General features: G+C 61.3%; 113 protein-coding genes (1 of these 113 only partly in view). 71 read left to right on the forward strand and 42 right to left on the reverse strand.

The annotated features are described in order from the left end of the window. Positions 1 to 158 precede the first annotated feature (158 nt). The 6 genes from EP237_RS12310 (at position 159) to infB (ending at position 6,589) form a co-directional block, all read left to right on the forward strand. Positions 159 to 626: an I78 family peptidase inhibitor gene (locus tag EP237_RS12310; protein WP_164744695.1), complete on the forward strand. Its 468-nt coding sequence runs from the start codon at positions 159 to 161 to the stop codon at positions 624 to 626. 18 nt (positions 627 to 644) lie between these two features. Next, on the forward strand, positions 645 to 1,100 hold the full coding sequence (locus EP237_RS12315; RefSeq protein WP_127561204.1) for a hypothetical protein: 456 nt from the start codon (positions 645 to 647) through the stop codon (positions 1,098 to 1,100). A gap of 120 nt (positions 1,101 to 1,220) precedes the next feature. Beyond that, positions 1,221 to 1,811, forward strand: a complete 591-nt coding sequence (rimP, locus tag EP237_RS12320) for a ribosome maturation factor RimP (RefSeq protein WP_127561205.1) — start codon at positions 1,221 to 1,223, stop codon at positions 1,809 to 1,811. Positions 1,812 to 1,814: 3 nt separating this feature from the next. Then, positions 1,815 to 3,440, forward strand: a complete 1,626-nt coding sequence (gene nusA, locus EP237_RS12325; RefSeq protein ID WP_127561206.1) for a transcription termination factor NusA — start codon at positions 1,815 to 1,817, stop codon at positions 3,438 to 3,440. Positions 3,441 to 3,464: 24 nt separating this feature from the next. Continuing rightward, complete coding sequence (locus EP237_RS12330) at positions 3,465 to 4,094, forward strand: RNA-binding protein (RefSeq protein ID WP_127561207.1); 630 nt, start codon at positions 3,465 to 3,467, stop codon at positions 4,092 to 4,094. Continuing rightward, a complete protein-coding gene (gene infB, locus EP237_RS12335; RefSeq protein WP_127561208.1) occupies positions 4,091 to 6,589 on the forward strand; it encodes a translation initiation factor IF-2 in 2,499 nt (832 codons plus the stop codon). Before EP237_RS12330 ends, infB begins: the two co-directional genes overlap by 4 nt. 70 nt (positions 6,590 to 6,659) lie before the next feature. Here infB and EP237_RS12340 read toward each other — a convergent pair whose 3' ends face one another. Beyond that, the gene (locus EP237_RS12340) at positions 6,660 to 7,124 is read right to left on the reverse strand and encodes a c-type cytochrome (RefSeq protein ID WP_127561209.1); all 465 of its coding nucleotides are present in this window, start codon (positions 7,122 to 7,124) and stop codon (positions 6,660 to 6,662) included. Positions 7,125 to 7,297: 173 nt separating this feature from the next. Between EP237_RS12340 and hslV the strand changes: the two genes are divergently transcribed. The 5 genes from hslV to EP237_RS12365 are packed head-to-tail and all read left to right on the forward strand — an operon-like array spanning position 7,298 to position 12,598. Further along, positions 7,298 to 7,855 (forward strand): ATP-dependent protease subunit HslV, encoded by a 558-nt coding sequence (gene hslV / locus EP237_RS12345; RefSeq protein ID WP_127561210.1) that lies wholly within the window; start codon positions 7,298 to 7,300, stop codon positions 7,853 to 7,855. After that, positions 7,852 to 8,937: a hypothetical protein gene (locus EP237_RS12350; protein ID WP_127561211.1), complete on the forward strand. Its 1,086-nt coding sequence runs from the start codon at positions 7,852 to 7,854 to the stop codon at positions 8,935 to 8,937. The genes hslV and EP237_RS12350 overlap by 4 nt, the downstream gene beginning before the upstream one ends. Continuing rightward, positions 8,934 to 10,250, forward strand: a complete 1,317-nt coding sequence (gene hslU / locus EP237_RS12355; protein ID WP_127561212.1) for an ATP-dependent protease ATPase subunit HslU — start codon at positions 8,934 to 8,936, stop codon at positions 10,248 to 10,250. Before EP237_RS12350 ends, hslU begins: the two co-directional genes overlap by 4 nt. Positions 10,251 to 10,283: 33 nt before the next feature. After that, complete coding sequence (locus tag EP237_RS12360; RefSeq protein ID WP_127561213.1) at positions 10,284 to 11,375, forward strand: alpha/beta hydrolase; 1,092 nt, start codon at positions 10,284 to 10,286, stop codon at positions 11,373 to 11,375. Continuing rightward, positions 11,372 to 12,598 (forward strand): MFS transporter, encoded by a 1,227-nt coding sequence (locus tag EP237_RS12365; RefSeq protein ID WP_127561214.1) that lies wholly within the window; start codon positions 11,372 to 11,374, stop codon positions 12,596 to 12,598. The genes EP237_RS12360 and EP237_RS12365 overlap by 4 nt, the downstream gene beginning before the upstream one ends. On the opposite strand, the gene EP237_RS12370 is transcribed toward EP237_RS12365, so the two are convergent. The 3 genes from EP237_RS12370 to EP237_RS12380 all read right to left on the reverse strand — a co-directional run bounded on the left by EP237_RS12370 (position 12,581) and on the right by EP237_RS12380 (position 14,876). Continuing rightward, positions 12,581 to 13,021, reverse strand: coding sequence for a Smr/MutS family protein (locus EP237_RS12370; RefSeq protein WP_338068176.1), 441 nt, complete (start codon positions 13,019 to 13,021; stop codon positions 12,581 to 12,583). The genes EP237_RS12365 and EP237_RS12370 overlap by 18 nt on opposite strands. A gap of 166 nt (positions 13,022 to 13,187) precedes the next feature. Further along, complete coding sequence (gene mltA / locus EP237_RS12375; protein ID WP_240661618.1) at positions 13,188 to 14,153, reverse strand: murein transglycosylase A; 966 nt, start codon at positions 14,151 to 14,153, stop codon at positions 13,188 to 13,190. A 66-nt stretch (positions 14,154 to 14,219) separates the two neighbouring features. Then, positions 14,220 to 14,876 carry a Tim44/TimA family putative adaptor protein gene (locus tag EP237_RS12380; RefSeq protein ID WP_127561217.1) on the reverse strand — a complete coding sequence of 219 codons (657 nt, stop codon included), beginning with the start codon at positions 14,874 to 14,876 and terminating at the stop codon, positions 14,220 to 14,222. Positions 14,877 to 14,995: 119 nt separating this feature from the next. Here EP237_RS12380 and EP237_RS12385 point away from each other — a divergent pair, with 119 nt between their 5' ends. Together EP237_RS12385 and secB are read left to right on the forward strand one after the other, a co-directional pair. Continuing rightward, positions 14,996 to 15,472: an FxsA family protein gene (locus EP237_RS12385; RefSeq protein ID WP_127561218.1), complete on the forward strand. Its 477-nt coding sequence runs from the start codon at positions 14,996 to 14,998 to the stop codon at positions 15,470 to 15,472. A 54-nt stretch (positions 15,473 to 15,526) separates the two neighbouring features. Beyond that, positions 15,527 to 16,030 carry a protein-export chaperone SecB gene (secB, locus tag EP237_RS12390; protein ID WP_127561219.1) on the forward strand — a complete coding sequence of 168 codons (504 nt, stop codon included), beginning with the start codon at positions 15,527 to 15,529 and terminating at the stop codon, positions 16,028 to 16,030. On the opposite strand, the gene dnaQ is transcribed toward secB, so the two are convergent. From dnaQ to EP237_RS12410, 4 genes are read right to left on the reverse strand one after another with little or no spacing between them, the layout of a single operon-like run. Then, a complete protein-coding gene (gene dnaQ / locus EP237_RS12395; protein ID WP_127561220.1) occupies positions 16,031 to 16,768 on the reverse strand; it encodes a DNA polymerase III subunit epsilon in 738 nt (245 codons plus the stop codon). It abuts the gene before it with no gap. Beyond that, positions 16,761 to 17,354: a dephospho-CoA kinase gene (coaE, locus tag EP237_RS12400; RefSeq protein ID WP_127561221.1), complete on the reverse strand. Its 594-nt coding sequence runs from the start codon at positions 17,352 to 17,354 to the stop codon at positions 16,761 to 16,763. Before coaE ends, dnaQ begins: the two co-directional genes overlap by 8 nt. Continuing rightward, positions 17,351 to 18,184: a shikimate dehydrogenase gene (locus tag EP237_RS12405; protein ID WP_127561222.1), complete on the reverse strand. Its 834-nt coding sequence runs from the start codon at positions 18,182 to 18,184 to the stop codon at positions 17,351 to 17,353. The genes coaE and EP237_RS12405 overlap by 4 nt, the downstream gene beginning before the upstream one ends. Continuing rightward, the gene (locus tag EP237_RS12410) at positions 18,181 to 18,777 is read right to left on the reverse strand and encodes a Maf family protein (RefSeq protein ID WP_127561223.1); all 597 of its coding nucleotides are present in this window, start codon (positions 18,775 to 18,777) and stop codon (positions 18,181 to 18,183) included. Before EP237_RS12410 ends, EP237_RS12405 begins: the two co-directional genes overlap by 4 nt. 412 nt (positions 18,778 to 19,189) lie before the next feature. Here EP237_RS12410 and hemJ point away from each other — a divergent pair, with 412 nt between their 5' ends. From hemJ to EP237_RS12445, 7 genes are all read left to right on the forward strand, one after another. Continuing rightward, complete coding sequence (hemJ, locus tag EP237_RS12415; RefSeq protein WP_164744696.1) at positions 19,190 to 19,648, forward strand: protoporphyrinogen oxidase HemJ; 459 nt, start codon at positions 19,190 to 19,192, stop codon at positions 19,646 to 19,648. A gap of 132 nt (positions 19,649 to 19,780) precedes the next feature. Beyond that, the gene (gene rho / locus EP237_RS12420) at positions 19,781 to 21,052 is read left to right on the forward strand and encodes a transcription termination factor Rho (protein ID WP_127561224.1); all 1,272 of its coding nucleotides are present in this window, start codon (positions 19,781 to 19,783) and stop codon (positions 21,050 to 21,052) included. Positions 21,053 to 21,068: 16 nt separating this feature from the next. Beyond that, positions 21,069 to 22,352, forward strand: a complete 1,284-nt coding sequence (gene mnmE / locus EP237_RS12425; protein WP_127561225.1) for a tRNA uridine-5-carboxymethylaminomethyl(34) synthesis GTPase MnmE — start codon at positions 21,069 to 21,071, stop codon at positions 22,350 to 22,352. Positions 22,353 to 22,363: 11 nt separating this feature from the next. Beyond that, positions 22,364 to 24,229 carry a tRNA uridine-5-carboxymethylaminomethyl(34) synthesis enzyme MnmG gene (mnmG, locus tag EP237_RS12430; RefSeq protein ID WP_127561226.1) on the forward strand — a complete coding sequence of 622 codons (1,866 nt, stop codon included), beginning with the start codon at positions 22,364 to 22,366 and terminating at the stop codon, positions 24,227 to 24,229. Then, positions 24,226 to 24,852 (forward strand): 16S rRNA (guanine(527)-N(7))-methyltransferase RsmG, encoded by a 627-nt coding sequence (gene rsmG / locus EP237_RS12435; RefSeq protein ID WP_127561227.1) that lies wholly within the window; start codon positions 24,226 to 24,228, stop codon positions 24,850 to 24,852. Before mnmG ends, rsmG begins: the two co-directional genes overlap by 4 nt. Then, positions 24,836 to 25,636, forward strand: coding sequence for a ParA family protein (locus EP237_RS12440; protein ID WP_416930709.1), 801 nt, complete (start codon positions 24,836 to 24,838; stop codon positions 25,634 to 25,636). Before rsmG ends, EP237_RS12440 begins: the two co-directional genes overlap by 17 nt. Positions 25,637 to 25,649: 13 nt before the next feature. After that, on the forward strand, positions 25,650 to 26,549 hold the full coding sequence (locus EP237_RS12445) for a ParB/RepB/Spo0J family partition protein (RefSeq protein WP_127561342.1): 900 nt from the start codon (positions 25,650 to 25,652) through the stop codon (positions 26,547 to 26,549). On the opposite strand, the gene hemW is transcribed toward EP237_RS12445, so the two are convergent. The 3 genes from hemW to rph are packed head-to-tail and all read right to left on the reverse strand — an operon-like array spanning position 26,546 to position 29,017. After that, complete coding sequence (hemW, locus tag EP237_RS12450; RefSeq protein ID WP_127561229.1) at positions 26,546 to 27,733, reverse strand: radical SAM family heme chaperone HemW; 1,188 nt, start codon at positions 27,731 to 27,733, stop codon at positions 26,546 to 26,548. The genes EP237_RS12445 and hemW overlap by 4 nt on opposite strands. After that, positions 27,696 to 28,304 (reverse strand): RdgB/HAM1 family non-canonical purine NTP pyrophosphatase, encoded by a 609-nt coding sequence (rdgB, locus tag EP237_RS12455; protein ID WP_127561230.1) that lies wholly within the window; start codon positions 28,302 to 28,304, stop codon positions 27,696 to 27,698. The genes hemW and rdgB overlap by 38 nt, the downstream gene beginning before the upstream one ends. Further along, a complete protein-coding gene (gene rph / locus EP237_RS12460) occupies positions 28,304 to 29,017 on the reverse strand; it encodes a ribonuclease PH (RefSeq protein ID WP_127561231.1) in 714 nt (237 codons plus the stop codon). Before rph ends, rdgB begins: the two co-directional genes overlap by 1 nt. Positions 29,018 to 29,138: 121 nt before the next feature. Here rph and hrcA point away from each other — a divergent pair, with 121 nt between their 5' ends. Both hrcA and EP237_RS12470 read left to right on the forward strand, forming a co-directional pair. Further along, positions 29,139 to 30,203, forward strand: a complete 1,065-nt coding sequence (gene hrcA, locus EP237_RS12465; protein WP_127561232.1) for a heat-inducible transcriptional repressor HrcA — start codon at positions 29,139 to 29,141, stop codon at positions 30,201 to 30,203. A 10-nt stretch (positions 30,204 to 30,213) separates the two neighbouring features. Next, entirely contained in the window at positions 30,214 to 30,789 is a 576-nt protein-coding gene (locus EP237_RS12470; RefSeq protein WP_127561233.1) for a nucleotide exchange factor GrpE, read from the forward strand. A gap of 102 nt (positions 30,790 to 30,891) precedes the next feature. Here EP237_RS12470 and mutS read toward each other — a convergent pair whose 3' ends face one another. Beyond that, a complete protein-coding gene (gene mutS / locus EP237_RS12475; protein ID WP_127561234.1) occupies positions 30,892 to 33,531 on the reverse strand; it encodes a DNA mismatch repair protein MutS in 2,640 nt (879 codons plus the stop codon). 131 nt (positions 33,532 to 33,662) lie between these two features. On the opposite strand from mutS, the gene EP237_RS12480 reads away from it, so the two are divergent. Further along, on the forward strand, positions 33,663 to 35,924 hold the full coding sequence (locus EP237_RS12480; protein WP_127561235.1) for an NADP-dependent malic enzyme: 2,262 nt from the start codon (positions 33,663 to 33,665) through the stop codon (positions 35,922 to 35,924). A 60-nt stretch (positions 35,925 to 35,984) separates the two neighbouring features. Here EP237_RS12480 and dnaJ read toward each other — a convergent pair whose 3' ends face one another. After that, on the reverse strand, positions 35,985 to 37,133 hold the full coding sequence (gene dnaJ / locus EP237_RS12485) for a molecular chaperone DnaJ (RefSeq protein ID WP_127561236.1): 1,149 nt from the start codon (positions 37,131 to 37,133) through the stop codon (positions 35,985 to 35,987). A gap of 79 nt (positions 37,134 to 37,212) precedes the next feature. Then, positions 37,213 to 39,126, reverse strand: a complete 1,914-nt coding sequence (gene dnaK / locus EP237_RS12490; RefSeq protein WP_127561237.1) for a molecular chaperone DnaK — start codon at positions 39,124 to 39,126, stop codon at positions 37,213 to 37,215. Between the two features lie 213 nt (positions 39,127 to 39,339). On the opposite strand from dnaK, the gene EP237_RS12495 reads away from it, so the two are divergent. Further along, positions 39,340 to 39,942 carry an alpha-ketoglutarate-dependent dioxygenase AlkB family protein gene (locus EP237_RS12495; protein WP_127561238.1) on the forward strand — a complete coding sequence of 201 codons (603 nt, stop codon included), beginning with the start codon at positions 39,340 to 39,342 and terminating at the stop codon, positions 39,940 to 39,942. Here the strand turns inward: EP237_RS12495 and EP237_RS12500 are convergent. Both EP237_RS12500 and EP237_RS12505 read right to left on the reverse strand, forming a co-directional pair. Beyond that, positions 39,939 to 40,559: an SH3 domain-containing protein gene (locus EP237_RS12500; RefSeq protein ID WP_127561239.1), complete on the reverse strand. Its 621-nt coding sequence runs from the start codon at positions 40,557 to 40,559 to the stop codon at positions 39,939 to 39,941. The genes EP237_RS12495 and EP237_RS12500 overlap by 4 nt on opposite strands. Next, positions 40,556 to 41,380 carry an ABC transporter permease gene (locus tag EP237_RS12505; protein WP_127561240.1) on the reverse strand — a complete coding sequence of 275 codons (825 nt, stop codon included), beginning with the start codon at positions 41,378 to 41,380 and terminating at the stop codon, positions 40,556 to 40,558. The genes EP237_RS12500 and EP237_RS12505 overlap by 4 nt, the downstream gene beginning before the upstream one ends. A gap of 133 nt (positions 41,381 to 41,513) precedes the next feature. Between EP237_RS12505 and cysQ the strand changes: the two genes are divergently transcribed. From cysQ to EP237_RS12545, 8 genes are all read left to right on the forward strand, one after another. Continuing rightward, on the forward strand, positions 41,514 to 42,311 hold the full coding sequence (gene cysQ / locus EP237_RS12510; protein WP_127561241.1) for a 3'(2'),5'-bisphosphate nucleotidase CysQ: 798 nt from the start codon (positions 41,514 to 41,516) through the stop codon (positions 42,309 to 42,311). Then, positions 42,312 to 43,112, forward strand: coding sequence for a 3-deoxy-manno-octulosonate cytidylyltransferase (locus tag EP237_RS12515; RefSeq protein WP_127561242.1), 801 nt, complete (start codon positions 42,312 to 42,314; stop codon positions 43,110 to 43,112). Next, positions 43,109 to 44,353, forward strand: coding sequence for a glycosyltransferase family 2 protein (locus EP237_RS12520; RefSeq protein ID WP_164744697.1), 1,245 nt, complete (start codon positions 43,109 to 43,111; stop codon positions 44,351 to 44,353). Before EP237_RS12515 ends, EP237_RS12520 begins: the two co-directional genes overlap by 4 nt. A 103-nt stretch (positions 44,354 to 44,456) precedes the next feature. Beyond that, positions 44,457 to 45,347: a UTP--glucose-1-phosphate uridylyltransferase GalU gene (gene galU / locus EP237_RS12525; protein WP_127561343.1), complete on the forward strand. Its 891-nt coding sequence runs from the start codon at positions 44,457 to 44,459 to the stop codon at positions 45,345 to 45,347. A gap of 3 nt (positions 45,348 to 45,350) precedes the next feature. Beyond that, positions 45,351 to 46,577, forward strand: coding sequence for a glycosyltransferase family 4 protein (locus EP237_RS12530; RefSeq protein WP_127561244.1), 1,227 nt, complete (start codon positions 45,351 to 45,353; stop codon positions 46,575 to 46,577). Next, the gene (locus EP237_RS12535) at positions 46,574 to 47,584 is read left to right on the forward strand and encodes a glycosyltransferase family 2 protein (protein ID WP_127561245.1); all 1,011 of its coding nucleotides are present in this window, start codon (positions 46,574 to 46,576) and stop codon (positions 47,582 to 47,584) included. Before EP237_RS12530 ends, EP237_RS12535 begins: the two co-directional genes overlap by 4 nt. Continuing rightward, on the forward strand, positions 47,581 to 49,281 hold the full coding sequence (locus EP237_RS12540; protein ID WP_127561246.1) for a DUF5927 domain-containing protein: 1,701 nt from the start codon (positions 47,581 to 47,583) through the stop codon (positions 49,279 to 49,281). The genes EP237_RS12535 and EP237_RS12540 overlap by 4 nt, the downstream gene beginning before the upstream one ends. Before the next feature lie 3 nt (positions 49,282 to 49,284). Then, a complete protein-coding gene (locus EP237_RS12545; protein ID WP_127561247.1) occupies positions 49,285 to 50,715 on the forward strand; it encodes a sulfotransferase family protein in 1,431 nt (476 codons plus the stop codon). Here EP237_RS12545 and EP237_RS12550 read toward each other — a convergent pair. The 10 genes from EP237_RS12550 to EP237_RS12595 form a co-directional block, all read right to left on the reverse strand. Next, complete coding sequence (locus EP237_RS12550) at positions 50,712 to 51,176, reverse strand: PTS sugar transporter subunit IIA (protein WP_127561248.1); 465 nt, start codon at positions 51,174 to 51,176, stop codon at positions 50,712 to 50,714. The genes EP237_RS12545 and EP237_RS12550 overlap by 4 nt on opposite strands. A gap of 51 nt (positions 51,177 to 51,227) precedes the next feature. Continuing rightward, complete coding sequence (hpf, locus tag EP237_RS12555) at positions 51,228 to 51,794, reverse strand: ribosome hibernation-promoting factor, HPF/YfiA family (protein ID WP_127561249.1); 567 nt, start codon at positions 51,792 to 51,794, stop codon at positions 51,228 to 51,230. A gap of 233 nt (positions 51,795 to 52,027) precedes the next feature. Further along, positions 52,028 to 52,789: an LPS export ABC transporter ATP-binding protein gene (gene lptB / locus EP237_RS12560; protein ID WP_071691725.1), complete on the reverse strand. Its 762-nt coding sequence runs from the start codon at positions 52,787 to 52,789 to the stop codon at positions 52,028 to 52,030. 3 nt (positions 52,790 to 52,792) lie between these two features. Beyond that, positions 52,793 to 53,278 (reverse strand): lipopolysaccharide transport periplasmic protein LptA, encoded by a 486-nt coding sequence (gene lptA / locus EP237_RS12565; RefSeq protein WP_127561250.1) that lies wholly within the window; start codon positions 53,276 to 53,278, stop codon positions 52,793 to 52,795. 10 nt (positions 53,279 to 53,288) lie between these two features. Continuing rightward, positions 53,289 to 53,885 carry a hypothetical protein gene (locus EP237_RS12570; RefSeq protein WP_127561251.1) on the reverse strand — a complete coding sequence of 199 codons (597 nt, stop codon included), beginning with the start codon at positions 53,883 to 53,885 and terminating at the stop codon, positions 53,289 to 53,291. Positions 53,886 to 53,895: 10 nt separating this feature from the next. After that, positions 53,896 to 54,507 (reverse strand): ribonuclease D, encoded by a 612-nt coding sequence (locus EP237_RS12575; protein ID WP_127561252.1) that lies wholly within the window; start codon positions 54,505 to 54,507, stop codon positions 53,896 to 53,898. A gap of 135 nt (positions 54,508 to 54,642) precedes the next feature. Further along, positions 54,643 to 55,809: an N-acetylglucosamine-6-phosphate deacetylase gene (gene nagA, locus EP237_RS12580; RefSeq protein WP_127561253.1), complete on the reverse strand. Its 1,167-nt coding sequence runs from the start codon at positions 55,807 to 55,809 to the stop codon at positions 54,643 to 54,645. Continuing rightward, positions 55,806 to 56,837, reverse strand: coding sequence for an SIS domain-containing protein (locus EP237_RS12585; protein ID WP_127561254.1), 1,032 nt, complete (start codon positions 56,835 to 56,837; stop codon positions 55,806 to 55,808). The genes nagA and EP237_RS12585 overlap by 4 nt, the downstream gene beginning before the upstream one ends. 16 nt (positions 56,838 to 56,853) lie before the next feature. Then, entirely contained in the window at positions 56,854 to 57,609 is a 756-nt protein-coding gene (locus EP237_RS12590) for a GntR family transcriptional regulator (RefSeq protein WP_127561255.1), read from the reverse strand. Further along, a complete protein-coding gene (locus EP237_RS12595; RefSeq protein WP_127561256.1) occupies positions 57,606 to 58,487 on the reverse strand; it encodes a glucosamine kinase nucleotide-binding domain-containing protein in 882 nt (293 codons plus the stop codon). Before EP237_RS12595 ends, EP237_RS12590 begins: the two co-directional genes overlap by 4 nt. 147 nt (positions 58,488 to 58,634) lie before the next feature. Between EP237_RS12595 and EP237_RS12600 the strand changes: the two genes are divergently transcribed. From EP237_RS12600 to EP237_RS12655, 12 genes are all read left to right on the forward strand, one after another. After that, a complete protein-coding gene (locus tag EP237_RS12600; RefSeq protein WP_127561257.1) occupies positions 58,635 to 59,531 on the forward strand; it encodes an N-acetylmuramic acid 6-phosphate etherase in 897 nt (298 codons plus the stop codon). Positions 59,532 to 59,569: 38 nt separating this feature from the next. Then, a complete protein-coding gene (locus tag EP237_RS12605; RefSeq protein ID WP_127561258.1) occupies positions 59,570 to 60,826 on the forward strand; it encodes an ABC transporter substrate-binding protein in 1,257 nt (418 codons plus the stop codon). 66 nt (positions 60,827 to 60,892) lie between these two features. Beyond that, complete coding sequence (locus EP237_RS12610) at positions 60,893 to 61,807, forward strand: carbohydrate ABC transporter permease (RefSeq protein ID WP_127561259.1); 915 nt, start codon at positions 60,893 to 60,895, stop codon at positions 61,805 to 61,807. A gap of 13 nt (positions 61,808 to 61,820) precedes the next feature. Then, a complete protein-coding gene (locus tag EP237_RS12615) occupies positions 61,821 to 62,660 on the forward strand; it encodes a carbohydrate ABC transporter permease (RefSeq protein ID WP_127561260.1) in 840 nt (279 codons plus the stop codon). A 142-nt stretch (positions 62,661 to 62,802) separates the two neighbouring features. Continuing rightward, positions 62,803 to 63,837, forward strand: a complete 1,035-nt coding sequence (locus tag EP237_RS12620) for a Gfo/Idh/MocA family protein (protein WP_127561261.1) — start codon at positions 62,803 to 62,805, stop codon at positions 63,835 to 63,837. Beyond that, positions 63,834 to 64,838 (forward strand): ABC transporter ATP-binding protein, encoded by a 1,005-nt coding sequence (locus EP237_RS12625; protein ID WP_127561262.1) that lies wholly within the window; start codon positions 63,834 to 63,836, stop codon positions 64,836 to 64,838. The genes EP237_RS12620 and EP237_RS12625 overlap by 4 nt, the downstream gene beginning before the upstream one ends. A 333-nt stretch (positions 64,839 to 65,171) precedes the next feature. Next, positions 65,172 to 68,030, forward strand: coding sequence for a monovalent cation/H+ antiporter subunit A (locus EP237_RS12630; RefSeq protein WP_127561263.1), 2,859 nt, complete (start codon positions 65,172 to 65,174; stop codon positions 68,028 to 68,030). 1 nt (position 68,031) lies between these two features. Next, positions 68,032 to 68,397, forward strand: coding sequence for a Na+/H+ antiporter subunit C (locus EP237_RS12635; RefSeq protein WP_127561264.1), 366 nt, complete (start codon positions 68,032 to 68,034; stop codon positions 68,395 to 68,397). Then, positions 68,394 to 69,944, forward strand: coding sequence for a monovalent cation/H+ antiporter subunit D (locus tag EP237_RS12640; protein WP_127561265.1), 1,551 nt, complete (start codon positions 68,394 to 68,396; stop codon positions 69,942 to 69,944). The genes EP237_RS12635 and EP237_RS12640 overlap by 4 nt, the downstream gene beginning before the upstream one ends. Positions 69,945 to 69,947: 3 nt before the next feature. Beyond that, the gene (locus EP237_RS12645) at positions 69,948 to 70,439 is read left to right on the forward strand and encodes a Na+/H+ antiporter subunit E (protein WP_127561266.1); all 492 of its coding nucleotides are present in this window, start codon (positions 69,948 to 69,950) and stop codon (positions 70,437 to 70,439) included. Continuing rightward, positions 70,436 to 70,705 (forward strand): K+/H+ antiporter subunit F, encoded by a 270-nt coding sequence (locus EP237_RS12650; RefSeq protein WP_127561267.1) that lies wholly within the window; start codon positions 70,436 to 70,438, stop codon positions 70,703 to 70,705. Before EP237_RS12645 ends, EP237_RS12650 begins: the two co-directional genes overlap by 4 nt. A 10-nt stretch (positions 70,706 to 70,715) precedes the next feature. Further along, the gene (locus tag EP237_RS12655; RefSeq protein ID WP_127561268.1) at positions 70,716 to 71,090 is read left to right on the forward strand and encodes a Na+/H+ antiporter subunit G; all 375 of its coding nucleotides are present in this window, start codon (positions 70,716 to 70,718) and stop codon (positions 71,088 to 71,090) included. A 58-nt stretch (positions 71,091 to 71,148) separates the two neighbouring features. Here the strand turns inward: EP237_RS12655 and EP237_RS12660 are convergent, their stop codons facing one another. The 4 genes from EP237_RS12660 to EP237_RS12675 form a co-directional block, all read right to left on the reverse strand. Beyond that, a complete protein-coding gene (locus EP237_RS12660) occupies positions 71,149 to 74,025 on the reverse strand; it encodes a glycosyltransferase (RefSeq protein ID WP_164744698.1) in 2,877 nt (958 codons plus the stop codon). Beyond that, positions 74,022 to 76,154 (reverse strand): glycosyltransferase family 2 protein, encoded by a 2,133-nt coding sequence (locus EP237_RS12665; RefSeq protein WP_127561270.1) that lies wholly within the window; start codon positions 76,152 to 76,154, stop codon positions 74,022 to 74,024. The genes EP237_RS12660 and EP237_RS12665 overlap by 4 nt, the downstream gene beginning before the upstream one ends. A gap of 5 nt (positions 76,155 to 76,159) precedes the next feature. Continuing rightward, on the reverse strand, positions 76,160 to 76,660 hold the full coding sequence (locus tag EP237_RS12670) for a M14 family metallopeptidase (RefSeq protein ID WP_127561271.1): 501 nt from the start codon (positions 76,658 to 76,660) through the stop codon (positions 76,160 to 76,162). Positions 76,661 to 76,728: 68 nt separating this feature from the next. Continuing rightward, positions 76,729 to 78,186, reverse strand: a complete 1,458-nt coding sequence (locus EP237_RS12675) for a mannose-1-phosphate guanylyltransferase/mannose-6-phosphate isomerase (protein WP_127561272.1) — start codon at positions 78,184 to 78,186, stop codon at positions 76,729 to 76,731. A gap of 305 nt (positions 78,187 to 78,491) precedes the next feature. On the opposite strand from EP237_RS12675, the gene EP237_RS12680 reads away from it, so the two are divergent. Next, positions 78,492 to 80,525 carry an NADPH-dependent 2,4-dienoyl-CoA reductase gene (locus tag EP237_RS12680; RefSeq protein WP_127561273.1) on the forward strand — a complete coding sequence of 678 codons (2,034 nt, stop codon included), beginning with the start codon at positions 78,492 to 78,494 and terminating at the stop codon, positions 80,523 to 80,525. A 258-nt stretch (positions 80,526 to 80,783) separates the two neighbouring features. Beyond that, entirely contained in the window at positions 80,784 to 81,689 is a 906-nt protein-coding gene (locus tag EP237_RS12685) for a LysR family transcriptional regulator (RefSeq protein ID WP_127561274.1), read from the forward strand. 52 nt (positions 81,690 to 81,741) lie between these two features. Here EP237_RS12685 and EP237_RS12690 read toward each other — a convergent pair whose 3' ends face one another. Genes EP237_RS12690 through EP237_RS12705 form a run of 4 tightly spaced genes read right to left on the reverse strand, consistent with a single transcriptional unit; the run spans position 81,742 to position 84,691 of the window. After that, on the reverse strand, positions 81,742 to 82,671 hold the full coding sequence (locus EP237_RS12690; RefSeq protein WP_127561275.1) for an OmpA family protein: 930 nt from the start codon (positions 82,669 to 82,671) through the stop codon (positions 81,742 to 81,744). Then, on the reverse strand, positions 82,668 to 83,243 hold the full coding sequence (locus EP237_RS12695) for a peroxidase-related enzyme (RefSeq protein ID WP_127561276.1): 576 nt from the start codon (positions 83,241 to 83,243) through the stop codon (positions 82,668 to 82,670). The genes EP237_RS12690 and EP237_RS12695 overlap by 4 nt, the downstream gene beginning before the upstream one ends. A 3-nt stretch (positions 83,244 to 83,246) precedes the next feature. Beyond that, positions 83,247 to 83,966 (reverse strand): GNAT family N-acetyltransferase, encoded by a 720-nt coding sequence (locus tag EP237_RS12700; protein WP_127561277.1) that lies wholly within the window; start codon positions 83,964 to 83,966, stop codon positions 83,247 to 83,249. Beyond that, positions 83,963 to 84,691 (reverse strand): competence/damage-inducible protein A, encoded by a 729-nt coding sequence (locus tag EP237_RS12705; RefSeq protein WP_127561278.1) that lies wholly within the window; start codon positions 84,689 to 84,691, stop codon positions 83,963 to 83,965. The genes EP237_RS12700 and EP237_RS12705 overlap by 4 nt, the downstream gene beginning before the upstream one ends. 46 nt (positions 84,692 to 84,737) lie before the next feature. Between EP237_RS12705 and sfsA the strand changes: the two genes are divergently transcribed. Then, positions 84,738 to 85,445, forward strand: a complete 708-nt coding sequence (gene sfsA, locus EP237_RS12710) for a DNA/RNA nuclease SfsA (protein ID WP_127561279.1) — start codon at positions 84,738 to 84,740, stop codon at positions 85,443 to 85,445. 24 nt (positions 85,446 to 85,469) lie between these two features. On the opposite strand, the gene EP237_RS12715 is transcribed toward sfsA, so the two are convergent. Continuing rightward, positions 85,470 to 86,354, reverse strand: a complete 885-nt coding sequence (locus EP237_RS12715) for a LysR family transcriptional regulator (protein ID WP_240661619.1) — start codon at positions 86,352 to 86,354, stop codon at positions 85,470 to 85,472. 114 nt (positions 86,355 to 86,468) lie between these two features. Here EP237_RS12715 and EP237_RS12720 point away from each other — a divergent pair, with 114 nt between their 5' ends. Beyond that, on the forward strand, positions 86,469 to 87,098 hold the full coding sequence (locus tag EP237_RS12720) for an NAD(P)-dependent oxidoreductase (protein WP_127561280.1): 630 nt from the start codon (positions 86,469 to 86,471) through the stop codon (positions 87,096 to 87,098). A 106-nt stretch (positions 87,099 to 87,204) separates the two neighbouring features. Continuing rightward, entirely contained in the window at positions 87,205 to 87,945 is a 741-nt protein-coding gene (locus tag EP237_RS12725; protein ID WP_164744699.1) for a heparin lyase I family protein, read from the forward strand. A 52-nt stretch (positions 87,946 to 87,997) separates the two neighbouring features. Here EP237_RS12725 and EP237_RS12730 read toward each other — a convergent pair whose 3' ends face one another. Further along, on the reverse strand, positions 87,998 to 88,852 hold the full coding sequence (locus EP237_RS12730; protein WP_127561282.1) for a mechanosensitive ion channel family protein: 855 nt from the start codon (positions 88,850 to 88,852) through the stop codon (positions 87,998 to 88,000). Positions 88,853 to 88,987: 135 nt separating this feature from the next. Here EP237_RS12730 and map point away from each other — a divergent pair, with 135 nt between their 5' ends. From map to radC, 4 genes are all read left to right on the forward strand, one after another. Next, positions 88,988 to 89,797 (forward strand): type I methionyl aminopeptidase, encoded by an 810-nt coding sequence (map, locus tag EP237_RS12735; protein ID WP_127561283.1) that lies wholly within the window; start codon positions 88,988 to 88,990, stop codon positions 89,795 to 89,797. Positions 89,798 to 90,025: 228 nt separating this feature from the next. Then, complete coding sequence (locus EP237_RS12740; protein ID WP_164744700.1) at positions 90,026 to 90,841, forward strand: class I SAM-dependent methyltransferase; 816 nt, start codon at positions 90,026 to 90,028, stop codon at positions 90,839 to 90,841. Positions 90,842 to 91,002: 161 nt separating this feature from the next. Beyond that, positions 91,003 to 91,680, forward strand: coding sequence for a hypothetical protein (locus EP237_RS12745; RefSeq protein ID WP_127561285.1), 678 nt, complete (start codon positions 91,003 to 91,005; stop codon positions 91,678 to 91,680). 35 nt (positions 91,681 to 91,715) lie between these two features. Beyond that, complete coding sequence (radC, locus tag EP237_RS12750) at positions 91,716 to 92,492, forward strand: RadC family protein (RefSeq protein ID WP_127561286.1); 777 nt, start codon at positions 91,716 to 91,718, stop codon at positions 92,490 to 92,492. A gap of 35 nt (positions 92,493 to 92,527) precedes the next feature. On the opposite strand, the gene msrA is transcribed toward radC, so the two are convergent. Continuing rightward, entirely contained in the window at positions 92,528 to 93,202 is a 675-nt protein-coding gene (msrA, locus tag EP237_RS12755) for a peptide-methionine (S)-S-oxide reductase MsrA (RefSeq protein ID WP_127561287.1), read from the reverse strand. Positions 93,203 to 93,384: 182 nt separating this feature from the next. Here msrA and EP237_RS12760 point away from each other — a divergent pair, with 182 nt between their 5' ends. From EP237_RS12760 to EP237_RS12775, 4 genes are all read left to right on the forward strand, one after another. Then, positions 93,385 to 94,101 carry a sulfotransferase-like domain-containing protein gene (locus tag EP237_RS12760; protein WP_127561288.1) on the forward strand — a complete coding sequence of 239 codons (717 nt, stop codon included), beginning with the start codon at positions 93,385 to 93,387 and terminating at the stop codon, positions 94,099 to 94,101. Between the two features lie 96 nt (positions 94,102 to 94,197). Continuing rightward, on the forward strand, positions 94,198 to 94,611 hold the full coding sequence (locus tag EP237_RS12765) for a DUF7282 domain-containing protein (protein ID WP_127561289.1): 414 nt from the start codon (positions 94,198 to 94,200) through the stop codon (positions 94,609 to 94,611). A 162-nt stretch (positions 94,612 to 94,773) separates the two neighbouring features. Continuing rightward, positions 94,774 to 95,712 carry a Hint domain-containing protein gene (locus EP237_RS12770; RefSeq protein WP_127561290.1) on the forward strand — a complete coding sequence of 313 codons (939 nt, stop codon included), beginning with the start codon at positions 94,774 to 94,776 and terminating at the stop codon, positions 95,710 to 95,712. 11 nt (positions 95,713 to 95,723) lie between these two features. Beyond that, positions 95,724 to 96,221 carry a toxin-activating lysine-acyltransferase gene (locus EP237_RS12775; protein ID WP_164744701.1) on the forward strand — a complete coding sequence of 166 codons (498 nt, stop codon included), beginning with the start codon at positions 95,724 to 95,726 and terminating at the stop codon, positions 96,219 to 96,221. On the opposite strand, the gene EP237_RS12780 is transcribed toward EP237_RS12775, so the two are convergent. Both EP237_RS12780 and EP237_RS12785 read right to left on the reverse strand, forming a co-directional pair. Continuing rightward, positions 96,222 to 96,509, reverse strand: a complete 288-nt coding sequence (locus EP237_RS12780) for an SCP2 sterol-binding domain-containing protein (RefSeq protein WP_127561292.1) — start codon at positions 96,507 to 96,509, stop codon at positions 96,222 to 96,224. A gap of 78 nt (positions 96,510 to 96,587) precedes the next feature. Then, positions 96,588 to 97,814, reverse strand: a complete 1,227-nt coding sequence (locus EP237_RS12785) for an argininosuccinate synthase (RefSeq protein WP_127561293.1) — start codon at positions 97,812 to 97,814, stop codon at positions 96,588 to 96,590. Between the two features lie 82 nt (positions 97,815 to 97,896). Between EP237_RS12785 and EP237_RS12790 the strand changes: the two genes are divergently transcribed. After that, on the forward strand, positions 97,897 to 98,676 hold the full coding sequence (locus tag EP237_RS12790) for a hypothetical protein (RefSeq protein ID WP_127561294.1): 780 nt from the start codon (positions 97,897 to 97,899) through the stop codon (positions 98,674 to 98,676). A 21-nt stretch (positions 98,677 to 98,697) separates the two neighbouring features. After that, positions 98,698 to 99,945 (forward strand): threonine ammonia-lyase IlvA, encoded by a 1,248-nt coding sequence (gene ilvA, locus EP237_RS12795; RefSeq protein ID WP_127561295.1) that lies wholly within the window; start codon positions 98,698 to 98,700, stop codon positions 99,943 to 99,945. Here ilvA and EP237_RS12800 read toward each other — a convergent pair. Continuing rightward, complete coding sequence (locus EP237_RS12800) at positions 99,942 to 100,262, reverse strand: Hpt domain-containing protein (RefSeq protein ID WP_127561296.1); 321 nt, start codon at positions 100,260 to 100,262, stop codon at positions 99,942 to 99,944. The genes ilvA and EP237_RS12800 overlap by 4 nt on opposite strands. Before the next feature lie 127 nt (positions 100,263 to 100,389). Between EP237_RS12800 and EP237_RS12805 the strand changes: the two genes are divergently transcribed. After that, complete coding sequence (locus EP237_RS12805) at positions 100,390 to 101,691, forward strand: PP2C family protein-serine/threonine phosphatase (RefSeq protein ID WP_240661620.1); 1,302 nt, start codon at positions 100,390 to 100,392, stop codon at positions 101,689 to 101,691. Here EP237_RS12805 and EP237_RS12810 read toward each other — a convergent pair. Next, positions 101,681 to 102,130 carry an NUDIX hydrolase gene (locus tag EP237_RS12810; protein WP_127561297.1) on the reverse strand — a complete coding sequence of 150 codons (450 nt, stop codon included), beginning with the start codon at positions 102,128 to 102,130 and terminating at the stop codon, positions 101,681 to 101,683. The two genes, EP237_RS12805 and EP237_RS12810, sit on opposite strands and share 11 nt — an antisense overlap. Before the next feature lie 102 nt (positions 102,131 to 102,232). Here EP237_RS12810 and hslO point away from each other — a divergent pair, with 102 nt between their 5' ends. The 11 genes from hslO to EP237_RS23830 are packed head-to-tail and all read left to right on the forward strand — an operon-like array spanning position 102,233 to position 112,509. Continuing rightward, entirely contained in the window at positions 102,233 to 103,237 is a 1,005-nt protein-coding gene (gene hslO / locus EP237_RS12815) for an Hsp33 family molecular chaperone HslO (protein ID WP_127561298.1), read from the forward strand. Continuing rightward, on the forward strand, positions 103,221 to 103,823 hold the full coding sequence (locus EP237_RS12820) for a CoA pyrophosphatase (RefSeq protein WP_127561299.1): 603 nt from the start codon (positions 103,221 to 103,223) through the stop codon (positions 103,821 to 103,823). The genes hslO and EP237_RS12820 overlap by 17 nt, the downstream gene beginning before the upstream one ends. Next, positions 103,820 to 104,974, forward strand: coding sequence for a CCA tRNA nucleotidyltransferase (locus EP237_RS12825; RefSeq protein WP_127561300.1), 1,155 nt, complete (start codon positions 103,820 to 103,822; stop codon positions 104,972 to 104,974). Before EP237_RS12820 ends, EP237_RS12825 begins: the two co-directional genes overlap by 4 nt. A gap of 52 nt (positions 104,975 to 105,026) precedes the next feature. Then, complete coding sequence (locus tag EP237_RS12830; protein WP_127561301.1) at positions 105,027 to 105,605, forward strand: LysE family translocator; 579 nt, start codon at positions 105,027 to 105,029, stop codon at positions 105,603 to 105,605. 48 nt (positions 105,606 to 105,653) lie between these two features. Then, entirely contained in the window at positions 105,654 to 107,498 is a 1,845-nt protein-coding gene (locus EP237_RS12835) for an ABC transporter ATP-binding protein (protein ID WP_127561302.1), read from the forward strand. After that, the gene (locus tag EP237_RS12840; RefSeq protein ID WP_127561303.1) at positions 107,495 to 109,333 is read left to right on the forward strand and encodes an ABC transporter ATP-binding protein; all 1,839 of its coding nucleotides are present in this window, start codon (positions 107,495 to 107,497) and stop codon (positions 109,331 to 109,333) included. The genes EP237_RS12835 and EP237_RS12840 overlap by 4 nt, the downstream gene beginning before the upstream one ends. 13 nt (positions 109,334 to 109,346) lie before the next feature. Beyond that, positions 109,347 to 109,769: a VOC family protein gene (locus EP237_RS12845; RefSeq protein WP_127561304.1), complete on the forward strand. Its 423-nt coding sequence runs from the start codon at positions 109,347 to 109,349 to the stop codon at positions 109,767 to 109,769. A gap of 39 nt (positions 109,770 to 109,808) precedes the next feature. Continuing rightward, the gene (locus EP237_RS12850) at positions 109,809 to 111,023 is read left to right on the forward strand and encodes a class I SAM-dependent RNA methyltransferase (RefSeq protein ID WP_127561305.1); all 1,215 of its coding nucleotides are present in this window, start codon (positions 109,809 to 109,811) and stop codon (positions 111,021 to 111,023) included. Positions 111,024 to 111,045: 22 nt separating this feature from the next. Next, the gene (locus EP237_RS12855; protein WP_127561306.1) at positions 111,046 to 111,813 is read left to right on the forward strand and encodes an ion transporter; all 768 of its coding nucleotides are present in this window, start codon (positions 111,046 to 111,048) and stop codon (positions 111,811 to 111,813) included. Beyond that, a complete protein-coding gene (locus EP237_RS23825; RefSeq protein ID WP_127561307.1) occupies positions 111,810 to 112,280 on the forward strand; it encodes a GNAT family N-acetyltransferase in 471 nt (156 codons plus the stop codon). Before EP237_RS12855 ends, EP237_RS23825 begins: the two co-directional genes overlap by 4 nt. A gap of 10 nt (positions 112,281 to 112,290) precedes the next feature. Beyond that, complete coding sequence (locus EP237_RS23830) at positions 112,291 to 112,509, forward strand: hypothetical protein (RefSeq protein ID WP_127561308.1); 219 nt, start codon at positions 112,291 to 112,293, stop codon at positions 112,507 to 112,509. 148 nt (positions 112,510 to 112,657) lie between these two features. Here the strand turns inward: EP237_RS23830 and EP237_RS12870 are convergent, their stop codons facing one another. Beyond that, positions 112,658 to 112,662: the 3' portion of a hypothetical protein gene (locus EP237_RS12870; protein WP_127561309.1), read on the reverse strand. The gene runs 226 nt beyond the window's last position; 5 of the gene's 231 nt are visible here — the last part of the coding sequence; the start codon falls outside the window, past its right edge — the gene reads right to left on this strand; its stop codon occupies positions 112,658 to 112,660.

Consider the following 112,662-nt stretch of genomic DNA (forward strand, 5'->3'; position numbering starts at 1 on the left):
ACGCAACCGCCGCTCTCGTGCGCATGTCTCTGTCCTTCTGTTCGATTGTCTGGCCCAAGCCTGAGACAAAAGCCGCAGGGTTTCAATGGCGTTGATACGGGGGGTTGTGCCGAATCTATATATGTGTATATATGACACTAATTAGAGGAGACGCCATAATGAAACGCATTTTTCTTGCCACTGCCCTGACCCTGATGACCGGCAGCGCCACATTGGCTAACGGCATCACCCAACCCCACTGCAACGCGGGCAGCATCTGCCGCAGCGCTGTAGAGGTGAACGCCGTCACTGCCGGGGTCGTGATTGCGAATGGCTCCGCCGGAATCGGGTCGACCTGGGGCACTGGAGGCACATTGCAAGTCGGACGCCCCATTGCCGAACCGGACATGGGATGCGGTAACTGCAACCACGACACGTTCCAGATTGTCGTTGTTGAAAACAACTGCTCACTTTCGCCGGTCGACCGCTTCGTGGGCCATCATATCTCCCTCGTGGACAACCATTCCGGTCTGCGGATGCGGGTCTTTACCCCCGACCACATGATCGGGACGATGGATTACTGGCCGGACCGGTTCAACTTTTTCACCGACTCGGATGGCATGATTGCACGTGTCACGTGCGGATAAAGGCAAGGGAAATCCACCATGAAACGCCCACTTCTTATCGCCACCCTGACCCTGATGGCTGGCAGCGCCGCGCAGGCGCAAGGCATGACCCAACCGCAGTGCAATGAGGGCAGCCACTGCCAGGCGGTCATGGCAGACACAGCACATCCGAACCCGATCGTGCAGAGCGCCCAGGATGCCGGACCAACCTGGGAATTGGACCCTGTCGGCCCAATTCCGGGCTCGGTCGCCATGTGTACCTCCACCGTAGGCTGTGACCCTGTCATCCGCACCCCGGTGATTGTCGAAAACAATTGCGCCTTGTCGGAGGTGGAAAGCCTCATCGGCCATCCGATCGAGATCGCTGAAGAGTATCATCTGTCGCCTCGCGTCTTTTCCGCCGAGAACATGGCCGGGACAACGGATTACTGGCCCTGGCGGTTCAACGTTTTCGTGGACGCGGATGGTATGATTACGCAAGCCTTCTGCGGATGACTTGCGCCCGCCGCTGATTCGTCCTATATCCCCCTCAACAGCGGCGCGTCGGGCTCAACACCCGACGTTCCACCGGGAAATATCAACGGGCCGCGCGCCCGTTTTTTTGTGTTTGGACCCATGTCAGACCTGATTGCCAAAACCGCTATGGATCGCCGCCTGGCCGATATCCTGACCCCCCTGATCGAAGGGATGGGGTTCGAACTGGTGCGCATCCGCCTGATGAGCGGCAAGACCATGACGTTGCAGATCATGGCCGAACGTCCCGATGGCGGGATCGAGGTCGATCAATGCGCCGAAATCTCGACCGCGGTCAGCGCGTTGCTGGATGTGGAAGACCCGATCGAGGACAACTATACGCTGGAAGTGTCCAGCCCCGGTATCGACCGGCCGTTGACCCGGCTGAAGGATTTCGACACCTGGCAGGGCTATGAAGCCAAGCTTGAAACCGAGGAACTGATCGACGGCCGCCGCCGCTTCAAGGGCGAGCTTGCCGGCATCGACGGTGACGAGGTTCTGATCAACCTGGTGGATGAACAGGGCGAGCCTGTCACCATCGGGCTTGAGTTTGACTGGCTGACCGACGCCAAGCTGGTCCTGACCGATGATCTGATCACCGAGATGCTGCGCCAGCGAAAGGCGGCGGGCACCATCGACGAGACCCAATTCGACGAGATTGAAACTGAAGAGCCTGGAAAGGCGGAGGACTGACCCATGGCAATCACCAGTGCAAACCAGCTGGAGCTTCTGCAAACCGCCGAGGCCGTTGCCCGCGAGAAGATGATCGACCCCGGTCTGGTGGTCGAAGCGATGGAAGAATCGCTCGCCCGCGCCGCCAAGTCGCGCTACGGGTCCGAGCTGGATATCCGTGTGCACATCGACCGCCGGACCGGCAAGGCCACATTCACCCGCGTCCGCACCGTGGTCGACGAGGTTGAAAACCACTTCACCGAACTGACCGTCCGCGACGCCCGCGCCTTCAAGGAAGACGCAGAAATCGGCGATGAGATCATCGACGAGGTTCCCCCGGTCGAGATGGGCCGGATCGCCGCGCAAAGCGCCAAGCAGGTCATCCTGCAAAAGGTGCGTGAAGCGGAGCGGGATCGCCAGTACGAAGAATTCAAGGACCGCAAGGGCACGATCATCAACGGTCAGGTCAAGCGCGAGGAATATGGCAACGTCATCGTCGATATCGGCCGTGGCGAAGCGGTTCTGCGCCGGAATGAAAAGATCGGCCGCGAGAGCTATCGCCCGAATGACCGGATCCGCGTCTTCATCAAGGATGTGCGCCGCGAACCCCGTGGCCCGCAGATCTTCCTGTCGCGCACCGCGCCGGAATTCATGGCCGAGCTGTTCAAGATGGAAGTGCCGGAAATCTATGATGGCATCATCGAGATCAAGGCCGTCGCCCGTGACCCCGGTTCGCGTGCCAAGATCGCCGTCATTTCCTATGACAATTCGATCGACCCCGTCGGTGCCTGCGTCGGTATGCGCGGCAGCCGGGTTCAAGCCGTCGTGAACGAACTTCAGGGCGAAAAGATCGACATCATCCCGTGGAATGACGATCAGCCGACCTTCCTTGTGAACGCGCTGCAACCTGCGGAAGTGTCCAAGGTTGTTCTGGACGAAGACGCCGGCAAGATCGAAGTCGTGGTTCCCGATGATCAGCTGTCGCTGGCCATTGGCCGCCGTGGTCAGAACGTGCGTCTGGCCTCTCAGCTGACGGGGCTCGACATCGACATTCTGACCGAAGAAGAGGAAAGCGCCCGCCGTCAGGCCGAATTCGCCGAACGGACGCAGGTCTTCATGGACAGCCTCGATCTGGACGAATTCTTCGCTCAACTTCTGGTGTCCGAAGGCTTCACCTCGCTGGAAGAAGTCGCCTATGTGGAACTGGATGAACTTCTGGTCATCGAGGGCGTCGACGAAGACACCGCGAACGAGCTGCAGGCCCGTGCCCGCGACTATCTGGAAGAGCAGAACCGCAAGGCGCTGGAACAGGCCCGTGAACTGGGTGTGGAACAGAGCCTTGTTGATTTCGAAGGTCTGACCCCCCAGATGCTGGTGGCCCTTGGCGAAGACGATGTGAAAACGCTGGAAGATTTCGCAACCTGCGCCGACTGGGAACTGGCTGGCGGCTGGACCACGGTGGATGGTCAGCGCGTCAAGGATGACGGTCTGCTTGAAAAATTCGATGTGAGCCTCGAGGAAGCTCAGAACATGGTGATGACCGCCCGCCTGCAACTGGGCTGGGTCACCATCGAAGAACTGGAAGCGCAAGCCGCTGCCGAAGCAGAAGCGGCGCAAGCCGACGCAACCGAAGAGGAGTCCGAGGCCTGATCTCGGGTCTCGGGAGCGCAGCCCATGACACGGGGCGGTCGAACCAAATCGCGCGATGATGCCGAAAGGCGCTGCATCGCCACCGGAGAAACCCAGCCGAAGGCCGGGTTGATCCGCTTTGTCGTGGGTCCGGATAATGTAATCTTCCCGGACGTTGCGGAACGATTGCCCGGTCGGGGCATCTGGGTATCGGCCGATCCGGCTGCCCTGGCGCTGGCCGTCAAGAAGAACCTGTTCGCCCGTGGGGCAAAGCAGCAGGTGACGGTTCCCGCCGATCTGGCGGAACAGGTCGAAACCCTGCTGGCGCGCCGCGTGGTCGAGCTGATCTCGCTGGCGCGAAAGTCCGGCAAAGCTGTGGCCGGGTTTGAAAAAGTAAAAGGCTGGCTGGCCGATGGCCATGCCCGCGTTCTGTTCCAGGCCTCTGACGGCTCGGAACGGGGAAAATCGAAACTCTGGACGCCCGAAGGGGGCCGATTTTTCGGCTGTTTGACGGCAGATGAATTGGGTTTGGCATTCGGGCGCCAACATGTGATACATGGCGCGCTTGCGGCTGGCGGACTCGAACGTCGTGTAGTAGAGGAAGCCTCGAAGCTGCGAGGCCTGCGCGGCACATACGGCGAATTTGTCGCCGGGAAGGATACGAAAGACGTATGAGCGATCAAGACGGTAAAAAACCCCTCGGACTTTCTGGCGGCGCCCGGTCGGGCCGCGTGAACCAGAGCTTTTCGCGTGGGCGGACAAAGAGTGTGGTGGTGGAAACCAAGCGCAAGCGCGTTGTGGTGCCCAAGCCCGGCTCGTCTTCGTCCGGGCAGTCCGATGCGCCGCGTCGGCCTTCTGGTGTTTCCGACTCCGAGATGGAACGCCGGTTGAAAGCCTTGCAGGCCGCAAAGGCCCGCGAGTCGGAAGAAGCCGAACGCCGCGAACGTGAAGAGCGCGAGCGCGAGGAAGAACGCGAACGCCGCCGCGCCGAAATCGAGGCCAAGGAACGCGAAGAACGCGAGCGCGAAGAAGCGCTGAAAGCAAAGGCCGAAGAAGACGAGCGCCGCAAGCGCGAAGAAGAGGAACGCCGCACCGCTGAACGTGCTGCACCCGCTGCTTCGCCGGCCGCGGATGCACCCGCCGGCGCCAAGGAAGACCGCACCGCGCGGCCCGTACCGACCAAGACCGGTGCACCGACCCCGGCCAAGCGGGACAACAAGGACCGCGACGATAAAGGCGGACGCGGAAAAGGTGGCGAACGCGATGGTCGCCGGTCCGGCAAGCTGACCGTGAACCAGGCGCTGACCGGTGGCGAAGGCGGGCGGCAACGCTCGATGGCCGCCATGAAGCGCAAGCAGGAACGCGCGCGGCAGAAGGCCATGGGCGGCCAGCATGAACGCGAAAAGATCGTTCGTGACGTGCAGGTCCCCGAAGCGATCATGGTGTCCGAGCTGGCGAACCGTATGGCCGAACGCGTGGCTGACGTGGTCAAGGAGCTCATGAAGATGGGCATGATGGTCACGCAGAACCAGTCGATCGACCAGGACACCGCGGAACTGATCGTCGAGGAATTCGGCCACCGCATGGTGCGCGTATCCGATTCCGACGTCGAAGACGTGATCGACACGGTCGAGGACAATCCTGAAGACCTGAAGCCCCGTGCACCCGTCATCACCATCATGGGCCATGTCGACCACGGCAAGACCTCGCTTCTGGATGCGATCCGCAACGCCAAGGTCGTCGCCGGTGAAGCGGGTGGGATCACCCAGCATATCGGTGCCTACCAGGTGACGACCGATAACGGACAGTTGCTGACCTTCCTCGATACACCCGGCCACGCCGCGTTTACCTCGATGCGGGCACGTGGCGCGCAGGTGACCGATATCGTGGTTCTGGTTGTGGCCGCTGACGATGCGGTCATGCCGCAGACAGTCGAGGCGATCAATCACGCCAAGGCCGCCGGTGTTCCGATGATCGTGGCGATCAACAAGATCGACCGTCCGGCCGCCGATCCCATGAAGGTGCGTACCGGCCTGCTGCAACACGAAGTGGTCGTGGAACAGATGTCGGGCGACGTGCAGGATGTAGAAGTGTCCGCGCACACCGGCCAGGGGCTTGATGAACTGCTTGACGCCATCGCGCTGCAAGCGGAAATCCTCGAGCTTAAGGCCAACCCTGACCGGGCTGCTTCCGGTGCTGTCATCGAAGCGCAACTCGATGTGGGCCGCGGCCCCGTTGCCACCGTTCTGGTGCAGAACGGCACGCTCAAGCAGGGTGATATCTTCGTTGTGGGTGAGCAGTGGGGTAAAGTCCGCGCGCTGATCAACGACAAGGGTGACCGCGTGAAAGAGGCCGGGCCTTCGGTTCCGGTCGAGGTTCTGGGTCTCAATGGCACGCCCGAAGCAGGTGATGTTCTGAACGTGGTCGATACCGAAGCGCAAGCGCGTGAGATCGCCGACTACCGTGAACAGGCCGCCAAGGACCGTCGCGCCGCTGCCGGTGCTGCGACCACGCTCGATCAGCTGATGGCAAAGGCCAAGGCGGATCAGAACGTCGCCGAACTGCCGGTTCTGGTAAAAGCCGACGTGCAGGGTTCTGCCGAGGCAATTGCTCAGGCACTGGAGAAGGTGGGCAACGAGGAAGTGCGCGTGCGCATCCTGCATTCGGGCGTCGGCGCCATCACCGAGTCGGATATCGGCCTTGCCGAAGCGTCCGGTGCACCGGTCATCGGCTTCAACGTCCGGGCCAATGCGCCCGCTCGGAACGCCGCGAACCAGAAGGGCGTCGAGATCCGCTATTATTCGGTGATCTACGATCTTGTGGACGACGTGAAGAAGGCGGCCTCTGGCCTCCTGTCTGCGGAAGTCCGCGAGAACTTCATCGGGTATGCCGAGATCAAGGATACGTTCCGCGTGTCCGGCGTCGGCACCGTCGCTGGCTGTCTGGTCACCGAGGGCATCGCCCGCCGGTCCGCCGGTGTCCGCCTGCTGCGCGACAACGTGGTGGTCCACGAAGGCACGCTGAAAACGCTCAAGCGCTTCAAGGACGAGGTCAAAGAGGTCCAGTCCGGCCAGGAATGCGGCATGGCCTTCGAGAACTACGACGACATCCGCAAGGGCGATGTCATCGAGATCTTCGAGCGGGAAGAAGTCGAGCGCTCGCTGGACTGATCTTCACTGATCCCAAAAAGAAAGGGCGGTCCAATTGGGCCGCCCTTTTCAGTTCATTGAAGAAGGTTGGTTATTCCGACGCTTCCTCGTCCATCATCGCGCCCCACTGCGCGAGGAAGGCATAGATGTTGATCGCGCCTTCTTCGTCGACGCGCTGCGGGGTCATGGTGGACCGGCCACGCTCGCCCGTTGCTTCAGTCAGGAAGGCCGTGGCGTTCGGAATATAAGCAGCGAAGTTCGCTTCATCCCAGGTGATCTCGGCCGCATGGGCCGCTTCCATCAGCGAGGAGTAGCGGAAGCCTTCAACGCTGCCAGCAGTACCACCAACGACACCGTAGAGGTTGGGGCCGGTGCGGCCATTGCGGCCCGCCAGCACGTTATCGTCTGCGTCGCGTACGACGTGGCAGGAGATGCAGTTACGGTTGAACAGTTCTTCACCGGCCTCGGCGTCCCCGGATGGGCCAGCGCCGTGGCTGTCAGCGAAGGCCATGGGCGCGGAAAGAAGCGCGGCGGCGAGTGTCAATTTGCGGATCATGGAATAGCTCCTCTATCTTGGCTGGCGGCACTATAGCGACTGTAGAACCGGAATGGTGCCGAACGAATTGTCACGGTCAAACAATTAGCAAACCCGCACGGAATGACCAGAGGGTGCGAGGTCTTGTCGCCACCGGCCGTGGGGGTCATATACGAATGAAGCAAGGAGACGACATGAGCAAATCCGACTTTCCCGGCTGGCACGGCACCACGATCATCGGCATTCGCAAGGGCGGCGAGGTTGTCGTCGCGGGTGACGGGCAGGTCAGTCTCGGCCAGACCGTCATCAAGGGCAGCGCCCGCAAGGTCCGCCGCCTGAAGCCGGGCGGGCACGAGGTTGTGGCCGGATTCGCCGGGTCCACCGCCGATGCCTTTACCCTGCTGGAACGGCTGGAAGCCAAGCTGGAGGCGACCCCTGGCCAGTTGCAGCGCGCCAGTGTGGAACTCGCCAAGGACTGGCGCACCGACAAATACCTGCAAAAGCTGGAGGCGATGCTGATCGTCACCGATGGCAAGGATCTGTTCGTCATCACCGGTGCGGGTGACGTGCTGGAACCCGAACACGGGATCGCAGCGATTGGGTCGGGCGGCAACTACGCCCTGGCCGCCGCCCGCGCGATGATCGACAGCGACATGGACGCCGAGGATATCGCGCGCCGCGCCATGGCCATCGCCGCCGATATCTGCGTCTACACCAATGGCAACCTGACGGTGGAACGGATCGGCGCATGACCGGCGTCAACCGCGACGATATCCGCGCCGCCGTCGGCGCGGGCATGATATCCGAGGCTCAGGCGGCATCGCTTGTGGCGCTGTCCGACGCCCGGCGCGGGGTGCGGGAACGCATGACCGGACTTGATGAGCCGTTCGAGCTGTTCAAGGGCTTCAACGAGATCTTCATCGTCGTGGGCCTGAGCATCTTTTTCGCAGGCTGGCTCGGGCTGACCGGGCTCAGCCTGTTCGAGATCACATCCATCGGCTATATCGCCACGATGGTCTATGCGGCTCTGGCCGCAGGGGCGGTCATTCTGCTGGCCCGCTATTTCACCCTTAAGCGCAGGATGGTTGCCCCCTCCATCGCGCTGGCGATCTTCTTTGGCATCTCGACGGCGCAGTTCGGCATGGGCCTCAGCTGGATGTTTCGGGGGGACCTGCCAATGACCCTGACGCTCGGCGCCGGTCTGTCGACCGTGCTGCTGTGCGTCTATTACGCGGTGTTCCGTGTGCCCTTTGCCATGGCTCTGATTGCGCTTGGCGTCTTCGCCACCTGCTTTGGCATCATCGCGATCGGTGGCACCCTGCCCGAAGATCCGCGCGACCTGTTTCTTCTGTCAGCCGAAGGCCCTTTCGCCGTCCTGACCATCGTGCTTGGGCTTGTCGGGCTTGCCGTGGCCCTGCGCTTTGACATGAGCGACCCGCATCGCGTGACGCGCCGGTCGTCCAGCGGCTTCTGGCTGCACGTCATTGCCGCCCCGGCCATCGTCAACACCGTATCCTTGACGCTCTTTGATATCGGCACCGTCACCGCACAGCTGATGGTGCTGGTGTTCGTTCTGGCCATGGCGATCTTTGCCATCGCCATCGACCGCCGGTCCTTTCTGGTGTCCGGTGTCGGCTATATCGTGGCGCTGGCCTTTACGGTGATGGAGGGCGCGGCCTTCCTGTCCATCTTCATGCTTGGCCTCGTGCTGATCGTCCTCGGCGCGCAGTGGGAAAACATCCGCCGCGCCATCATGAACACGCTGCCGGGTTTCCCCGGCAAAACCCGCCTTCCCCCCTGGGACATTCTGACCCCTGAGGAGCCAATAACATGACCGACCTCACCCCCCGCGAAATCGTGTCCGAGCTGGATCGTTTCATCATCGGCCAGAAGGACGCCAAGCGTGCTGTCGCCGTGGCCCTGCGCAACCGGTGGCGGCGCAAGCAGTTGGGCGACGACCTGCGCGATGAAGTCTACCCCAAGAACATCCTGATGATCGGGCCCACCGGTGTCGGCAAGACCGAGATCAGCCGCCGCTTGGCGAAGCTCGCCCGCGCGCCTTTCATCAAGGTCGAGGCCACGAAATTCACCGAGGTGGGATATGTGGGACGCGATGTGGAACAGATCATCCGCGATCTGGTGGATTCGGCGCAGATCATGGTGCGCGAACACATGAGAGAAGAGGTCAAGGCCAATGCCCATGAGGCCGCCGAGGAACGGGTGATCGAGGCCCTGGCCGGCACCGATGCCCGCGAACAGACGCGCGAGATGTTCCGTCGCAAGCTGCGCTCGGGTGAACTGGACGACAAGATGATCGAACTGGAGGTCGCTGACACCTCCAGTCCCATGGGCGGCATGTTTGAAATTCCCGGCCAGCCCGGTATGGGCGCCATGGGCGGCGGCATGAACCTGGGCGATATCTTCGGCAAGGCGTTTGGCGGACGCACCGTGAAACGGCGAATGACCGTTGCAGCAAGCTATGAGGTGCTGATCGACGAAGAGGCCGACAATCTGCTGGATACCGAGGCCGTCACGCGCGAAGCCGTGCGTGCGGTGGAACAGAACGGTATCGTCTTCATCGACGAGATCGACAAGGTATCGGCCCGGTCGGACGCGCGCGGCGCGGATGTCAGCCGCGAGGGCGTGCAGCGCGACCTGCTGCCCTTGATCGAGGGCACGACTGTCAGCACCAAGCATGGGCCGGTCAAGACCGACCACATCCTGTTCATCGCCTCCGGCGCGTTCCACATCGCCAAACCGTCCGACCTGTTGCCGGAATTGCAAGGCCGCCTGCCCATTCGGGTGGAGCTGCGGCCGCTGACCGAGGAGGATTTCGTGCGCATCCTGACGGAAACGGACAACGCGCTGACCTTGCAATATACCGCGCTGATGGCAACCGAAGAAGTAACGGTCAGCTTTACCGAAGACGGGATCAAGGCGCTTGCGGGCATCGCGGCCGAGGTGAACACCAGCGTCGAGAATATCGGCGCGCGGCGGCTTTATACGGTGATGGAACGGGTGTTCGAGGAACTGAGCTTTACGGCACCCGATCGGTCTGGGGAGGCCGTTGTCGTGGATGCCGCATTCGTGGAAAAGAATCTGGGCGAGCTGATGCGCTCTGCCGATCTGGGGCGCTACGTGCTATAGGGCGGCGAACGCCTTATCACCCGGTCCAATCTCGTGACTCGTCTTGTCCTGACCGCGCTTCTGTTTCTGACAGCCGCCTGCGGAACACCGCCGAATATCGCCATGGTCACCCGCACCGTCCCGGATGCAGGGATGCGGACCGTATTCGTGGCTACCAACCGGGCCTTCGAGGATCAGCACTTCACGGCGGGCCGCGAAAGCGGGGTGGAATATGCGCGGTTCGATGTCTCTATTCCGCCGAATCGTGACCTTGGCGAGGTGACATGGCCACAAGGCCCGGTGCCTGACCCCACAACCGATTTCGTCGTGACGGATGCCGGCAGCTATCCCGGCCCCACGGCTTTCCGTGCCGATATTCGCGCGGCGCTGACTGCGCTGCCGCCCGAGGATCGGGAGGTTGTGGTGTTCGTCCATGGCTACAACAACAACTTCGCCTCCGGGCTGTTCCGTATTGCCCAGATGGCCCATGACTATGACGCGCCCGGCTTGACCGCGCATTTCGCCTGGCCAAGCGCGGGCAATCCCTTCGGCTACGTGTTCGACCGGGAAAGCGCGGCGTTTTCACGGGATGCTCTGGAACAGTTCCTGCGCGACCTTCATGCCGCCGGGGCGCGGCGCATCCTTTTGGTGGGACACTCGCTTGGCGGTTACATCACCATGGAAACCCTGCGCCAGATCCGCATTTCGGGCGATGACGCGGTCTTGCAGTCCCTGTCCGGCATTGTGCTGATCTCACCCGATATCGACATAGAAGTGTTCCAGAGCCAGGCCCGCGCCGTGGACCCGCTGCCGCAGCCCTTCGTTGTCTTTACCTCGGCCAATGACCGCGCCTTGCGCCTGTCTGCCAGCATCACCGGGCGTCAGAACCGGCTTGGCAATCTGGGCACGGCAGAGGATGTGGCCGAGTTCGATATTCTGCTGGTCGATATCTCTGCCTTCCGGTCCGGCGTTGGGGACTGGACCAACCATTCCACGCTGGTCACGTCGCCTTCGCTGATCCAGATGTTTCAGGGCCTACCCGAGATTGGCACAGGCAGCGGGGATATCCCGGTTGATCTGGTCTCCGGCACGGTTCTGACGGTCAGAAACGCCACGCAGATCCTGTTGTCTCCGGTGGGGCAATGACCGCCGCGCTGTCCTTCCTGCGCGACAATGCGGCGTTTTTGTTGGCTGGGGCCTTGCTGAGTTTCACCTCCAGTTTCGGGCAAACCTTCTTCATCTCGATCTTCGCGGGTGAGATCATGACCACCTTTTCCCTGTCGGACGGGGATTGGGGGCTGATCTATTCGCTTGGCACTACAGCTTCGGCCATTGTGATGGTCTGGTCAGGGATATTGACCGACCGGCTGCGGGTGCGGGTGCTTGGCGCCATCGTTTTCGCCGGACTTGCCTTTGCCTGTCTGTTCATGGCGTTCAATCCCTATGCGGCGCTTCTGCCGCTCTCCATTTTCCTGCTGCGGTTTACCGGGCAGGGGATGACGAGCCATATTGCGATGGTGGCCATGGCGCGATGGTTCGTGGCGACGCGGGGCAAGGCGCTGGCAATCGCCGCATCCGGCTATGCCGTGGGCGAGGCGATCTTGCCGGTTCTGTTCGTGGCCGCCATGACCCTGATCGACTGGCATTACCTTTGGATGGTTGCTGCCCTGTTCATCTTGCTGATGTTGCCGGTGATGCAGCGGCTGCTCCGCCAGGAACGCACCCCGCAATCCCTCGCTGAAGGCGACACTGCGCTTGGCATGGATGGGCGGCACTGGACCCGAAAGGAAATGCTGCGGCATCCGTTGTTCTGGTTCGTGCTACCCTCGATCCTTGGGCCCTCGGCCTTTGTCACCGCGCTGTTTTTCCAGCAGGTGCATCTGGCCGAGGTCAAGGGCTGGAGCCATGTGGGCTTCGTCGCGCTGTTCCCGGTCTATACCATCGTGTCGACCCTGTTCATGCTGCTTGCAGGATGGGCAATCGACAGATTCGGCACACGGAAGTTGATGCCCTTTTACCAGATCCCGATTGCGATCAGCTTCGTGGTGATGGCGAGTGCGGATTCGCTATGGTGGGCGGCCTTTGCCTTTGCCTTGATGGCGATGACAACGGGGGCGAATTCAACCCTGCCCTCCGCCTTCTGGGCGGAATTCTACGGCACGCGCCATATCGGCGGGATCAAGTCCATCGCCACGGCCGCGATGGTCCTGGGCTCTGCCATCGGCCCGGCAATTTCAGGCGTATTGATCGACCGCGGGATCACCTTCCCCGAACAGATGCTTGGGATTACAATCTGGTTCTTGCTGGCCTCGGCCCTGATCTGGTTCGGGGTGACAACCGCCGCCCGAAACTTAACGCGCCCGGCGTAGATAGACGTAGTAGGCACCCGTCCCACCGTGGCGGATATGCGCCTCTCTCACATCCAGAACGACGCGGCCAAGCGGCGGCATGTGCAGCCAGTTTGGCACCTGATGCTTCAGTACCCCACGCCGGATCGGGATGGGGCCGGGATCGTCGCGGTCCTTGCCCTTGCCGGTGATCACCAGAACCAGCCTGAGACCGTCCTCATGCGCCCCCAGGATGAACCGCGTCAGAACCGGGTGCGCCTGTGCCAGGGTCATCCCGTGCAGGTCGATCCGCGCTTCGGGCTTAAGCTTGCCGCGCAGCATCTTCTTGTGGGTGCCGTGGTCCATTTGCACCGGTGCATGGGCCAGCCGTTCGGACACTGAGGGCGCGAGCTGACTGCCGGGCAAATTGGTTGTTGCGGTTTCGCCGATACGAAAATCGCCCACCTCAAAACTTGGTTTGTGCTTGGGTTTTGGCTGGTGCTTCTGATCGGATGGGGCGAGATGATCTGGCTTTGGCTTTTCCGGGCGCGCGGCAGCCACGGTCCGCGCGACCGCAGTCCATAGCTTGCGGTCTTCCGCGCTGAGGGTTTTGGGCCTTCTTCGCGACATCTCAGGCGTCCGGAACCATCAGGTTGGCCAGTTCGATCGGCATCAGCACGATCATCCGGCCGGGATCGCGGATACGGCCCGCCTCCAACCCGGCCTCATCACCGAAGCCATAGAACACATCCGCCCGTTGCGCGCCTTGGATGGCAGATCCCGTGTCTTGAGCGATCATCAACCGGCGCAGCGGGCTTTCGCCATCCTTTTCGATCCAGACCGGAGCGCCGAGCGGCGTAAACCGGGGATCGACCGCAATCGAGCGCATCGGGGTAATGGATCGGTTCATGGCACCAAGCGGCCCATCATCCGCGTTTCGCGTGCGGATCACCCGGAAAAACACGTAGGACGGGTTGTGATAGAGCAGTTCTCGCCCCGCTGTGGGGTTGCGCCGGACCCAGGACCCGATCACCTGCGCGGAGACCTGATGCGGCTGATAAATGCCGCGGCTGATCAATTCCTGCCCGATGGAGCGGTATTCGTGCCCGTTCCGCCCGGCGTAGCCCACGCGGATCACGCGGCCATCGGGCAGGCGAATGCGGCCAGATCCTTGAATTTGTAGAAAGAACAGCTCGACCGCATCATCGACCCAGGCAATTTCCAGCCCCTGACCCTCCAGCAGACCGTCCTGTTCAATCTCACGGCGGGTGTGCCAGGGTTCCACAACATCGGGGGGCATCCGGTAGACCGGAAAGCGATAGCGGGACGTGCGGGTCAGGGACCCATGCAGTTCGGGCTCAAAATACCCGGTGAACAGCGCCGGTTCATCGCCACCGATCAGAACCGGGCGAAAGAACAGTTCGAAAAACGTGCGGGCATTGGGGTGTTGCTGCGCTACGGCGCAAAGGCGCAGCCATTCTCCGTCGTCCATATCAGGGCAGGTGTTCAGAAAGACCTCAAGCGCGGCCTGATGGTCATCCTCCGCCCATCCGTCGAGATCGCTAAAACTGAGTAGCTGTGCGTTGTGCTGTGCCATTACCGGGGCACAAAACAGGGTCGCGGCGGACAAGACCAGAGAAAAAAGCCCGCCGCGCATGGGGTTTCACCCGCCGGTTGCGACCAGAACCCAGTTGGGATCGGAGCTGCCCATCTTGCGCCCGAAGGTCCAGACATCGCGCTGACGCTTGATCGCATTGGGGTCGCCTTCGACCAGCTCACCCGCCGCATTGCGCACGGCAGAGGTCAGTTCGCCCACGAAACGCACGGTCACCTCGGCCATGTTGTCAGACCGGTCAAAGCTGGCATCCTGCAACACCAGTTCCCGCACCCCGACGAAATTGGCGTCGATGGACAGGCCCTGTTCTTCGCGATTGCGGATCACTTCCTCGAAGGTTTCCATCACGTCGTCGGCCAGGAACGGACGCAGCCCTTCGACATCGCCGTTTTCAAAGGCCATGAGGATCATTTCATAGGCACCGCGCGCGCCTTGCAGAAACTCCGACACCGAAAACCCCGGCTCGGCCATCTTCATCGCGGCGAGCGCCTTGGCGGCATCGGTCCCGTCATCCACATGATCGGTGATATCGCGGTCGGGTCCGCCCTCGATCACCTCGAAATCCCGACGCGCGGGACTGCGGCGCGCGGGTGCTTCCGCCTGCGGGTTCTCGTAACCGTCCCGCGTGCCAAGAACGCTGCGCAACTTCAGGATCAGGAAAATCGCAATCCCGGCCAACACCAGCAGTTGCAGTAGGGAGTTCATGTCGGAACCTCTTTCGGGCGTTTGGGGTTAAATCTTGCGGCTCGATTGCACATATGTAGGCGCGAGGGGCGGTCAAGTCCATGTGCCAACCGCCGCTGTTGTCGAAGAAAGGACGCAAGATGTGGCTGTTTTTCCTGTTTATCGGCGTGCCGCTGATTGAAATCGCCCTGTTCATCCAGGTGGGCGGGCTAATCGGGCTGTGGCCAACACTTGGAATTGTGGTGCTGACGGCGGTTCTCGGATCCATGCTGGTGCGGTCGCAAGGCGCGCAGGCCATGGCCAATCTTCGTTCCAGTTTCAACGACTTGAACGATCCGACCGAGCCATTGGCGCATGGCGCGATGATCCTGTTTTCCGGGGCACTTCTGTTGACGCCCGGCTTTTTCACAGACGCGCTTGGCTTTGCTCTGCTGGTGCCGGGATTTCGAAATCTGGTCCTTCGAGAGCTGCGCAAGCGGGTCAAGGTTGAATCGGTCGTTGCCGGGCAGCAGCAATGGACCCAAACACGTCAAGGCCCCGATATTATTATCGAAGGCGACTATGAAGTTGATGAAAACCCGCCGCGAAACGGGCCTTCCGGGTGGACTCGCCATTGAGGCAGCCGAATTCACCTGATAAACCGCGATCAACCTTTTAACCCGGAGAAAAAGATGGCCGAAGAAAACGGGACCCAAGCCCCCGAAGGCGCCGCACAGGCCCCTGTCCTGCCTAAGATGCAGGTCCTTGCCCAATTTATTCGCGACATGTCCTTCGAGAACATCGCCGCGCAGAAATCCCTTCAGGGCAACACGCAGCCTGAAATTCAGGTTCAGGTCGGTGTCGAGGCGCGTAAACGTCAGACCGAGAACCAATATGACGTTGTCGTCAAAATGAAGATCGACAACAAGACCAAGGATGATGGCGCGCAGATCTTCCTGATCGAACTGGACTATGCTGGCGTCTTCCAGATCGAGAACGTGAACGAGCAGCAGCTTCACCCGTTCCTGCATATCGAATGCCCTCGGATGCTGTTCCCCTTCATCCGGCGCATCGTTTCCGATCTGTCGCGCGACGGTGGCTACCCGCCGCTCAACCTCGACAACATGGATTTCGTGCAGATCTATCGCAATCAGCTGGCCCGCGTCGCACAGACCAAGCCGCACGCGGACGCGTAATCAGCCGAACGTCTTCCAGACAGCGCCGTCGCCCATCTCCTCGACAAAGGATGCATGGGCGGCGGCTTCTTCTTGTGTGATCCTTGAGGGCAGCGGGGTGGGCCGTGGTTTCGGGCGCCAGGCTTCGGTCGGTTGACCGGTTGATGTGGTTTCGACCCGGGCGGACAGCGCAAAATCGGGCTGTCGTCCGCCGATCAGCTCCAGATAGACCTCTGCCAGGATCTCGGAGTCGAGAAGCGCCCCGTGTAGGGTTCGTGACGAATTGTCGATCCCGAAGCGGCGGCAGAGCGCATCCAGCGAGGCTGGCGAGCCGGGAAACTTCTTGCGCGCAATTGCCAGCGTATCGACGGCGCGTTCCCATGGGATCTGCGGCAGATTCAGCCAGCGCAGTTCTGCATTAAGGAATTTCATGTCGAAGCTGGCGTTGTGGATCACCAGCTTGGAATCCATGCCCACGAAGTCGAGGAATTTCTGTCCGAAGGCCGAGAATACCGGTTTGTCCTTTAGCGTGACCTCACCGGGGTTCGGGCCGCGCGGGCCGGATTCGAGCAGGTCAGGGCCTATCCCGTGCACGCCGAACGCCTCGTCCGGCATGGACCGTTCCGGGTTGATATAGACGTGAAATGTTTCGCCCGTAGGCAGGTGGTTATAGAGCTCGATTGCCCCGATCTCGACGATCCGATCCCCCGATTCAGGGTCGAATCCAGTGGTTTCCGTGTCGAGCACGATTTCACGCATGGTGTTCCCCTGTCAGCCTGTCGATCAGTTTCAACACGTCCGTGCGGGCACTGTCCAGATCATAGGTTTCAATCACGAAATCCGCTTTGGTACGCTTTTCTGCGTCGGGGGTTTGCCGGGCGAGGATCGCGGCGAACATCTCCTCGGTCATTGTTTCCCGTGCCAGCACGCGTCTGCGCTGTTCCTCGGCATCGACTGAGACGACAAGCACACCGTCCATGTTGGCGGCCGATCCTGTTTCAAAGAGCAGGGGGATGTCCAGAACGATCAGCGGCGCGTCGGCATGGGCCGCAATGAACTCTGCCCGATCAGCCGCGACGAGCGGATGCACGATCTTTTCAATCTGACCCAGGGCCGTGTCATCCCGCGCGATCCAGGCTTTCAGCGCGTCGCGGTCCACTTTGCCAATCGGGGTCGCATCCGGGCAAATCTTGCTGATCGGTTCCACCGCCGCGCCGCCCTTGGCGTAGATCCGGTGAACGGCGGCATCCGCATCCCAAACCGGCACGCCGGCCTCGCGAAAAAACTGGGCCGTGGTCGATTTGCCCATCCCGATGGAGCCGGTGAGACCGAGAATATAGCTCATTCCTCCAACACCACCGCTCGCAGCTCATCATCCACCTCGGGTTTCACGCCGAACCAGCGTTCGAACCCCGGTGCGGCCTGATGCAGCAGCATTCCCAATCCGTCGACCGTATGACAGCCACGCGCGGCGGCCTCATCCAGCAGATCGGTACGCAGAGGGGTGTAGACGATGTCATTCACGACCGTTGCCGGGTTCAGCCGGTCAAGGTCGATATGAAGGGGCTGCTTGCCGACCATCCCGAGCGATGTGGTGTTCACCAGCAAAGCGACTTCATCGAGAACGTTGGGGATGCGCGTCCAGTCCGCGACATGGACCTTGGCGCCAAAATGATCCTGCAACGCCTCGGCCCGGGCGCGGGTGCGATTGACCAGAAACACATGCGGGCAGCCATCCGACAGCAGCGCCGACACCACCGCCCGCGCGGCACCACCGGCACCCAGTACCAGGGCGGGGCCTTCGGATGCAGACCAGCCGGGCGTGTACTGCCTGATGTTTTCCATGAATCCGACGCCATCGGTGTTGTCGGCCTGCAACTTGCCGTTCGCCGTGTAGGTCAGCGTGTTCGCCGCCCCGATCAACGCGGCGCGATCGGTGACAGTGTCGGCGATCTGCAGCACAGTTTCCTTGTGTGGAATCGTGACGTTGACGCCCTTGAACCCAAGGTCCGGTAACAGGCGCAACGTATCGTGGAGCCGCTCGCGTGTGACATGCAGCGGCACGTAATGCCCGTCGATCCCGTAGCGCCAGAGCCAATGACCATGCAGCCGGGGGGATCGGCTATGCGCGATCGGGTCGCCGATAACCCCCGCCAGCAACAGCTTTTCCGTCATCCCTCGATCTCTCCCTTTTGGGTCAGGAACCCGATGAGTTCCAGAAGTGGCAGACCCAGAACGGTAAAGTAGTCGCCTTCGACGCGGCTGAAAAGCCGTGCACCTTCTTCTTCAAGCTTGTAGCTGCCCACGCTGTCGCCAATGCCGGGCCAGTTACGGTCCAGATAGGCGGCGAGGTAGTCGTCGCTTATCTCTCTCATCAGCAGCCGCACCTGACCGACATAACGCCAAACGGGTTCCGCGTCGGAGTAAACCACCACGGCGGACAGAAGCTTGTGCTGTTTGCCGCGCAGCATGCGCAACTGATTGGCGGCATCCTCTTTGCTGGTGGGCTTTGACAAGACCTGCCCCTGAAATTCCAACACCTGATCCGATCCGATCACAGTGGCATCAGGGTGCTTTTCAGCGATCTTTCGGGCTTTGAATTCGGCCAGGGCATCGGCCAAATCGCGTGGGGTCGCATCCTCAGCCAGCAAAGCCGCCGTGATTGCGTCCTCGTCGATGCGCGCGGGCAAGGCGGTGAACGGGATGCCGGCATTGGTCAGCAGCGTCTGCCGGATGGCCGAGCGTGAGGCCAGAATGATCTGCGTCATGGGATAACTCTATGAACAAGTCTGGGGCCAAGCCCGGGAATAGGTTCTGTATATCTGCCCGGTGTAGGGTGATCCAAGTGTTGTTCGAGGATAACCATACATTCACCCCACGGTTTTCCACGGGGATAGATGATCACCAGTTTTGCGGGGATTGTACCTGACAGGCGCAACATGAACACAGGTTTTTCAGGAGTTGTTCACAGCTTGATAGATGGCAAGTACTTGTAATTTATTACTTTTATTGATTGTCCACCAGGTCTGCCCATCAGCCAAGTTCACCTTCAAAGCTGTGAAGAACCCTTTGGAAAACCACGCTCAAACAGGGTTTTCCCTGTTATCCCCGGTACAACAACAACATCATCTTTTCTTTTAAATAAATATATTTAGAAGAGGTCGGAGAACGGAGTGCCCCATGATCGGCGATTTTCTGGCTGCAGCCTATCCCTGGACCAAGAGCTTGCATGTGATGTCCGTGCTGGCCTGGATGGCTGGTCTGTTCTACCTGCCGCGTCTGTTTGTTTATCATGCGGAACAGGTGGGTCAGGGCAATGACACTGATCAGCTGTTCCAGACCATGGAATACAAGCTGCTTCGGGTGATCATGAATCCCGCGATGATCTCCACCTGGATCTTTGGGCTGGCGCTCGTGTTCACACCGGGGATTGTGTACTGGGGTGATGTCTGGCCCTGGACCAAGGCGGCAGCTGTGCTGGGGATGACATGGTTTCACCATTGGCTGGCGCTGCGTCGCAAGGACTTTGCCAAGGGTGAGAACAATCGCACGGGCCGGACCTACCGGATGATGAACGAGGTTCCAACGCTGCTGATGGTGGTGATCGTCATTTCCGTCATTGCCAGGCCGTTTTCCTAAGCCCGGTTGACTTGGCCGCGGCCTTTCCTTATCTGGCTTGTCAACTTGGCCGTCCGGCCTTGCTGTTTCCCTATGAATACCGACACGCGGCATGCCTGAAACAGGGTAGGGCCAGCCAAGGGACTATTTTCCATGACTACTGAAACTTTGAACCTGGCTGACCTGAAGGCCAAATCCCCCAAATCCCTTCTTGCCATGGCAGAAGAGCTGGATATCGAAAACGCCTCGACCATGCGCAAGGGCGAGATGATGTTCCAGATCCTGCGTGAGCGCGCCGAAGAGGGATGGGAGATTTCAGGCGATGGCGTGCTGGAAGTCCTGCAAGACGGGTTCGGATTCCTGCGCTCGCCCGAGGCGAACTATCTGCCGGGTCCGGACGATATCTACGTTTCTCCTGAAATGATCCGCCTGCACAGCCTGCGTACCGGTGACACCGTCGAAGGCGTGATCCACGCACCGCGAGAGAATGAGCGCTATTTCGGTCTTGTGAAGGTTGCGCAGATCAATTTCGAAGATCCGGAACGTGCCCGCCACAAGATCAACTTCGACAACCTGACCCCGCTTTACCCGGATGAGCGGTTGAAGATGGAAATCGACGACCCAACCGTAAAAGACCGGTCAGCGCGTATCATCGACCTTGTGGCCCCGATTGGGAAAGGCCAGCGGTCGCTGATCGTTGCGCCGCCCCGGACGGGTAAAACGGTTCTGCTTCAGAACATCGCCAGCTCGATCGAGAAGAACCACCCGGAATGCTACCTGATCGTTCTGCTGATTGACGAACGCCCGGAAGAGGTGACGGACATGCAGCGCTCGGTGAAGGGCGAGGTGATTTCCTCGACCTTCGACGAACCTGCCACACGCCACGTTGCGGTGTCCGAGATGGTGATCGAGAAGGCCAAGCGCCTGGTGGAACACAAGCGTGATGTGGTCATCCTGCTCGACTCCATCACACGCCTCGGACGCGCCTATAACACCACGGTTCCCAGTTCCGGCAAGGTGCTGACCGGTGGTGTGGATGCGAACGCCCTGCAACGCCCCAAGCGGTTCTTCGGGGCTGCGCGGAACATTGAAGAGGGTGGATCGCTGACCATCATCGCCACCGCGCTGATCGACACCGGCAGCCGCATGGACGAGGTGATCTTTGAAGAATTCAAGGGCACCGGCAACAGCGAGATCGTGCTGGACCGCAAGGTTGCCGACAAGCGTGTGTTCCCGGCGATGGATATCCTCAAGTCCGGCACCCGGAAAGAAGATCTCCTGGTCGATTCCAAGGACCTGCACAAGACCTTCCTGTTGCGTCGTATCCTGAACCCGATGGGAACGACCGATGCCATCGAGTTCCTGATCTCCAAGCTCAAGCAGACCAAGACGAACGCCGAGTTCTTCGATTCTATGAACAGCTGACCCCGCGGAGGGGCCCATGGACACGATCTTTGCGCTGGCCACGGCGCCGGGAAAGGCCGGCGTTGCTGTGATCCGTATTTCGGGTCCGGATGCGTTTGCCGTGGGAAGCGCTCTGGCAGGTACTGTTCCAGCTCCGAAAGAGGCGCGACTGAGGCGGCTGAGCGACGGGCAGGGTGCCCATCTTGATGATGCCCTCATTCTGACCTTCCAGGCGCCTCACAGCTTCACTGGGGAGGACGTGGTAGAGTTTCAGGTCCATGGCAGCCCGGCGACGGTCAAGGCCGTTCTGGCGGCGATTTCTGCCACGGGGCTGGCGCGAATGGCGGAGCCTGGGGAATTCACCCGCCGAGCCTTGGAGAACGACCGGATGGACCTGGCGCAGGTCGAAGGGTTGGCGGACCTGATAGATGCGGAAACCGAGGCGCAGCGCGTGCAAGCCCTTCGCGTGTTGTCCGGCAGTTTGGGTCAGCTGGTAGAGGGGTGGCGCGAAAACCTGTTGCGGGCTGCCGCGCTGCTGGAGGTCACCATCGACTTTGCAGATGAAGAGGTGCCGGTTGATGTCACGCCCGAAGTGGTGTCGCTGCTCTCACCGGTGATGGAGGACCTCAGCCGCGAAATTGCCGGGGTTGACGTGGCAGAGCGTATTCGCGACGGGTTCGAGGTGGCCATTCTCGGCGCGCCCAATGCCGGGAAATCCACGCTTCTGAATGCTCTCGCAGGGCGCGAGGCCGCAATTACCTCGGATATCGCGGGCACGACCCGCGACGTCATTGAAGTGCGGATGGACCTGCGCGGATTGCCGGTCACCGTCCTGGATACGGCGGGACTTCGCGATGCGGAGGATGAAATTGAACGCATCGGCATCGACCGCGCCCGGTCGCGTGCAGAGGCGGCTGACCTGCGGGTGTTCCTGAAATCCTCACCAGATGAACAGCCCAACATTGCGCTGCTACCGGATGATATCGTTCTGCTTGGCAAGGCTGACCTGTACGGGGCAGAGGGCATCTCGGGGACGACCGGGCAGGGTGTTTCAGCTCTTATCGACCGGATCACCGAGACGCTGTCAAACCGCGCCGCCCGGCAGGTGACGGCGACGCATGCCCGCCATGCAGAAGCCATGCGCGCCGCGCTTGGGGCTTTGGAAGCGGGGATGGATGAGGTAAAAGCCGGACCAGACAGGACCGAGCTGGCCGCTGAGCATTTGCGCTCTGCCATTCGTCGCCTTGATTCGCTGATCGGGCGTATCGATGTGGAGATGGTGTTGGGCGAAATCTTCTCGCGCTTTTGTCTCGGCAAGTAGGAGTGTTTCACGTGAAACATCTGGATTTCGATGTTGTGGTAATCGGCGGCGGCCATGCCGGGTCCGACGCGGCCCATGCGGCTGCGCGCAAAGGCGTGCGCGTTGTCCTACTGACGTTGCTGGCCGACTCCATCGGGGTCATGTCCTGCAATCCTGCGATCGGTGGCTTGGGTAAAGGGCATCTCGTCCGTGAAATCGACGCGCTTGGTGGGGCCATGGGGCGGGTTGCGGATGCCTCTGGTATCCAGTTCCGCCTGCTCAATCGCCGTAAAGGGCCCGCCGTTCAGGGGCCGCGCACGCAATCCGACCGCAAGCTCTATCGTCTGGCGATGCAGGGGGAATTGGCCTCTCTGCCAAACCTGACCGTTGTGGAAGGTGAAGCGGCCGATTTCCTGATGGACAAGGGCCGCATCGCGGGTGTCCGGCTGGAAGATGGCAGCCAGATCAGTGCGCGTGCCGTGGTGCTGACCACCGGCACATTCCTGCGCGGCATCATACACATCGGCGACAAGCAGCAGCCTGGCGGGCGGATGGGGGACAAGCCTTCCAATCTGCTTGCAGAGAGAATCGATGAATTCGGCCTGCCGCTTGGACGGTTGAAAACCGGAACGCCGCCACGTTTGAACGGGAAAACCATCAACTGGGACATCCTCGATAGTCAGCCAGCCGATGAAGACCCGGTGATGTTTTCCTTCTTGTCGAAGGGTCCGCAGGTCCGCCAGATCTCGTGCGGAATCACGCATACCAATGACAAGACGCACCAGATCATCCGCGGCAACCTTGATCGCTCTGCCATGTATGGCGGCCATATCGAGGGGATCGGCCCGCGCTACTGCCCGTCGATCGAGGACAAGATCGTGCGGTTCGCGGACAAGGACTCGCACCAGATTTTCCTGGAGCCGGAGGGGCTGGACGATGACACCGTTTATCCGAACGGTATCTCCACCTCTCTACCCGAAGAGGTGCAGCATGACTATGTCCACTCGATTCGCGGGCTGGAGCGGGCGGAGATCCTGCAGCCGGGCTACGCCATCGAATACGATTATGTCGATCCGCGCGCGCTGAGCCCGGTGCTGGAGGTCAAGGATGTGCCGGGCCTGTTCCTGGCTGGCCAAATCAACGGGACCACAGGGTATGAGGAAGCAGCTGCACAAGGTCTTGTGGCCGGTCTGAATGCTGCTCAACAAATCTTGGATCAGGAACCGGTGACCTTCAGTCGAAGCGACTCCTATATCGGTGTGATGATCGACGATCTGGTCACGCGCGGCGTGGCAGAACCTTACCGCATGTTCACTTCACGGGCCGAGTTCCGTTTGACCCTGCGCGCGGATAATGCGGACCAACGACTGACACCACTCGCAATGAAGCTGGGCATTGCCGGAGAGGAGCGAATCGCACATTTCGAAGACAAGATGGATCGTCTCGCCAAGGGCTATGACACGCTGCGAGGGCTGGATCTGACCCCGACGGAGGCGCGGCGTCATGGTCTGAATGTCAACCAGGACGGGCAGAGGCGCACGGCGTTGGATCTGTTGTCCTTCCCCGATATCGACATCGAGAACTTGTCGGCCATTTGGCCAGAGGTTGAAGCGCTCGATCAGGACTCCAAGGATCAGCTGAGCCGTGAGGCGCTTTACTCGAGCTATATCGAACGCCAGAAATCCGATGTGGCCGCACTAAAGAGAGACGAGGCACATCGAATTCCAGAGGCTTTCAGTTATGAAGGAATTGATGGCTTGTCCAACGAACTGCGCGGCAAGCTGGCCATGATCCGGCCGCAGACGCTTGGGCAGGCGGGGCGAATCGAGGGCATGACCCCGGCAGCGCTGACGCTACTGCTGACCAAGATCCGCCAGCACGAACGGAAACGCGCATGACCGAGGAAGAGGCGCGGGCACGGCTGCAAGCCGATGTTTCACGTGAAACATTTGACCGGTTGGAGACCTACGCCGCTGCTCTGGTGAAGTGGCAGAAGGCGATCAACCTGGTATCACCTGGCACGATTCCGGAGCTGTGGACGCGTCATTTCCTCGATTCCGCTCAAGTATTCGACCTGTGCGGGGTTAAAGAAGGCTTGTGGCTCGATATCGGATCTGGCGCGGGGTTTCCGGGGCTTGTTTGTGCGGCCATCGCCTTTGAGAAAGCACCAGACTTGCGCTTCACTTTCATCGAAAGCGACCTTCGCAAAGGGAGTTTTCTGCGGACGGTCGCGGCTGAAATGGGCCTGAAAATCGGCGTTCTGACGCGCCGTATCGAGGAGGCACCACCGCAAAATGCCGCAATACTCTCTGCCCGTGCCCTGGCCTCTCTGTCAAAACTGCTTGGGCACGCAGAACGGCATCTGTCGCCCAATGGCACCGCCCTGTTCCTGAAAGGCGCGACACATGGGCAGGAAGTGGAAGAAGCGCTTGAGACATGGCGCATGACGATGGAATCTATTCCAAGCCAGACGGCCGATGGGGCCGTGATTCTGAAAATCGGAGATATTCGACGTGCCTGAGTCCCGGCGGCCCCGCTGCATAGCGATTGCGAATCAGAAAGGCGGGGTCGGAAAGACGACCACCGCGATCAATCTTGGCGCGGCACTAGCTGCCGAAGGTCAAAGGGTGTTGGTGATCGACCTGGATCCGCAGGGCAATGCGTCAACCGGTTTGGGGATCGATGTAGATCAGCGCGGGGTTACCACGTATGATCTGTTGATCGAAAACATGCCACTGCGAGAGATTGTGTTGCCAACTGGTGTTGATAACTTGTGGATCGCGCCTTCGACAACCGATCTAAGCTCCGCCGATGTGGAGCTTGTGAGCAATGAGAACCGGGTTTTTCTTCTGAAAGATGCGTTGGCGCCCGCGATGGTGGCTGGATTCGACATCATCCTGATGGATTGCCCGCCTTCGCTGAACCTTCTGACAGTCAACGCCATGGTGGCAGCGGACGCGGTTCTGGTGCCTCTGCAATCGGAATTCTTTGCGTTGGAGGGCCTGTCTCAGCTCATGCTCACCATTCGCGAGGTGCGCCAATCCGCAAATCCGGCGCTTCGGATCGAGGGCGTTGTGTTGACCATGTACGACATGCGCAACAACCTGTGCCGGCAAGTGGAAGAAGACGCTCGCGAAAACCTCGGGGATCTGGTGTATCAGACCCGAATCCCGCGGAATGTAAGGCTCAGCGAGGCACCATCTTACGCGATGTCGATCCTGCAATATGATCCCACCTCGCGTGGCAGCGAAGCCTATCGCGATCTCGCGCGGGAAGTGCTGGACCGGCAGTTGCAGCAGGCCTGAGAGGACAAAGAACATGACAACGAGAAAGAGCAGGGGCCTGGGGCGCGGACTATCAGCGTTGATGGCAGATATTAACGAGCCTACAGAGACGGAAAGCGCCGCACCGGACGCCCCGCGCCGAGCGGATATGAACGTGCCGATCGAATCGGTGCGCCCAAACCCGGATCAGCCCCGCCGCGCCTTCACTCAGGAAGCATTGCAGGAACTGTCGGATTCGATTGCCGAGAAGGGGATCATCCAACCGCTGATCGTGCGACCCGATCCCACGGTTGAGGGTCAGTTTCAGATCGTTGCGGGTGAACGGCGCTGGCGCGCGTCCCAGATGGCGCAACTGCATGAAGTCCCGGTGATCGTGCGTGATTTCGACGATACTGAGGTGCTTGAAGTTGCAATCATCGAGAACATTCAGCGCGCTGATCTGAACCCGGTGGAAGAGGCCATGGGCTATCGCCAGTTGATGGACCGGTTCAATCACACGCAGGAACGGCTGGCGACCGCCATGGGCAAAAGCCGGTCGCATATCGCGAACCTCATGCGCTTGCTGAACTTGCCGGATGAGGTGCAGGGCTATCTGCGGGATGGACAACTGAGCGCGGGTCACGCGCGGGCGTTGGTGGGCAGCGATGATGCGGTCAGCATTGCGCGTGAGGTGATCAACAAGGGCCTGTCCGTGCGTGATGTTGAAAAGCGGATGCGCAAGCCGGCCACGCCGACCGGTGGGGCATCTCGACCGCGCCCCGCTGGTGACAAAGATGCCGATACAAAGGCGCTCGAATCCGATCTGTCCGCGGCGATTGGCTTGGCGGTCAGTATTGATCACGACGCGGACCGCGGATCTGGAACGATCTCGATCAAATACGCAGATCTTGGCCAGCTGGACGATATCATCCAGATTTTGAACTCGGATGGTTAGGAAAGCAGCTCTCTGAGCAAACTGTTTAAGATGGGGCGACCAGCCTTGGTCGCCCTTATTTTGTTGGCGCTTTCGGTCAAGAACCCCATATCTTGTAGTCTCTCTCGTCGATCTCGTGGCAACTCAGCGCCCGTTAGGTCATTGAATCGCTCGAGAGAGCTCCCCTCGGATAGCCTTAAACTCATCATTAGGTACTCTGTGGCCTGGTCCATGGGGCTGATTGGATCCCGCATCGACTCGCCGTGACCTTTGGTTTCGACCTGGGTCAGCCAAGTCGTGGGGGTCAGCGGGGTCTCTGTCGCGTAGCGGGTACCGCCCAAGGTCAACCGCCCATGCGCACCTGGCCCGATCCCGATGTAATCGCCATAGCGCCAGTAGATCAGGTTGTGTCGACTCTCAGCCATGTCGCGGGCGTGGTTGGAGATCTCGTAGGCAGGCATTCTAGCGGCCTCGGTGATCTCCTGCGTGATGTCATACATATCGGCGGCGTGGTCATCGCTTGGCAGGCCGGGCAGGCGGCCGATGGCATAGCGATCCCCGAAGGCGGTGCCCTCTTCGATGGTCAGTTGATAGAGCGAGAGGTGATCAATCGCCATAGTTAGAGCCTGTTTCAGCTCCTCTGACCATTCCTGCGGGGTCTGGTGCTGGCGAGCATAAATCAGGTCGAAACTGACCCGATCGAATAGTTTTCGAGCAACGTCAAAGGCCTCACGCCCTTCCCTGGCGCTGTGCGTCCGGCCAAGCTGCTTCAGGTCACCGTCATTAAGTGCCTGAATTCCCATAGAAATTCTGTTGACGCCCGCATCGCGAAACCCGGCGAAGCGGTCGGCTTCAACTGAGGTCGGGTTGGCCTCCAGCGTTACCTCGAATGTGTTGGAAACAGACCAGGTTGCGCGGATTTCTTCCAGTATCGCATGAACCAGTTCAGGGTCCATGAGGGATGGCGTGCCGCCCCCGAAGAACACTGTATTTAGTGTACGGCCCCGTGTGATTTCACCATATCTCCTCACCTCTGAAAGATAGGCCGCCTTCCAACGGCTTTGATCTACCTGCGAGGCAACATGGCTGTTGAAGTCACAATAGGGGCATTTCGCCAGACAATAGGGCCAGTGCAGGTAAAGCCCGAACCCGCCCTGTTGCCAGTCGTCACTTGCCAAGGGCGGCCACCAGTTTGCGGAACGCATCGGCGCGGTGGCTTATCCGGTTCTTTTCCCACCGGTCCATCTCGCCGAAAGTGATGTCATAGCCATGCGGCTGAAAGATCGGGTCGTAGCCATGCCCCTGATCGCCGCGCATTGGCCAGACAACCTCACCCTCCATCACGCCGGGGAAGACCTCGTCATGCCCATCTGGCCAAGCCAGAACCAGCGTACAACAAAACCGGGCGGTGCGCGGGACTTTGGCGCCGACCTTCTCCAGTTCTTCATGCGTCCGGGTCATCGCCATCACGAAATCCCGCCCGGTCGGAGTCTCCGCCCAATCGGCAGTGTAAACGCCTGGCGCGCCGCCGAGCGCGTCGATTTCGATGCCGGAATCATCGGCTAGCGCGGGCAGGCCCGTGGCCTTCGCGGCGGCATGGGCCTTGATCCGGGCGTTTTCGACGAAGGTTGTCCCGGTTTCTTCCGGCTCTGGCAGCCCGTGTTCCTTGGCGGAGGTCACGGAGATTCCAAGAGGCTCCAGCAAATGCGCAATCTCCTCCAGCTTGCCCTGGTTATGGGTCGCAACAAGCAGGGTATCGCCGGTGAATGTGCGCATCAGGCCACGGCCGCTTTCTGGGCCGCAACCAGATCGGCCACGCCCTTGTTGGCCAGGTCCATCAACTCGTTGAACTGATCGCGGCTGAAGGTGGCGCCCTCGGCGCTGGCCTGCAGCTCGATCAGCTGACCCGTACCGGTCATGACGAAATTGCCATCGGTCCCGGCCTCGGAATCCTCGTCATAGTCCAGATCAAGGACGGGCTGACCCGCGAAAACCCCGCAAGACACAGCGGCCACATGATCCATGATCGGATCTGAAATCACATCGCCTGCCTTCATCAGCTTGTTCACAGCAAGACGCAGCGCGACCCAACCGCCGGTGATCGCCGCGCAGCGGGTACCGCCATCGGCCTGGATCACGTCGCAATCGACGGTGATCTGCCGTTCACCAAGCGCCACTCGATCGATGCCCGCCCGCAGGGAACGCCCGATAAGCCGCTGAATTTCCTGCGTTCTGCCAGATTGCTTGCCAGCCGATGCCTCGCGCCGCATCCGCGTATGGGTGGCGCGCGGCAGCATCCCATATTCCGCCGTTACCCAGCCAAGCCCGGTATTGCGCAGGAAGGGCGGGACGCGTTCTTCCAACGATGCTGTGCACAGCACATGGGTGTTGCCGACCTTGATCAGGCACGACCCCTCGGCATGGCGGGTCACACCGGTTTCAATGGCAATCGGACGCATCTGGTCTAGGTTTCTGCCGGACGGGCGCATATCTATCTCCTGCATATCGCTTGGGGATGGGGATAGTCCCTCCCCCCTGCGACACGCAACCCCGATTGACCTTCTGCCGCCGCCGCCGCTTAATGTTTCTGACCTGATTGCACAGAAGACGATGCCAGAAACCGCAAATATGCTAGCCGAGATGAACGAACGCTCCCGCGAGGTCTTTCGCCGGGTGGTCGAAGGGTATCTGGAAACCGGCGCGCCTATGGGGTCGCGCACGTTGACACGAACGCTGTCTGAAAAGGTGTCGGCGGCCACGATCCGAAACGTCATGCAGGACCTTGAGTTCCTTGGCCTGCTTGACAGCCCGCATGTGTCCGCGGGTCGGATTCCCACGGAACTGGGGCTGCGCATGTTCGTCGATGGTCTGCTGGAAGTCGGCGATCTGACTATGGCCGACCGCGAAAAGCTGGAGGCGACGGTTGGCGGCAACAATACGGATGTGGCGCATAAGCTGGATCTGCTCGGCTCGGCCCTGTCAGGCGTGACGCAGGGCGCTAGCCTCGTCCTGGCCCCCAAGCACGAGGCACCGATCAAGCATATCGAGTTCGTGCAGTTGGCCTCCAACAAGGCGCTGGTCGTGCTGGTGTTTGCCGATGGACATGTGGAGAACCGGATTTTCACGCCGCCGCCGGGGCAAACCCCAAGTTCGATGCGAGAAGCCGCGAATTTCCTGAATGCACTGGCGGAAGGGAAGACCGTTACCGAGATCCGCCGTCTTATGGAAACCGAGGTGCGGGAACGACGGCAGGAGATCGATCAACTTGCACAGGAGCTGATCGAAAGCGGCGCCGCGATCTGGGAAAACGAAGGCGCCCGAACGGAGCGCCTGATTGTCCGGGGCCGGTCACATCTGCTGGAGTCGGGGGGCGAATCCGAAGAGATGGAGCGTATTCGGACGCTGTTCGATGACCTCGAACGCAAGCGGGATATCACCGAATTTCTGGAACTGACCGAAACCGGGGATGGTGTGCGCATTTTTATCGGGTCCGAGAACAAACTTTTCTCACTTTCGGGTTCCTCTCTGGTGGTTTCCCCATATATGAACGCGGATCGAAAGATCATCGGCGCGGTCGGTGTAATCGGGCCCACGCGGCTCAATTACGGGCGGATCGTTCCGATTGTGGATTACACGGCACAACTGGTCGGAAAGCTGATTTCGGACCAGTCATAAGAGGTTTGAGATGGCAGACCCCAAGGAAGAGATGTTCCTGGACGACCCTGATGCGCTGGAGGCCGAAATGGACGCCGCGCTGGAAGATGAAGAGCAGGAAGAGTTTTCTGCCGCAGCGTTGGAGCTCGATGCGCTGCGCGCCGAACGGGACGAGCTGAAGGACCGCCTGCTGCGGACTCTGGCGGAATCCGAAAACGTGCGCAAACGTGCGGATCGGGATCGGCGCGAAGCAGAGCATTACGGCAGCACAAGGCTGGCCCGCGATCTGCTGCCGGTATACGACAACCTGCAGCGCGCGCTGGAAGCGGCGAACAAGGAAGAGAATGAGGTTGCAGCAGCCGTGATCGAAGGGGTCGAACTGACCCTGCGCGAGTTGCTGAACGTCTTTTCGAAGCACGGTGTAACACCGATCGTTCCGGAAAATGGCGACGTGTTCAATCCGAATGAACATGAAGCGATGTTCGAGGCCCCGGTGCCCGGCACCAAGGCGGGCCAGATCATCCAGGTGATGGCCGTTGGCTTCCTGCTGAATGACCGCTTGCTGCGCCCGGCGCAGGTGGGAGTCTCTTCCACTCCGGCGTCGTAAAGGCGGAGAGGACGGGAGCGAGGGGCCAGCCCCTCGCGCTCCCCGAGGTATTTTGGCCAAGATGAAAGGGGCGCGGACAATTTTAGATGAATTGTCGGCGCTTCACTCTTTTTCCAGCATCTTGAGTTCGTAGATCAGGTCGAGCGCCTCTTTCGGTGTCAGCATGTCGGGATGAATGCCTTTCAGCCTGTCTGTGACCGCTGAGGGCTTCACCGCCTGAGGGGCAGGGGACGGGGTGGCTGAAAAGAGCGGCAGATCGTCGATCAGCGCTTTCTGACGGTCACCGCCTTCGCGTTCGCCCTTTTCCAGCGCATCCAGAACATCGTGGGCGCGCGCCACCACTGATGCGGGCAAGCCTGCCAGTTTCGCCACCTGCACACCGTAGCTGCGGTCGGCGGCACCGGGGCGCACCTCGTGCAGGAAAATCACGTCGCCTTCCCATTCGCGGACGGCGACGGTGGCGTTTTTGACGCCCTCCATCCGGTCGGCGAGGCTGGTCATCTCGTGGTAATGGGTGGCGAAGAGGGCGCGGCAGCGGTTTACCTCGTGCAGATGTTCCAAGGTGGCCCATGCGATGGAAAGACCGTCATAGGTGGCGGTTCCGCGTCCGATCTCGTCAAGGATCACCAGCGCACGGTCATCGGCCTGATTGAGGATCGCAGCGGTTTCTACCATCTCGACCATGAAGGTCGATCGTCCCCGCGCCAGATCGTCGGATGCACCAACGCGGCTGAAGACCTGACTGACAAGCCCGATCCTCGCGGACCTCGCCGGCACGAAGCTGCCCATCTGGGCGAGGATCGCAATCAGCGCGTTCTGACGCAGATAGGTCGATTTACCGGCCATGTTCGGTCCTGTCAGCAGGGTCAATGATGCGGCATTGGCGTCGGCGGTCAGATCGCAATCATTGGCAATGAAGGGTTCGCCGTCCTTCTGCAAGGCGCGTTCCACGACAGGGTGACGCCCGGCTTCGACGATGAAATCCCGGCTATTGTCGATCTGGGGGCGGACCCAGTTTTCGGACCGGGCGAGATGCGCGAGAGCTGCGGTCAGATCAATCTCGGACAGGGCCGCTGCCGCGGCTCCGATTTTTTCGTTTCGGGTCAAAATCGCCTGTTTTAGAGACTGAAACAGGGCCTTCTCGATCTCCAAGGCCCGGTTGCCAGCGTTCAGGATCTTTGTTTCGATCTCGGACAAGTCCACTGTCGTGAACCGCACCTGATTGGCCGTGGTCTGTCGGTGAATGAAGGTTTCGGACAAAGGTGGCGACAGCATCTTCTGTGCATGGGTCGAGGTGGTTTCGATGAAATATCCCAGCACGTTGTTGTGCTTGATCTTCAGCGATTGAATACCGGTCTGCTTGGCATAGTCGGCCTGCATCTTTCCGATGATGCCGCGCCCCTCGTCTCGTAGCTGCCGCGTTTCGTCCAGGTCCTTGTCATAGCCCGGCGCTATGAACCCACCGTCGCGCGCAAGAAGAGGCGGGTCCGCGATCAGAGCTGACTCGAGCTGATCCATCAGGTCTTCATGCCCGGATAGCGCGCCCACGGCACGGGCAAGACCTTTCGGAAGGTCTCGATCCTTCAAAGTTTGGTGCAGCCGGGCTGCCTCGGCCAGGCCGTTTCTGATGGCAGTAAGATCGCGCGGGCCGCCACGGTCGAGCCCGAGACGTGACAAGGCGCGGTCCATGTCGGGCACCTTGCGAAGTGTTTCGCGCAGGGTGTCGCAAAGGCGCGAGTCCTCCACACATGTCTCCACGGCCTCCAACCGCTCGGTAATCACGGGGATCTGGGTCGAGGGGCTGGACAGGCGGTGTTCCAGAAGACGCGCGCCGCCTGCGGTCAGGGTTTTGTCGATGGTGGCAAGAAGCGACCCGGAGCGCCCGCCATTCATGGAGGCTGTCAGTTCCAGATTGCGCCGGGTGGCCGCGTCGATCTGCATCATCCGCTGCGCCAGGGTTCGAGACGGCGGTCGGAGAAGTGGCAGTTTGCCTTTCTGCGTAATCTCCAGATAGTCGACTATCGCACCCATTGCAGCCAGGTCGGGGCGGGCAAAAGCACCGAAAGACTCGAGCGATTTCACCTGAAACAGAGACTGAATCCGCCGTTCCGCCGACCCGCTGTCGAAGCTGGAGGGTGACAGTGGGGTGACGGGAATCTCTGCCTCTTCGATCACTGACAGAACGTCATCCTTGACACCATCCGCAACCAGAATTTCCCGAGGGGACAGCCGGGCAAGTTCCGGGGCAAGCCGCACCAGCGGGCAGGGCATCACGTGAAACGCACCCGTGGAAATATCGGTCCAGGCCAGCGCGGCCTCTCCCCTGATATCGGCATAGGCAGCAAGGTAGTTGTGGTGCCGTGCCTCAAGCAGTGTGTCCTCGGTCAGGGTGCCAGGCGTGACCAGCCGAACCACGGACCTGTGGACCACTGCTTTCGATCCGCGCTTCTTCGCTTCGGATGGGTCTTCCATCTGTTCACAGACCGCAACGCGAAACCCCTTGCGGATCAGCGTCAGGAAATACCCTTCGGCAGAATGGGCTGGCACACCGCACATGGGGATGTCTTCGCCCAGATGCTTGCCGCGTTTCGTCAGCGCGATATCCAGCGCCTCGGCTGCCGCAACGGCATCGTCGAAAAACATCTCGTAAAAGTCGCCCATCCTGTAAAACAGCAGCGCGTCGCGGTTTTGCGCTTTGATCTCCAGGAATTGCGCCATCATCGGCGTCACTTGTGCGGTCATCGACATCCCCCTGCCTGCGCCGTCACAGTACAAATTGCGCGGACCGGGTGAAAGGCCGCAAACTGCTTGGTTGTGACGTTGGGGCAATCGCTCTAAGACAATCTGGCTGGAAAAACGGAGACCGACCGAAAATGTCGAACAAGACCAAAGTCACACGCGAAGAGGCCTTGGCCTATCACCTGGAACCGCGTCCGGGGAAAATCGACATTCAGGCCTCGACCGCGATGACCACGCAGCGCGACCTGAGCCTCGCTTATTCGCCCGGTGTGGCGGTTCCGTGCGAGGCCATCGCCGAGAACCCGGAACTGGCCTATGACTACACCACCAAAGGCAACATGGTGGCGGTGATTTCCAACGGCACGGCGGTGCTGGGCTTGGGGAACCTCGGGGCGCTGGCGTCCAAGCCGGTGATGGAAGGCAAGGCGGTGCTGTTCAAGCGCTTTGCCGACGTCAATTCCATTGATATCGAGCTGGACACCGAAGACCCGACCGAATTCATCAATGCGGTCAAGCTGATGGGCCCGAGCTTTGGCGGCATCAACCTTGAGGATATCAAGGCGCCTGAATGCTTCATCATTGAACAGCAATTGAAAGAGATCATGGACATTCCGGTGTTCCATGACGACCAGCACGGCACCGCGGTGATCTGTGCGGCGGGCCTGATCAACGCGCTGCATCTGTCGAACAAGAAAATCGAGGATGTGAAGATCGTGCTGAACGGCGCTGGCGCTGCCGGGATCGCCTGCCTCGAACTGCTGAAATCCATGGGCGCGCGGCACGAAAACTGCATCATGTGCGACACCAAGGGCGTGATCTATCAGGGCCGCTCTGAAGGCATGAACCAGTGGAAATCGGCCCATGCGGTGAAGACCGAAGCGCGCACGCTGGAAGATGCGATGAAGGGCTGCGACGTGTTCCTTGGTGTATCTGCCAAGGGTGCCGTGACGCAGGACATGGTTCTGTCCATGGCCGATAACCCGGTGATCTTCGCCATGGCGAACCCCGACCCGGAAATCACGCCGGAAGAGGCGCATGAGGTGCGGGTGGATGCCATCGTCGCCACGGGCCGCAGCGACTACCCAAACCAGGTGAACAACGTTCTGGGCTTTCCCTACCTGTTCCGTGGGGCGCTGGACATTCACGCGCGCGCCATCAATGACGAGATGAAGATCGCCTGTGCCGAGGCGCTGGCCGCACTGGCGCGAGAGGATGTGCCGGACGAGGTCGCCATGGCCTATGGCCGCAAACTGTCCTTCGGGCGCGATTACATCATCCCGACGCCGTTTGACCCCCGGCTGATCTACACGATCCCGCCCGCCGTGGCGAAGGCCGGGATGGAAACCGGCGTGGCGCGGCGGCCGATCATCGACCTCGATGCCTATGCGCAGACCCTGAATGCGCGGATGGATCCGACGGCCTCGGTTCTGCGCGGCATCAACGCGCGGGCCCGTGCGGCACAGGCGAGGATGATCTTTGCGGAAGGCGATGATGTGCGCGTTCTGCGCGCTGCGGTGGCCTATCAGCGCAACGGCATGGGCAAGGCCATTGTCGTAGGTCGCGAACAAGATGTGAAACAGAAGCTGGAAAGCGTCGGTCTCTCCGATGCGGTACGCGAGCTGCAGATCGTGAACGCGGCGAATACGCCCCATCTCGATACCTACAAGTCCTTCCTCTACGACCGGTTGCAGCGAAAGGGCTTTGACCGCACCGATATTCACCGGCTGGCCGCCCGCGACAGGCATGTGTTTTCGTCCCTGATGCTGGCCCATGGCCATGGGGATGGGCTGGTGACCGGGGCCACCCGCAAATCGGCGCATGTTCTGGGGCTGATCGGGCATGTCTTCGATGCGCGGGCGCAGGATGGTGCGGTCGGGGTCACGGTTCTGATGAACAAGGGCAAGATCGTGCTGATCGGGGATACGTTGGTCCACGAATGGCCCGAGGCAGAGGATCTGGCCCTTATCGCGCAGCGCGGTGCAACCGTGGCGCGTGGGTTGGGGATCGAGCCGCGTGTGGCCTTCGTCAGCTTCTCGACCTACGGCTATCCGGTGTCGGAACGGGCCGAGAAGATGCACCTTGCGCCAGAGGTTCTGGACAAATGGGGCGTGGATTTCGAATACGATGGCGAAATGACCGTCGATGTGGCCCTGAACCGCGAAGTCATGGCGCAGTATCCGTTCACCCGCCTGTCCGGTCCCGCGAATGTGCTGGTGGTGCCGGCGCGGCATTCGGCGTCGATCTCGGTCAAGCTGATGCAGGAAATGGCTGGAGCGACCGTGATCGGCCCGATCCTGACCGGGCTGGAACACCCTGTGCAGATCTGTTCGACGGGCTCGACCTCGAACGACATCCTGAACATGGCCGCGATGGCTGCCAGCCGGATCGGTCACTGAATGGAAAAGGCCCGCGAGATTGTCTCTCGCGGGCCTGTTTCGTCTCTAAACCGGGCGAAATCAGCTTGTCATGCCGTCCCAGAAATTCTTGACCTTGTCGAAAAAGCCCGTGGCATTCGGGTTGTTCGACTTGGCGCAGGACTCCTCGAACTGGCGCAGCAGGTCTTTCTGCTCGCTCGTCAGCTTGACCGGGGTTTCCACGGCCAGTTCGATATACATGTCGCCCTGACCAGTGCCGCGTAGGGCGGGCATGCCCTTGGACCGCAGGCGCATCTGCCGACCGGATTGCGAGCCCTCTGGCACCTTCACCCGGCTGCGGCCACCGTCGATCGTGGGCACCTCGATCTCGCCTCCCAAGGCGGCCTTGGTCATCGACACGGGCACCCGGCAGAACAGGTCAAGCCCGTCGCGTTGGAAGATCGTGTGATCCTGCACTTCGATGAAGATATAGAGATCACCCGGAGGTCCGCCACGCAGCCCGGCCTCGCCCTCGCCCGACAGGCGAATGCGGGTGCCTGTTTCGACACCGGCGGGGATGTTGACCGACAGGGCCTTTTCCTTCTCGGTCCGGCCCGATCCACCGCAGACACGGCAGGGGTTTTTCACGATCTGGCCAGCACCCGAACAGGTGGGGCAGGTGCGTTCAACGGTAAAGAAGCCCTGCTGTGCGCGCACCTTGCCCATGCCCGAACAGGTGGGGCAGGTCTGGGGCTCGGCCCCGCCTTCCGCGCCGCTGCCGCTGCATTCACCGCAGGCGACAGAGGTGGGAACGGTGATCGCTTTTTGCAGGCCGGAATAAGCCTCTTCCAGCGAAATTCGCAGGTTATAGCGCAGGTCGGACCCGCGCGTGGCCCTGTTGCGGGCACCACCGCGCTGACCGCCCATGAAGTCGCCGAACAGGTCTTCGAACACATCTGAAAAGGCACTGGCGAAATCGCCCTGACCCCGGCCGCCACCCGCACGCGGGCCGCCGCCCATGCCGCCATCGAATGCCGCGTGACCGTAGCGGTCATAGGCGGCCTTCTTGTCGGCATCCTTCAGCACTTCGTAGGCTTCGTTGATTTCCTTGAACTGAGCTTCGGCATCCGGATTATCCGCGTTGCGGTCCGGGTGCAGTTCCTTGGCCTTCTTGCGGTAGGCCTTTTTCAGCTCTTCCGCCGAGGCCCCCTTGGAGGCCCCGAGAACCTCGTAATAGTCGCGTTTTGCCATTTGGATTGCTGCCTTCCTCAAACGCGCAGACCGGCCAAGGGGTGTCCTCAGCCGGTCGCACGTGGGTCAGTTCACGCGATCACGACCGACGGTCGTTGTCGAGGTCCTCGAAATCCGCGTCCACGATGTCATCATCGACGCCACCGGGTTCGTCCACACCGTCCGGTGCGTCTTCGCCAGCTTCCTCGGCCTGGGCCTTGTAGATGGCTTCACCCAGCTTCATCGCGGCTTCGGTGACGTTCTGGATGCCGCCCTTGATCTTGGCCGCGTCTTCGGATTCAAGCGTTTCTTCCAGCGCCTTGATCGCCAGTTCGATGGCTTCGATGGTGGTCGGGTCAACCTTGTCACCATGTTCTTCCATCGACTTCTGGGTCGAGTGGATCAGGCTTTCGGCCTGGTTCTTCGCTTCGACCAGCTCCTTGCGGCTCTTGTCGGCCTCGGCGTTCTCCTCGGCTTCGCGCACCATGCGGTCGATGTCCTCATCGGACAGGCCACCGGATGCCTGGATGGTGATCTGCTGTTCCTTGCCGGTGCCCTTGTCCTTGGCACCGACCGATACGATGCCGTTGGCGTCGATGTCGAAGGTCACTTCGATCTGGGGCATGCCACGCGGTGCGGGCGGGATGTTTTCAAGGTTGAATTGGCCCAGCATCTTGTTGTCGGCAGCCATTTCCCGTTCACCCTGGAACACGCGGATGGTTACGGCGTTCTGGTTGTCTTCCGCGGTCGAGAAGATCTGCGACTTCTTGGTCGGGATCGTCGTGTTGCGGTCGATTAGGCGGGTAAAGACACCACCGAGCGTTTCGATGCCGAGCGACAGCGGGGTCACATCCAGCAGAACCACGTCCTTGACGTCGCCTTGCAGAACACCGGCCTGAATGGCGGCACCCAGGGCAACGACTTCGTCAGGGTTCACACCCTTGTGCGGTTCTTTGCCGAAGAAGCTCGACACTTCCGAGATCACCTTGGGCATGCGGGTCATACCGCCGACCAGGACGATTTCGTCGATCTCGCCCTTGGACAGGCCAGCATCCTTCAGCGCGGCCTGACAGGGCTTGAGCGACGCCTTGATCAGATCACCCACCAGCGATTCCAGCTTGGCGCGGGTCAGTTTCATGACCATGTGCAACGGCGCGCCGTCCTTGCCCATCGAGATGAAGGGCTGGTTGATTTCGGTCTGGGTGGCGGACGACAGCTCGATCTTGGCTTTCTCGGCGGCCTCTTTCAGACGCTGAAGGGCCATCTTGTCCTTGGACAGATCGACGCCGTGTTCCTTTTTGAACTCGTCCGCCAGGTAGTTGACGATGCGCATGTCGAAATCTTCACCGCCAAGGAACGTGTCCCCGTTGGTGGACTTCACTTCGAACAGGCCGTCGTCAATCTCCAGAATGGTGATGTCGAAGGTACCGCCGCCAAGGTCATAGACCGCGATGGTCTTGCTGTCCTTCTTGTCCAGGCCATAGGCAAGAGCAGCCGCGGTCGGTTCGTTGATGATCCGCAGCACTTCGAGGCCCGCGATCTTGCCGGCGTCCTTGGTGGCCTGACGCTGGGCGTCGTTGAAATAGGCGGGCACGGTGATGACGGCTTGCGTCACTTCCTCGCCAAGATAGCTCTCGGCGGTTTCCTTCATCTTGCCCAGGATCAGCGCGGACACCTGGCTGGGGCTGTACTTCTCGCCCTTCACCTCGACCCACGCGTCGCCATTGCCACCGTCAACGATGGAATAGGGCACCAGTTTCTTGTCCTTCTCGACCGCGGGGTCGCCCACGCGGCGGCCGATCAGTCGCTTAACGGCGAAGATGGTGTTGTCGGGGTTGGTAACGGCCTGCCGCTTTGCGGCCTGACCGACCAGTTTTTCGTCATCGGTGTAGCCGACGATCGAAGGAGTCGTGCGCGCACCTTCCGAGTTCTCGATAACGCGGGGCTGCGATCCGTCCATGATGGCAACACAGGAGTTCGTGGTGCCGAGGTCGATACCAATCACTTTGGCCATGTCTTTGTCTTTCCTTCTTCAAGGCGATGTTGCAGGGGGCGGGTCCGATTGCGGCCCCCGGCCCCTTATCCCAATCTGGCCGGAGAGTGCCCCGACCAAGCTTCGGAGGGTATATAAGTGGGGGTTCCGGCCGCTGCAAGCATGGCAAAGCGTTGAAATGGACGGAATCTGACTCAGGTTCCATTCGTGGAAGAGATTAAGAGAGGCGCGCCCATGAACAAGCTGCAGATTCAGGGCTTCGATATCTATCCCGACCACCTGTCGCCCGATGCGCAGGTGCAGATGGTGGCGGATATCCGAAAGGTTGTTCAAGCGGCGCCGCTGTTTCACCCCGTAACCCCGCGCGGGCAGCAGATGTCGGTGCGCATGACGTCTGCGGGCCGGGTCGGCTGGGTCAGTGACAGACGGGGCTACCGCTATGAAGAGCGCCACCCCGATGGTGGTAAATGGCCTCTGATTCCAGACAGTGTTCTTTCGGTGTGGCAGGGTCTGTCGGCGACTGACCGGACGCCGGATTGCTGTCTGATCAACTTCTATGGCGAAGGCACCCGTATGGGGCTGCATCAGGACAGGGACGAGCAGGATTTCAGCCAGCCTGTCCTGTCCATCTCACTCGGGGATGAGGCGCTGTTTCGCATGGGCAATGTCGAGCGTGGGGGAGCGACCAGGTCTGTCTGGTTGCGATCCGGGGATGTCGTGGTGATGGGCGGTGAAGCGCGGCTGCGCCATCACGGGATTGATCGGATACGATTTGGCTCCTCCCCGCTCTTGCCGAACGGGGGGAGGATCAATCTGACCTTGCGGGTGGTCGATTAGCGCGACAGCGAACAGCAGCCTTCCAGCAGCTCGGACCCTTGAGGGGACGTGCGCAGGAAATGGGCGATGATGCCGTAGTCCCGATCGCTCATGCCATCCGAACAGATGCCGCGGCGGATGAATGCCGTCATTCTGGAATTGCCGCTGTCCAGCACCATGCCGAAGGCCTGCGGCCCTCTGGCAGAGGCGGTCCCGCTCCATAATTCTGCGAAGGGTTCCGGGGCTGCCATCGCCACGCTGTTGAAATTACCGCCGCCGATCAGGCGCTCATAACTCCAGAACGGTTCGGTGCCATGACAGAATAGCGGTGCCGGAAGGCCCGCGTTCCAGTCCGGCCCCATTCGGCTGAGAAACCGCATCGAGGACCAGCCAGAGGTTTCGCCGATAATGACGCGGCCCCATCGGCGATCTTCGGTGGTGCCCACAACCTCGACATGGGTCTGGTTCGGGGCGAAGGACCCGATGATCTGATGGTTCACACCGGGTCCGGACCGCACGTTCAGCACGTCTGTCGCGGCAACGCCGGTCACGCGGTAAAGCGCGGGGTAGTCATGTACCTGAGCGGCCACTGCATGGCCAAGAAACACAAGGAATAGGGATAAAATCAGTTTTTTCATCGTCCTGCCGTCCAGCTCGCGGAAACCCGTTTCCGGGTATAGAAATCGCCCATGAGCCCCAGCATCACGAGGGCGATGGTGAAATAGATTGGGTAGTGCCAATTTGTGTGATGCGGGAAGTAATTGTTAAAGGCAAAGCCGCGCGCCTGGTCGATCAGGTGAAACAGCGGGTTCCACGTGAACCAGGGTAGCATCATCGCCGGCAATGCGTTTGCAACGAACATTTTGCCGGACGCGATCATGTTTGCACGGGTGTAGACGCTTTGCAGGATCCCGATCAAATCAGGGAACCAGGGCTTTAGGTTCATGAAAATAAGCCCGACCGCGCAGCCGGATGCCCATGATAGCAGATACATGAAGATCACGCCCGACCAGTCATGAATGACCAGCCCGTCAAAGATCGTGTGAATCCCCAGCAGGATCACGCAGAGCGACAGCGTCTGGATATACAGGGCAGACAGGGCGGACGAGACGATGGCCACGATCGTGTTCATCGGCGCGTGCAGCATCATGGCCGAGGTCGGACCCTCTGCCCCCATGACGGCACCGAGGGCCTTGATATGGGTCAGATAGAGGAAGATTCCGGTCACGAGGTAGATCAAGAAGTCCCCCCGGATCATCATGCTGCGCGTGCCCAGAACCGTGAACATGAAGTAGAAGGCCACGACGAACAGGATCGCCTGAAGCATGCTCATGAGCAGGGCCATGATGGCATTGCCATGCGACTGCCGGACCTTTCGAACCGTGGACGTATATGTCAGTTCAGCCAGACTAAGCAGAATGGCGAAGGTCGATTTGCGTCTGGAATGACCGAACTGCATGCGTGTACCGAAATGTTATCTGCCCGAACGCCAGGCCCCCGTCTTTGTCGCAGGGATACCTTGCTCAATTCTTGTTAGGCGACGATAACGGCAAAAAGTGGTTTTTTCAATGAAACTCCCAAGGAGGAACGGGATGGATTTCCCCAGTATCGAGAAAGTCTTCCGCACCCTGGCATTGCAGGCAGGTGATCGAATCATGGAGATTTACAATGCCGATGATTTCGAGGTGAAAGCAAAGTCGGACGAAAGCCCGGTGACCGAGGCTGATGAGGCCGCCGATGCCCTGATCTCGGCCGGGATCAGATCGGCTTTCCCGGACATGGTTCTTGTGACCGAGGAACAGGCAGCGAGTCACGGGCAATCCGCCAGCAGTTTCATCATCGTCGATCCGCTGGACGGCACCAAGGAATTCATCAAGCGTCGTGGCGATTTCACGGTGAACATCGCCCTGGTGCAGGATGGTGTGCCAACTCGCGGGGTGGTCTATGCGCCAGCCAAGGGACGGTTGTTCTATACGGAGGCCGATGGTCGATCCGTCGAGGAATCCGGGCCTTTCGACATCGACACGAAGGGCGATGTGACCCCTGTTTCAGTCTCTGAACCTGATAATTCGGCTCTTCTTGTGGTCGCATCGAAGTCGCATCGTGATGCCGCGACCGATGCCTATATTGGCAAGTACAGCGTTGAAGACATGAAGAGCGCGGGGTCATCCCTCAAGTTCTGTCTGGTCGCGACGGGCGAGGCCGATCTCTACCCGCGTCTTGGCCGCACGATGGAATGGGACACGGCAGCGGGTGACGCGGTTCTGCGGGGTGCCGGAGGGCATGTGATCCGGTTCGACGATCACACGCCCTTTACCTATGGTAAACCCGGATATGAGAACCCGTTCTTTATCGCTCACGCCCCGGGCGTCGATCTCAAGGCAGGCTGAATGACCACTGTTTGCATCATACCCGCACGCTATGCGTCGACCCGTTATCCCGGCAAGCCGCTGGCAGAACTGAAGGGCGCAACCGGCATTTCCCGCAGTCTGATCGAACGCAGCTGGCTGGCTGCGCAAGAAGTTGATGGCGTGGACGCGGTCTATGTGGCGACGGACGATGATAGAATTCGCACGGCGGCAGAGGCGTTCGGGGCCGAGGTGCTGATGACATCGGACAGCTGCCGAAACGGCACCGAACGCTGTGCCGAGGCGCTGGGCATGCTGGGCGATGACGTGGACATGGTGGTGAACCTTCAAGGGGATGCACCGCTGACGCCCGCCTGGTTTCTGGAGGAATTGATCAACGGGCTGAAAGCCGCCCCCGATGCGGCCCTTGCCACCCCGGTTCTGTGCTGTGACGGGGAAACCCATTCGGCACTTATGGCCGACCGGCATGCAGGGCGCGTTGGCGGTACGACGGCGGTCTTCGACGCCAATCGCCATGCGCTCTATTTCTCGAAAGAGGTCATCCCCTATACGGGCCGAATCTATCAGCGCGATGAACCGACACCGGTGTTCCACCATGTTGGCGTCTATGCCTACCGGCCCGATGCCTTGTCGGCCTACCCGACCTGGCCGGTTGGCGCACTGGAAACGCTGGAAGGGCTGGAACAGCTTCGATTCCTTGAAAACGGCCACAACGTTCTGTGTGTCGAGGTTGAGGCGCGAGGCCGCAAGTTCTGGGAGCTCAACAACCCGGAAGACGTGCCGAGAATAGAGACCATGCTGGCCGAGATGGGGGCGCCTTGACAGACTGCCCGCCCGTCAGCGTCGTCGTCGTCAGCCACGGGCGCCCCGCCTTGTTGCGCAGGGCTTTGATCGGGATCGGGCAGGTGTTCTATCGGCCCTTCGAGCTGGTCGTCGTGGCCGATGCGGCGGGTCTTGAAGCCATTTCCGACCTGCCCTTTGCCGACCGAATCAAGACAGCATTGCAGGACATCCCCAATATCTCTGCTGCACGCAATGCCGGGCTGGCACTGTCTTCCGGCCAGATCGTGGCATTCATCGACGATGATGCGGTGCCAGAGCCAACATGGCTGACTCATCTCGTTTCCCCTTTGTTAGACACTGATATTGCCGCCGCGACAGGCACTGTTCTGGGGCGGAACGGCATCAGCGTTCAATGGGCCAATCGTGTCGTTGACCAGCTTGGAAGAGCGTTCCCTGCGCCCCCGGGTCCATTGCCGGAAGGTCGCGCTGTCAAGCTGGAAGGCACCAATATGGCGATCCGCCGGGAGGTGGTCCTTGCGCTTGGAGGGTTCGACGAAAGGTTCGCGTTCTACCTTGATGAAACAGATCTTGCCTATCGTCTGATGCGCGCCGGTTACCGGGTCGTTCATGCGCCGTCTGCCACCGTTCACCATGGATACGCCGCCAGTGAACGCCGCACCGGGGACCGCGTCCCGCTCAGCCTGTTCGAGATCGGTCAAAGCAGCATGCACTATCTGCAGAAGCATGCCACCGGCGACGAGGTGGCAGAGGGCCTCACAGCGATCAGGGCGGAACAATCCGCACGGGTCGAACGACTGGTGAACTCCGGCGCATTGACCGTGCAGGCCGGGGCCAAGCTGCTTGACGGGTTTGAAGCCGGGCTGGACGCAGGCAGAACGCTGTCCGTATCTTCATTTGAAGCGAGCGGAACCAGCCCCGCCTTTCAGCCGCTTCTGTCCGCGCCCGCCCCGGATCCGGCTTTGTTGACGGGACGGTGGTTTTCGCGCCGCCGCTTGCAAGAGTGGGCGCAATCGCTTGCGCAAGATGGCAGGTCGGTCACCTTGATGATCTTCGATCATACCATGCGGGCGCATCGGGTGGTCTTCACCCCTCAAGGCTACTGGCTGCAAAGTGGCGGTTTGTTCGGAAGATCGTCAAGAAATCAGCGGCTTTTCATGATCTGGTCACTTGGTAGGCGCATAAGGTCCGAAGTCGAAAGGCTAAAAAAAATTCGCTGGATTTCCGATGCCCCTGAATGCGATACCGACGAGGTGTCATGAGGTGTCATAAAGAGAGCGTTCAAAGGAACGAAGTTTGCCGCGATTGGCCAGTATTATGGGATCTGGCGGCAGACAATCACGTTCCAACCTGTTGGAGACGAAGATGAAGAAAGTAACCAAAGCGATTTTTCCGGTGGCAGGACTAGGTACGCGCTTCTTGCCAGCGACCAAATCCATTCCGAAAGAGATCATGACGCTCGTCGACCGCCCGTTGATCCAGTATGCGATCGATGAAGCGCGGGCAGCGGGCATAAAGGAGTTCATCTTCGTTACCTCCCGCGGGAAAAGCGCGCTTGAGGATTATTTCGACATCGCGCCAGAGCTGGAAAGCACGTTGCGCAAGAAGGGCAAGACCGAGCTGTTGCAGACGCTGAAGTCCACCAACATGGATTCCGGCCAGATCGCCTATATCCGCCAGAACAAGGCCATGGGCCTGGGCCACGCCGTGTGGTGCGCGCGGCGTTTGCTGGGGAACGAGCCTTTCGCGGTTATTCTGCCTGACGACGTGATCGCCGCGGAAAAGCCCTGCCTGCAACAGATGATCGAGGCGCATGAGGAAACTGGTGGCAACATGGTCGCCGCGATGGAGGTTCCGCCCGAGATGACATCGTCTTACGGGGTGCTCGACATCCGCGACGACATGGGATCGGTCGTATCGGTCAAGGGCATGGTCGAAAAGCCGGACATCCAGGACGCCCCGTCGAATCTGGCGGTTATTGGCCGGTATATCCTGACGCCGGACATTATGCGCAATCTTAACCGTGCAAAATCGGGCGCAGGCGGAGAGATTCAGCTGACCGACGCGATTGCCGAGGAGATCAAGGCATCGGACAACGTTTATGGCTTCCGTTTCCGCGGTCAGCGCTATGATTGCGGGTCCAAGGCAGGATTCTTGCAGGCGACGGTTGCCTTCGGTCTGGCACGAGACGATCTGCGCGACGAATTTTCCCAGTTTCTCGACCATATGTCGGCGACGAAGAACGCAGCCCAGTAACCTATGACCGGGCCTGCCCTGTGTCTTGACCTGACGCGGCTGTTGTCCCGCGTCGGGCGAGGTCAGCTGACGGGCGTGGATCGCGTCGAGCGCGCCTATGCGGATTGGGTTCTGAGGACGGACCCGGACCCCCGGTTTCTGGTGCGCAGCTCTCGCGGGTATATCCTGTTCGGGGCAGCGGGCGCGCAGGCGTTCCTGGACGCTCTTGACGGCAACGTGGATTGGCCACCGCCTGATCTGCTGTCACGTCTGACCGGCAAGTCCGATCTGCCGCGACATAGGGCCGAGGCTCTGCTGCGTCGCCATGCCATTGCCCGTTGCCTGCATGCCAACCTGTTTCGACTATTGTCCCAAAACCTGCGGGAAAACACGACCTATCTGAATGTCGGTCACAGCAACCTGTCCGCGGACTGTCTACGGGCCTTTCGGGCCAACCCGGATGTGCAGGTCGCCGTGCTGCTGCACGATGCCATTCCTCTGGATCATCCGGACTTCTCTCGTCCCGAAATACCGGGGCATTTTCGCAAGATGCTGGCGGCCAGTCAGGATCATGCAAATCTGATCATCTGCAACTCGGAGGACACAAGACGGCAACTTGCGCGGCATATGAGCTCGGACATGGCCTTCGTCACGGCCCATCTCGGCCTGCCTGATCGCGTGGAGAAAGAGCCGTTTTCGCCTGGTTTAGACCCTGACACACCCCGATTTGTGTGTCTTGGCACCATTGAGCCCCGCAAGAACCACCAGTTGTTGCTGGATGTCTGGTCGATGCTGCCCGAACCCACCCGCCCGCATCTGCATATCGTTGGCCAGAGGGGATGGGCATCGGAGGAATTCTTTCACCGGCTCGACACGCATCCGCTACGTGGAACCGCGCTATTTGAACACAACGACCTGAGCGATGGTCAGGTGCGTACCCTGTTGGAGGGGGCGCATGGACTGCTTTTTCCGACGCTGGCAGAGGGTTTCGGCTACCCCCCGTTGGAGGCCGCGCGGCTTGGGGTGTTGCCAATCTGCTCGGACCTTCCGGTGTTGCGTGAAACCGTTAACGATTGCGCCGTTTACCTTGACCCTCAGGACGCGTATTCTTGGCTGGAAACGATTAAGAAACGATCGGGGGATAGACTGGCGGACGAGGTGCTGCCAGCGGTCAAGCTTCCGACGTGGCAGGCACATTTCGACACGGTTACTGAGGCCCTTCAAAAGGCCCGGGCAGGGGACATGGTATGAAGGTGGTTCAGCGCTACAAGCTGCGCCTTGAACGTAAGCGGTTTCTGATCCGTGCCTGGCGCAAGGCGCGGGATCTTCTGCTTGTGGCAGACCGCACCGACCAGATCCGCCCCAACGATGTTCTGTGCTTCGTCACCCTGCGAAACGAACGAATCCGCTTGCCCTATTTCCTGCGGTACTATCGTGACAGGGGCGTGTCGCATTTCATCTTTGTGGACAACGACAGTACCGATGGCACCCGAGAATTTCTGGCCGGGCAGCGCGATTGTTCTGTCTGGACCACGCCCGCCAGCTACAAACGCTCCCGCTTCGGGATGGATTGGCTGAATGCGCTGTTGCGGGAATACGGGCATAGCCACTGGTGTGTCGTCGTCGACCCGGATGAATTCCTTGTTTACCCGTTCTGTGACACGCGCCCCATCCCTGCGCTTACTGACTGGCTGGAAAGCAGTTCGATCAAGTCCTTTGGCGCGATGCTGCTGGATATGTACCCCAAGGGCCCGATCACGACGCAGCCTTATAGCGAAGGCCAGAACCCGTTCGACATTGCCTGCTGGTTCGACAGCGGCAACTACATGATCAAGCGCAACTGGGATTTTGGCAATCTCTGGATTCAGGGCGGCCCGCGGGCGCGGCTCTTCTTCCCGGACAATCCCGAACGCGCCCCGGCGCTGAACAAGATTCCGCTGGTGAAATGGGACAAGAACTATGCCTTTGCCAGCTCTACTCATATGTTGCTGCCGCGCGGGCTGAACCTCGTGTTCGATGAATGGGGGGGTGAAAAGGCGTCTGGCGTGTTGATGCATGCCAAGTTCCTCGACACCTTCACCACCAAGGCGCGGGAAGAGCTGCAGCGCAAACAGCACTACGCCAACAGCCACGAATACAAGGCCTATGCCGCCGGATTGCAGGCCGACCCTAACCTTTGGTGCAAGTGGTCTGAACGCTTCATCAACTGGCGGCAGCTGGAAATCCTCGGCCTCATGTCCAAGGGGAACTGGGCATGAGCGTCGGGTTTGTCATGCTCTGCCACACGGCGCTGCACCGCGCGGCGCAAGTGGCGCGGCATTGGGCGGAGCGGGATTGCCCGGTGGTGATCCACGTGGATCAACGCGTGTCGAAAGAGGCGTTTACGGGTCTGAAATCCGATCTGTCTGACCTGCCGAATGTGAAATTCTGCGGGCGGCACAAATGCGAATGGGGCACATGGTCTCTCGTCGCGGCATCACAGACCGCGTCAGAGATGATGTTGGCCGAATTCCCCAATGTCAGACACGTTTTCCTGTCCAGCGGGTCCTGCCTGCCCCTGCGCCCGGTGGAGGAGTTGAAGGCCTATCTGGCGGCCCGCCCGCGCACCGATTTCATCGAAAGCGTGACGACCGAAGACGTGGAATGGACGGTTGACGGGTTGCATGCGGAACGGTTCCAGCTGCGCTTTCCCTTTTCATGGAAACGTCATCGCAGGCTGTTCGACGGCTATGTGGAATTGCAGCGCAGGGTCGGGTTCAAGCGGACGATGCCCGATGATCTGGTCCCGCATCTGGGCAGCCAATGGTGGTGCCTGACCCGTCAGACCCTGTCTGCGATCCTGCAGGACCCGTCACGCAAGGCCTATGACCGCTTCTTCAAACTGGTCTGGATTCCTGACGAAAGCTACTATCAGACACTGGTTCGCAAGTATTCGACCCATATCGAAAGCCGGTCCCTGACCCTGTCGAAGTTCGATTTTCAGGGCAAACCCCATGTCTTCTATGATGATCACCTGCATCTGCTGCGCCGGTCGGATTGCTTCGTCGCGCGCAAGATCTGGCACAAGGCGGATCGGCTCTATGAAACCTTCCTGACCGATCAGGATCGCGGCACCGTCATGGCCGAACCCGCGCCGGGCAAGATCGACCGGGTCTTCGCCAAAGCGCTGGAACGGCGAACGCGCGGGCGGGCGGGCATGTATATGCACAGCCGCTTTCCGAACCCTGACTGGGAAAACGGCAAGACCAGCGCGCCTTACTCGGTCTTTCAGGGATTCAACGACCTTTTCGAGAATTTCGAACCGTGGCTTGCCCGCCGTCTCGGCACGCGGGTGCATGGCAACCTGTTCGACCCCGTGCGCGTGCGGTTCTCGGGCGATGCGGATGTCTATGCCGGCTGCCTGTCCTCGGCCGCCGCCCTTCGCGACTATGACCCCGAGCATTTCCTGACCAGCCTGATCTGGAACACGCGGGGCGAACGTCAGGTGTTTCAGTTCAGCCCGCGTGACAAGCAGCGGATCGGGGCGTTCATCGCCTCTGACGGGAATGCGCAGATCTCGGTTGTCACCGGGGCCTGGGCGGTGCCGCTGTTCAACTCGAACCAGGATTTCCACACGATCCGAAAGACGGCGGCCCTGCTGCAAAAGCAGGAGATCGACTTCGTCAACATCCTGCGCCGGGTGCAGACACGGGCAGAGGTGAAGATCTGGTCCCTGGCGGAATTCGTGGAAGAGCCGATGGAAAATCTGCAATCGATCCTCGATGCCATCGGTGGCCCGTCCTCCGGTGCGCGCATCACCGAGGCGCCGCGCATGGTTGATCTGTCGGGTTTTGGCCAGTTTCTGCAGAATCTGAAGAACCAGGGGATGAACCCGCATGTCACGGGTGACTTCCCCGTCAACCAGCCCGGAATGCAACCCAGGTCGGGCGGATCCCGGCCCTATCTTGTCAGGTAACCCATGTCCGACCGTTTCGATGCCTTCGTGATCTTTGCCGAAATGCGGACGGGCTCGAACTACCTTGAGGCGACGCTGAACGATCTGCCCGATCTGAACTGCCTGGGCGAGGTCTATAACCCCACCTTCATGGGCCATCACAATACGTTCGAGATGCATGGCATCGACATGGACCGGCGCGAGGAAAAACCTCTCGATCTGCTGGATGCGATCATCGAGAACGCGGGCGATTCCCTACCGGGATTCCGGTTCTTCCACGACCATGATCCGCGCGTGCTGGACCGGATCCTGCCCGATCCGCGCATTGCCAAGGTGGTCCTGACCCGTAATCCGCTGGAAAGCTATGTCAGCCGCCGGATCGCGACCGAGACGGGGCAATGGCGGCTGACCGATATGAAGCACCAGAAAAGCGCCAAGGTGGAATTTCGGCTGTGGGAGTTTGAGACCATGCTGGAAGACCTGCAATCGTTCCAGATCCGGCTGCAACGCGGGCTGCAAACCACCGGGCAGGCGGCGTTCTACATTCGTTACGAAGACATCAACGATGTGGAGGTCGTTAACGGCTTGGCGCGGTTCCTGGGGTCTGAACACGCCTTGGAGGCCACGAATTCGAAGCTGAAAAAGCAGAACCCGAGCGATCTGAAACAGAAGGTGGAAAACTACGACCACATGGTCCGGTCGCTGGCCAAGCTGGACCGGTTCGACCTGAGCAGAACGCCCAATTTTGAACCCGCACGCCATGCGGCTGTGCCGGGCTTCGCCCTGATGCCGGAAACAGGGTTGATGTTCATGCCGATCCGGGGTGCGGCGGTGGACCCTGTCAAGGACTGGATGGCGGGGCTGGAGGGTATCGGCGCGGACAAGCTGCTGACGGGGCTGAAGCAGAAGGACATCCGCCAATGGATGCGCAAACATCCGGGCCACCGCAGTTTCACCGTTCTTCGGCACCCCCTGGAACGGGCCTATCACGTGTTCAACAGCTGCATCCTGCCCGCCGACAGGCCCGCCTTTGCAAATATCCGGCGGGTGCTGAAGAACCGTTACAATCTGCCGATTCCCAAGGACGGGCTGATCCCCGGCTACTATGCCGACCAGCACAAGGAGGCGTTCGTCGCCTTTCTGAATTTCCTGAAGGGCAATCTTGCCGGGCAGACCAGCCTGAAGGTGGAACAGATCTTCGCGTCTCAGACAGCCCTGATTCAGGGCATGGCCAATTTCGCGCTGCCCGACCGCATCTTGCGGGAAGAGGACCTCATCGAGGAACTGCCCCGGCTGGCCGCCTCTCTGGGGCGTGCAGGTAGGGAATTCGACATGGCCCTGCCAGAGGAGCCTTTCCCGCTGGCAGAGATCAACGACAGCGAAATCGAGTCGCTGATCTTCGACATCTATCGCAAGGATTTCCTGAATTTCGGCTTCCAGACCTGGGAGCCTTAGGCCGCCTGCGTCGTGCGTGCCTCGGTCAGCAGGGTATGCAGCGTCGCCGCGTCTGAATTGGCCCGCAGTTTTTCACACAGGACCGGATCGCGCAGGGTGCGAGAGACGAGCGCCAGTGCCTTGAGATGCTCTGTTCCCGCTTCCTCTGGTGCGAACAGCGCAAAAACGAGGTCAACCGGTTGGCGGTCCACGGCGTCGAAATCCACAGGTCGATCCAGCTTGATGAAAGCGCCCTGCACCCCGGTCAGGCCGGACAGGCGTGCATGCGGCAGGGCAACACCCTTGCCGAACCCGGTCGGCCCAAGGCTTTCGCGTTCCAGCAGGGCCGACGTAATGTCCGTCATCGACAACCCTGTCAGTGGCGCGGCGACATCGGCCACAGCCTGTATCAGTCGCTTCTTACTGGTGACATCAGCGATGATACGAACCGCTGTCGGGCTCAATAGTGACGCAAGATCCATGAAACCGTCCCGGTCTGGGGCCGCGCTTTCGCCCGGCCCCTGTTGCTTCTGTTAACGGGGGTCAATCCAGCCGACATTCCCATCTTCGCGGCGGTAGACCACATTCAACCCGTCGTGTCCCTCGTTTCGGAAAATCAGAACGGGCGACCCGGAAATTTCCATCTGCATCACCGCTTCACCAACCGAAAGGGACGGGATTTTCGTCTCCATCTCGGCAATGATCATCGGCTGCAGCGAATCCGGTTCGTCCTCATCCCCATGGTCCGAGCCCGCGAGGATATACGAGGAACCGGCGAAGGTTTCAACGGGCTCTGATCGCTTGATGTGATGGTCTTTCAGGCGGCGCTTGTAGCGACGCAGCTGCTTTTCCATCTTCTCTGCGCATTGGTCGAAGGATGCGTAGATTTCATGGTCGGCGGCCTTTGCCGACGCGGTCAGCCCGGTCGACAGATGGATGGTGGCTTCGCAGACATGCTCGTGGCCGCTACGCGAGAACACGATATTCGCGTCGGTCGGACGTTCAGCGTATTTTTCCACGACGGCGCCAAGACTGTCCTTCACATGGGTTTGCAAGGCATCGCCGATATCGATTTGTTTTCCGCTGATCTGGTAGCGCATAGGACCTCCTTAAATGCGAACGGCCGACGCGGGGATGGGTCCCCGGGCGGCCGTTGGTCAGTGCAGTGATGCAACGAAAATGCCTGCCCGAAGTTTGCTTGCATTCGTAGGCCCGGTGGGTCCGGTGATGTGCAGTGCAAGATCGGGAACGCTTTCGTACATCCCCACCATTTGGCGCTGAATCGGGGCGATCTGTCAACGGCAACTCGCCGTGATCCGACCGTTGGCAAAGATCAACTGATGCGGAAACTGTGGCCCAGATAGACCCGGCGCACGTTCTCGTCTCGCACCACTTCCTCGGCGGTGCCGCTCATCAACATGGTGCCGTCATGCAGGATATAGGCACGGTCCACGATTTCGAGTGTTTCGCGCACGTTGTGATCGGTGATCAAGACACCAATCCCCCGTTTTTTAAGGTCTGACACCAGTGCGCGAATCTCGGACACCGCGATCGGATCGACACCCGCAAAGGGCTCATCCAGCAGCAGATAACGGGGGTTCGAGGCCAGGCAGCGGGCAATCTCGGCGCGGCGGCGTTCGCCCCCGGACAGGGACAGGGCCGGGGCAGCGCGCAGATGGGTGATGGAAAATTCCGACAGCAGCTCCTCCAGCCGCTCGTGACGCTTGTGGCGGTCCTTTTCCACCACTTCGAGAATCGCCGTGATGTTTTCCTCGACCGTCAGACCACGGAAGATCGACATTTCCTGTGGCAGATAGCCGATGCCTGCCTTGGCGCGGCGATACATCGGCAGATAGGTGATGTCCTGCCCGTCCAGAATGACCTTGCCACCTTCGGGGGCGACCAGCCCGGCGATCGAATAGAAACAGGTGGTCTTGCCCGATCCGTTTGGACCAAGAAGGGCAACAACCTCACCCCTGTCCAAAGTCATGGTCACGTCGCGGATCACTGGGCGACGTTTGTAGCTTTTCCGCAGATTGGTAACGCGCAGGCCCTGCTGGCCCTGTTCCATCACAAGATCGGGCCGGTCTGCCATGGGTTACTGCCCCGCGGGCTGCAGGATGGTGCGCACCCGGCCCTCGACGGTGCCGTTACCGGTGTTGAGGTCGATATTCAGCCGGTCACCGGCAATCGTGGTGCGCCCTTGCGTGACCAGAACATCGCCCGACAGGAACACATGACCGGTTTCGACCGAGTATTCCGCCTGTGCGCCTTCCGCGGCGTCCTGCCCGCGCGTAAGCAGCACGCCGCCAGTGGCCAGAACCTGCTGGATCTGCTGCGTGTCGCCAGTGCCGTAGATGACAGACACCTCGCCTGCTGCCATCCTCAGATCCCCCTGGATCACGATGACATTGCCGGAAAACACCGCATTTCCCGTAGTTTGATCCACGCTGAGGCTGTCTGACGTCACCTCGATCGGCTGGTTGGCATCATGCGACACCCCCCCGAATCCAATGGATGTTTGAGCCGAGATCGGCAAAGCGAAAAGGCAAGCCACGCAAAGGGCAATGAAAAAGGCGCGCATGAAAGCTCCGTTAACTTCCGGGCTCGTATAGCACCCGAACACCGTCATTAAAAAGGACAACGTCGTTTCCATCAACAGCGCTGATTCGCATTGATCCGGCTGTCAGGGACAAACCGGGGCCGGTGACCAGCACATTTCCCGGCGCAACGGCACTGGATGTGCCCATGTCGAAATGCAAAAGCTCTGTGTTCAGGCGTAGTCCGGTGGTGGTCGTCAGCTGTACCTCGTCGCCCAGTTCGGCGGCCTCGTTGCGCAGGTCGAACTGTCCGCTGCCTGCCACAATCAGCAGGATGGAATCAGAGTCCAGGTCAATGCGGGCCTCGATGGTTTCGGCATCCAGCATGTTGGGGTTCGTCAGCCTTGGGACGACGCGCGCGGCGGTGAAGATCACCTCGCGCCCATCCGACATGGTGCCTGCAAAGCGTGGCTGGCCAAGGCTTTGTTCGCGGGCCAGTTCCTCCACATCCACTTCGGCGAAGGGAATGGCGCGGTTCGGGTCCGGGGCGCGGGAGAACAGGAACAGGGTCGACAGCAGCGCCAGCGCCAGCAGCGGCAGGATCACCTTTACCCAGGCGACAACACGCGAATAGGTGTTGGGCGCGGCCATGTCCGTCCCCTCAGTGAGAGAAGATGTCGATCTCGGGCCAGCCCGCAAGATCCAGCTTGGCGCGAGTGGGCAGGAAATCGAAACAGGCCTGCGCGATCTCGGTCCTGCCTTCGCGGTCCAGCCGTGTCTCAAAGATATCTTTGAGCCGGTGCAGGTACAGCACATCGGACGCGGCATAGGTCATCTGCGCATCGGTCAACTTCGGCGCGCCCCAGTCAGAGCTTTGCTGCATCTTGGAAATGTCGACGTTCAGAAGTTCCTGACACAGGTTCCGCAATCCGTGACGATCGGTATAGGTGCGCACCAGCTTCGATGCGATCTTGGTGCAAAAGACCGGTGCGGCCAGCGCGCCGAAGGCGTGATACATGGCGGCAATGTCGAAGCGCCCGAAATGGAAGAGTTTCAGAACCTCGGGGTCTTCCAGCATCCGCGCAAGGTTCGGGGCCTCGGTCTGGCCCTTGTCCACATGCACCAGATGCGCATGACCATCCCCGCCCGACATCTGCACCAGACACAGCCGGTCGCGATGCGGGTTCAGACCCATCGTTTCGCAGTCGATTGCAACAACCGGCCCAAGGTCCAGCCCGTCGGGAAGGTCGTTCTTGTAAAGATGGATCGTCATCGTCTTCCCCTGATCAATCGCAGGCCGAGCAGCAGGTGTTCGGTTACCTTTGGCGGGGTTCATGTCACCTTTCAGGAAAATAGGCAACTTGAGCCGCGCTTGCCAATCGCATCCGGTCAATTGGCGTCAACCTGCCTATGCACCGGTCAAGGGTACGCCTTTCAGCCAGACGGAGGCCGGGTCCGAGCCCTCTGGATCGAAATGAACGAAATCCGCCGCTGTGCCGGGCTCAAGACATCCCAGACGATCGCTTTCACCAATAACAGCGGCGGGCACTGAGGTTGCCATAGCCAGCGCCGTTGCGTGATCAGCAAAGCCCCAACGGACCAGATTGCGGATAGCGGTCAGCTGATCCAGATCTGCCCCCGCCAAAGTACCGTCTTCCAACGTCAGCCGGCCATCTGTTCGCAGCACCCGACGCGTGCCAAGCCTGAATTCCCGCAGGTCCGACCCGGCAACGGCCATTGCGTCGCTCACCAGAAATATTCGTCCCGGCCCCGTTTTGGACCGCAGAGCGATGCCGATGCTGTCGGGATGTGCGTGTATGCCGTCTGCGATCAAGCCCGCGGACAGATGCGGTTGTGATAGCGCCGTGCCGACCAGGCCCGGTTCCCGGTTGCCTAGCTGGCTCATGGCGTTGAACAGATGCGTCACGCAGGTGGCCCCGGCGGCGATGGCCTCTTTCGCTTGGGCGGCGCTTGTTTCGGTATGTCCGAGAGAAATCACGAGCCCCGCTTCGGTCAATTGCCGGATTTGTTCGGGTGTCACGTTTTCGACTGCCACCGTCATCTTCAGAACCGGCAACCGGCGCGCGCCGTCGATCAGGATGGCGATATCTCTATCGGTCATGGGGCGGATGAAACGCGCTTCATGCGCGCCTTTGCGGGCAATGGACAGATGCGGACCCTCCAGATGCAGGCCGATGATGCCGGGAATGTCTGCGGCAACCGCGGCCTCAACCGCGTCGATGGCGGCAACGGTTTTGTCAGGACTATCCGTGATCAGGGTCGGCAGGATTGACGTCGCCCCAAGCGTGGCATGGGCCTGCGCGATGCGGCGCAGGGCGTCAACCGACTGGTCATCGTTCAGCATCACTCCGCCACCGCCATTGACTTGCAGGTCGACAAAGCCCGGTGCGATGATCCCTTCCGGAAGGCATCGGCGGGGCATTGTGTCATCCAGATCGCCGGTGGGGACAATCTCCAAGACCCGGCCGCGTTCCACGATCAGCGCGCTGTCCAGGTGGAATTCAGTGCCATCGAAGATCCGGGGGCAGAGATAGGCTGTGCGATGCTCCGTCATACGGTTTCCGTCACTTTGCGAAGATGGCGCGGCGTGTCCGGGTTGATGCCCCGATCTGCTGCAACCCGTTCTACCATCGTGTAGAAGGAAACCATTAGGGCAATGGCATCTGTCAGGGCGTGGCCGGTGCGCACATGCGGCAATCGCGAGGCGCCGGAGGTCAGATCGGAAGTCAGGAAGACGCTGGCACCTTTCTTGACCAGATCATCAGAGACCTTGGCGACAGAGGATTCCGCCGCATCGCCCACGGCAAAGCACAGCACGGGAAACCCTTCCTCGACGATGGACACCGGGCCATGCAGCACCTCTGCCGCCGAATAGCTTTCCGCGTGAATCTGACAGGTTTCCTTGAACTTGAGCGCCGCCTCGTTGGACATGGCCCAGGATGGACCTCGCCCAAGGGTAAAGAGCGATCTTTTCTGACCGATGGCACGCCGCAGGTCCGGCCAGTCCAGTTCTGCCGCGTGTTCCAGATGGTCGGGCAAACCGTTCAGGGTGGCAAGCAGCGCGTCATTGCGCGACCAATGCGCCAGCAACAACAACCCGGACACGGCTGATGTCACAAAGGTCTTGGTCGCCGCGACGCTGCGTTCCGGGCCAGCGAAGATGTCGATTGTATGGGCCGAGGCCTGCGCAAGGGGCGAGGTGGGATCGTTGGTGATCGCAACAGTCATCGCGCCGCCCCTGCCGGCGGCCTTGGCCATCGACACGATATCGGGGCTTTTTCCTGATTGCGACACCGACAGGCACAGCCCGCCCGCCAGTTTCAAATCGGCCCCGTAGATCGAGGCAACCGAGGGCCCGATCGAGGCGACGGGCAGCCCTAGTTCCAGCTCGATTGCGTATTTCAGAAAGGTGCAGACATGGTCGGACGACCCGCGTGCCACGGTGACCACGAACCGGGGATCGGCGGCGCGGGCGGCGTCCGCGATGGTGGCAATATGGTCCGATTTCTCGGCCACCAGACGGGCAACCACATGCGGGATTTCAAGGATTTCCCGGCGCATCTGGGTGGATGGATCGGTCATGGTCTGATTGCCTTTGCTACAGGCGCAGCTCTGCCACGAAATCGTAGGCATCGCCGCGATAGATGGATTTGGTAAATTCAGCGACCCGGCCAGAGGGCAGGTAGGACACGCGTTCAATCCGCAGTCCGGCGGCCCCTTCAGCGACGCCAAGCAGGTCGGCGTCGTCCTGGCCCAGGTTGATGGCAGAGATCTTCTGGATCGCCCGAACCGGGCGGTTTCCGTCCTGCTCCAGCACGTCATAAAGCGAAGTCGTGACCGCTATCGGGTTGGGCAGGATGTCGACGGGCAGCGCCGCGCGCTCAATCGCCATTGGCCGATCATCGGCCATGCGCAGCCGCGAAATGCGCGCGACGGAGTCATTGGCAGACAGCGCCAGCGCAATGGTTTCTTCGGGTGACGGCAGGCAAATGCTGCGTTCGAGCCAGACCGAGGTCGACTTCATGCCGCGCCGGGTCATATCCTCGGAAAACGAGGTCAGGTGAGACAGAGATTGTTCCACCCGTTGCGCCTTTTCGGTGACGAACGTACCGGACCCTTGTCTCTGGACGACAGTTCCGGCTTCGACCAAGGCCTGAATTGCATTGCGCACGGTCACGCGCGACAGGCCCGTCAGCGAGGCAATCTCTCGTTCAGAAGGCAGGGATGCGCCCGGTGGCAGAATGCCGACATCGGGGTCCATTGCCTTCTCGATCCTCTTGCGCAGCTGCACATAGCGCGGCCCCGCGACCTGATCGAGCCAGCCCTCGGCCTTCAAAAAATCGGTGATCTTCATGGCGGGCCTCCGGTCTCTGGCAAGCGCCGCGCCAGGGAGAGGGCCCCTGCCAGCGCAGTATCGTCAGGGGCCGACAGGGAACCTGCGACAGAGTCCGGTAGAAACGCGCCGTATGCTTGCGCCAGCCCGCCAATCAGGCAGAGCCGTTCCCCAGCTTGCCACCCAAGCCGGTCGAGGCCTGACATGAAGTATGCCGCGCCTTCCTGCAGCAGCGCGTTGGCCACCGCGTCCCCTTCCTTGGCCGCCGTGACGATCCGTGGGGCAAACCGGGCAAAATCCACAGGTTTGGCCCCAGAGGCGAATTCGACGATTCCCGCAGGGCCATTCATCTGGTCCAGTATGTCGGCGGTCAGAGGCGATACGGGAGTCAGGCCATCCGCAACATGCAGCGCGCGCGAAAGCAGCTTGCGGCCCAGAACCGCACCCGACGCCTCATCGCCGAGAATGAAACCCCATCCGCCGATCAGCTCGATCCGACCGGACACGCGACGCCCGAGAAAAGACCCAGTGCCGACGCCGATCACCGCCCCGTCATCGGAACCGAGCGCGCCGGCAACGGCGGCGATTCGGTCATCTTCCACCAAGACCGTGTTGAACGGCAATGCCTCTGCAACCGTCGCGGCAATGGCCGGGCTGACGACCCCGGCAAGCCCCACATAGGCCCGCGCGTCCCGTAGGTCGTTCAGGGCCATCCCGGCGGATTGCGCAAGCGATTCAAGCCCGTTGCGCAGGGTGGTCAAGGCACCCTCAAGGTCGGTCGACACATTGGCGGAGCCACATTTGACCTCATACAGGCGACCACCCGCATCCAAGGCCAGGCGGCAATTGCTGCCACCGCCGTCAACGCCGATCACGAGGTTTGACTTGGTCTGTATCATGGAGAAACCATTACAATACCTTTGAGTGAATTTCTAGGGGTGGTATCGGGAATTTCATACCAAATAGGGCCAGATACTGCCTTTCACATTCCCTCTTGGATTAAAGGTACGTAAATGGTATCTTCTATCGGCAGGAGGGGGAATCACATGCCTCAGCGCAAGACCGAAGAACTGCATGCATCAGCCCCCGGGCTGGATGCCCGCCCAGTTGAAGAGATCGGAGCCATCTTGTTGTCCGGTCAGATTGATGCGTTGCGGGCGGTCTCCTCTGCGACCTCCGATATTGCTCGCGCTGGTCAGATGATGGCCAAGGCCGTGCGCGCGGGCCGGCAACTGGTCTATGCCGCTGCGGGATCTTCCGGATTGATGGCCATGGCGGATGCCTGTGAATTGGCGGGAACATTCGGTCTGGCACCGGAACGGACACGAATTCTGATGGCGGGTGGCATCCCGACCAGCGCCGCAATGCCCGGCGATACGGAGGACGACACACAAGACGCCAAAGAAGCGGCAGAGGTCATCCATGCAGGTGACGCTGTTATCCTGCTGAGCGCGTCGGGCCGCACGCCCTATGCCCTGACCATTGCCGGTATCGCACGCGATCGCGGGGCGCATGTGATCTGCCTTGCCAACAACCCCGACACGCCGTTGCTGACGCTTGCCGATGTGGCGATCTGCCTGCCAACCCCGCCCGAGGTCATTTCGGGTTCCACCCGGATGGGCGCGGGCACGGCGCAGAAGGCGGCACTGAACATGATGTCGACGATCATGGGTGTGGCTTTGGGCCATGTGCATGACGGCATGATGGTCAACCTGCATGCCGACAATGATAAACTGCGCGACCGGGCTGCCCGCATGGTGGCCGATATCGCCTCGGTTCCGCATGAGCGGGCCGAAACCGCCCTTGCGATAGCAAAAGGCCGGGTCAAACCCGCCGTTCTGCTGGCCATGGGTGCCCCAAATCTGACCTTGGCCGAAGAACTGCTGACACAGGCAGACGGCCGACTTCGTGCCGCCATGGCGGCTTTGCACAGCCACGCCTGAGAAGCGGGCTTTTACCAGGACCTTAGGGAGGAAAACCAATGTCCATGAAGAAACTCGGTGCCGGTCTTCTGGCGACCACCATTCTGGCGGGAACCGTCGCCTCGGCGCAGGATGTGACCCTGACCATCGAAAGCTGGCGGAACGACGACCTGCTGCTTTGGCAGGACGTGATCATTCCCGCCTTCGAGGCAAACCATCCCGGCATTCACGTGGAATTCACCCCCTCGGCCCCGGCGGAATACAACGCCGTGCTGAACTCCAAGCTGGAAGCGGGCTCTGCCGGTGACCTGATCACCTGCCGCCCCTTCGACGCTTCGCTGGCGCTTTATGAAGACGGCCACCTTGCCGATCTGAGCGATCTTGACGCGATGGCCAATTTCTCCTCCGTGGCGCAATCCGCGTGGCAGACCGACGACGGCTCCGCCACTTTCTGCGTCCCGATGGCCTCCGTGATCCACGGCTTCATCTACAACGCCGATGCATTTGCGGAGCTTGGGCTGGAAGAGCCCACCACCGTGGACGAATTCTTTGCCGTGCTCGACGCAATCGAGGAAGACGGCGGGTATATCCCCATGGCCATGGGCGTCAACGACCAGTGGGAAGCGGCCACCATGGGCTATAACAATATCGGCCCGAACTACTGGCGCGGGGAAGAAGGCCGTCTGGCCCTGATCGCCGGTGAACAGTCGCTGACCGATGAAGCCTGGGTTGCCCCCTATCGTCAGCTTGCCCGTTGGGGGGACTATCTGGGTCGCGGGTTCGAAGCGCAGACCTATCCCGACAGCCAGAACCTCTTCACCCTTGGCCGCGCGGCGATCTATCCTGCCGGATCGTGGGAGATCACCGGCTTCAACGCTCAGGCCGATTTCGCCATGGGGGCGTTCCCGCCGCCGGTGCCGAATGCAGGTGACGAGTGCTACATCTCGGATCACACCGACATCGCTATCGGCCTGAACCCGGCATCGCCGAATGCAGAAGCGGCGCGCACCTTCCTGGAATGGGTCGGGTCCGAGGAGTTTGCCACGATCTACGCCAACGCCCTGCCCGGCTTCTTCTCGCTGTCGAATTTCGATGTGGCCATGGAAGATCCGCTGGCTCAGGAATTCGTGTCCTGGCGGGGTGAATGCAACTCCACCATCCGCTCCACCTACCAGATCCTGTCGCGTGGCACGCCGAACCTGGAAAACGACACCTGGAACGCATCCGCCCAGGTGATCCGTGGGGCCGAATCCCCGGAAGACGCTGCTGCCCGCCTGCAAGCAGGTCTGGCAAGCTGGTACGAACCGCAGCAGTAACCTCCCTTGCTGCACATTGTCCGGGCGGCCCCGCGCTGCCCGGACCCCTAGTCACCGGAGGCCATGATGCGCAAACCCCCGATCAGATGGCATATCCTCGTGTTCCTCGCCCCCGCGGTGCTGGTCTACACGGCGATCATGATCATCCCGCTGTTCAACACCCTGCGGCTGGCCCTGTTTGACGAGGTTGACCGGACGCGCGTGTTCGTCGGGCTGGACAATTTCCGCACCCTGTTCGGGGATCCTCTGTGGTCCGACGCGTTCTTGAATGCGCTTGGCAACAACTTCTGGTTCTTTCTCATTCACATGCTGGTGCAGAACCCGATCGGCATCCTTCTGGCCGCGATCCTGAGCCACCCGCGCCTGCGCTTTGCCGCGCTCTATCGCACCGCCATTTTCGTGCCCACGATCCTGAGTTTCGTCATCGTCGGCTTCGCCTGGAAACTGATCCTGTCGCCCATCTGGGGCATTGCCCCCGGCATGATGGATGCCGTCGGGCTGGACGACTATTTTCTGCCCTGGTTGGGGTTGGAAGGCACCGCGCTCACCACATTGGCGCTGATTTCCGTCTGGCAGTTCGTCGGCATCCCGATGATGCTGATCTATGCCGCGCTTCTGTCGATCCCCGAGGAAATCCTGGAGGCAGGCGAATGCGACGGGATCACCGGCGCGGCGGCCTTCTGGAAGATCAAGCTGCCGCTTATCCTGCCCTCGATCGGGATCATTTCGATCCTGACCTTCGTGGGCAACTTCAACGCCTTCGACCTGATCTATGCCGCGCAAGGCGCATTGGCGGGGCCGGATTTCTCGACCGATATTCTTGGAACCTTCATGTATCGCACCTTCTTCGGCTTCCAGCTGCAACTGGGCGATCCGCATATGGGGTCCGCCATTGCCAGCGCCATGTTCGCGATCATTCTGATCGGGGTCTGCATCTACCTTTTCGGTATTCAGACCCGCATGCGCCGGTATCAGTTCTGAGGGGGATGAGAGCATGAACAAAGCCCGCAGAAACCCCGCAAACATCATCGCCGCGCATAGCATCCTGATCCTTTACACGGTGATCGCGCTGTTCCCGGTCTTCGTGATCCTGATCAACAGCTTCAAGACCCGCCGTGCGATCTTCCGCGAACCGCTGGCGCTGCCGGATGCAGAGAGCTTTTCGACCGTGGGGTATGAAACCGTCTTCAATCAGGGCGATTTCTTCGGCTACTTCCAGAACTCGATGATCGTGACCGTGGCATCGCTGTTCTTCATCCTGCTGTTCGGCGCCATGGCGGCCTTTGCCCTTAGCGAATACCGGTTCAAGGGCAACACGCTTATGGGGTTGTATCTGGCCCTTGGCATCATGATCCCGATCCGCATCGGCACCGTCGCGATATTGGAGATGATGGTAAACACCGGGCTGGTGAACACGCTTTGGGCGCTGATCCTGGTCTATACCGCGCAAGGCCTGCCGCTGGCGGTCTTCATCCTCAGCGAATTCATGCGGCAGGTGTCGGATGACTTGAAGAATGCGGGCCGGATTGATGGGCTCAGTGAATACACCATCTTCTTCCGCCTTGTTCTGCCATTGGTGCGGCCGGCCATGGCGACGGTGGCGGTCTTCAACATGATCCCGATCTGGAACGATCTGTGGTTCCCGCTGATCCTCGCCCCGGCCGAGGCCACCAAGACGCTGACGCTTGGCAGTCAGGTTTTCATCGGCCAGTTCGTCACGGACTGGAACGCGGTTCTGTCAGCGCTCGGCATGGCGATCTTTCCGGTCATGGTGCTCTACGTCATCTTCTCGCGCCAGCTGATCCGCGGCATCACCTCGGGGGCGGTGAAATGAGCACTCTCTCAGGCCACCCACAAGCCCGTTCGAACGGGCTTTCAAAAAGCGGTTTCGAAACCGCTTTCAAGCCGCGTCGACGCGGCTTTGACACGGGCTTTCGAAAGCCCGTCCCGGTCCCGGAGTCAAAAGGGGATAGAACATGACCCGCGTTCTGATTGCAGGCCTTGGCAATATGGGGCTAAGCCACGCTCTGGCCCATCACCACCACCCCGACGCGCAGATTGTCGGGCTGGTGAACCGGTCGGGCCACACGGATCATCCGGAGTTGCAGGGCTATCCCATTTTCACCGATTTCCATGCCGCATTGGCAGAGGTGAACCCCGATCTGGCCGTGATTGCCACCTACACCGATACCCATGCGGACTATGCCATCGCAGCGATGCAGGCGGGTGCGCATGTGTTTGTAGAAAAGCCGCTGGCCATGACCGCTGCCGAGGCGCGCCGCGTGGTTGACTATGCGACCGCCAACGGGCGGAAACTGGTCGTGGGCTACATCCTGCGCCATCACCCGTCCTGGATGCGGCTGATCTCGGAGGCGCGCGGATTGGGTGGACCTTATGTCTTCCGTCTGAACTTGAACCAGCAATCGACCGGCGAGACCTGGGAGGTGCACAAGGCGCTGATGCAGACCACCAGCCCCATCGTGGATTGCGGCGTGCATTACGTCGATGTCATGTGCCAGATCACCGATTCCGCGCCGGTGCGCGTGCACGGAATGGGCCTGCGCCTGTCCGATGAAATCGCGCCTGACATGTACAATTACGGCCAGTTCCAGGTGATCTTCGAGGACGGCTCCGTCGGTTGGTACGAAGCCGGTTGGGGACCGATGATGTCGGAAACCGCGTTCTTCGTGAAGGATATCGTCAGCCCCAATGGCGCCGTGTCGATCACCGAGGGCAACAAGGGATCGTCCGACGACGTGGACGGCCACACCAAGGTGGGCGGCATCCTCGTTCACCGGCCTTCCGGCGACCAGTTGATCGAAATGGAAGGCGAGCCCGGCCATGACGACCTGTGCGCCGCCGAACAGGCCTACATCCTGCGCGCCATTGCCGAGGATATCGACCTGACCCGCCATATGAATGACGCCGTGCAATCGCTGGCCATCTGCCTTGCAGCCGATGAAAGCATCCGCACCGGCAAACCGATCGACCTGAAGGACCGCAGACCATGACCGCGCTCAGCCTGAAAACCGTCAACAAATCCTTTGGTTCTGTCCATGTGCTGAAAGATATCGACCTGGAGGTGGAAGACGGTGAGTTTGTCGTTTTCGTCGGCCCCTCGGGCTGCGGAAAGTCCACGTTGTTGCGGGTGATCGCGGGGTTGGAGGATGCGACTTCGGGCACTGTCGAAATCGCCGGTGAAGAGGTGAACACCGTCCCCCCCGCCAAACGCGGCATCGCCATGGTGTTCCAGAGCTATGCGCTCTACCCACATCTGACGGTGCGCGGCAACATGGCGCTTGGCCTGAAACAGGAAGGCCAGCCGAAACAGGTGATCGAGGAGCGTGTTGCCGAGGCTGCCCGGATGCTGTCGCTTGGTGAGTATCTGGACCGTCGCCCTTCTGAGTTGTCGGGCGGTCAACGCCAGCGGGTCGCCATTGGCCGGGCCGTGGTGCGCCAGCCCAAGCTGTTCCTGTTCGACGAGCCGCTGTCCAATCTGGACGCCGCCCTTCGGATGAACACGCGCGTGGAGATTGCCCGCCTGCACCGGACCCTTGCCGCCTCGATGATCTATGTCACCCATGACCAGATCGAAGCGATGACATTGGCCGACAAGATCGTCGTGCTGCGCGATGGAAGGGTAGAGCAGGTCGGTAGCCCGATGGAGCTGTATAACAACCCCGCCAACCGGTTCGTGGCCGGGTTCATCGGCTCGCCTGCAATGAATTTCCTGCCAGCCGAGATGGTTGGAGGCGCAAAGGGTCAGATGATCGGTATTCGCCCGGAATATCTGCGCATCACGGATCAGGGTCGCTTTCAGGCAACGGTGACCCATGTCGAAAATCTGGGTGGGGACACCAATGTTCTGGCGACGACGGACGACGGGCATCCTGTGACTCTCCGCCTTTTTGGTCAACACAGCATTCGACCGGACAAGATCATTGGCTTGGACTATGACGACGCGGAATCCTACCTTTTCGGGGAGGATGGTGAACGGGTGACTGCCGCATAGACGGGGGAACACGGCCCGTCCCATATCCAGTTTGCAGAGCATTGCCGACAGTGATTGGGCGTTCTGAATGTGCATCTTGCCCTTGGAAAAGCGGGTGGAACCGCCCCGACGACAATCAATTGAGAACGGAGCCATCCGCCGGATGATCCGGCCATCTTGCCGCGGTCATACGCAATGCGGGTAATCCCCTTGAAAGCATATATCGCGAACATATCTTAACGGCACCAATTGGATAAGGCAGGCCGTCAGTAGCGCGACAATAACTCTCCGTTGCAATGAGTTGCCGCGCCCGGTACGAGTTGGCCAGATAAATATAAGGGACAAGGACATACCATGGGTCTTGGGGGGACTCTCCTTCTTCTGATCGCAGTGATGCCCTTCGCAGGGGCGCTGTTGCCGGGTTTGATGATCCGTGCGGGGCGCAATGTCTGCGCGATCTCGACGGCAGTACCGACATTTCTGGCGCTGACGATGCTCGTTGTTCTGGCGCCCTCAGTGATGCAGGGCAACGTGGTTCAGGCCCAGATCGAGTGGCTGCCGCAGCTCGGGCTATCCGCCTCGTTCTTTCTTGACGGCCTTGGGCTTCTCTTCGCGGGGATGATCCTCGGGGTTGGCCTGCTGATCACGCTCTACGCACGGTTCTACCTGTCGGGCGAAGATCCGATGGGGCAGTTCTATACCTATCTTCTGCTGTTTCAGGGTGCGATGCTGGGCATTGTGCTGTCGGACAACATCCTGCTTCTGTTGATTTTCTGGGAACTGACCTCGCTGTCGTCCTTCCTGCTGATCGGGTTCTGGAAGCACCTGCCAGAGGGGCGTCAGGGCGCGCGCATGGCGCTGGCGGTTACCGGCGCGGGTGGGCTTGCGATGATCGGCGGGATGCTGATCCTCGGCAATATCGTGGGCAGCTACAACTTGACGGATATCCTGGCCGCTGGCGATCAGATCCGCGCGTCCGAATGGTATCTGCCTGCACTGATCCTGATCCTTCTGGGCGCATTTACCAAATCGGCGCAGTTCCCGTTCCATTTCTGGTTGCCCCACGCCATGGCGGCACCCACGCCCGTTTCGGCCTACCTGCACTCTGCCACGATGGTGAAGGCCGGCGTGTTCCTACTGGCCCGGATGTGGCCGGCGCTCGCGGGGACCGACGCGTGGTTCTACATCGTCTCCACGACCGGCCTCGTCACAATGGTTCTGGGCGCGCTCATTGCGCTGTTCAAGGATGACCTCAAGGCGTTGCTGGCCTTCTCGACGGTCAGCCATCTCGGTCTGCTGACCATGCTGCTTGGCTTCGGCACCCAGGCCGCAGCCGTGGCTGCCGTGTTCCACATCATCAACCACCTGACCTTCAAGGCCGCGCTCTTCATGACCGCGGGGATCGTGGATCACGAGACCCATACCCGCGATATCAAGCGGCTTGGCGGGCTGAGGCACCTGATGCCGATTACCTTCCTCATCGGAACCGCTGCGGCCCTGTCGATGGCAGGCATTCCGCTGTTCAACGGGTTCCTGTCAAAGGAATTGATGCTGGAAGAGGCCTCGCATACCGACTGGTTCGGCAGTGCCTATGCGGTGCCGGTCATGGCCACGATCGGGGCGCTTCTGTCGGTCGCCTATTCGCTGCGCTTCATCTCTCATGTCTTCCTCGGTCCGGTGCGCGATGACTATCCGCACAAGCCCCATGATCCGCCCTTCGGCATGTGGGCCGCACCGGCGCTGTTGGTGGCGATGGTTGTTATCATCGGGGTTGCGCCCTTCCTTGCCGAAGGGATCGTGACGGCCGCGGCCAATGCAGTCACCGGCGCGGACCTGCATCCGCATCTGAAAATCTGGCATGGGTTCACACCCGCGCTGTGGATGTCTGTCATCGCTGTGGCGGGCGGCATTATCCTTCTGCTGCTGCACAAGCCGCTCGACAAGCTATGGATCGCCGCGCCACGGCCCGAGGCCAAGGCCATCTTCGACAGGTTGATTGCGGGTCTTGTCGCTGCATCCCGCGCGATCACCGAGATCGGCCACAATGGCGCGATCAGCCGCTATCTGGCGATATTCACAGCAAGTTCCGTGGCCCTGGGATGGGTTGCCTATTCCTCCAGCGGCCTGTCGGCCCCGACGCGAGAGCTGCTGCCCATATCACCTGTGATCTTCGTGGGCTGGATCATGTTGATCGTCGCCACTGTGTCTGTCGTGACAATGCATCACCACCGCTTCCGCGCTCTGGTTCTAATCGGGATCATCGGCCTGTCGATCTCTGCCGGGTTCGCCTATCTCTCGGCGCCCGATCTGGCGCTGACGCAGATCTCGGTCGAGACGGTCACCATCATGCTGCTGCTTCTGGCGCTGCACTTCATGCCGAAGATCACCCCGAAGGAAAGCTCTGCCGGACTCAAGCTGCGCGACGGTGTGATCGCGCTTGGGGCCGGGGGCGGCGTGGCCGCGCTAGCCTATGCTTTCCTGATGCGCGATATCGAGACGATTTCCGACTATCACCTCGCCAACAGCTATGAGGGCGGCGGCGGGACCAACGTGGTCAACGTCATCCTCGTGGATTTCCGTGGATACGATACGTTCGGCGAAATCATCGTGTTGGGGATCGCGGGGCTGGTGATCTATGCGATCATGCACGCGCTGCTGGACGGACCGGCGTCGCGGCGGCTGAAGAACACCGACTATTCGTATGACCGGTCTCGTGACCGCCACCCGATGATGATGGTTGTCGCCACCCGTGTCATGATGCCCATTGCCATCGTCGTGGGCGCCTACATCTTCCTGCGCGGCCATAATCAGCCCGGAGGCGGCTTTGTCGCCGGCCTGGTGATCGCAATCGCGCTTCTGATGCAATACATGGCCTCCGGCTTTGCCTGGACGCAGGAACGTCAGCGGATGGAGTACCATACGATGATCGGGCTTGGCGTCGTGATTGCCGGCTTGACCGGCGTCGGTTCGTGGCTCTTCGGGCGACCGTTCCTGACCAGCGACTTCACCTATATTCATCTGCCGCCGATCGAGGAATTCGAGGTCGCCACAGCCATGCTGTTCGATCTCGGCGTGTTCCTGACAGTTCTGGGTGGGGTCATGCTGATGCTCTACAGCCTGAGCAGAATTGCCCGCTTCGCCGGTGAGACCGTGAATGTCGAACCGATGGACTACGACCCGGCGGATCGGGTCCCGGACGAGGAGGAGCGCTGAGATGGAGATCATCGTTGCAAGCAGTATCGGCGTTCTGACGGCAGGAGGCGTGTATCTTCTGCTGCGCCTCCGCACCTTCCCTGTCATCCTCGGGCTCGCCTTGTTGTCCTACGCGGTGAACGTCTTCCTGTTCGCCAGCGGGCGGCTCGCCACCAACCTGCCGCCCGTCCTGTCGCCCTATGGCGACGCCAGCTACACCGACCCGCTGCCCCAGGCGCTGGTGCTGACCGCGATTGTTATCTCTTTCGGGATGACGGCAGTGCTGGTGATGATCGGGCTTGGCGCGTTTCTGGAAGCGGATAGCGACCGGATCGACATGGAGCCGGAACAGGACGGCGCAGACGCCGCAAACGAGGGGTCCGCGTGATGCACTGGATCATTCTGCCGGTCGTCCTGCCGGCCCTTTTGGCCCCAGTCATCGGCTTCGTGATGCGTCACGACATCACACTGGCACGCATCGCTTCGGTAGCTGGCACGGTGCTGCTGCTGGCCATTGCCCTGGGCCTTGCCTACATGGCCGCCGATGGCACGACCCATGTCTACCGGCTTGGCAACTGGCCTGCGCCGTTCGGCATTGTTCTGGTCCTCGACCGATTGTCCGCCCTGATGGTCCTTCTGACCGCGGCGCTTGCGCTGATCGTGCTCATCCACGCCATTTCCACAGGCTGGGACGCGCGCGGCCGGCATTTCCATGCGCTGTTCCAGTTCCAGCTCATGGGTATTTGCGGCGCTTTCTTGACCGGGGACATCTTCAACCTGTTCGTGTTCTTCGAGGTCCTGCTGATCGCGTCCTACGGGCTGATGATCCATTCCGGCGGCAAGGACCGGATGCGTGCGGGGCTGCAATACGTGGTCATGAACCTGGCTGGCTCGACGCTGTTCCTGTTTGCTCTGGGGACGCTCTACGCCTCTACCGGCACGCTGAACATTGCCGATCTCGCCCTTCGCGTTCCCGAGATCCCGGCCGAAGAGGCCGCACTGGTGCGTGTTGCCGCGATCCTGCTGATGATCGTCTTCGCGGTGAAGGCGGCGCTGTTCCCGGTGCAGTTCTGGCTGCCCGCATCCTACTCCAACGCGCCCGCGCCGGTTGCCGCGCTCTTCGCCATCATGACCAAGGTCGGCGCCTACGCTATCTTGCGGGTCCACACCACGGTGTTTGGCCCCGGCAGCCCCGGAACCGAGGATCTGGCTACCACATGGCTTTTCCCGGCAGCCATCGTGACCATCGCCCTCGGGGCGTTCGGTGTCCTTGGCGCGCGGCGTCTGATGCCGCTGATCGCCTTCTCTGTTGTGGGGTCCATGGGCACCTTGCTGGTTGCGGTCGCCGTGTTTTCGACCACCGCCACGACAGCGGCGCTGTATTACATGGTTCATTCGACCTTCGCGGCGGCCTGCCTGTTCCTGATCGCCGACCTGGTCGTCACGCGCCGGTCAGGGGATGCGCTGCGACCAGAACTGCCGACTCGGCAGAACGGCTTGTTCGCGGCCCTGTTCTTCGCCGCGGCCATCGCAATGGCCGGTATGCCACCGCTGAGCGGGTTTCTGGGAAAGCTGCTCGTTCTTGACGCGATCAGGGAGCCCGGTCTGATTGGATGGGCCTGGTCCGCGATCCTGATCGGGTCGCTCTTGACCATCATCGGGTTTGCGCGCGCGGGCAGCGTTCTGTTCTGGAAATCCACGGCGATCGCCGTCCCTGACACCGCGGAGGATGAATCCGAAGAAGGCGCCGCGTCGATCCAGCCGCCTCTTGCCACGGTGGGGCAGGTTGCACCCGTCATGCTTGCATTGGCTGTGTTGGGGGGGCTTGCCATCTTCGCTGGTCCCGTCTCGGCCTATCTCGACAATACGTCAGCCCAACTCTTTGACCGCGCGGGGTATGTCGAAGCTGTCCTGAGCCCTGTTGAGGAGCGCTGAGCCATGCTGACCCGTCTCATCCCGCATCCGCTTCTGAGCCTGACCCTCATCTGCGTCTGGCTTGGGCTTGTGAATACCTTCACCTTGGGCAACCTTATCCTCGGGTCGGTCTTCGGACTTTTCATCCCGATGTTCACTGCGGCCTACTGGCCCGACCGTCCCAGGATCGCCCGGCCATTCAAGGTCGCGGAATACATCCTTGTCGTGCTCTGGGATATTGTCGTGGCCAATGTGCAGGTGGCCTTGATCATCCTGTTCAAGCCCGAATCGAAGATTCGCTCGCAGTGGATCCCCATTCCGCTCGACCTTACCTCGGCCGAGGCGATCACCGTGCTTGCAGGCACGATCACCATGACTCCGGGCACGGTATCCGCGACGCTTTCCGCAGATGGCAGCGCGATCCTCGTGCATTGCCTGCATACCGAGGACCCCGATTCCGTCCGTGACGAGATCAAGACCAGATACGAACGCCGCCTGATGGAGATATTCCCATGATCGAATATGCCCTTACCTTCACGTTCGGTTGCTACGCCTTGGCCCTGTTGCTGAATCTCTGGCGCATCGCCATCGGCCCGGACGCGGCCGACAGGATCCTGGCCCTTGATACCATGGTGATCAACCTGATCGCCCTCTTGGTGCTTTATGGCGTCTGGCACAGCACCGCGATCTATTTCGAGGCCGCGATGCTGATCGCGATGGTCGGTTTCGTCTCAACGGTCGCCTATTGCCGCTTCCTGCTGCGCGGCGACATCATCGAATAGGACGAAAGACATGAGCATCGTCGCAGAAATCCTCGTCTCCTTTGCCCTTGTCGTGAGTGGTATCTTTGGGCTGGTGGGGTCCTTCGGTTTGGTCAAACTCAAGAACACGCTGCAACGCCTGCATGCCCCAACCAAGGCCACCAGCCTGGGTGTTGGCGGCGTGCTGATCGCCTCGATGATCTACTTCTATGCCAAGTACGGACAGGTCTCGTTTCACGAGCTTCTCATCACCCTGTTCCTGTTCCTGACGGCGCCGATCACAGCGAATTTCATCGCCAAGGCGTATATGGCGCGTAACCTTGGCGAAAAGGATGTCCCAGAGAGCACTGGGGACTATGGGTGGTCGATCTATGACGATCCGCCGAACATTACTTCGGACCGTTGAGGCACTCTCCGGGCCAATGAACCCGAGAGCCTGCTCATAGCGATGTAAACCGCACTCCCTAAGTAGCAGCGCTCCGATCCTCAGAAGGTCCGTCAGCTCTTTCAGTCGCGGCCATCTGGCTCAGGAGCAAGGCCCGCTTTCTGGCGGCGCGGCTGAGTTCCAGAAGACCGAGCCGCGCCACGGATATCGACATCACGGCATTGGCCACAGCGGCTGGATCATCCGCAGGCGTGGAAAAACCGGTTCGACCATGCTCGATCAATGTCGGCGGCGTTCCGCGATGATAGCAGATAACCGGGCGCCCGCCTGCCATTGCCTCCAGAGTCGTTCGACCGAAGGATTCCGCGAAGTGGGAGAGGACCAGCACAAGGTCCGTCTGTTCCACTGCGGCGACCGACCCATCGGCATAGCCTGTGTGAACCGTGTTGTCGGGAAGCGGGCCCAATGCCTTCAGATCGGCAGAGTCCGGCCCAATCAACAGGAACTTGCAACGCGCGTCAGGCGGGACGTTTTCCGTAGCCTCGGCTTTGGCAACCATGCGCGCAATCGAAACGAAATCCGCCACCCCCTTCTTGGCGATGTTGCTGCTGATCAGACCAACACGCAGAGACGGCCCGGGGGCAAAGGGCAGATCGAACAAGGCCGGATCGATTTCATTCGGCTGCACGGCGACGCGGTCGGGGCAGTCCAGCCAGTCTGCAACAGCGGGAGAATTCGCGATGAAGCGGTCGGCCTCTCTGAGGATGCGTCGCCTAAGACCGCGGGCGCTGTCACCAAGAATGCGGCACAGTTGCAGGTCTTCGGCGGGCAGTTCGCGCACATGCACGATCGACGGGCACCCTTCAGCCCGCGCCGCCACCAGAGGTGCATTCAGGACAATCGTATTCACATGCACTGCGGTCGGGCGATAGGTTCGGATCATGGCTCGTATCGCGGAAACCGTGTGTTCCGACACGGGGCGAAACCGATGTCGCCAGAGTTGCGGCAGGATCTCAACCGCTGCCGATCTTTTTCGCACGTCTTCCAGGTACTGCTTATTCACGGCGGATGGCAGCACCGTCACAGGAGCAATCCGGGGTCCATTGAGACCACTGCCAAGACGTTCCAATGCACGCAACAGGCTGCGCTCGGCCCCGAAAATCTGCCGATCGGCAGAATGCGCGAAGACAAGCGCGGTTTCGGCATCGCTGCCCGCCAGCGCCCCTTCAAACCGGAAGGGTTCAACCGGGGCCTTGTCGGGACGCTGTTCGTAATCCAGCAGCGGCACGGCCTGATTGTCCAGCTCTCGCAGTGCGCGCCATGCAGAATCCGAAAACAGCGGGCCGGGATCGCGGTCTTCCTGTCCGCCGGTTTCCAGATAGTGGCGCACAGGGTCGACATCCGCAGCCAGCACGTCCTTGTTCCGCGTCAGATACCAAAGCGTATCGAAATGCGAAGACCCGGATATCACGGCGTAGTCACTGCCTGCGGTCACTTCGTCGGCGGGTCGAAGCGCAGGTGGCGCTGGAAATGGCCGTTCCGTCGGATGTCTCGGAAGGTAAAGCGAGGCCGCCCGCGCCTCCCCGTCTGCGGTGCTGTCAAGCGAAGACATCCTGCTATCGTGCCAGTGCAGAGCGGCATCCAGATAGCATCGGCGTGGACCCCGGAACTGGGTCGAAAGGTGCGTGGCGGACGACAGCGTCAAGGATTGCGGTGCGTTGCGACCGAAAGCCAGGGGCACGCCGGGGTGCTGTTCGATCACCGCGTCAGAACCGAATGCGGCAAGCAGGCGATGATAGTATTCGGTATCGGCATTGACGCGCACACGGTCCCAGTACCCCACCCTCTCACGCATCTCCGCGCGAACCATTAGGGACGAGACATTGCGATAGACCCAGCCCTGCTCGATCCGCCAAAGCGACATTGAAAGGTCAGACCCCGTCCGAACCCAGTGCGACGCACAGGCGACCGGGCCGCTGTCGGCCAGAAGCGGCCCAACCTGTGCCTCGATCTTTTGCGGATGGGACCAGTCATCGGAATCATGAACGGTGAAGAACGCGCCACGGATGTCTGCAAGGCCGGTATTGCGGGCAATATAGGCGCCGCTGTTCTCTGGCAGACGAATGACCCTGATGCGGGGATCTGCCAGCGCCGCCTCTTCCGCAACGCCAGCGGTGTTGTCGGTGCTGGCATCATCCACCACGATGATCTCAAGATTGCGCCAGCTTTGGTCGGTCAGTCCTCGCAGACATGTGCCCAGGGTCGCCTCAGACTGATGGGCGGGGACAATGACACTGACAAGTGGACCCTGGTCAACCGGTGCAGGTGGGATCGGTGCTGTCAGCCTGTCCAGGCGTGGCAGCGTCCCCGGCAACAAGCCAATTCCAGCCAGACCGGTTGCCGCGTAGATCTCGGCTAGATGGTTGGAAACAACGTGATCCGGGGCGTTTTCGGCAACCGCAATCTCGATCTCTGACAGTGAAAGATCGGCGTGATCGCCGAACCGGTCCCTGGCTTTGCGCAAGAGCTCTTTCGCAACCGACAGCTCTCCGCACATGGTTGCGGCCTTTACGCCAAGAACCCAGGGGCCTTTGTGCGGAATGATCGCGGTGCCCAGTTCGCTACCATCGAAAAACGATCTGATAGCAGAATGCGCGGATTTCCAGCGTGATTTGCTGGCTGCATGACGCGCAAAAACCCATCCTGCGATCGCCCGTTCGCGAGCCGACCCGTTTTTCAGCAGCAGCCGCAGTTCGGGCAGAGCCTGCGCCTCGAATCCGCGCCATAGCTGATGATCGAGTTCCAATGCGCGCACCGGGCCGCCCATGCGCCCCTCTGCGTGGCCATGGGCTGCGTAGTGCTCCCATGGATCCAGCCCTGCCGCGCGAACGTCAGAATAGGTCGAGAGATACCAGACCGGATCAAACTCCTCTTTCGTGAAAGACGTCCCGATCATCTCAAAAGCCCATGCAGCGCGTCGAACGGGATCTTGGCACGCGCGACGCGACTGGCGCCCGACTTGATCAGGTCCTGTTTGATGGCACGATTTCCCGCCCACCATTCCACAGGGCCTGTCGTGAACCGGCGTGCAGAGGATTCGCAGGTGGAGGCATCGAAACGTTCCAAGCGCCGTCCTGACCCCGGAAGCGTGGCGACCGGAGAATAGCAGGCCAGAAGACGCACACTCTCGGCCCGCAACTCGGGCAGGGAACCGGGAAGCTCCAGCAACGCCTCCGGGTCTGGTGCGATCAGCAACGGGGCCGAGGCCGACTCTCCCGGGCAGAGCTGAAGCAGGCGCTGGCCGTCCAGAACTTCGCGCACTCTCGTGCAGAGGCGGAAGGAGGTGTCGAGCAAATCCGGCGCCAGAGGTCTGGCAAGCGGCACCAGCCCGACCGGGCCATCGGAAAGGGATGCCAGTTTCAGGCAGGTTTCCACCACCCAATCACCGTGTCTCAAATCCGCGGCCAGTACCAGGGACAGCTTGTAGCTGGATTGATCACGCCCTTTCATGATGCCGGGTGCAGGAAACGGGCGACTGTCTTCCGTGTAGTGCAGGTCGGCCACGGAGGCTGTGCGGTGGTGGTGTTCCTGCGCATCGAGATAGACCAGACGAGCGCCAGTGACATAGCCGTCGATGGACAGGGGGCCAGTTCGAACCGCGGACCCTTCCCGGTCGCGCAGCATCGCCAGCGGGCCGGTCATTCCGGAAATGACGGAGGCAGGCCCGAAAACCCGGCGTATTCGCCGTATCAATTCATTGTCCGCCGCGACACGAACAGAGTCCCAACATCCCAAGGCATCCACCACGGGCTGTCGTCTGAACAGCAGGGACGCCGTGTTCTCCGTCAGAAAACTCGCCTCCGGGCTCAGACGTGTCAATGTCAGGTCAGAATGCATGCGCACATGCTCGGACGTGCAGGCGATTGCTGTGCCGCTCTCAAGCATCAGCTCCATCTGCACGGTAATCCGGTCGGGGTGGCACCAATCGTCCGCGTCATGAAGCGTAACGTATTCACCACGCGCCATGGCAAGCCCGGCGTTGCGTGCTGCATAGGCACCGCCGTTTTGCGAGAGCCGTTTCAGCTGGATACGGGGATCGGCTCTTGCTGCATCTAGGGCGACCTGCGCGGTTCCATCGCTGCTGGCGTCGTCAATGACAATGATCTCAAGGTTGCGCCAGCTTTGGTCTGCAACGGCGCGCAATGCGGTTGGAAGGGTGTCTTCCGCCTGATGGGCCGCGATCAGGACGGAAACCAGCGGCCCGTCTACGGGCTGGGGCGCGCGCTTGGGGGTCAGGCGGTCATAGGCCAGGCTTCTCGTGTCATCGCACAAGGTCAATTCGCCAAGGCCGTATGCCGCAAGCGCCCGGTTGATCAGCCTCAGGCGACCGATTTCCGAGGCTTCGAAGCCTGCCAGCGCAAACCAGCTTTCGTCGCACAGCAGATCCCGCATTTGCCAGTCGCGGATGCCTTCGTCCGACGGGGCTGGCTGTCCCGCCAATGCATCAGCAACAAGGGCGACGGTCAGCAGACGACTGCGCAGAGAGGGGTCCGTCGCCGAGACAAGGGCCTTGTGGGCGCACCGACCTGCCGTTGTCGCGCTGTCCGGGGATTGGGTCATCCGCCATTGCCGAAGGTGCCAAAGCGCCAGGTCACGGCCAGCGAAGCCCGCAGCATCGCCCGTTTCCTCATCCGCGAGGCGCTGGAGCCTCTCAAGGGCGGATGACTGTCCAAACACGTTCAGCCGATTGCGGAGCACATCGCTTTTCGCACGCGCTCGCAAGATTGGGTCTTGTTGAAAGGGATTGGCCGCGCGGCCCTCTGACGCGCCGTATTGCAGGTAGTGCGTCAGCGCATCCATGCCGCTGTCTGCAACTTCACGGAAGCAGGCCAGATAAGCGCGGGTGTCGAACTCCGGTCCGGGGCTGCGCCCAAGGTCCCAACCGATCTTCAGAAAATGATCCAACGGGTCCAGCCCGGCCAAGGCCACGTCCCCGTTCCGCGTCGCGTACCATTCCGCGTCGAACAGGACGGAGTCCTCCAGCAATTTTGCACGGGTCGTGTCTATGGTGGTTTCGCCGGACATTGAGTCTAGCCTCCGGCGGTTGGACCAAGCCGCCGACCTTCCGCTTGTCCGTGTAAAACGTAATGAGCCAGAGCAGGCCAGCCCGCCTCGGCAACATCCGGATTGGCGCTATAATATGCGTTAGTCTGGAAATCCGGGCCTGGATCATGCCCCGCAAACGCGCCACGCAGCAAGTAATGGGTCACGGCCTTGTCCGGGCTTTCGCATTCGGGGTAGCGCGCGGCGTACCAGTTTGCGTCGAAATAGCGGCTTTTTGACAATGCGTTCGCCTGATGACGCAGCATCAGGCGATGGCGCATCCTTGCCATGCGTGTTTTCAGCCATCCTCGGCTGTTACCAGTTGGCTTCTGGCGTGTGTTCTGGGTAATGACGGTCTCGTCCGACTTTCGCAGCAAAGCGAGAATTTCCGCATCCCGCTGCGCCAGTTCAGCCCGAAGTGACAGAATTTCTGCCCGCAGCATCGCCAGCACTTCTGCATCGGGCTGATTTCTGTCCATTTCGCTCATTAGTCATCCGATTGGTGACAGATACGGTTACTCTTTGCCTCTACGCATTCCATGACCTCTTCGCAGCGTCACCCTTTCGCGCCTTGCCCGCGGGAATAGACATCCTCGTACCGAATGATGTCGTCCTCACCCAGATAGCTGCCCGTCTGGACCTCGATCAGCACCATGTCGACCTTCCCCGGGTTTTCCATCCTGTGCACGGCTCCGAGAGGAATGTAGACGGACTGGTTTTCGGAAACCAGCTTGACCGTATCATCTACCGTAACCTTCGCCGTACCCTGCACGACGATCCAGTGTTCCGATCTGTGATGATGGCTCTGAAGGCTGAGGCTCGCGCCCGGCTTGACCACGATTCGTTTGACCTGAAACCGCTCGCCGAGCACCAGCGTTTCGAAATGCCCCCATGGGCGGTAGTCAATGGGCAGGGCTTCTGCCTGACGGGCACCTTTTGCGGCAAGGCTCTGAACGGCGAGTTTCACGTCCTGCGTTCTGTTGATATCGGCAATCAACACCGCATCCGGCATGGCAATGGCAACGATGCCATCCAGGCCAAGCCCGACAAGTTCCTGATCCGGGTGCTCTGACCGAAGCAGTGAATTCTTGCAGTCGATGGCCGTTACCGGTCCAGCACAGGCAACACCATCGGAATCGATTGCGCTTTGATCGCGAACCGCGCTCCAGCTTCCCAGATCGCTCCAACTGCCGCGGAAGGGAACCACGCTGAGATTGTCGGCCTTCTCCATGACTGCATAGTCGATCGAGATGTTCTGCACCTCTGCCCAGGGCTTCGGGGCCAGCCGGAAGAACCCGAGATCCGGTTCGCCCTGCTCCACAGCGGCGCGAACGGGTGTCACAAGATCAGGCGCATGGCGCTCGAAGGCGGAGATGATGTCCTTGGCGGCGAACAGGAAAATACCCGCGTTCCAAAGGAACCCGCCATCGGCAACCATCTGTTCGGCCGTGGTCTGGTCGGGCTTCTCGACAAAGCGTTCCAGCTTGTAGGCCGCGTCCTTGTCATGCGTTCCAGCCAGTTTCAGGTATCCATACCCGGTTTCCGGGTAACTGGGGGCGATGCCGAACGTCACGAGATCGCCGTTCAGGGCTGCGCCTGCCGCCAGTTCCAGTGCCGCTGCAAATGCATCGGCATCCGGCAGGATATGATCGGATGGCGCGACAAGCAGCAGGGCCTCGGGGGACGTCTTGGCAATGTGCAACGCGGCCGCCAGAACCGCCGGGGCCGTATTTCGCCCCTCTGGCTCGATCAGGATGGCACCCGGATCAATGCCGATGTCCTGCAATTGTTCGGTCACGACAAAGCGAAAGTCGGATCCGGTCAGGATCGTAGGCGCAGCAAAGGTGACCGCGCCGCGCGTGCCGGTCATGCGTTCTGCGCATCGTTGATAGAGCGACCGGTCGCCAATCAACTGAACAAACTGTTTGGGATAGCTCTTGCGCGACAAGGGCCAAAGCCGGGTCCCCGAACCGCCACACAATACCAATGGATGAATTTCAAATGTCGATTGCATAATTGGTTTTCCAACTTGGTACTGAAATCCATGGCCGCAGACAACACCACGACCCGCCATTGGTAGATCACATGCCTTGTTCACTTTGAAGGGTCAAGTTCGCGCATGTGCGACCAACGCCTTCGGCTATGCCTTGCCAGCATACCCCATCCCGTCGCACCCGCCCCGGTGCGCGGATTATTCCCCATGCTCGCCGCAACGCCCCTTCTCTCCAAACCCACAGGCCGTAACTCCCCAGGTGACGCGGCGTAGAGGGTGACAGTCCGCCCGCCTTGCGCCATCTTTGCGCATCGGAGGACCCTGACATGACGCACGCGCTATACCCCCATCTTCTGGCCCCGCTGGACCTTGGCTTCACCACGTTGAAGAACCGGGTGCTCATGGGCTCCATGCATACCGGGCTGGAGGAAACCAAGGACTGGCCCCGGGTGGCGGAGTTCTATGCGGAACGCGCGCGCGGGGGGGCTGCGCTGATCGTGACGGGGGGCATGGCGCCCAACAAGGAAGGCGGCGTGTTTCCGGGCGCGGCGGGGCTGTTCACCGATCAGGACATTGCCAATCACCGGGTGATCACCGATGCGGTTCATGCAGCCGACGGCAAGATCGCCATGCAGATCCTGCATGCGGGACGCTATGCCTATTCGCCTGATTGTGTGTCTGCCTCTCCCATCAAATCGCCGATCTCGCCCTTCCCGCCGAAGGAATTGGATGAGGAGGGGATCGAGAAGCAGATCAGCGATATCGTCACCGCAGCCGTGCGGGCGCGCGAGGCCGGCTATGATGGCGTCGAGGTGATGGGGTCGGAGGGCTATTTCCTTAACCAGTTTATCGTGAAACACACCAACAAGCGCACCGACCGGTGGGGCGGCAGCTATGAGAACCGCATTCGCCTGCCCATTGAGGTGGTGCGCCGCGTGCGCGAGGCCGTGGGGCTGGATTTCATCGTCATCTATCGCCTGTCGATGATCGACCTTGTGCCCGAAGGGTCCACCTTCGACGAGGTCGTGCAGCTGGCGCAGGAGATCGAGACAGCAGGGGCCACGATCATCAATACCGGCATCGGCTGGCACGAGGCGCGGATTCCCACGATTGCCACAAGCGTCCCGCGCAAGGCCTTTGCCTGGGTGACGAAGAAGCTGATGGGCAAGGTGGGCATCCCGGTGATCACCTCGAACCGGATCAACATGCCGGATGTGGGCGAAGAGGTGCTGGCCGAGGGTTGCGCCGATATGGTGTCCATGGCGAGGCCCTTCCTCGCCGATGCGCATTTCGTGGCCAAGGCGGCGGAAGGCCGGGCCGATGAGATTGCGCCATGTATCGCCTGTAATCAGGCCTGTCTGGACCACACGTTCAGCGGCAAGCTGACCTCCTGCCTCGTGAACCCGCGCGCCTGCCATGAGACCGAGCTGCGCTATGAGCCGACGGATACGCCCAAGCGGGTCGCCATCGTGGGTGCGGGTGCGGCGGGTGTGATGACGGCGGTGATCGCCGCGGAGCGCGGGCATTCCGTGACGCTGTTCGAGAAGGCCGACAAGGTGGGCGGGCAGCTCAACATGGCCAAGCAGATCCCCGGTAAGGAGGAGTTCTTCGGCCTTGTCGACTGGTTCGAAACCATGCTGGCGCGGGCGGGCGTTGACCTGCGCCTTGGCACCGAGGCGGGGCCGGAGCAGTTGGACGGGTTCGACGAGGTGGTGATTGCCACCGGCATCATCCCCCGCGATCCCGGCATTCCCGGGCAGGACGGGCCGAATGTGCTGTCATACATCGACGTGCTATCGAAGAAGGCCCCGGTTGGTGACAAGGTCGCCATCATCGGCGCGGGCGGCATCGGGTTCGATGTGGCCGAGTACCTGGTGCATGAGGGCGAAAGTCCGACCGAGGATTTGGACCTGTGGAAACGCGAATGGGGCGTGGGCGATCCGTCAACCGATCGGGGCGGCCTGGCTGCCAGCGGCCCGAAGCCCGAGGCCCCGGCCCGGCAGGTGACCTTGCTGCAACGCAAGAACGAGCGGCTTGGCAAGCGGCTTGGCAAGACCACCGGCTGGATTCACCGCGCCGCGCTGAAGATGAAGGCGGTCGAAATGGTGGGCGGCGTGAATTACGAGCGCATCGACTCGGATGGGCTGCATGTGAGCTATGGCGAGGCGCGGGAGAATCCGACGCTGATAGCGGCGGATACGATTGTTCTTTGCGCTGGGCAGCTGTCGGAACGGTCGCTGGCGGATCGGCTGGTAGCGGCGGGCAAGCGCGTGCATGTGATCGGTGGGGCGGACGTCGCGGCTGAACTCGATGCCAAGCGGGCCATCAATCAGGGCGCGCGGTTGGCTGCAAGCCTCTGACCAGGGGTGTTTCGCCGCCTTACGGCGTCGACCCGCGGGGGGATCCTCCCCCGCACCCCCCTGAGGTATTTTTGCCAAGATGAAAGGACGTTCGACGAGACGCCCGCGCCCCGGTGACGGTCGGACTGTGTCATTTTTTGTTTCTCCGCCCTTAACGATCCCCGGTAATACCCGGCTTTGGCCTGTAGTGCTCCGCAATCGCGCCGCATTTGGAAACGATACCAATATGCGAAACGAAAAGAGCACACAGGTGACCCAATGGACCGTCTTACGGAAATGGAAGCCTTCGCCACAGTCGTGGACCAGGGGGGGTTCACGGATGCGGCCAAGAAAATGGGGATCTCGAAATCTGCTGTATCGAAGCATGTTTCGAGCCTTGAAACCCGGCTCGGCGCACGGTTGCTGAACCGCACAACCCGGCGCGTCAGCCCGACCGAAATCGGCCTGGCCTATTACGATCGTGCCCGGCGCGTGTTGAACGACGCAGGCGAGGCAGATGCGCTGGTGACCGCGATGCAATCGGCACCGTCTGGCATGCTGCGCGTATCGGTGGCGACGGATTTCGGGGTGAACCACCTGTCGCCCATCCTTGGCGACTTCCTGCATTCCTATCCCGATATCACCGTCAACATGGTGCTGAACAACCGCTATGTGGAGCTGATTTCCGAGGGGTTCGACATGGCCATCCGGGTGGGTGAGCTGGAGGACAGTTCCCTGCGCGCCCGCAAGCTGACGGAAACCACCAAGCGGATGATCGCCAGCCCCGACTATTTCAGGAAATTCGGCCGACCCGAACGGATCGACGATCTGAACGATCACAAGCTGCTGCACTATTCCAACCAGGCGGCGGGCAATGTGTGGAAGATCACCGCGCCCTCTGGCGAAGTGCGTCAGGTGCGGACCGCGGGATCGCTCACGGTCAATGATGGTCAGTCGCTGCTGAATGCCGCCATTGGCGGGCTCGGCATCGCCTACCTGCCCAGTTTCCTCTACGCCGATGCCGTGCGGCAGGGCCTGCTGGAAGATGCAATCCCGGATCTGCCGGAAGAAACCCAAGGCATCTACGCGATCTATCCGCCGGGCCGCTACACGCAGCCCAAGGTGCGCGCCTTCATCGACTTCCTCGTCGACCAGTTCCGCGATAAGGGCCCCGGCGACTGGTGACCATCTGACAATTCAAGGTTCATGCCGACCCCGCCATCCCCGGCGGGGCACCTTAGCGGGTTGAAGTCACGACGACTTCAACCCGCCTGTTTTGTTGGCGGCCTTCATCGCTGGCATTGTTGGCGCGCGGGGCCAGATAGCCGACGCCCTCGGCCCCCAGTTGCGCGCCATCGACCCCGAGCGTCTGGATCAGGTAACCACGCACCGCCTCGGCCCGGGCCCGGCTGAGCGCGATATTCCCTTCAAGCGAGCCTTCCGCATCCGTATGGCCCACCAGCACGACGCGCGTTTCGGGATTGTCGTTCAGGAAGGCGGCCAGATCCATCAGGGACGGGTAATCTCCCTCTGCCAGCGTCGATGACCCAGTGGAGAAGCTGAGATCGGCCAGCGTAGCGGTGCCCTGAACCGTCAGGCTTTCGCGGATATCGACGATTTCATCCCCGTCAGGCGACCGGGTGGACACCGCGACCGAAACGGGCGTCATATCCGCGGGGCTGATGCGGACCATGTGGATATAGCCGCGCAGGCCGCCGCGAGAGGTCAACACACCCACATACTCGGTGCCGGCCTCGCCCTCCAACTGAGCGACGAAATAGGAATAATCGCCCAGATCCACATGCATCGCCGGTTCCGGCGTCACATCCATGGCGAAGCGGAAGTCGAAACCACCGCAGAGCGTCGCATCGCAGGCAAAGACCGGGGCGTAACCCTGCGCCTCGATCTGCGCGCGCAGGGGGGCCATCAGTTGGGCGCTGTTGCCGCTGAAATCCTCCACCTGCCAGACGGATCGCGCCAACGCGCCCTCCACCGTCATCATCTCGGCCCCGGTGCCCAGCCACGGACTGACCGGCAGGCTGTAATAAGTCGCGCTCTCGGTTTCCTCATGCGACAGCTGCGCCACGCCCGGAAGTTCCAGCTCCAACGCGTGGAGCGGAAGGGCGGCGGCCAGCGCCACAAGGGATATGAGAGCGCCCCGGATCACCTGTTCATGCCGTGATATTCATCATTGGGCCGCATATCGACGGCAGAGGCCATTCGATTGGTCATGTTGAAGAAGCTGGCGACAGAGGCGATGTCGAAGATATCGCGGTCGGAAAAACCCACATCGCGCAGGGTCTGCCGGTCCTCTTCCTCGATCTTGTAGCTCGCTTCCGTCATCTGCACGGCGAAATCCAGCATTGCGCGCTGGCGCGGGTCCAGATCGGCCACGCGGTAGTTCATCACCAGCATTTCGCCCAGTTTCGGATCGCCCGACAGGGCGCGCACGGCCTGACCATGGGCGGTGAGGCAATAGAAACAGCGGTTCACGGCAGAGACGACCACGGCGATCATCTCGCGCTCCAGCTTGCTGAGGTTGCTTTGCCCCAGCATCAGGTCGTTATACATCGCAGTAAAGGCGTTCAGCTTGTCCACGTCAAACGCATAGGACGCCAGCACATTGGGGATCATCCCAAGCTTCTCATCACAGATGTCGAAATATTTCTGCGTCGCCTCTGGCAGCGGGTCCAGCGGCGGCAGGTTCAGCGCGGTCGCGTTCGGGTTCGGTTTCGCCACGGATCAGCCTTTCTTGATACGGTAATGATAAGCACCGGCAGAGGTCATTCCCAGCCCGGCGTAAAGAGTCTGCGCCGCTTTGTTGGCTTTGACAACCAAAACGGCAAGATCCCGCGCATTATGACGCGCGGCCCAGTTGGCGGCGCCCCGCATCATGGTGCGGCCAATGCCCATGCGGCGGGCCTCTGGTAACACTTCCAGCGCGTGCAGCATGGCGGTGCCATTGTGGATGGCGACGAAGGCGGTGGCGACCGGGTGGTCGTTGTGCCGACCCAGAAGCGCGGTCTTGGGGCCTGCGGCGCGGTCCATCACGGCCATCCGCGCAGGGCCGATGCCACCCTCGGCCCAGATCTCGGTCTGGACGGCAAGAGGCGGCCAGCAAGGAATTGCAGCCAGCCGGTGCAGGTCGGCGGTAAGCGTCTCGACGGGGGCAACAAGGAAATCGACCGGGTCGATGATCTCATAGCCCATTTCGGCCAGAACAGTGTCTAACGCGGCGTCTTCGGGCCTGATCTGAAACAGCAGGTCCTGCCCCATATCGCGGCAGGCCTGTTCGGCTTGCGCGATGTCCTCGGGGCGCCAATCGCCCTCTGCCGTGACAGACGACACCCGCTTGCCCGCGCCCTGCCCGTCACGCACCAGCCAGGGGCCGATACGAGTGATCGAGGCCGCGGGCCATGTGGCCTCGCAGATGTCGAAAAGCCCTGTGTTAGTGACTGTCATGGTGTTTCCGGGAAGAGATGCACAAGCGCCGTGATCACCTTGTCGATCTGCGGCCCATCGGTGCCGCGCACGACGATGTTGGACCCATAAACGCCGTTCTGGATGTAGGGGTAGGACCCGATGGAGACCTCCGGGTTCTCCTCCGCCAGTTTGGTCAGCGGCCCGGCGATCTCTCCCTCGCCCCGCTCGATCCGGATGGTCTGTGACAGCAGCGGCGCACCCCCGGTCAGCGTCGGCAGGATCGAGGCGACCATCGCCTCAAACACCGAAGGCACGCCCGCCATCACATGCACATTGCGCAGGGTGAAACCGGGGGCAACAGACACGGGGTTTTCGATCAGCGTCGCGCCATCGGGAATGCGCGCCATGCGCAGGCGGGCCTCGTTCAGCTCCTGCCCGGACCGGTCGTAATGGGCCTGCAACAGCGCGCGGGCATCGTCGCGGATGCTGATCTTTGTATCGAAGGCGGCGGCCACAGCCTCGGCGGTGATGTCGTCATGGGTGGGACCGATGCCGCCAGACGTGAAAACATGGTCATAGGCGGCGGACAGGGCCTGCACGGCGGCAACAATGCCGTCATGCGTATCGGCCACGACTCGCACTTCGGTCAGGTCGATACCGTGGCTGGTCAGTTGCTGCGCCAGATGGTGCATGTTCGAATCGCGGGTGCGGCCCGAGAGGATCTCGTCTCCGATCACCAGCATGGCGGCGGTTGGGTTGGGCATGAGCGTGTTCCTTGCCTCTTGTTTGGCTCAGGTATAGGCCCGCACCATGCGCTTTCAAACCCCTCTCATCCCCGCCCGGCTGATCCGTCGCTACAAACGCTTTCTGGCCGATTGCCGGTTGGAGGATGGACGCGAGATCACCGCCCATTGCGCCAATCCCGGCTCCATGATGGGGCTGGCGGATCCGGGGAGCCTTGTGTGGCTGGAACCCAATGATGACCCGAAGAAGAAGCTGAAATTCGGCTGGCGGCTGGTGGATCATGAAAACGGCCATTTCACCGGGGTCGATACCAGCCTGCCCAACCGGATGCTGCGCGCCGCGTTGGAGGCCGGGGAGGTTTCGGGGCTGGAAGGCTATGAAACCGTGCGCCCGGAGGTGAAGTACGGCGAAGCGAGCCGCATCGACTTCCTGCTGCAAGGCGCAGGTTGTCCCGATGCCTATGTGGAGGTGAAGTCGGTGACGCTGTCCCGCCAGCCCGGCCTGGCGGAGTTCCCCGACAGCAAGACCGCGCGCGGCGCGAAGCACCTGGCAGAGCTGTCCGCGATGGTGCGCGAAGGCCACCGCGCCGTGATGCTCTACCTGATCCAGCGCACGGATTGTGAGGCATTCACCCTTGCCAGTGACATCGACCCCACCTACGCCGCCGCCTACACCGAGGCGCGCAAGGCGGGGGTTGAAACGCTGTGCTTCGATTGCCGGATCACGCCAGATGGCGTATGGCTTGGCGGCCAAAAATGGGTCGAAATCCCATAAACAGGGTCGATTCCAGTGCCATTCTCACTCTGACAGACTGTCCGCGATGTGATCGAACACAAGCCTGATCCGACGGCTGGTCCGCAGTTCCCTGTGTGTCACCAGCCATGTCGGAATGGTGAACGGGTCCAGATCGGTCAAAACAGGCTCTAAATCAGGGAATTTCCCTGCGATACGATCCGGCAGGATCACCATCCCAAGGCCGTTTCGGGCCATTTCCAAAGCCACAAACTGCGAAGAGGCGCTAAGGCGGAAATTTGCCCTGGTCAGGTCAAGCCCGGCGGGCAGCAGATAGCCCAACATCCGGTCGACCTCGACATAGCTGATGATCTGGTGGTCACCTAGTCCACCTGCCTCAGGCTTGCCGTTGGCTTCGACATAGGCGTGGCTGGCATAGAAGCGCAGCGTCTCATCCCTCAGGCGCCGCGCGATCAGGTTGGGCTGCTCCGGGCGGGCGTGGCGGATCGCAATATCGGCCTCGCGCCGCAAGAGATCCTGCAGACCGTTGTCCGCCATGATGTCGATGTCCAGCAGCGGCGCCTGACGTATCAAACTGGCGATGAGAGGCGGCAAGAGGAAGGCTGCCGTCAGCTCTGATGCGGTGACTCGGACAAGACCCTGAACGGATTGCGACTGACCTGATGCGGAAAGAGAGAGCAGGTTTGCCCCGCTTGCCATGGCTCGGACATGGTCCAGAAGGCTCTCCCCTGCTTCAGTCAGCGTGACAGAGCGACCGGTCCGTTCAAAAAGCGTGACGTTCAACGCCTGCTCCAGCCCGGCGATCTGGCGGCTGACGGTCGGCTGCGTTTGCCCAAGGGCGCGGGCAGCTGCGGAAAGTGAACCTTCCTCGGCAACTTTCAAGAAGGTCCGGGCATGGTTCCAGTCGAAGGTGATCATAGGGTCAGTCATTGATTTTCGTATACCAAGCCAACAGATTTTCGCAATTTATAGTTGAATTTTGCATGTCTAAAAGCCTGCCAAGTCAAGGGCCAGGCGGCCCGCCATCAACGCAGGAACTCCTTCATGAACTTAGTCGTCCTGGGTGCCAACGGGCGCACCGGAACCCATGTGCTTCGCCTTGCCCTCGAAAGAGGGGAGACCGTGACCGCCGTCGTCCGGTCAGAGGCAAAACGCCCGAAGCTTCAGCACAAGAGATTGCGCGTCGTTGTCGGCGACCCTTGCGACCCCGCCTTTCTGGCGGATGCGTTTCGCGGGCAGGATGCCGTGATCTCCACGCTTGGCGGACGCATGCCCACCAAACGCGCGACGTCGGTCTACCCGGATTCGGCGGATGCAATTGTTCAGGCGGCGTGGGAAAGCGGTTTGAAACGGGTTGTGGTCACATCCACCGCGCTTCTCTTTCCCGCGCGTCGGTGGCGTGATGCCATGCTGGCCGCCCTCGTCGGAAACGTGGTGAAAAGCGCCACTCGGATGGAGCGCAGTCTGGCAGCGTCCAACCTGAACGTGACGGTCGCACGCTGCGGATTCCTGACCGATGACGAACACGCCACCTACCGCGCGCTAGAGGATACTCTGCCCGTCAACGGATCTTCCGTGTCCCGCGCGGCCCTTGCCACCTTTTTGATCCACACCGTGCTGCGACAGGGATCGGGGTATCGGGTCTACGGCGTGTCGTCGCTGCCGAAGGAATAGACCCGGAGAGGTCCTGCGGGTTGAGTGCCCACTGAAGCGCCTCTATTGCTCAGTTGACTCTGTTTTAATGCAGGTGGCAGTCTCACGAAATCAGCTCGGAGGGCGGATGCGGTTTCTGTCGATAGTCATTCTGGGGATTGTTCTGCCGGGCATCGCTTTGGCTCAGGCAGGGCTTGGGCGACTTGATCACAACGGGATCAACCAACTTCGCCCGGCAATGCAAAGTGCGATCGTGCCACCCGGTGCATCGGAAGCCTGGCATTTCATCTTGCCGGGGGGATCATGCGAGCGGGAAGATTGCCGGTCTGACCGGGAACGAACCCAGATGATCCAGAGCCGACCGGATAACAACGCGGGCGAGGCCTATCGCTACACATTCTCGTTTTATCTTCCGGACGATTTTCCCGATGTGACACCTGCGAACACCATGCTGTGGGAGGTAAAACCGTTCGGACCGGGCAAGCCGTCGATTGCCGTGGAAATCGTTGACGGTCACCTGCAGTTCACGATGTCGAACCCGGGTATCTCACAGACCGACCTGATGAATCCTGAACGCCCTTCGATCATGCAACACATGGGCTCCATCCCCCGTGGACGATGGACTGATGTTATGATTGATGTACGCTGGTCATCCGGAGAAGACGGTATCTTGCGCGTCTACCAGAACGGTCGGTTGATCGTTAACCACACTGGCCCAAACATGGAAGCTGGGGTTCAAAGACAAGCGGTGATGTTTGGGCTGTATCGAAGCTTCATCAGCCGGTTCACCATCCGCACCGGTCAGCCGCAAGCTCCGACCCAAGAAGCATATTTCGCGAACGTCGTTCGGCAGCGGATCAGTTTTTGAATAAAAGGCGAGGCAAAAGTCTCGGTCGGATGCAGGACACCGGCATTTCCCCTTATTCAGAGACTTGAATCAGCGTCTGGGTCGGGAACGGGATGTCGATCCCGGCCTTATCCAGCGCCTCTTTCACCTGCCGCTTCATGTCGGCCTCGAAGGAAAACTTGTCCGACGAGGCGCACCAGACCCTCACCAGGAAATCCACGGAACTGTCACCGAGATTGTTGACCTGGCAGAACGGCTCCGGCTCTGGCAAGGCGCGCGGGTCGGACAGGATCGTGTCGCGGATCACTTTCTCGGCCGTGGCAAGGTTCGATCCGTAGGACACACCGAAGGTCCATTCCGCCCGGCGCGTATCATAGACCGAATAGTTGGTAATCACGCTGCCCCAGACGCTCGCGTTCGGCACAATCACCTGCACGTTGTCCAGTGTCGCAAGCTCCGTCGTGTTCAGCGAAATGTCCTTCACAGTGCCAGAAACCCCCGCAACAGAGACGAAATCACCCAATTTGATCGGCCGGAACAGGATGATCATCACCCCCGCCGCGACGTTGGACAGCGTACCTTGCAGCGCCAGGCCAATCGCCAGACCGGCGGCACCGATGGCGGCGACAAGCGAGGTCGTCTGAACCCCGAACGTGTTCAGCACCACCACAAGCACCAAGATCAGCACCGCATAGCGCGCCAGGTTACCGAGGAAGGTGAACAGCGTGTCGTCCAGTTCCTCCCGCGCCAGCGCAATTGAGACGATCTTGCGCCGCACCCACCCGCCGATCACGAAGGCGGCAAACAGCAGCAGGATCGCGGCCAGAACGCTGCCAACCACCTGCGCCAGATATTCCAGCGTCAGAACATCGCCAAGCGTCTGCCCGCCCGCGATATCCAATGTCATCAGATTGCTTAGCGCTTCCATCTACACATGCTCCTGTTGCCTGTCGCTTTGCCCATGGCTAGCGCAAAGCGGCGCGGGCGGCAAATCGCTCCGCCCTCTGGCATCCGGGCGCATCCTGCCCTAGGTTGCAGCCCGAAAAGGCCAAGGAGCGCTACGTTGGACAAGTTCGAAGGCCGTCTGACCCGGGACGGCATCCGCATTCACAACCCCTCTGACTTTGCCGGCATGCACAAGGCCGGCGCATTGGCGGCGCGCATCCTCGATGACATCGCCGGGATGGTCGAACCGGGCCAGACGACGGAAGCGATCGACGCCGAGATCGAGCGGATGGTGAATGACGCGGGCGCCAAGTCTGCCACGATTGGCTACAAGGGCTATCAGCACGCCAGCTGCATTTCGGTCAATCACGTGGTCTGCCACGGCATTCCCGGCCCCAAGACGCTGAAGAACGGCGATATCCTGAATATCGACGTGACGGTGATCGTCGATGGCTGGTTCGGCGACACCAGCCGGATGTATGTGGCGGGCAGCCTCAGCCGCAAATCGGAGCGGTTGATTCAGATCACCCATGACGCCCTGTTCAAAGGGATCGAGGCGGTCAAGCCCGGCAACACCTTCGGCGATATCGGCCATGCGATTCAAAGTTTTGTCGAAAGCCACCGCATGTCCGTTGTGCGCGATTTCTGCGGGCACGGGCTGGGGCAGGTGTTCCACGCGCCACCCAATGTGCTGCATTACGGTCGCCCCGGAACCGGCCCCACGCTGGAAGAGGGCATGTTCTTCACCATCGAGCCCATGGTGAACCTCGGCCGCCCCGAAACCAAGGTTCTGGCCGATGACTGGACCGCCGTGACCCGAGACAAGTCACTGAGCGCGCAGTTCGAACATTCCATCGGCGTGACGGCGGATGGGTTCGACATCTTCACGCTGTCCCCCGGCGGCAAATTCCACCCGACCTGGGGTTAAGCACTACGTCAAAGGCCGGATATTCCAGTTAACCGTTCTGCCCTGACGGATCGGGCAAGCAGCGTCCTGCACGCCTTTAAAACCGGTACGCCATCACTGACCCGATCGCTACACAGCAAATCCGAAGTCCCCGAAGACAACAAAAACCCTTGAACCATCGCCACCCACTTGGCCAATAGAGTGTACTGCGCCGCAAAAGGCGTGTGATGTCTTGGGGGGGACATGGTCATGAAGAAGCAAAGCACGCTGGACCTGGAGTTCATGGCGCTATTGTCCGAGGTCATGTTTGGGCACGGCTTTGCCCATTATGGCTATTTCGAAGGCGGCAAAGCCCCGGATCTTACAGGGCAGGCCCTCAGCAACGCGCAACAGGCCTATTTCGACAAACTGGCCGATGCGATCCCCGACGGCGTGAAGACGATCTTCGAGATCGGCTCTGGCACGGGCGCAAACGCTCTGGCGCTGATCGACCGAGGCTATGACATGACGCTGCTGTCGCCCTCCGTGCAGATGAACCAGATGGCACGCGAGAAGCTGCCCGCCGGCACCGAGGTGATCGACGCGACCCTTGAGGAATTCGAGCGCGACGACATGTTCGACATATGCCTCTACGCGGAAAGCTTTCACTACATCGACATGACCTCTGCGCTGGCCAAAACCGAACGCCACGCGCGCGAGGGGTTTGTCCTCTTCGACTACTTCCGCCGCGAAACGCACCGTGAAACCGACCGAACCCATTCGACCCATGCCGAATTTCTGGCAGCACTGGTGGCGCAGGGCGCGTTCGAAGTGGTCTCGGACGAGGACGTGACGGCAGAGATCGCGCCCACATTCGAGATCATGAACTACGTTCAGACCGAAAAGCTCGCGCCGTTTCTGGAACGTTTCCGGGGTGAACTCGCCCGCGAAAAACCATGGCGCTCCTGGGTGTTGGAAAAATTCGCGGGAAAGAAGCTGAATCGCCTGGCGACACCCTCCAAACGCCCGGGCTTCTTCGAAGAGCAGAACGAGTATCACCTGATGGTGATGAAGCGGCGGAACTGATCAGGGTAATGCGCCCAAGATGTGCGAAGGACGGCGGGGAAGCGTCCTTGCAGCTGATGGCGACAGCTTCGGGACGACCCTTCCATACCCGGAAAGCGTCACCGGTTTGACCCCTGGCCTCAATACTCCTACGGTCGCCGGATCAACGCGAAAGGGGCGACATGCGGATTTTCGTGGCATTCATTCTGGCAATCTCTGGCCTGGCAGGCAGTGCCTCGGCTCAGGTGTCCGGCAGCGTAGAATTCAACCTGTTCAACCTTCAGGACGCCACGACAAACCGGGTGTTCCTGTTCGATGACGGCTATGCGCAGCAATTCGGTATCGAGGTGCCCGCGCCCTTTTCGCTGTCGGTCCCGAACCAGGACCAGGTAGAGCTGATCGCAGAGGGCCAGCCCGACGGCGGGGCCTTCGTGAGATTGACCTTCGCCACCGGAGAGCCACGCCAGTTCGTCGAGAACATACAGGTGGTGACGGCCACCATTCCCATGGCGGAAGAGGCCGAAAGCCCGCAGGACCTGCGCCTGCAATTGTCGGCCAACCTGCTGCAAGAGCAGGTCTTTCCCGTTGCCGTGGAGGGCTTTGAAGATGCCGAGATCCTCGCCATCGAGGTGTTCGAGTTCGAGGGCCATATGGGCGTGCATCTGGTCGGGCGCTACACCGACCCGGCCATCGGCCCGATGCTGTTGCGCCTGACCGCCCATCCCAACCCCGACAGTCCCGCAAGCTATCTGACGGTGTCCAATATCAACCTCTCGCTGGTGCCCGTGACCGACGGAGACACCCTGCGCCGCAGCCTGTCCAGCCGGGTGGCCAACGGGCTGACCTACCTGCCGGAGTAACGCGCCGTTAACCATTCTGGGCGAATCCTCGGGGCATGACCCGTAGACAAACCCGATTCGAGGAACAGCGCCTGCCCGGTTTCGAATTCGATCCGGGGGCCGGGTCCACGCCGGGTGTCCCGCACCTTGATCGACTTGTCGAAGATCATCGCAAATTCCACCGCCAACGCTTGCGCCAACGATTCACAAAGGGCGGCGCGGCGGCTGTACCGGACTACGAACTGCTGGAAATGCTGCTCTATCGCGCCATCCGGCGCGGGGATACCAAACCTCTGGCCAAACGGCTGCTGGCCGCCTTCGGCGATCTCAACCATGTGCTGGCCGCCCCGCCCGCGCGGTTGAAAGAGATCAATGGCGTGGGCGATGCCGTGGTGTTCGAGCTGAAGCTTATCGAGGCCATCGGTCATCGCATGGCGCGCGCCAAGGTCATCAACAAGCCGCTGCTGTCCTCATGGGATGCGCTGCTGGACTATTGCCAGTCGGCAATGGCGCATCGGGACCTGGAACAGTTTCGCATTCTCTTCCTCGACCGAAAGAACGTACTGATCGCCGATGAGGCACAACAGACCGGCACGGTGGACCATGTGCCGGTCTACCCGCGGGAAGTGGTGAAACGCGCGCTGGAACTGAATGCCTCGGCGCTGATCCTCGTCCACAACCATCCGTCCGGCGACCCGACGCCGAGCCAGGCCGATCTGGACATGACCAATGCCATTCGCGATGCCGCTGAAGTGCTGAATATCGTGATCCACGATCATCTGATCATCGGCAAATCGGCAACCCTCAGCTTCCGCACGGAAGGATACCTGTAATCGCCCTGACGGCGTGCCTGACCAAGCGCGGATTTCTAGTGATCCCCTACAAAGGGCGCATCATCGCCCCATAGCTCGGACACACGTGCATCCCGCCCGCACCCCTGCCGATACAGCCCATAGGCCACCGATTTCCGGCGCGGGCCAAAGCGGGTCAGGATCAGGTCTTCGCTGCGGTAGTAGTTCTGGTGGTATTCCTCCGCCGGCCAGAACGGCGCGGCATCCAGCACCGGCGTGACAACCGCCTGCCCAAGCTGCGCCTCTGCGGCGGCGATCTCGGCCTCTGCAATTGCGCGCTCCTCGGCGCTGCCCGCGAAGATCGCGGTGCGATAGCTGTCGCCCCGGTCGCAGAACTGCCCGCCATCGTCGGTCACGTCGATGGACCGCAGAAACAGGTGGATCAATTCCTGATAGGGCAGCCGGTCGGCGTCGTAGGTGATTTCGACCACCTCGTAATGGCCGGTTCCGCCGCGCGTCACGTCGCGATAGCTGGGATTGTCCAGCGTTCCGCCAGCAAAGCCCGACACCGCCTCGATCACGCCATCGACGCTTTCGAAATCGCTCTCGACGCACCAGAAACAGCCGCCCGCGACCACGGCGGTGCGGATCTCTTCCGCGTTGGCGCGGCTGTGGCTGGCGATCAGTCCGAGCCCGATGAAGAGCGCGAGGGCGGGGATCTTCAGATGATGTGCGATGCGAATGCGGGGCATGACATGTGTCTCCTCTCTGGCCCATCCTGCGCGCCGGGGGCGATGAAATACAACGCAAGACCGCGTGAGCTCACGCCAGCTTGAGCCTCTGTTACGGCCCCGGCGCGCGCTTGCGAAATCGGGATTCCGTCTGTACGGGGGGTGCACGGGGGGTGTACGCCCGGTGTACGGGGGGTAACGCCATGAAAATCGCGATGTGGTCGGGGCCGCGCAACCTGTCAACGGCGATGATGTACGCCTTCGGAAACCGCACCGATTGCGCCGTGGTGGACGAGCCGTTCTATGCCGCCTATCTGGCGAAAACCGGGCTGGATCATCCGATGTCCAACCAGATTCTGGCCGCTCAGCCGCACGATCCGCAAGTCGTTGCCGACGCGCTGTCCGGTCCCAATCCGGATGGAAAACCCCATTGGTATCAAAAGCATATGACCCAGCACATGATTGCAGGCGTACCCCGTCTGTGGATGCGTGATGTGGTCAATGTCTTCCTGATCCGCCACCCGGCGCGGGTGATAGCCAGCTATGCCGCCAAGCGTGAAAACCCGAGCCTCGACGATATCGGCTTCCGACAGCAGGCAGAGCTCTATCAGGAGGTCCAGTCCTTTGGCGGCAACCCGGTCGTGATCGACAGCCACGACATCCGCGATGACCCCCGCATGATTCTGGAAAAACTGTGCGATGCCATAGGGTTAGACTTCGACCCCGCGATGCTGAGCTGGCCGGAAGGCGGCCACAAGGACGATGGTGTCTGGGCCCCCCATTGGTACGGCGCGGTCTGGAACAGCACCGGATTCGCGGGCGCAGAAGGCCCGTTGCCGGTACTGGAAGGTAGTGCGGCATCGCTTTGCGAAGAGGCCCTGCCATACTATCTCCAGATGGCACCGCATGCCTTGAAATAAAAAAGTTCGAAACGGGTGAAACTATTCACGCCCGTCATTCGTGTCTTCCTCAAGCCACGCTGAAAATGCGCGGCGTCAATCACGGGAGATACCAAAATGAGAACGATCCTTCTGTCCACCGCCCTGTTTCTTGCCGCCAATGCTGTTTTCGCAGCAGGTCATGCCATGGCACCCTCGGTCACTGCCTCCGACCAGGATGTTTCCGGTGGCACCGTAACCGCGGAAAGCATTGTCGCCCCGGCCAATGGCTGGATGGTTGTCCACCGCACCGATGCCTCGATGGCGCCCGGTCCCGTGGTTGGCTATGCGCCGCTCCGCGAGGGTGAAAACATTGATGTTACGGCAATTCTCCAGGAAGCCGTGACCGCTGGCGATATGCTGATGCTGATGATCCACGGCGAAGACGGCGGCAGCATGGTCGGCGGGTTCGAATACACTCTCGGCGCCGTAGAGGACGGCCCGATCCGTGTCGACGGCAACCTTGTGATGACCACCATCACCGCCCAGTAAGCACGACTTCGACCTCGGCAGGGCCCGCGCGAAACCGTGGGCCCTGCCGGAATTCTTTTGCATCATGACATCATGACCAAGAGAGCGTGGCAAAACGCGGGCATCCTCTGTATAAGGACAGAATAAAGCCACGCAGATTGGTTGACCGAGCAGTAGTGAGTCATGGGTTATAACATCAACGAAGTCTCCGGCTCGACCACCGGAGGCCCGGATCTCTGGTCGCAGACACTGGACCTGTCAGACCCCGGCGCGACGATGGTGACCGGCGATTTCGACGCTGGGCCGATCAGTGGCGGCAGCAATGGCGAGGCCCCCTCCGGCTACAGTTTCTCGTCCCTCAGCACCACCAGCTATGGCTCGTTGGTCACGAATACCACGACCGGAGAATACACATTCATTGTCGACCGCGATGCGGTAATCGCCTCGGGAAACGATCAGGTCGTCAGCTTCACGGTGACCGGTGGCAATGGCGGGTCCAGCGATACGGACACGGTCGAGATTACCATTCTGATCTGTGTTGCTCGCGGCACCCTGATCGAGACGGACACCGGCCCGGTGCCCGTTGAATCGATCTCGCCCGGTGACAGGGTGGCCACGCTGGATGGCCCGTCCAAGCCCGTCAGGTGGATCGGATCGCGGCGTGTCGGCGCGTCGGACCTGGCGCGGGATGCCAGTCTCCGACCCATACGGATTGCCCAGGATGCGCTTGGCCCCGGCCGCCCGGCGCGCGATCTGATCGTCTCGCCCCAGCATCGTATTTTCCTCACTGGCTGGCGCAATGAACTGCTGTTTGGAGAGACCCAGGTTCTTGTCCCTGCCAAGAGCCTGCTGAACGACCAGACAATCACCCTGGCCCATGATCTGGACGAGGTTGAGTATTTCCATCTGCTGTTCGACACGCACGAGATCATCTTCACGGAAGGCACCCCGACCGAAAGCTTCCTGCCCGGCGATCACACCATGATGGCGCTCGATGCTGCCGTGCGCGATGAGTTGCTGACCCTGTTTCCGGAGTTGTGCGGATCGACCGGCTTTGGCCCGCCCGCCCGTCCGGCGCTGCGTCACTGGGAGGCGCGGGTGCTGGCCCGTGACATCGCATGACTGGACAAGACATGAATGATCGACAGCTGCCCTCGGTGGAGATGCCCTCGCAGGACAGGTTGCGCGTTTATGGCGACATGCTGTTTCTGGCCTTTCGCAGTCCCCGCCATGCCCATATGCCCGTGGGGGTTCTGCGCAGTTACCTGGAACCGGCCGTGGAACTGGGGCAGTACCGCCTGTTCCGATTCGACGAGGTGCCACGCGGCATGTTCACATGGGCCTATCTGAACGCGGCGGCAGAAGAGAAGCTGATCACCGGAGAGCCCCTGGCACCAGAGGATTGGCGCTCGGGTGACCGCCTGTGGATCGTCGACCTGATCGCGCCCTATCGGGGGCTGATGCAATCCATCGGGCGCTGGATGATGGTCCGGGGCAATGTCAGCGACACGGGCTTCAGCTTTCGCCGCGTCGCGGGCGACAACCAGACCCGCAGGATCGTTCAGGTCGATTTCAATGCTGATCGTCTGGCACGCATTGTGACCGAAGAGGACTTTCTGCGGAAAGGATAGTCAGCCCTTCAACAACTGGCTCAGCTTCATCGCCACAGCCGGATTGCCGCTGACCTTGAGCTTGCCCATCATCAGCCCCGTCATCGGGTTCAGCTTGCCCGACAGCAGCTTCACCAGATTGTCCTGGCTGAGTGTCAGGGTGCAGTCGGCCTCGCGATCCTCGGTCGTGGCCGCACCATCGGCCAGCACGATCACGCCATCGTCCCCGCAATCGAACTTGAGCGATCCTTCGAACGGCGTGCCCGTCAGCCCCGCGTTGATCCGGTCCGCAATCTCTTCCAGCGCCATGTCGGCCCCCAAATGAAAAACCCGCCCAAAGGGATGGGCGGGTCTTCGCAATCTGGCAATGCTGACGTGGCTGGAGGTTCAGCCGTTCAGCCGCCGGTTCCGCATCGCAATGAGGCGCAGGCGCAGCGCGTTGAGCTTGATGAAGCCCTGCGCGTCCTTCTGGTCGTAGGCACCGGCATCGTCCTCAAACGTCACATGCTCTTCGGAGTAGAGCGAGTGATCGGACCAGCGGCCCACGCAGCGGGCGAGCCCTTTGTAGAGCTTCAGCCGCACGGTACCGGTCACATGTTCCTGGCTCTTGTCAATCGCCGCCTGCAGCATCTCGCGCTCGGGGCTGTACCAGAAGCCGTTATAGATCAGCTCCGCATATTGCGGCATCAGCTGGTCCTTCAGGTGCATCGCGCCGCGATCCATGGTGATGGATTCGATGGCGCGGTGCGCTTCCAGCAGCAGGGTGCCGCCGGGGGTTTCGTAGATCCCGCGCGACTTCATGCCGACGAAGCGGCCTTCCACGAGATCGAGCCGCCCGCAGCCATGCTTGCCGCCCAATTCATTCAGCTTGGTCAGCATCTCGGCGGGGGTCACGGCCTGACCGTTGATGGACACGGCATCGCCCTTCTCGAACCCGATTTCCACATATTCCGGCTCGTTCGGCGCGTCCTCGGGATGCACGGTGCGCTGGTAGACGTAATCGGGCGCGTCAACGGCCGGATCTTCCAGCACCTTGCCCTCGGACGAGGTGTGCAGAAGGTTCGCATCGACGCTGAACGGCGCCTCGCCGCGCTTGTCCTTGGCGATCGGGATCTGGTTCTTCTCGGCGAAGTCCAGCAGCTTCGTCCGGCTGGTCAGATCCCATTCCCGCCACGGCGCGATCACCTTGATATCGGGATTCAGAGCATAGGCGGAAAGTTCGAACCGCACCTGGTCATTGCCCTTGCCGGTCGCGCCATGGGCGACGGCATCGGCGCCGGTTTCCTCTGCGATCTCGATCAGCCGCTTGGAAATCAGCGGCCGCGCGATGGAGGTGCCGAGCAGATACAGCCCCTCATACTGCGCATTGGCGCGGAACATCGGGTTGACGAAATCACGCACGAATTCCTCGCGCACATCCTCGATATAGATGTTCTCCGGCTTGATCCCCAGCATGATCGCCTTTTCGCGGGCCGGTTCCAGTTCTTCGCCCTGGCCCAGATCGGCGGTGAAGGTCACCACTTCGCAGCCATATTCGGTCTGCAGCCACTTGAGGATGATCGAGGTATCGAGACCGCCGGAATAGGCGAGAACGACTTTCTTGGGCGCAGACATGGGGTATCTCCGGGAATTCGATTGACCGGGGCGGCGATACCGGGTTTTCAGGGGGGAAGCAAGACAAGCGGAGTGTGAGCGTATGGACTATGGCTATCGGATGTTGCGGCACATCGTGGCGCAGGTTTTCGGGAATCTCGGGCAGGCGGCGCGTCTGACACTGGTGCCGACCTTCCTTCCAGCGGCCATTCTGCTGGCATTGTTCATGAGCTGGGGCGTATCCTACACCACGTTCGGCGATCCCACGGTTGATCCGGCGCAACTGCCCGACGTCAACCCCGGCGTGATCTTCCTGACCGTTCTGGCGGGCGTCGTGGTCAGCGTGATCACATATTGCTGGGCCGCCGTCGGCTGGCACCGTTTCGTGCTGCTGGAAGAGTATGGGCGCGGCGTGGTGCCGGTTTGGCACGGGCCCTACATCATGTCCTATCTGGGCCGCGCGTTTCTGATCGGTCTGTTTGCGGTCGCGGTCAGCATCGCAGCCATGATTGTGATCGGCATTGTCATCAGCGTAGTTCAGTCCAACGCCATCGCCTTCGTTCTGTTGACCGGGTTCACCCTTGGCCTGACATGGTTGATCACCCGTGTCGGCCTGATCCTGCCCGCAGCCGCGCTTGGCCAGAAGATGAGCTTCGGCGAAAGCTGGGAGGCCACCAAGCCCGTCGCCAGCCACATGCTGGTGCCGCTGTTCTTCATCTCGCTGGCCATGGTCATCCTGAACCAGCTGGTGATCGCCATCTTCGGCGACAGCGCGCTGTCCATCGTGCCAAGCGCGGTCCTGTACTGGTTTCAGGTGCTGCTGAACCTGTCACTGATGACCACGCTTTACGGCACCCAGGTCGAAGGTCGTACCCTGACCTGATCTTCTCGAAAGGCCCGCGTCATGAGTGATTTCGCCGACAAGGCCCGCACGGCCACGGCCGCGATGCGGGCGCTTTTCCCGGCCACGCCTCTGCTGCGCAATGCCTTCCTGTCCGACCGCTATGGCGCTGATATCTGGCTGAAGCGCGAAGACCTGTCGCCGGTGCGCAGCTACAAGATTCGCGGTGCCTTCAACGCCATGAGCAAGCGGCTGGCCGAAGACCCGGATCGTACGCTCTTTGTCTGCGCCAGCGCGGGCAATCACGCACAGGGCGTGGCCTTTGTCTGCCGTCATTTCGGGGTGCGGGGAGAGATCTTCATGCCGGTCACCACGCCGCGCCAGAAGATCGACAAGACCCGCGCCTTTGGCGGCGATGCGGTCGAGATCAAGCTGGTGGGCGACTATTTCGACGAAACGCTGGCCGCCGCGCAGGCGTTTTGCGCGGAAACCGGCGGCGTGTTCCTGTCGCCCTTCGATGACCCGGATGTGATGGAAGGCCAGGCCTCGGTCGCGGTGGAGCTGCTGGAACAACTGGGCGAAGCGCCCGACCGGCTGATCCTGCCCGTGGGCGGCGGCGGGCTGTCGTCCGGTGTGCTCTCCTATCTGAAATCCGTGCGGGCGGGGACGCGGGTGAAACTGGTGGAACCGCAGGGCGGGGCCAGTCTGGCCGCCGCGCTGAAAGCGGGTGCACCGGTGACGCTGCCAACAGTCAACAATTTCGTCGATGGGGCCGCCGTGGCGCGGATCGGAGAGGCCCCCTTTGCGGTGCTGTCCACCACCGATCCGGGCGACGTTCTGGCCGCACCGGAGAACCGGATTTGCGTGACGATTTCAGAGATGCTGAATGTCGAGGGGATCGTTCTGGAACCGGCGGGCGCGCTGGCCATCGACGCGCTGAAAGATCTGGGCGCGGCGTTGCGCGGTCAGACTGTTGTCTGCGTCACCTCAGGCGGGAATTTCGATTTCGAGCGGTTGCCGGAGGTCAAGGAACGGGCCATGCGGTTCAGGGGGGTGAAGAAGTATTTCATCCTGCGGATGCCGCAGCGCCCCGGCGCACTGAAGGATTTCCTCGGGCTGCTCGGACCCGGCGATGACATCGCCCGATTCGAGTATCTCAAGAAATCCGCGCGCAATTTCGGGTCGGTCCTGATCGGGATCGAATCGCGCGATGCCTCGGATTTTGACGGGCTGTTCGCGCGCATGGAAGAACGCGGTTTCGCCTATCGGGACATTACCGACGACGAGGTACTGTCCGAATTCCTGATCTAAGCCGCGTCGGCTGACAGGTCGGTTTCAAAGGCTTTCACCGATTCCTGGTAGAGCCTGTCCAGATGCGCCACATCCACCGACTGGCCTGCGTTGGCCCGCTTTTCCGCATCTGTGCAGGCAGTGGCGAAGTCGGTGAAGCCAAGATTGAGGGCACTGCCGCGCAAACCATGAAACACATCCGGACCCAAGGGCCCGGTCGCGGCGCAGAGCGTTGCCAAACTGTCCGCCATCTCATCCAGAAACATGTCCGCCACTTCGGAAAAATCCTCTTCCCCGATCTCCTGCCGAAGCTCTTCCAGACGGTCTCGATCAATCACCGCGGCCTCCGTTTCCACTGCTCATTTCCCGAAATCCTAGGCCAGATCCCTTAACGGGAGATTAGGAAAGCCGGCCAGATAGGCAGCATTTTACGGTTCACCTGCCCTTAACCCGGGGCTGTCACCAATGACCGGATTCACAGGCAAGAGGTGGCAGGTGCCGGACAACGCTGCATTGATGACTGAAAGGACCACGGCCAGCGCAATGGCACCCGGCCTGTCGCCCGTTCTGGTGCTGGAAAACAGTCCCGCACAGCGTCGCCTTCTGGCAACCCTGCTGCGCAAATGGGGACATCCAGTCACGGTCTGCGAAAGCCCCGAACAGGCACTCGACATCCTGTCACGCGACAATGTCCCGATCATCCTGACCGATTGGATGATGCCCGGCATGTCCGGCCCGGACTTCTGCCGTGCCTTCCGTCGGATGGACCGGGAAAGCTATGGCTATGTCATCCTGCTGACCTCCAAATCCGAGAAGTCTGAAATTGTTCTGGGGCTGGAGGCGGGGGCCGATGATTTCGTCACCAAACCCGTCAATCCCCATGAACTGCGCGCCCGGATCAGGGCGGGGGAACGGATCGTCGCCATGCAGGGCGAACTGGTCCGCCAGAATCGCAAGATCAGCAGCACGCTGGCGGAACTCCAAACGCTTTACGACGCGCTTGACCGTGACCTGGTCGAGGCCAAGCGGTTGCAGGAATCGCTGGTGCGTGAAACCTTCCGCCCCATTCAGAACGGGTCCGTCGCGCTGCTGCTGCGGTCCAGCGGCCATGTGGGCGGTGATCTTGTGGGGTTCTTCCCGATCCCCGGCAACCGGATCGGAATCTTCTCTCTCGATGTGTCGGGCCACGGGGTGACCTCGGCGCTGCTGGCCGCGCGTATGGCCGGGCTGCTTGGCACTGCCGCGCCGGAACAGAACGTGGCCCTGGTGCAGGCAAGAGGCGGCGATTGGGTCGCCCTGCCACCTGATGACGTGGCCCGCAAGCTGAACCAGATGATGTTCGAGGAGGTGGAGACCGATCTTTATTTCACCCTCTGCCTGGCCGATGTGGATCTTGAAACCGGGAGAACGCGCATGGTTCAGGCGGGCCATCCGCACCCCGCGATTCTGCGCTCGGGCGGCCAGGTTGACTGGGTCGGCGAAGGTGGGATGCCCATTGGCCTTCTGCCCGGCGCGCGTTTCGATACGGTTGAGTTTCAGCTGAACCCAGGCGACAGGCTGCTGCTGCATTCTGATGGATTCACCGAATGCTCCAACCCTGCTGGCGGCTATCTGGGAGAAGACGGGTTGGCAGAGCTTGTGACCCGCCACGCGAACGCCCCCGCAGATCGTTTCCTGCCGAAACTTGTGAAAGAGCTGGAGGCCTATTCAAACCGTCCCGATTTCGACGACGACGTGTCAGCGATCTGCCTGAGCTTCACACCCTGAGTGATGCGCGCAGACGCGACACGAAAAACCGGTCCCCATCAACGCCCAACATGGTTTCCGCCTCGTCCCATGGCAGGAACACAGGCGTATGATGCGGCTCCGTCGGGTCTGCCAGCCGGGACCCGAGCCGGGCGACATAGATCGTGCACAGCTTCTGCGCCCAGATGTCGTAATCCGGCATATAGGTGAAACGGTGAAACATCCCCAACCGACGGGGGGAATGAATGCGATAGCCGGTTTCCTCAAACACCTCGCGATGCAGCGCCGCCAGGGGCGATTCGCCGGGGTCGATGCCGCCGCCGGGCAGTTGCAGCTCCGCCAGTGGTTTCTCTTGAAACGTCGCCAGAATCCCATCGCCCGTCAGGATCGCCGCATAGACCCCGCGCCGGGGAATATAGCGGCGGGCCGGGTCGGGTTGCTGGCCAAAACGTCGGTTCATGAAGGCTCTCCGAGCATGCCAAAGACGGCTTATGGGTTGGCAAGGCGGTTGTTCCGCATATATGGGCGCGGTATGCCAGCCCACGTGGCGGAAGGAAAGACAATGACCCTCAGCACCAAGATCGCATGGGACGACACCGTCCTGCCGTTTCAGCTCGACCGTTCCGATATTCGCGGGCGGGTCGCCCGGCTGGATGGCACGATGGACCAGATCCTGTCGCAGCATAACTACCCGCGCGGGATCGAGGCGATGCTGGCCGAGATGGCGCTGCTGACGGCCCTTATCGGCCAGACGATCAAGCTGCGCTGGAAGCTGTCCCTGCAGGTGCGCGGCGACGGCCCCCTGCGGATTCTGGCAACCGACATCTATGCCCCCGCAAAAGAGGGCGACAAGGCGCAGATCCGCGCCTATGCCTCCTACGATCAGGAACGGTATGTCGAGGGCGCCGACCCGTTCGCGCAGATCGGCAAGGGCTATTTCGCGATCCTGATCGACCAGGGCCAGGGCAACACCCCCTATCAGGGCATCACACCGATCGCGGGCGGCTCCTTGGCGGCCTGCGCCGAGGCCTATTTCGCCCAGTCCGAACAGCTGCCGACGCGTTTTTCGCTGTCCTATGGCCACAGCACGGAACCCGGTGGCCGAGGCGGCTGGCGCGCTGGCGGCGTGATGCTGCAACACATGCCCAAGGCCAGCCCCCATGCAACCGGCGAGGGCGGTTCCGGCGAGGATGGCCTGTTGGCTGCCACCGACCTGCTGGACGATGACGACAGCGAAAACTGGAACCGCGCGAATATCTTGCTGGATACCGTCGAAGAGCTGGAGCTTGTGGGCCCCTCCGTCTCTCCCACCGATCTGCTGTTGCGCCTGTTCCATGAGGAAGCGCCCCGGGTCTTCGATGCGATGCCCGTCTCTTTTGGCTGCACCTGTTCGGAAGCCCGCGTGCGCGAGAGCCTGTCGATCTACTCGGCCAAGGATATCGCCTACATGACCAAGGACGATGGCCGCGTGACCGCTGATTGCCAGTTCTGCGGTGCCCACTACGACCTTGACCCGCTGACGCTTGGGTTTCAGGCCGTGAAGAACCCGGATGGGTCCGATATCTGATCTGGCCCGCATAAGCCGCGCGTTGGCCGGGGCTGCCCCGGCCTCGTCGGATTATGACCTGAACCCCGGCATCGTGTTGCCAGAGGGGCGCAAACTGAAGCCCGCCGCCGTTCTGATGCCGATCATTGAGACCGACCGGGGGGCGCGGGTGATCCTGACCATGCGCTCGGCGCGGCTGAAACATCACCCCGGCCAGATCGCCTTTCCCGGCGGGCGCATCGACGATACCGACGCCGATGCCAGGGCCGCCGCGCTGCGCGAAAGCCAGGAGGAGATCGGGCTCGACCCGTCGAATGTGGAGATCCTGGGCGAACTGTCCCCCCATGAAACAGTCACCAGCTACACCGTCACCCCCTTCGTTGGCCGCATCCGCGCGCCCTTCACCCCGGTGCCCGAGGCGGGCGAAGTGGCGGAGGTCTTCTCGGTCCCTCTTCCCTTCCTCCTGAACCCGGCCAGTTTCCGCACCGAACGCCGCCGCTGGCGCGGGGTCTGGCGATCCTATTATGTCGCCCCCTACGGCCCCTATTACATCTGGGGCGCGACCGCGCGAATGCTGAAAGGGCTGGCCGACCGGGTGACGTCATGATCCTCGACACCGACTGGCTGCATCACCCCGGCACACAGGCGCTCTGCAAAGCGCTGGAGGCAGAGGGGTTTCACGCGCTCTTCGTCGGGGGCTGTGTCAGGAACGGGCTGCTTGGCCTGCCCACGGACGATATCGACATTTCCACCGATGCGCGCCCCGAACGAGTGATGCAGATCGCCGAGGCGAACGGGCTGAAGGCGGTGCCCACGGGCATCGACCACGGCACTGTGACCGTGATCGCCGATTGCCTGCCGCACGAAGTCACAACTTTCCGCCGAGACGTGGAAACCGATGGCCGCCGCGCGGTGATCGCCTTTGCTGACCGGGTGGAGGAAGACGCGATGCGGCGCGATTTCACCATGAACGCGCTTTATGCGGATGCGGGCGGGCGGGTGATCGACCCCCTCGGCACCGGCGTGGCGGATTTGCGGGCCCGGCGGCTGAGGTTCATTGGCGACCCGCATGACCGCATCCGCGAGGATTACCTGCGCATCCTGCGGTTCTTCCGCTTTCACGCGCTTTACGCTGACCAGACCGCCGGATTCGATGCCGATGGCCTCGCGGCTTGCGCCGAAATGGCCGATGGCATCGACCGGCTGTCGCGCGAACGGATCGGGCACGAGATGCGCAAGCTTCTGCGCGCCGACGATCCCGCCCCGGCCGTCGCCGCCATGGCGCAGGCGGGGATCCTGCGCCATGCCCTGCCGGGGGCCGATGCGAAACCGCTGCCAATCCTGATCCATGCAGAGGCCGATCTGGGCGTTCCCCCCGACCATTGCCGCCGGCTTGCGGCGATTGGCGGCGACACCCCCGGCGACGCGCTGCGCCTGTCCAAAGCCGACGCGCGGCGGGTGCAGCTGCTGCGCGATGCCGTTGGCTCGATGATGGGCGCGGGGGAACTGGGCTTCCGCGAAGGGGTCGAGACCGCCCGCGACGTGCTGCTCTTGCGCGTGGCCCTGCTGGAGCTGCCGCTCGCCCAATCGGAACTGGAGGCCGCACAGGCCGCTGACGGATTGAAACTGCCCGTGACCCCCGCCGACCTGATGGCCATCGGCCTGAAAGGCCCTGCTTTGGGTGACCGACTGAGGGAAATCGAGACGCGCTGGATCGCGTCCGGCTTTACCCTCACCCGCGCCGAGCTCTTGCCTTGACAGCCCGCGCGCGCTGACGTCCTGTCGCGCGACACCAATCAGGACCAACCCCTTGGACCCGCTCTACGCTTTCGTCTTCGCCGGGCTTTTCTCTCCCGGACCGAACGTGATTCTTCTCACCGCCTCGGGCGCGCGCTTCGGCTTTCGCGCGACGCTGCCGCATGTGTTCGGCGTGGCGGTCGGCGTTGGCGTCATCGCGGCGCTGATGGGGCTTGGCATCGGTGCACTGCTCTTGGCGCAGCCCGCATTGACCTTCACCCTGAAGCTCATCGCGGCGGGCTGGATCCTGTGGATGGCCTACGCCCTGATGCGGGCGGGCGACCTGTCGGGCGGCAAGGCGGGGGAACGGCCCTTTACCTTCTGGCAAGCGGTCCTGTTTCAGTGGGTAAACCCCAAGATCTGGGCCGTGGCCCTGGCTGCCGCGGCGGGCTACGGCATCGGCCTCAGCCCCGCGGGCGAAGCACAGCGCCTTGCCACCGCATTCTCGGGCATCAACCTATTTGTCTGTTTGTTCTGGAGCTTCGCAGGCTCGCTTCTCGCCCTGCTGCTGACCACCCCCCGTGCGTGGACGGTGTTCCGACTGTGCATGGCTGCAGCCCTGGCCGCCTCTGCCATCATGGTCTTCCTGTAACCACCGGGCTATATCTGCCCCCAACAGGACCATTTCCAGCGACGTTCGATGTTTCGTTTCTTTGAAAACCTGGTCGATCCCTACACGGACTATCCTGAACAGGACAGCCCGCCGAGAAAGCTGTGGCCTTTCCTGTGGGACTATTCGCAGCCCTTCAAGCGGCTCTTCCTGATCACCGCGATCATGTCGGTCGTCGTGGCGGTGATGGAGATCTGGCTGATTTCCTACATGGGCCGCCTTGTTGACCTGCTGACAGGCGCGGACCCGGCGCAGTTCATCGCGGAAAATGGCTGGGAACTTCTGGCTGTGGCGCTGTTCATCCTGTTCCTGCGCCCCATCCTGCACGGGCTGGACGTAGCGCTGCTGAACAACGGCATCCTTGTCAATTTCGGCACGCTCATCCGCTGGCGGGCGCATCGCCATGTGCTGCGCCAATCCGTGGGCTGGTTCGAGAACGATTTTGCAGGCCGCATCGCAAACCGCATCATGCAGGCCCCGCCCGCCGCTGGCGATGCCGTCTTTCAGGTCTTCGACGCGATCACCTTTTCGCTGGCCTATCTGGTCGGCGCGGCCTTTCTGCTGGCCGAGGCCGACCTGCGGCTGGTCATTCCGCTGCTGGTCTGGTTCGTGCTCTATGGGGTTCTGGTGCGCTGGACGATGAAGCGCGTGGGCCCGGCCTCCAAGGCCAGCTCGGACGCACGGTCCATGACCACCGGTCGCGTCGTCGATAGCTACACCAACATCCACTCGGTCAAGCTGTTCGCCCATCACGACAGCGAAATCAGCTACGCGAAAGAGGCAATCGAGCACACCCGCCGCACCTTCGCTGCTGAAATGCGCATCTACACGATGATGGACGTGATGCTGACGGCGCTGAACGGTTTCCTCGTGGTGGCCGTGGTGGGGTGGGCCGTGTGGCTGTGGATGCTGGGCACGGCATCGGTGGGCATCGTCGCGGCGGCCACCGCGCTGACCCTGCGCCTGAACGCCATGACCGGCTGGATCATGTGGGCGCTGTCCACCTTCTTCCGCTCGCTCGGTGTCGTGTCAGAGGGCATGGAAACCATTGCGCAGCCCATCACCCTCACCGATGCGCCGGGCGCGAAACCGCTGACCCTGACGCGTGGAGAGGTGCGGCTGGACGCGCTGCGCCACCATTACGGGCGTGGTTCCGGCGGGTTGCAGGACGTGACGCTGACCATCCGCCCGGGCGAAAAGGTGGGCTTGATTGGCCGCTCCGGCGCGGGGAAATCGACCCTCGTCAAGCTGCTGCTCCGCTTCTATGACCCCGAAGGCGGGCAGGTTCTGATCGACGGGCAGGACATCACCCAGGTGACGCAGGACAGCCTGCGCAGCCATATCGGCATGGTCCAGCAGGACAGCTCGCTCCTGCACCGATCCGTGCGCGACAACATCCTCTATGGCCGCCCCGATGCCAGCGAAGCGGACATGTTGCAGGCCGCCCGGCGAGCCGAGGCGCATGAGTTCATCCTCGATCTGGAGGACCCGCAGGGCCGCAAAGGCTATGACGCCCATGTGGGTGAACGCGGCGTGAAGCTGTCGGGCGGCCAGCGTCAGCGCGTGTCGCTCGCCCGCGTGATCCTGAAAGACGCGCCCATTCTGGTGCTGGACGAGGCCACCAGCGCGCTGGACTCGGAGGTTGAGGCCGCCATTCAGGATACGCTTTACGGCGTGATGGAGGGCAAGACCGTGATCGCCATCGCGCACCGGTTGTCGACCATCGCCCATATGGATCGGATCGTCGTGCTGGATGATGGCCGCATTGTCGAAAACGGTACACATGCAGAGCTTTTGGCGCAAAACGGCCTATATGCCGGGTTCTGGGCGCGCCAGTCGGGCGGGTTCATCGGGACAGAGGACGCCGCCGAATGATGAACCGCCTCGCCAACCTGATCGACGCCTTCCGCCCTGCTGATGGCCCGCCGCCGAACCGGCTGCTGGCCTTCTTCAACTGGTGCCTTAAAGGCGCGTGGCCGGTGCTGATCGGCGCGGCGCTGGTGTCGGGCCTTGCGGGACTGTTCGAGGTCGGCTCCGCCGTGGTTCTGGGCCTTGTCGTCGATGCCGCCAGCACCGCCGACCCCGCCACGATGATCCAGACGCACTGGCACATCCTGCTGGCCGGGATCGCCTTCTTCCTCATCCTGCGCCCGCTGGCCTTCGCTGCGTCTTCTGCCGCCAGCACGCTCGTGGTTGGCCCCGCCGTCAACGTGCTGGTGCTGCAACGGCTGAACCGCCACACGCTTGGCCAGTCGGTCACCTTCTTCGATGACGATTTCGCAGGCCGCATCGCGCAGAAACAGATGCAGACTGCCAGCGCCGTGACCAATGTGGTGACGGAATTCGTGAACGTCGTGGCCTTCGCGCTGGCGTCCCTGATCGGCTCGCTGCTGTTGCTGGTCACCATCGACGCGCGCATGGCGCTGGCGCTGTTTGTCTGGCTGATTGCCTATTTCACGACCATCAGCTTTTTCCTGCCCCGCGTGCGCACGCTGTCCAAATCGCGGGCCGGGGCGCGGGCGGCGGTATCGGGGCAGGTCGTCGACACGATCACCAATATCAAGACCGTCAAGCTTTTCGCCCATCACGCGTTCGAGGACCGCTCGGCCCTGAACGCGATGGAGAAGTTTCGCCAGAAAGCGATCGGCTTTGGCCGCATCTCGGCCAGTTTCCGGCTGGCCCTGATGACCGTCGCGGGTGCGCTGCCGGTGATCCTCATTGGCGGCACCGTCTGGCTGTGGACCCACGGCATTGCCAGCACCGGTGACATTGCCGCCACCGGCGCCGTGTCGATCCGAATCGCGCAGATGACCGGCTGGGTCAGTTTCGTGCTGATGGCGATCTATTCCAATGTCGGCGAGGTCGAGGATGGGATGAACACGCTCTCGCCTGCCCACACCCTGACCGACCGCGACAATGCTTTGGAGGTGGAACGCGCCAAGGGCCACATTCGGTTCGACGATGTCAGCTTCGCCTATGGGCGGCAGACCGGGGGGGTGACGGGCCTGTCGCTGGACGTGCGACCGGGCGAGAAACTGGGGATCGTCGGCGCGTCGGGCGCGGGCAAATCCACGCTGGTCGCCCTGCTGCTGCGCCTATACGACGCCGAAGAGGGCCGGGTTCTGCTGGATGAATGCGACGTGCGCGACCTGACACAGGAAAGCCTGCGCCGCCAGATCGCCATGGTCACGCAGGAAACCGCGATGTTCAACCGCTCGGCCCGCGACAACATCCTCTATGGCCGCCCCGGCGCGACCGAAGAAGAGATGGTGGATGCCGCCAAGCGGGCCGAAGCGCATGAGTTCATTCTGGGCTTGCAGGACCATATGGGCCGCAAGGGCTATGACGCCTATCTTGGCGAACGCGGCGTCAAACTGTCAGGTGGTCAGCGTCAACGCATCGCGCTGGCCCGTGCCTTTCTGAAAAACGCCCCGGTGCTGGTACTGGACGAGGCCACAAGCGCGCTCGATTCAGAGGTCGAGGCCGCCATTCAGGACACGCTTGGCGAGGTGATGGAGGGCAAGACCGTCATCGCCATCGCGCACCGCCTGTCCACCATCGCCCAGATGGACCGGATCATCGTGCTGGATGAAGGCCGTGTCGTGGAAGAGGGCTCTCATGACGCGCTGCTTGACGCGGGCGGTCTCTATGCGCGCTATTGGAACCGTCAGTCGGGCGGCTTTATCGGGATTCAGGAAGCCGCCGAGTAAGCGAGGTGTGCCCATGGATCTTGAAACCGTCCCGGCAGAGGACTTCGGCCGCAGCCTGACCGGCATCGGCGTCAACCTGCTGTCCCCAGATGTGCGCGCGCTGGCGGGCTTCCTGGAAAAGATCTTTGACCTGACCGTTCACCGCCTGTCCGACGATTTCGCCATCATCCGCCACGGGCAGATGATGATGCAGCTTCACGCCGACGGCACCTATGGCGCGCATCCACTGCTTGGCCTCGTCCCCGAGACCCCGCCGCGCGGGGCGGGCCTGCAGCTCTACCTCTTCGGGGTTGACCCGGATACCGCCGTTGCAAAGGCAGAGGCCGCCGGTCACATGGTTCTGGAACAGCCCGCCGACAAACCCCACGGGCTGCGCGAAGGCACGATCCTCAGCCCCGAGGGCTACGCCTTCAGCCCTGCGATCCCGAAACCATAACCGCTTCCCGCCGGGCCGAAACCGCGCTATGCGCTGCCCATGGAAATCACGATTCAAAGACTGGGCCACAGGGGCGACGGCATTGCCGAGGGCCATGTGCTGGTCCCCCTGACCCTGCCCGGCGAAACCGTCGAGGGCGACGTTCATGATGGCCGCATGGACGCCCCCCGCATCCTCACCCCGTCCCCCGACCGGGTGAAGGCGCCCTGTTCGCATTTTCGCCAATGCGGTGGTTGTTCTCTGCAACATGCCTCTGACAGCTTCCTTGCAAACTGGAAAAGCCAGGTCGTCGAAACCGCCCTCGCCGCGCAGGGACTGACGGCTGATTTCCGCCCCATCCACATCTCGCCCCCGCGCAGCCGCCGCCGCGCCACGCTTGCGGGCACCCGCACCAAGAAAGGCGCGCTTGTGGGCTTTCACGCCCGCCGGTCCGACACCATCGTACCGATCACCGATTGCCACGTCCTGCACCCCGATCTGATGGCCTTGCTGCCCGCGCTGGAACAGATCACCCGGATAGGCGGTTCCCGTAGCGCCACGCTGTCCTTCGCGCTGACCCGCTCTGACGCAGGCATCGACTGCGCGGTGACCGGAGGCAAACCGCTGGACGAAGCCCTGCGCATGGCGCTGCCGCAGTTCATCCAGCACTTCGCGCGGCTGACATGGGACGATGACACCGTCTTTACCGAAACGCCCCCGGTTCAGCACTTCGGCACCGTCGCCGTCACCCCGCCTCCCGGTGCCTTCCTGCAAGCCACGCCAGATGGCGAAGCCACCCTCGTCGCCGCCATGCTAGAGGCCACCCAAGGCGCCAAACACATCGTCGACCTCTTCTCAGGCTCCGGCACCTTCACCTTTCCGCTGGCCGCCCGCGCGCCTGTCCATGCCGTCGAGGGCGACCGCGCCATGATCGCGGCGCTCGATCACGGCATGCGCCACGCCACCGGCATCAAGAAGGTCACGGGCGAAGTGCGCGATCTCTTCCGCCGCCCCCTGATGGGCGACGATCTGGCCCCCTATGATGCCGCGATCATCGACCCGCCCCGCGCAGGTGCCGAGGCGCAGGTTCAGGAACTGGCAGCAGCAGGTCCCGCAAAGATCGGCTTCGTGTCCTGCAACCCCGTCACCTTCGCCCGTGACGCCAAAACGCTCACCGACGCGGGCTACTGCCTCAACTGGGTGCAAGTGGTCGACCAGTTCCGCTGGAGCCCCCATGTGGAGCTTGTCGCAAGCTTCACCCGCGCACATATGTAAGCCCGAACACGGGAGGTATCGAATGCGGCACTGGCTTGAAACCCGGTTGGAAACGGCGCTGGTGCGCAACACGATCATTGGCGTGATCGTGTTCAATGCGGTGATCCTGGGGCTGGAAACATCAGATGAGGCCATGGCCCGGGCGGGCGCGCTTATCACCGCGCTTGACCGCATCTGCCTTGCGATCTTCGTCGTCGAGCTCACCGCCAAGCTGATCGCCTATGGCAGCCGCTTCTTCCGCTCGGGCTGGAATCTCTTCGACGCGGTCATCATCGGCATCGCGCTTGTGCCTGGTGGTCAGGGTCTCTCGGTCCTGCGCTCGCTTCGCATCCTGCGGGTTCTTCGCGTGATCTCGGTCGCACCACGCCTGCGCCGGGTGGTCGAAGGCTTCGTCCGCGCGCTTCCCGGCATGGGCAGCGTGTTTCTGCTGATGGGGATCATCTTCTATATCGGCGCGGTCATGGCGACCAAGCTGTTCGGCGCAAGCTTCCCCGACTGGTTCGGCGATCTCGGCCGGTCTCTCTATACGCTTTTCCAGATCATGACGCTGGAAAGCTGGTCCATGGGCATCGTGCGCCCTGTGCTGGAGGTCTACCCCTTTGCCTGGGCCTTCTTCGTGCCCTTCATCATGATCACTACCTTCGCGGTGGTGAACCTGCTGGTCGGCCTTATCGTGAACTCCATGCAGGACGCCCATTCCGAAGAGGAAACCGCCCTGACGGAAACCTATCGTGACGAGGTGCTGGAACGGCTGAAGGCGATCGAGGCGCGGCTGGACCGGCAGGGATGATCCTGCGCGCCTTCGCACCTTCCGACCGCGACTGGCTCATCGACCGACACCGAGTGCTCTATGGCGCAGAGTTCGGTTTTGCCCCCGATTTTGGCGACAGTATAGCGGACAAGCTGGACGCCTTCCTTGCCCATGAGGATCCGTCAAAACGCCTCTGGATCGCCGAAGCAAGCGGCCAGCGGATCGGCTCCATCGCCGTCTCGAACCGCGACGGCGCGGCCTTCCTCAACTTCGTCCTGCTGGACCCCGCCGCCCGCGGCAAGGGCCTTGGCCATCACCTTGTGCAGACCGCCCTTGACCATGCCCGCGCCCAGGGCTTCTCTCGGATCCGGCTCGAAACCTATAGCTGCCTCATCGCCGCCCGCGCCCTCTACCGCGCCCATGGGTTCCAAATCATCAAAACCGATCCCGGCTGGCACCGTTTCGGCCAGAGCTTTGACAGGGAAATCTGGCAGGCCGATCTGTGATACCCATCCGTTGGGCGAAGACTGCCCCTCTTTCATCCCTTGCGACAAGGCCTTCACCACCGCTTCGGCAAAGGCCGAGGCATCCGCTCCGGCCGGCAAGACCGCCACGCCTGGATTTGTGCAGAACGGCCCGGTTCCCTTGGTCAGCGAGGCGGCCCATCCTTTTGCGATCTCATCGGCGATGGTGTTGAGAAATTCGGCGCGCGCGTCGGCGGTGGTGCGCGCATAGGTCTCGAACGCGGCCTCGGCAGCGCTGCAGGCGATCTCGACCAGATCGGGCATACCGACGCTGAACTCCTGCGCCTGACCACGCACCGGGGCGGACAGAAAGCTCTTGTCGCTGCCGGTCCATTGCCCGGCGATGTAGTGCTTGCCGATCATG

The organism is Nioella ostreopsis (genome assembly GCF_004000255.1).
GTDB lineage: Bacteria > Pseudomonadota > Alphaproteobacteria > Rhodobacterales > Rhodobacteraceae > Nioella > Nioella ostreopsis.

Excerpts from the sequence above, each read along its gene's own strand:
- EP237_RS12310 (WP_164744695.1), top strand. The coding sequence starts at position 159 with ATGAAACGCATTTTTCTTGCCACTGCCCTGACCCTGATGACCGGCAGC.
- EP237_RS12315 (WP_127561204.1), top strand. The coding sequence starts at position 645 with ATGAAACGCCCACTTCTTATCGCCACCCTGACCCTGATGGCTGGCAGC.
- rimP (WP_127561205.1), top strand. The coding sequence starts at position 1,221 with ATGTCAGACCTGATTGCCAAAACCGCTATGGATCGCCGCCTGGCCGAT.
- nusA (WP_127561206.1), top strand. The coding sequence starts at position 1,815 with ATGGCAATCACCAGTGCAAACCAGCTGGAGCTTCTGCAAACCGCCGAG.
- EP237_RS12330 (WP_127561207.1), top strand. The coding sequence starts at position 3,465 with ATGACACGGGGCGGTCGAACCAAATCGCGCGATGATGCCGAAAGGCGC.
- infB (WP_127561208.1), top strand. The coding sequence starts at position 4,091 with ATGAGCGATCAAGACGGTAAAAAACCCCTCGGACTTTCTGGCGGCGCC.
- EP237_RS12340 (WP_127561209.1), bottom strand. The coding sequence starts at position 7,124 with ATGATCCGCAAATTGACACTCGCCGCCGCGCTTCTTTCCGCGCCCATG.
- hslV (WP_127561210.1), top strand. The coding sequence starts at position 7,298 with ATGAGCAAATCCGACTTTCCCGGCTGGCACGGCACCACGATCATCGGC.
- EP237_RS12350 (WP_127561211.1), top strand. The coding sequence starts at position 7,852 with ATGACCGGCGTCAACCGCGACGATATCCGCGCCGCCGTCGGCGCGGGC.
- hslU (WP_127561212.1), top strand. The coding sequence starts at position 8,934 with ATGACCGACCTCACCCCCCGCGAAATCGTGTCCGAGCTGGATCGTTTC.
- EP237_RS12365 (WP_127561214.1), top strand. The coding sequence starts at position 11,372 with ATGACCGCCGCGCTGTCCTTCCTGCGCGACAATGCGGCGTTTTTGTTG.
- mltA (WP_240661618.1), bottom strand. The coding sequence starts at position 14,153 with ATGGCACAGCACAACGCACAGCTACTCAGTTTTAGCGATCTCGACGGA.
- EP237_RS12380 (WP_127561217.1), bottom strand. The coding sequence starts at position 14,876 with ATGAACTCCCTACTGCAACTGCTGGTGTTGGCCGGGATTGCGATTTTC.
- EP237_RS12385 (WP_127561218.1), top strand. The coding sequence starts at position 14,996 with ATGTGGCTGTTTTTCCTGTTTATCGGCGTGCCGCTGATTGAAATCGCC.
- secB (WP_127561219.1), top strand. The coding sequence starts at position 15,527 with ATGGCCGAAGAAAACGGGACCCAAGCCCCCGAAGGCGCCGCACAGGCC.
- dnaQ (WP_127561220.1), bottom strand. The coding sequence starts at position 16,768 with ATGCGTGAAATCGTGCTCGACACGGAAACCACTGGATTCGACCCTGAA.
- coaE (WP_127561221.1), bottom strand. The coding sequence starts at position 17,354 with ATGAGCTATATTCTCGGTCTCACCGGCTCCATCGGGATGGGCAAATCG.
- EP237_RS12405 (WP_127561222.1), bottom strand. The coding sequence starts at position 18,184 with ATGACGGAAAAGCTGTTGCTGGCGGGGGTTATCGGCGACCCGATCGCG.
- EP237_RS12410 (WP_127561223.1), bottom strand. The coding sequence starts at position 18,777 with ATGACGCAGATCATTCTGGCCTCACGCTCGGCCATCCGGCAGACGCTG.
- hemJ (WP_164744696.1), top strand. The coding sequence starts at position 19,190 with ATGATCGGCGATTTTCTGGCTGCAGCCTATCCCTGGACCAAGAGCTTG.
- rho (WP_127561224.1), top strand. The coding sequence starts at position 19,781 with ATGACTACTGAAACTTTGAACCTGGCTGACCTGAAGGCCAAATCCCCC.
- mnmE (WP_127561225.1), top strand. The coding sequence starts at position 21,069 with ATGGACACGATCTTTGCGCTGGCCACGGCGCCGGGAAAGGCCGGCGTT.
- rsmG (WP_127561227.1), top strand. The coding sequence starts at position 24,226 with ATGACCGAGGAAGAGGCGCGGGCACGGCTGCAAGCCGATGTTTCACGT.
- EP237_RS12445 (WP_127561342.1), top strand. The coding sequence starts at position 25,650 with ATGACAACGAGAAAGAGCAGGGGCCTGGGGCGCGGACTATCAGCGTTG.
- hemW (WP_127561229.1), bottom strand. The coding sequence starts at position 27,733 with ATGCGTTCCGCAAACTGGTGGCCGCCCTTGGCAAGTGACGACTGGCAA.
- rdgB (WP_127561230.1), bottom strand. The coding sequence starts at position 28,304 with ATGCGCACATTCACCGGCGATACCCTGCTTGTTGCGACCCATAACCAG.
- rph (WP_127561231.1), bottom strand. The coding sequence starts at position 29,017 with ATGCGCCCGTCCGGCAGAAACCTAGACCAGATGCGTCCGATTGCCATT.
- hrcA (WP_127561232.1), top strand. The coding sequence starts at position 29,139 with ATGCCAGAAACCGCAAATATGCTAGCCGAGATGAACGAACGCTCCCGC.
- EP237_RS12470 (WP_127561233.1), top strand. The coding sequence starts at position 30,214 with ATGGCAGACCCCAAGGAAGAGATGTTCCTGGACGACCCTGATGCGCTG.
- mutS (WP_127561234.1), bottom strand. The coding sequence starts at position 33,531 with ATGACCGCACAAGTGACGCCGATGATGGCGCAATTCCTGGAGATCAAA.
- EP237_RS12480 (WP_127561235.1), top strand. The coding sequence starts at position 33,663 with ATGTCGAACAAGACCAAAGTCACACGCGAAGAGGCCTTGGCCTATCAC.
- dnaJ (WP_127561236.1), bottom strand. The coding sequence starts at position 37,133 with ATGGCAAAACGCGACTATTACGAGGTTCTCGGGGCCTCCAAGGGGGCC.
- dnaK (WP_127561237.1), bottom strand. The coding sequence starts at position 39,126 with ATGGCCAAAGTGATTGGTATCGACCTCGGCACCACGAACTCCTGTGTT.
- EP237_RS12495 (WP_127561238.1), top strand. The coding sequence starts at position 39,340 with ATGAACAAGCTGCAGATTCAGGGCTTCGATATCTATCCCGACCACCTG.
- EP237_RS12500 (WP_127561239.1), bottom strand. The coding sequence starts at position 40,559 with ATGAAAAAACTGATTTTATCCCTATTCCTTGTGTTTCTTGGCCATGCA.
- EP237_RS12505 (WP_127561240.1), bottom strand. The coding sequence starts at position 41,380 with ATGCAGTTCGGTCATTCCAGACGCAAATCGACCTTCGCCATTCTGCTT.
- cysQ (WP_127561241.1), top strand. The coding sequence starts at position 41,514 with ATGGATTTCCCCAGTATCGAGAAAGTCTTCCGCACCCTGGCATTGCAG.
- EP237_RS12515 (WP_127561242.1), top strand. The coding sequence starts at position 42,312 with ATGACCACTGTTTGCATCATACCCGCACGCTATGCGTCGACCCGTTAT.
- galU (WP_127561343.1), top strand. The coding sequence starts at position 44,457 with ATGAAGAAAGTAACCAAAGCGATTTTTCCGGTGGCAGGACTAGGTACG.
- EP237_RS12530 (WP_127561244.1), top strand. The coding sequence starts at position 45,351 with ATGACCGGGCCTGCCCTGTGTCTTGACCTGACGCGGCTGTTGTCCCGC.
- EP237_RS12535 (WP_127561245.1), top strand. The coding sequence starts at position 46,574 with ATGAAGGTGGTTCAGCGCTACAAGCTGCGCCTTGAACGTAAGCGGTTT.
- EP237_RS12540 (WP_127561246.1), top strand. The coding sequence starts at position 47,581 with ATGAGCGTCGGGTTTGTCATGCTCTGCCACACGGCGCTGCACCGCGCG.
- EP237_RS12545 (WP_127561247.1), top strand. The coding sequence starts at position 49,285 with ATGTCCGACCGTTTCGATGCCTTCGTGATCTTTGCCGAAATGCGGACG.
- EP237_RS12550 (WP_127561248.1), bottom strand. The coding sequence starts at position 51,176 with ATGGATCTTGCGTCACTATTGAGCCCGACAGCGGTTCGTATCATCGCT.
- hpf (WP_127561249.1), bottom strand. The coding sequence starts at position 51,794 with ATGCGCTACCAGATCAGCGGAAAACAAATCGATATCGGCGATGCCTTG.
- lptB (WP_071691725.1), bottom strand. The coding sequence starts at position 52,789 with ATGGCAGACCGGCCCGATCTTGTGATGGAACAGGGCCAGCAGGGCCTG.
- lptA (WP_127561250.1), bottom strand. The coding sequence starts at position 53,278 with ATGCGCGCCTTTTTCATTGCCCTTTGCGTGGCTTGCCTTTTCGCTTTG.
- EP237_RS12570 (WP_127561251.1), bottom strand. The coding sequence starts at position 53,885 with ATGGCCGCGCCCAACACCTATTCGCGTGTTGTCGCCTGGGTAAAGGTG.
- EP237_RS12575 (WP_127561252.1), bottom strand. The coding sequence starts at position 54,507 with ATGACGATCCATCTTTACAAGAACGACCTTCCCGACGGGCTGGACCTT.
- nagA (WP_127561253.1), bottom strand. The coding sequence starts at position 55,809 with ATGACGGAGCATCGCACAGCCTATCTCTGCCCCCGGATCTTCGATGGC.
- EP237_RS12585 (WP_127561254.1), bottom strand. The coding sequence starts at position 56,837 with ATGACCGATCCATCCACCCAGATGCGCCGGGAAATCCTTGAAATCCCG.
- EP237_RS12590 (WP_127561255.1), bottom strand. The coding sequence starts at position 57,609 with ATGAAGATCACCGATTTTTTGAAGGCCGAGGGCTGGCTCGATCAGGTC.
- EP237_RS12595 (WP_127561256.1), bottom strand. The coding sequence starts at position 58,487 with ATGATACAGACCAAGTCAAACCTCGTGATCGGCGTTGACGGCGGTGGC.
- EP237_RS12600 (WP_127561257.1), top strand. The coding sequence starts at position 58,635 with ATGCCTCAGCGCAAGACCGAAGAACTGCATGCATCAGCCCCCGGGCTG.
- EP237_RS12605 (WP_127561258.1), top strand. The coding sequence starts at position 59,570 with ATGTCCATGAAGAAACTCGGTGCCGGTCTTCTGGCGACCACCATTCTG.
- EP237_RS12610 (WP_127561259.1), top strand. The coding sequence starts at position 60,893 with ATGCGCAAACCCCCGATCAGATGGCATATCCTCGTGTTCCTCGCCCCC.
- EP237_RS12615 (WP_127561260.1), top strand. The coding sequence starts at position 61,821 with ATGAACAAAGCCCGCAGAAACCCCGCAAACATCATCGCCGCGCATAGC.
- EP237_RS12620 (WP_127561261.1), top strand. The coding sequence starts at position 62,803 with ATGACCCGCGTTCTGATTGCAGGCCTTGGCAATATGGGGCTAAGCCAC.
- EP237_RS12625 (WP_127561262.1), top strand. The coding sequence starts at position 63,834 with ATGACCGCGCTCAGCCTGAAAACCGTCAACAAATCCTTTGGTTCTGTC.
- EP237_RS12630 (WP_127561263.1), top strand. The coding sequence starts at position 65,172 with ATGGGTCTTGGGGGGACTCTCCTTCTTCTGATCGCAGTGATGCCCTTC.
- EP237_RS12635 (WP_127561264.1), top strand. The coding sequence starts at position 68,032 with ATGGAGATCATCGTTGCAAGCAGTATCGGCGTTCTGACGGCAGGAGGC.
- EP237_RS12645 (WP_127561266.1), top strand. The coding sequence starts at position 69,948 with ATGCTGACCCGTCTCATCCCGCATCCGCTTCTGAGCCTGACCCTCATC.
- EP237_RS12650 (WP_127561267.1), top strand. The coding sequence starts at position 70,436 with ATGATCGAATATGCCCTTACCTTCACGTTCGGTTGCTACGCCTTGGCC.
- EP237_RS12655 (WP_127561268.1), top strand. The coding sequence starts at position 70,716 with ATGAGCATCGTCGCAGAAATCCTCGTCTCCTTTGCCCTTGTCGTGAGT.
- EP237_RS12660 (WP_164744698.1), bottom strand. The coding sequence starts at position 74,025 with ATGATCGGGACGTCTTTCACGAAAGAGGAGTTTGATCCGGTCTGGTAT.
- EP237_RS12665 (WP_127561270.1), bottom strand. The coding sequence starts at position 76,154 with ATGTCCGGCGAAACCACCATAGACACGACCCGTGCAAAATTGCTGGAG.
- EP237_RS12670 (WP_127561271.1), bottom strand. The coding sequence starts at position 76,660 with ATGAGCGAAATGGACAGAAATCAGCCCGATGCAGAAGTGCTGGCGATG.
- EP237_RS12675 (WP_127561272.1), bottom strand. The coding sequence starts at position 78,186 with ATGCAATCGACATTTGAAATTCATCCATTGGTATTGTGTGGCGGTTCG.
- EP237_RS12680 (WP_127561273.1), top strand. The coding sequence starts at position 78,492 with ATGACGCACGCGCTATACCCCCATCTTCTGGCCCCGCTGGACCTTGGC.
- EP237_RS12685 (WP_127561274.1), top strand. The coding sequence starts at position 80,784 with ATGGACCGTCTTACGGAAATGGAAGCCTTCGCCACAGTCGTGGACCAG.
- EP237_RS12700 (WP_127561277.1), bottom strand. The coding sequence starts at position 83,966 with ATGACAGTCACTAACACAGGGCTTTTCGACATCTGCGAGGCCACATGG.
- EP237_RS12705 (WP_127561278.1), bottom strand. The coding sequence starts at position 84,691 with ATGCCCAACCCAACCGCCGCCATGCTGGTGATCGGAGACGAGATCCTC.
- sfsA (WP_127561279.1), top strand. The coding sequence starts at position 84,738 with ATGCGCTTTCAAACCCCTCTCATCCCCGCCCGGCTGATCCGTCGCTAC.
- EP237_RS12715 (WP_240661619.1), bottom strand. The coding sequence starts at position 86,354 with ATGACTGACCCTATGATCACCTTCGACTGGAACCATGCCCGGACCTTC.
- EP237_RS12720 (WP_127561280.1), top strand. The coding sequence starts at position 86,469 with ATGAACTTAGTCGTCCTGGGTGCCAACGGGCGCACCGGAACCCATGTG.
- EP237_RS12725 (WP_164744699.1), top strand. The coding sequence starts at position 87,205 with ATGCGGTTTCTGTCGATAGTCATTCTGGGGATTGTTCTGCCGGGCATC.
- EP237_RS12730 (WP_127561282.1), bottom strand. The coding sequence starts at position 88,852 with ATGGAAGCGCTAAGCAATCTGATGACATTGGATATCGCGGGCGGGCAG.
- EP237_RS12740 (WP_164744700.1), top strand. The coding sequence starts at position 90,026 with ATGAAGAAGCAAAGCACGCTGGACCTGGAGTTCATGGCGCTATTGTCC.
- EP237_RS12745 (WP_127561285.1), top strand. The coding sequence starts at position 91,003 with ATGCGGATTTTCGTGGCATTCATTCTGGCAATCTCTGGCCTGGCAGGC.
- radC (WP_127561286.1), top strand. The coding sequence starts at position 91,716 with ATGACCCGTAGACAAACCCGATTCGAGGAACAGCGCCTGCCCGGTTTC.
- msrA (WP_127561287.1), bottom strand. The coding sequence starts at position 93,202 with ATGCCCCGCATTCGCATCGCACATCATCTGAAGATCCCCGCCCTCGCG.
- EP237_RS12760 (WP_127561288.1), top strand. The coding sequence starts at position 93,385 with ATGAAAATCGCGATGTGGTCGGGGCCGCGCAACCTGTCAACGGCGATG.
- EP237_RS12765 (WP_127561289.1), top strand. The coding sequence starts at position 94,198 with ATGAGAACGATCCTTCTGTCCACCGCCCTGTTTCTTGCCGCCAATGCT.
- EP237_RS12770 (WP_127561290.1), top strand. The coding sequence starts at position 94,774 with ATGGGTTATAACATCAACGAAGTCTCCGGCTCGACCACCGGAGGCCCG.
- EP237_RS12775 (WP_164744701.1), top strand. The coding sequence starts at position 95,724 with ATGAATGATCGACAGCTGCCCTCGGTGGAGATGCCCTCGCAGGACAGG.
- EP237_RS12780 (WP_127561292.1), bottom strand. The coding sequence starts at position 96,509 with ATGGCGCTGGAAGAGATTGCGGACCGGATCAACGCGGGGCTGACGGGC.
- EP237_RS12785 (WP_127561293.1), bottom strand. The coding sequence starts at position 97,814 with ATGTCTGCGCCCAAGAAAGTCGTTCTCGCCTATTCCGGCGGTCTCGAT.
- EP237_RS12790 (WP_127561294.1), top strand. The coding sequence starts at position 97,897 with ATGGACTATGGCTATCGGATGTTGCGGCACATCGTGGCGCAGGTTTTC.
- ilvA (WP_127561295.1), top strand. The coding sequence starts at position 98,698 with ATGAGTGATTTCGCCGACAAGGCCCGCACGGCCACGGCCGCGATGCGG.
- EP237_RS12805 (WP_240661620.1), top strand. The coding sequence starts at position 100,390 with ATGACCGGATTCACAGGCAAGAGGTGGCAGGTGCCGGACAACGCTGCA.
- EP237_RS12810 (WP_127561297.1), bottom strand. The coding sequence starts at position 102,130 with ATGAACCGACGTTTTGGCCAGCAACCCGACCCGGCCCGCCGCTATATT.
- hslO (WP_127561298.1), top strand. The coding sequence starts at position 102,233 with ATGACCCTCAGCACCAAGATCGCATGGGACGACACCGTCCTGCCGTTT.
- EP237_RS12820 (WP_127561299.1), top strand. The coding sequence starts at position 103,221 with ATGGGTCCGATATCTGATCTGGCCCGCATAAGCCGCGCGTTGGCCGGG.
- EP237_RS12825 (WP_127561300.1), top strand. The coding sequence starts at position 103,820 with ATGATCCTCGACACCGACTGGCTGCATCACCCCGGCACACAGGCGCTC.
- EP237_RS12835 (WP_127561302.1), top strand. The coding sequence starts at position 105,654 with ATGTTTCGTTTCTTTGAAAACCTGGTCGATCCCTACACGGACTATCCT.
- EP237_RS12840 (WP_127561303.1), top strand. The coding sequence starts at position 107,495 with ATGATGAACCGCCTCGCCAACCTGATCGACGCCTTCCGCCCTGCTGAT.
- EP237_RS12845 (WP_127561304.1), top strand. The coding sequence starts at position 109,347 with ATGGATCTTGAAACCGTCCCGGCAGAGGACTTCGGCCGCAGCCTGACC.
- EP237_RS12850 (WP_127561305.1), top strand. The coding sequence starts at position 109,809 with ATGGAAATCACGATTCAAAGACTGGGCCACAGGGGCGACGGCATTGCC.
- EP237_RS12855 (WP_127561306.1), top strand. The coding sequence starts at position 111,046 with ATGCGGCACTGGCTTGAAACCCGGTTGGAAACGGCGCTGGTGCGCAAC.
- EP237_RS23825 (WP_127561307.1), top strand. The coding sequence starts at position 111,810 with ATGATCCTGCGCGCCTTCGCACCTTCCGACCGCGACTGGCTCATCGAC.